A 113,516-nucleotide genomic window follows, 5' to 3' on the forward strand; every position below is an offset into this window, starting at 1 on the left:
TCGGGCGCGGGCTTGGTGGCAGGTGCAGTAACGGACATGGAAAAGCGGCCTCGGACGGGCGAAATCGGGAATGGCGGGTATTTTAGGGGGGATGGGAGTTGGGGACACGCTCTTATTTACCCAACGGTTGTTAGAAGCACCCTCACCCTAGCCCTCTCCCAGAGGTAGAGGGGACTGACCGAGGTGTTTTTACGAGTTACACCGACCTGAAAAACCGAGCCGAACTCAGGTTTGAAGGGCCCCCGATCTGCTCCCTTTCCCCCTCTCCCATTGGGAGAGGGCTGGGGTGAGGGGCTGGATCTCAGCGTCGACGAATAATCCAGGTGTTACCCCAGCACAATCAACCGATTCGGCAACTCATTCCTCACCTGCGTCACCGGCACATGCACTTTCAGCAACTCCCCACACGCCTCGATACACGTCACAAACCCTTCCAGCGTGCGCCCCTGCCGCACCTGCTCGGTAAACGCAGCAACAATTGCATCCCAGGATTTATTGTCGAGCCGTTTGGAAATCCCTTCATCCACCAGAATCTCCACATACCGCTCCGCCTCACAGACAAAAATCAGCATGCCGGTACTGCCCACCGTGTGGTGCAGGTTCTGTTCGAGAAACTGCCGGCGTGCCAGGTTCGACGCGCGCCAATGCCGCACGCGGCGCGGTATCAAATGCGTGGTGATTTTCGGCAAACGAAACAGCAGGCACAGCACGATAAACGCCCCCCACTGCACCAGCAGCAAGCTGTGCATGGTCAACCACCCGGTCAGGTAGTGCACGACGCCGGGCACCACCAGCGCCAAAAGGCTCGCCCACAACAGCGGGATGTACGCGTAGTCATCTGCGCGGGCGGCGAGTACCGTCACCAGTTCGGCGTCGGTGTCGCGCTCGACCCGGGCAATCGCCTCGGCGACTTTGCGTTGTTCGTGTTCGGTCAGTAGTGCCATGTTGAAAAGTGCCTGCTCATTATTCTTCTGATCTCACCAGCCGCCGGACGAACCGCCGCCGCCGAAACTGCCCCCGCCGCCGCTGAAGCCCCCGCCTCCACCGCCGCCGCCAAATCCACCACCACCGCCAAAGCCGCCCCCTCCTCCGGAGCCACCCCGGCCGGCAGGCAGGATACCGAGCATCTGGCAGACAAACACCGTCAGGATGAACAACATCACCAAAAACACGAACAATGCCGGGTGCCGCGAGATGAAATCATCGGACGGATCACCGCTGGATTCATAAACCGTCGACGGCTCATCCAGCGGATTGCCACCGAGCACCACCAACATTGCCGCGACGCCGTCGCTAATGCCTTTGCTGAAATTTCCGCTTTTGAACGCAGGCGTGATGACTTGATGGATGATCACCGAAGTCTGCGCGTCAGTCAGCCGGTCTTCCAGACCATAACCGACTTCAATGCGCAGTTTGCGCTCGTCACGGGCGACGATCAGCAGCGCACCGTTGTTCTTGTCCTTCTGGCCGATGGCCCAATGTCGACCGAGCTGAACGCCGAAGTCCTCAATGGTTGTGCCTTGCAAATCCGGCACGGTGACCACAACCAATTGCTCGCCGGTCGCCTGCTCGTGGGCCTGCAACTGCTGGCTCAGTTGTGCGCGCACGGACGGCTCGATCATCTGCGCTTCATCCACCACCCGCCCGCTCAGCGCCGGGAACGTCAACTCGGCCCGGGCGCTGATGGCGAACAGCAACAGCATCAGCACCAGGCCCATTTTCAACACGCGCATGGACAACCTCGAATCAGAATTTCACTTCCGGGGCCTTTTCCGCGCCGGGCGTGGTGGCTTCGAAGGTTTCGCGGATCGGCAGGTCGCTGTACATCACGCTGTGCCAGAGGCGACCGGGGAAGGTGCGAATTTCGGTGTTGTATTTCTGCACCGCCAGAATGAAATCGCGACGCGCCACAGCAATGCGGTTTTCCGTGCCCTCAAGTTGCGATTGCAGGGCGAGGAAGTTCTGGTTGGCCTTCAGATCCGGATAGCGCTCGGACACCACCATCAGGCGGCTCAATGCGCCGGTCAGTTGGTCCTGCGCCTGCTGGAATTGCTTGAGTTTCTCGGGATTGTCGAGGGTGCTGGCATCCACCTGAATCGACGTGGCTTTCGCCCGCGCCTCGATCACTGCGGTCAGGGTTTGCTCTTCATGCTTGGCGTAACCCTTCACCGTTTCCACCAGGTTAGGGATCAGGTCGGCGCGGCGCTGGTACTGGTTCTGCACCTGGCCCCACGCGGCTTTGGCCTGTTCGTCGAGGGTCGGGATATTGTTGATGCCGCACGCGGTCAACAGCGTGGCCAGCACCAGCAGTGTGGCGACCTGCAAACGCGAGCGATTGGTTGGGCTTACATTCATCGCAGTGATGCTCCTTGGCACATTTCATTATAAAAACCGAGCGCGAAACATTCTCCGCCGGCTCTTGGGGCATAATCGGCCGCGCCGCTGGATTACGACGCGCCAATGGGCTAAAAAGTGCCCTGCGCGATCACGCTGCCGCAGTGTCGGCTGTCGTTTTTGGCTCTGCTTTTTTGAGCCTGCACCCGAACAACAATAGTCGCTCCCTAAATTTTGGCTGGCCGGCGTTACCTCGCCGTTTGGGCCCTTGAGAAAAATATTCATGAAGAAGCTGTGTTTGCTGGGTCTGTTCGTCAGCCTGGCCAGTCATCAAGTATTGGCCGCCACGACCCCGGTACCCCTGGAAAACAAGGATGCGTTCATCAGCAATCTGATGAACCAGATGACCCTCGATGAAAAGATCGGCCAGTTGCGCCTGATCAGCATCGGCCCGGAAATGCCTCGCGAGCTGATCCGCAAAGAGATCGCCGCCGGCAACATCGGCGGCACGTTCAACTCGATCACCCGTCCGGAAAACCGTCCGATGCAGGACGCTGCCATGCGCAGTCGCCTGAAGATTCCGATGTTTTTCGCCTACGACGTGATCCACGGTCACCGTACGATTTTCCCGATTCCACTGGCCCTCGCGTCGAGCTGGGACATGGACGCCATCGGCCAGTCCGGACGCGTGGCCGCGAAAGAAGCCGCCGCCGACAGCCTCGACATCACCTTCGCGCCGATGGTCGACATCTCCCGCGACCCACGCTGGGGCCGCAGCTCCGAAGGTTTCGGTGAAGACACCTACCTGACCTCGCGCATCGCCGGCGTCATGGTGCGCGCCTATCAGGGCGCCACCCCGAGCGCCGCCGACAGCATCATGGCCAGCGTCAAGCACTTCGCCCTGTACGGCGCGGTCGAGGGCGGTCGCGACTACAACACCGTCGACATGAGTCCGGTGAAGATGTACCAGGACTACCTGCCGCCGTACCGCGCCGCGATTGATGCCGGCGCCGGCGGTGTGATGGTTGCGCTGAACTCGATCAACGGCATTCCGGCCACGGCCAACACCTGGCTGATGAATGATCTGCTGCGCCGCGACTGGGGCTTCAAAGGCCTGGCGGTCAGTGACCACGGCGCGATTTTCGAACTGATCAAGCATGGCGTCGCCCGCGACGGTCGTGAAGCGGCGAAGCTGGCAATCAAGGCCGGCATCGACATGAGCATGAACGACACCCTGTACGGCAAAGAGCTGCCGGGGCTGCTCAAGTCTGGCGAGATCGAACAGAAAGACATCGACAACGCCGTGCGCGAAGTCCTCGCAGCCAAGTACGACATGGGCCTGTTCAAGGACCCGTACTTGCGCATCGGCAAGGCTGAAGATGATCCGGCCGACACCTACGCCGAGAGCCGTCTGCACCGCGCCGAGGCCCGCGAAGTCGCGCGGCGCAGCATGGTGTTGCTGAAGAACCAGAACGAAACGCTGCCGCTGAAGAAAGACGCAAAAGTCATGCTGGTCGGCCCGTTGGCCAAAGCGCCGATCGACATGATGGGCAGTTGGGCAGCAGCGGGTAAACCGGCGCAATCGGTGACCCTGTTCGACGGCATGAACTCGGTGATCGGCGACAAGGCGAACCTGATCTACGCCCGTGGCGCCAACATCACCAGCGACAAGAAGGTGTTGGACTACCTGAACTTCCTCAACTTCGATGCCCCGGAAGTGGTCGATGACCCGCGCCCGGCCAACGTGCTGATCGACGAAGCAGTGAAAGCTGCCAAGGACGCTGACGTGATCGTTGCAGCGGTAGGTGAATCCCGTGGCATGTCCCACGAATCCTCCAGCCGCACCGACCTGAACATCCCGGAAAACCAGCGCGAGTTGATCCGCGCGCTGAAAGCCACCGGCAAACCGCTGGTACTGGTGTTGATGAACGGCCGTCCGCTGACCATTCTCGAAGAGAACCAGTCGGCTGACGCGATTCTGGAAACCTGGTTCAGCGGCACCGAGGGCGGCAACGCCATCGCTGACGTGCTGTTCGGCGACTACAACCCGTCGGGCAAACTGCCGGTGACCTTCCCGCGCTCCGTGGGCCAGATTCCGACCTACTACAACCACCTGAGCATTGGCCGGCCGTTCACGCCGGGCAAACCGGGCAACTACACCTCGCAGTACTTCGATGACACCACAGGTCCCCTGTTCCCGTTCGGTTATGGCCTGAGCTACACCAACTTTGCCCTGAGCGACATGGCCCTGTCGTCGACCACCCTGAACGCCACCGGCAAGCTCGACGCCAGCGTCATGGTGAAGAACACCGGCAAGCGTGACGGCGAAACCGTGGTGCAGTTGTACATTCAGGACGTCACCGGCTCGATGATCCGCCCGGTGAAAGAACTGAAGAACTTCCAGAAAATCATGCTCAAGGCCGGTGAACAGAAAGTTGTGCACTTCACCATCAGCGAGGATGACCTGAAGTTCTACAACGCCCAGCTCAAGTACGCGGCCGAGCCCGGCAAGTTCAACGTGCAGATCGGCCTGGATTCGCAGGACGTGACGCAACAGAGCTTCGAGTTGCTGTAACCGCAAGCAACCGCAAAACCCTGTGGGAGCGAGCTTGCTCGCGAAGAGGCCATCACATTCAACATTGATGTTGACTGTCAGGCCGCATTCGCGAGCAAGCTCGCTCCCACAGTGGTTTAAGGGGACTGACTACCCGCGTCTATCGAGGATGTTGACGACCACCCGATCCACCCAGCCCCACACCCGCTGCTTCACCCGCCGCCACAACGGCCGGCGCTGCCACTCTTCCAGACTCACCTGCTGACTCAGCCCGAAGTCCTTCACAAAACTCGCCTGCACCGCTGCCGTCAACGACGGATCCAGCGCCTCCAGATTCGCCTCCAGATTGAAGCGCAGGTTCCAGTGATCAAAGTTGCATGAACCGATGCTCACCCAATCGTCCACCAGCACCATTTTCAGATGCAGAAAACACGGCTGGTATTCGAAGATCTGCACTCCGGCCTTGAGCAGTCGCGGATAGTAGCGATGCCCGGCGTAACGCACAGACGGGTGATCGGTGCGCGGCCCGGTCAGCAGTAGCCGCACATCGACACCGCGCGCCGCCGCCTTGCGCAGGGAGCGACGGATTTTCCACGTCGGCAGGAAATACGGTGTGGCCATCCAGATGCGTTTTTGCCCGCTGTTCAAAGCGCGGAACAGCGATTGCAGAATGTCGCGATGCTGGCGGGCATCGGCATACGCCACACGGCCCATGCCCTCGCCCTTGTCCGGCACGCGGGGTAACCGGGGCAAACCAAAATGCGCGGCCGGACGCCAGGCGCGACGATAGCGGTTGGCGATCCACTGACGATCAAACAGCAATTGCCAGTCGATCACCAGTGGGCCGCTGATCTCGACCATCACTTCGTGCCACTCGCTGGAATCGTGGCCCGGCGTCCAGAACTCATCAGTGACGCCAGTACCGCCGACCACCGCCATGCGCTGATCGACCAGCAACAATTTGCGGTGATCCCGATAGAAATTGCCGACCCAGCGCCGCCAGTTCAGGCGATTGTAAAAGCGCAGCTCAACCCCGGCATGAGTCAGGCGCTGACGCAGATTGAGGGTAAACGCCAGGCTGCCGTAATCATCAAACAGGCACCGCACGCGCACACCGCGTTCGGCCGCCAGCACCAGCGCCTGCACGATGGTTTCGGCACAGGCGCCGGCTTCGACCAGATACAGTTCGAGTTCAATCTGCTCCTGCGCGCCAGCAATCTGCTCAAGCATGCGCGGAAAGAATTGCGGGCCGTCGATCAACAACTCGAAGCGGTTGCCGTCCCGCCACGGGAACACCGCGCCGCGCATGTCAGCGCGCCGTGAAGATCAGCACCGCACCCACCGGCACCGACAGACTGATGGCCGATAGATCGGCGAGTTTGCGCAGGCTTTCCAGCCCCGGCGCCAGATCAAAATCCTCGGCGTTGATCACCAGCGGTTCCAGGGTGACCACTTGAAAACGGCGGTCATCCAGACGCGTCGCCAGCAGTTCGGCGGGGTATTCGTGTTGCTTGCCGTGCAGATTGACGGTCAACGGCAGACGTAATTCCAGCTGCGCACCGGGGGCCAGATCGTTGATCGGGCGCAGGTCAATCTGGGTGGTGATGGTCGCTTCGGGGAATTGCTCGATCTGAAACAGCTCCTTGCGCATGCGCTCATCGCGCAGCGGGATGCCGCTGTTGATCGAGTCCAGCTCGACTTCGACTTCGGCGCGACCATTGGGATCGACCTTACCGTGCAGCACCAGAAAGCGCTGCACTTCGGAGACATTGGCGTTTTTCGTGCTGACGAACGACAGCCGCGACGACTCGCCGTCCAGGTACCAATTGGCCTGCGCCGGCAGCGCGACGGCGGCGAGCAGCAGGCTGGACAGGGTTGCACAGAGGGAGCGGTTGAACATTGAACACTCATGGGGCCGATAAACCTGCACGAACCTTAACCGCCCAAGCGGTTATTGCAAACTGAAGATCACACCCGGTGGGAGCGAGCCTGCTCGCGAAGGCGTCATCGGCTACAACAGAGTAGGTGCGCCTGCTATTGCATTCGCGAGCAGGCTCGCTCCCACAAAAAACAATCGGGTGTTTTCAGGGATTTAGGCGACAGCCCTGGCGTTCGCTTTGCCACTGGGCACGGTTGCTGCGGCCCATGCCGCTGACGGTGATGGTTTTGCTGGCGCTGTCATCGGTGAACTGGCTGGTCGGCAGCCATTGTTTTACGTAGCCACGGCAATACTCGGCATCGTTGTTCATCACATAACGGCAGGAGCAGTATTCCTTGGCGGTGTAGGCGCTGATGATGTCGGGGAAGGCCCACAGGTTTTCGCGCTCGTAGCCGATCCAGCCGAGCAGCAAAACAAGCAGCAACAACAAAAAGCGCTTCATGGCCGCACCGCCTTCAGCACGCGTTTGAGCAGTTCGTTATGGCGGTAGCTGCCATCGCGGTCATCGGCGTAACGCACGATCAGCAGTTTCTCGCTGGGAATCACGTACAGCGCCTGGCCCCAGTGGCCCAAGGCAGCGAAGGTGTCCGGCGGTGCATCGGGCCACGGTGATGCGGCGCCATCGACGGAGCGATTGAGCCACCAGTGGCCGCCGGGCACGGCTTCGTCCTGATGGGCCTTGTAACCTGCGAAGGGTTCAAGGTTGAACGCGAGCCAATCTTTGGGCAGCAGTTGCCGATCATTCCAGCGCCCGTCGCGGGCCATCAACAAACCGACCCGCGCCAGATCCCGCGCGGTGAGATAGGCATAAGAAGACGCGACAAACGTGCCGCTGGCATCGGTTTCCCACACGGCGTGATGGATGCCTAACGGCTCGAACAATGCCGTCCACGGGTAATCCGGATAACGCTGTGGGCCGACGATGTTTTTCAACGCTGCCGCCAGAAGATTGCTGTCGCCACTGGAATAACGGAAGGCCTGCCCCGATTCGGCGTAGGTGTCTTGCTCAGCGGTAAATGCAGCCATGTCGCGATGGCCACGGGTGTAGAGCATCGCCACCACCGAGGATTTCAGCGGGGCATATTCATAGTCTTCCTGCCAGTCGATGCCGGAGGCCCAGTGCAGCAGGTCGGCGATTTTTATCGTCGGGTGTTTGGTCAGTGGCGGGTAAAACTTTGCGGCGGGATCGTCGAGCTTGAACAGGCCTTCGCCATACGCCACACCGAGGACGGTGGCCATCAGGCTTTTGCTGATCGACCAGGTCAGGTGCGGGGTTTGCTCGGTGGTCGGGCCGGCGTAGCGTTCGTAGAGGATCTGGCCGTCGCGAATGATCAGCAGCGCGTCGGTGCGGATGCCTTGGCGGGTGGCGTCGTCGCGGGGTGGGAAGGCGTAATTTTCCAGCGCCTCTGTATCGGTGACCTTCGGGCCGGTTGGCCATTCTTCACCCGGCCATTGTTCGGCGTGAACGGTGAAGCTGATCAGCAGCAGAAACAGCGACAGGCCTTTGTACATGATGAGGGCTCTTGGGAGAACCTGCTGAGACTAGTCGGGGTTTATGACAGATGTGTGGTGATGATTAGATCGCTTTCGCGAGCAAGCTCGCTCCCACAGTTGACCGAGTTCCTTCAGTTAGAATGCCATCAAACTGTGGGAGCGAGCTTGCTCGCGAAGAGGCCAGTCAAGCCTGCGCCAAAGCCCTGGCCAAGCGTTTGGCCCGAGCCCCCGCCGCCAACTGCATCACCCCCTGATCGCGCTGCCACATCTGCGCCCATTCTGCCGGCCCGTCAGCCAACGCCTGACTCACCTCCCCCTCCAACGCCTCAAACTGCGCAAACAACCCACCCAACAACACATGCCCGGCGGGATTGTTCGGCGGTTGTCGGCTGGCCTCCGCGCACCCGGCCAACAACGCCAGCAATCGCAACTGCAACGCCTGCGGCCAGTCACTGTCCTGGCCGACGCCATACAACCACGCGGTCATCGCGCTCAGCACATAGACATCTTCCAGCGTGCGAAACGGTTTGACGTAAGCATCCCAACCATCCCCCGCCAGCAACTCACACAACGCGCCATCAAGCTCCAACCGGCCATGACTGATGTCCGGCATCAACGGCAGCGCCGGCAATTTCTCGACGGTCACACCGGGCTCGCCGGGATAGACCACGGCCAGACTCAGACGCGGACTTTCGCCGGGCTCTTCACTGCGAGCAGCGATCAACAGCCAGTCCGCCGCATCGCCAGCGGTGACGAAATCCTTGCGCCCGCTCAGGCGCAATTCACTCAGCCGCGTCTGCATGTCCGCCGGACGCAAACTGCGCTGTTCGGTCGCACACAAAGCGCCAAGGCTCAGCGGCGCACTCGGCCACAACATACGCAACGCCGCTTGGTAACCGACCAGAAACGCCAGCCCCGGCGTCGCCATCCGCCGCCCGCCCGCGACCGCCAATTCGAACGGCGTGACGTTGCCCAGTTGCTGCAACAACGTCGCAAAACCCTCAGCCAGATCAGCAACGGCGGGCAATCGTTCACGGCTGTGCAGCAGATCTGGCCAGGGCATAAGAGGCTCCTTGTGGGCTGTCATATAAGCATCACCGAACGTTCATGGCGATGACACCGGGGCTACATAGCCTGACTTTGCACAACACGGCTGCATAAAGAAAGTCGATCGGCTGCAACCCACGACGGGTTAAAGGCCCGTACGGAGATTCACATGACTCAGATCGCCCGCATCAGCGACACCGGCAATGAACGCCGCCTGCAAGCCGAACGCCTGATCGGCGCCGAGGCCTTGCAGCAAGCCCAGGCCTTGCGCTTCAACGTCTTCAGCGGCGAGTTCAACGCCAAGCTGAAAGGCGCGGAACTGGGTCTGGACATGGATGATTATGATGTTCACTGCAGCCACATTGGCGTGCGTGATCTGAACACCGGCCGTTTGGTGGCGACTACGCGTTTGCTTGATCACACCGCCGCCAGCAGCCTGGGCAAGTTCTACAGCGAAGAAGAGTTCAGCCTGCACGGTCTGGCGCATCTGCAAGGCCCGATCCTCGAAATCGGCCGCACCTGCGTCGACCCGGCGTACCGCAACGGTGGGACCATCGCGGTGTTGTGGGGCGAGTTGGCGGAAGTATTGAATCAGGGCGGCTACAGCTATCTGATGGGTTGCGCGAGCATCCCGATGCAGGACGGCGGCATTCAGGCCCACGCGATCATGCAGCGCCTGCGCGAACGTTATCTGTGCACCGAACACCTGCGCGCCGAGCCGAAAAATCCGCTGCCGACGCTGGATATTCCATCGAACGTAATCGCCGAAATGCCGCCGCTGCTCAAGGCCTACATGCGTCTGGGTGCGAAGATCTGCGGCGAGCCGTGCTGGGACGAAGATTTTCAGGTCGCCGACGTGTTCATCCTGCTCAAGCGCGACGAACTCTGCCCGCGCTACGCCAAGCACTTCAAGGCGGCTGTGTAATGAGCCGGTTGCGGGTGTACGCGCGGATCGCGCGAGTGCTGTTGGTGGTGTCGCTGGGTTTGACCATGGCCAGCGTCTTCGGCGTATTCGAGCGAATTGGTTTGGCACATTCGATGGAACGGCGTCAGCGCTGGTCGCGCTTTTTCATGGCGCGCCTGAGTAATGCCCTGCCCTTTCGCGTGACGGTGCACGGTGAGTTGCCGAAACAGCCGATGCTGTGGGTCAGCAATCATGTGTCGTGGACTGATATTCCGCTGCTGGGGATGCTCACGCCGCTGTCGTTTCTGTCCAAGGCTGAAGTGCGCACCTGGCCTGTGGCCGGTTGGCTCGCGGCGAAGGCCGGCAGCCTGTTCATTCGTCGCGGTTCGGGCGACAGCCAGTTGATCCGCAAGCAGATGACCCGTCACCTGCAAACCGATCACGCCTTGCTGATGTTCCCGGAAGGCACCACCACCGACGGCCGTTCTTTGCGCACCTTTCATGGTCGCTTGCTGGCGGCAGCGATTGATTCCGAGGTGATGCTGCAACCTGTGGCGATCCGTTATCTGCGTGATGGAGAGATCGATGGGCTGGCACCGTTTATTGGTGACGATGATCTGCTCTCGCACCTGATGCGCCTGTTCAGCAATGATTGCGGCGACGTTGAAGTGCACCTGCTCAAGCCGATTGCCTGTCAGGGTCGTGAGCGTGCGGCGCTGGCGTTTGAAGCGCAGCAGGCGGTGCAGAAGGCGTTGTTTGGCGAGGTGGCGAAACCGGCCGAACCGCGTCGCGCAGGTGAACTGATCGCTGCCTGAAAACACACTTCTCCCCTGTGGGAGCGAGCTTGCTCGCGAAAGCGGTATGTCATTCAAAGTTGATGTTGGCTGACACGACGCCTTCGCGAGCAAGCTCGCTCCCACATTGGTTTTATGTCATTGACGGGGATTGGGCGAAGTCCTGGAGTTGCGGGTAGAACAAAGCGAAATCTTCACTCAGCGGTTCATACAACCGCCGCAATTCCTGCATCGCTCCCGCCAGTTCCTCCGGCCGGGTCAGTCGCCGCGAGATCCCGCGCAACACCTGCTCCAGCACTTCAAACTCCTGATACGAACCCAACCAGTCATTGGCAACCATGTGCGGGGCGATCTTCGCCAGGCGCTCGGGCAGTTCCCGCTCGCGGGTCAGCACCCGATACACATCAGCGGTGAAAACCTCCAACGGCTGATCGGCATACAGCCGCCAGTCCCGCGCCAGGCAATGATCGAAAAACACATCGAGCACGATCCCGGCATAACGCCGGCGGGTATCGGAAAATCGCCCCAAGGCAATGTCCACCAGCGGATGGCGATCGGTGAACACGTCAATCCGTCGATGCAGTTGAATGGCCGCTTCCACCTCCGGCGCGAACTGCCCTTGCAGCCGACCTTTGACGAAATCGCCATACAGACTGCCGAGCAGTTGCCCGGGGCGCTGGCCACCGAGGTGTAAATGTGCGAGATAGTTCATGGGCGCAGCTTAGCACTGCGGCCCATAAGCCATACACCCATGTATCGTTATAACGCGATATACCAATTTATGCTGACGTCAGATCAAAATCATATTGGTGTATCGCGATCTAACGATTTATATTTCGCCAAATCGCGATATAGCGTTGTACACATTGTGAGCACCTGCCATGAACCTCGACCTCGACGAAATAATAAAAGCCCTGGCGCACCCAGTACGACGAGACATCCTCAACTGGCTGAAAGACCCGAAGAACGAATTTCCGGAACAGTTGCACAACCACGAGTACGGCATCTGCGCCGGGCAGATCGATCAACGCTGCGGCCTGTCGCAGTCGACCGTTTCGGCACACCTCGCAACGTTGCAGCGCGCCGGTCTGATCAGCAGCCAGAAGGCCGGGCAATGGCACTTTTTCAAACGTAACGAGGACGTGATCCAGGCGTTTCTCAGCACCCTCAGTAAAGAGCTCTGACCCTTAACGTCAGCCAGCCGACAAGGAAACCTGCATGCCCCTCTCGCTACTCATCCTCGCCTTGAGCGCCTTCGCCATCGGCACCACCGAATTCGTCATCATGGGCCTGCTGCCCAATGTGGCGGCCGACCTCGGTGTGTCGATCCCCGGCGCCGGCTGGCTGGTGACCGGTTACGCCTTGGGCGTGGCGATCGGTGCGCCGTTCATGGCCATGGCCACCGCCAGACTGCCGCGTAAAGCGGCGCTGGTGGCGTTGATGGGCATCTTCATTGTCGGCAACCTGCTCTGTGCGATGGCCAGTGATTACAACGTGCTGATGTTTGCCCGGGTGATCACCGCGCTGTGCCACGGAGCGTTCTTCGGCATCGGCTCGGTGGTGGCGGCCAATCTGGTGCCAGCGAATAAACGCGCTTCGGCAGTGGCCTTGATGTTCACCGGCCTGACCCTGGCCAACGTCCTCGGCGTGCCGCTGGGCACGGCGCTGGGTCAGCAATACGGCTGGCGCTCGACCTTCTGGGCGGTCACCGTTATCGGTGTGATTGCGCTGATCGGTCTGATCCGTTTCCTGCCGGCCAAGCGTGACGAAGAGAAACTCGACATGCGCGCCGAACTCGCCGCCCTCAAAGGTGCCGGGATCTGGCTGTCGCTGAGCATGACCGCGCTGTTCGCTGCATCCGTCTTCACTCTGTTCACCTACGTCGCCCCGCTGCTCGGCGAAGTCACCGGTGTGTCGCCGCGTGGCGTGACCTGGACGCTGATGCTGATCGGCCTGGGCCTGACCGTCGGCAACATCATCGGCGGCAAACTCGCCGACAAGGGCATGGCCGCCACGCTGATCGGCGTGTTCATCACCATGGCCGTGGTCTCCACCGTACTGACCTGGACCAGCGTCGCGCTGATCCCGACTGAAATCACCCTGTTCCTCTGGGCCACCGCGTGTTTCGCCGCCGTACCGGCGCTGCAAGTCAACGTGGTGACCTTCGGCAAAGCCGCACCGAACCTGGTTTCGACCCTGAACATTGGCGCCTTCAACGTCGGCAATGCCCTCGGCGCCTGGGTCGGCGGCAGCGTCATCGCCCACGGTTATGGCCTGACCAGCGTACCGCTCGCAGCCGCCGCACTGGCAGTGCTCGCCCTGCTGGTGACCCTGATTACTTTCCGTCAGAACGGCAATGCCGATCTGGCCCCGGCAACTAACTGATTAACTTTCACTTACGAGGGTTGTAGACATGGCAACTATTTTTGATCCGATCAAACTCGGCGACATCGAACTGGCCAACCGCATCATCATGGCTCCGCTGACCCGCTGCCGCGCCGACGAAGGCCGCGTGCCGAACGCGCTGATGGCTGAATATTATGTACAGCGCGCTTCCGCTGGCCTGATCCTCAGCGAAGCCACTTCGGTAACGCCGATGGGCGTTGGCTACCCGGACACCCCGGGTATCTGGTCCAACGATCAAGTGCGCGGCTGGGCCAACGTGACCAAAGCCATTCACGGCGCTGGCGGCAAGATCTTCCTGCAACTGTGGCACGTCGGTCGCGTCTCGCACCCCTCGTACCTCAACGGTGAAGCGCCGGTGGCACCGAGCGCGATCCAGCCAAAAGGCCACGTCAGCCTGGTTCGTCCACTGGCCGACTACCCGACCCCACGCGCCCTGGAAACCGCTGAAATCGCCGACATCGTCGACGCCTACCGCACTGGTGCCGAGAACGCCAAGGCTGCCGGTTTCGACGGCGTGGAAATCCACGGCGCCAACGGTTACCTGCTCGACCAGTTCCTGCAAAGCAGCACCAACCAGCGCACCGACAACTATGGTGGCTCGCTGGAAAACCGTGCCCGTCTGCTGCTGGAAGTGACTGATGCGGCGATCGAAGTCTGGGGCGCTGGTCGCGTTGGTGTGCACTTGGCACCGCGCGCTGACTCCCATGACATGGGCGACGACAACCTGGCGGAAACCTTCACCTACGTCGCGCGTGAACTGGGCAAACGCGGCATCGCGTTCATCTGTTCCCGTGAGAAAGAAGGCGCCGACAGTCTCGGCCCGCAATTGAAAGAAGCTTTCGGTGGCCCGTACATTGCCAACGAGAAGTTCACCAAAGACAGCGCCAATGAATGGCTGGCCAGCGGCAAGGCTGACGCGGTGGCGTTTGGTGTGCCGTTCATTGCCAACCCGGATCTGCCGGCTCGTTTGAAGACGGATGCGCCGCTTAATGATGCGCACCCGGAAACCTTCTACGGCAAAGGCCCGGTCGGTTATATCGACTATCCAGCGCTGTAAGTAGCAGAAACACAAAGCCCCCGACTTGTGAGAGTCGGGGGCTTTTTTGTATTCGCCGGGAGATTGATTGCGCTTTTTAGTACGCAGCCCCTCACCCCAGCCCTCTCCCGAGGGAGAGGGAGCCGATCTGTGTGCTTTTCAAATCTGGAGTTCGACCTGATATCTCAGGTCGGCGTATCTCGAACGTTCACCTCGGTCAGTCCCCCCTACCTCTGGGAGAGGGGGCAGATCGGGGAATGTTCGAAACCTGAGTTCGACTGGATTTTTCACGTCGGCGTATCTCGCAAGAACACCTCGGTCAGTCCCCTCTACCTCTGGGAGAGGGCTAGGGTGAGGGCAAGCGGCTCACACTCATTCACACAGAAGACACAAATTCCCTACAAAATGCGTAGCCCGCTACGTTTAAACTCCCCCCGCTGCGAAGCTATATAAAGGCAGGCCAATTGACATAACCTGTGCCAATTACGCATTTGTTTCATTTGCGCAGGCTGGGGCTCAGGCGCAGCATATCCAACCCTGTATCGACCCAACGCTCGGCCTCGGCATGCAGCTCAAAGCTGTCCGGCGCCAGAAGCCATCCATACAGAAGGCCATCGATATAGCTGTGAATACTGATGGCCGCGCGGGCAGTGTCGAGATCTTCCGGCAACTGGCCGCGATTGACCGCATTACGCAACGTCAGAGCGATGCGCTCATTGCAATCGAGACTGACGTCCCGGCGCTGCTGGCGCAAATCGCACATTTCATCGGTGAACTCGCACTTATGAAACAGAATTTCGTTGATACGCCGGGTTTTCGGGTCCAGCGCAACTTGATGAAACAAATGAATCAGCAGTTGGCGCATGCAGCCCAACGGATCGAGTTCATCTTCACTTTCACTGGCCCTGGCCAATTCATCCAGCGGCTCACGCAGCGAATCCAGCATGGCCTGGACCAGATCGGCCTTATTGCTGAAATGCCAGTAAATAGCGCCGCGAGTGACGCCGGCCATTGTCGCGATGTCGGCCAGCGTCGTACGAGCGACGCCCCTTTCATAAAAGGCTTTCTCCGCCGCTTCCAGAATCTGGCTACGGGTTTCTTGAGCTTCCTCTTTGGTACGACGGACCATGACAGTAAAACCTCAAACAGGATGTTTCAGGGATGGCTGAATATCCGCTGAATAAAGAGGGGGCGATCTCTCACGGATCAGCTCCCCGGCCTACAATTTCAAACCTTGCGACGAGTTTTGTAACAGGGTGGGTACGACGCCAAGGTATTTACAAACAACCATGAACGTAAGTATATTCCTTAGCAAGCTACTTATCCACCCGGTATCCTTTTTTTACCCTTACACACTTCTTGTGCGCTATTTGCGCGCCTGACCCGAGGATCTTCATGCAATTCAAGCCAGCTGTTACCGCTCTGGTCACTGCCGTCGCCCTGGCATCGCTGCTCAGCGGATGTAAAAAGGAAGAAGCGGCACCGGCCGCTCCACCGCCTCAGGTCGGCGTCGTCACCCTGCAACCACAAGCGTTTACCCTCACCTCCGAGCTGCCAGGTCGCACCAGTGCGTACCGCATCGCGGAAGTTCGACCGCAGGTCAACGGCATCATTCTCAAGCGTCTGTTCAAGGAAGGCGGCGATGTCAAAGCCGGCCAGCAGCTGTATCAGATCGATCCATCGGTCTATGAAGCGACCCTGAAAAGCGCCGAAGCCAACCTGCGTTCGACCAAGTCGATCTCCGACCGCTACAAGCAACTGGTCGACGAGCAGGCCGTAAGCCGTCAGGAATACGACACCGCCGTGTCCAACCGCATGGAATCGGAAGCGTCGCTGCAGAGCGCGCAGATCAACGTGCGTTACACCAAGGTTTACGCGCCAATCTCCGGCCGTATCGGTCGTTCTTCGGTCACCGAAGGCGCGCTGGTCAGCAATGGCCAGACCGACGCGATGGCGACAATTCAGCAACTGGACCCGATCTACGTTGATGTCACGCAGTCTTCGGTTGAGCTGCTGGAATTGCGCCGCGAGCTGGAGAGCGGTCGCCTGCAGAAATCCGGCGAAAACTCGGCAGCGGTCAAACTGACCCTGGAAGACGGCAGCCAGTACAAGCTCGACGGTAAGCTGGAATTCTCCGAGGTCACGGTCGATCCGACTACCGGTTCCGTGACCCTGCGCGCGGTGTTCCCGAACCCGGATCACACCCTGCTGCCAGGCATGTTCGTTCGCGCCCAGCTGCAGGCCGGCGTCAACGCTGCGGCCATTCTGGCGCCGCAACAAGGCGTGACCCGCGACCTCAAAGGCACCCCGACCGCACTGGTCGTCGGCGCCGACAACAAGGTCGAACTGCGTCAGCTCAAGGCCAGCCGCACCGTCGGCAGTCAGTGGTTGATCGAAGACGGCTTGAAAGCGGGCGATCGTCTGATCACCGAAGGGCTGCAATACGTGCGCCCGGGTGTTCAGGTCAACCCGTCCGAAGCCACCAATGTCGGCAACAAGAACCCGGCCCCCGCTCAGGCAGCTGACAAAGCCGCCGGCGGCAAAGGGGAGTAATCCATGTCAAAATTCTTCATCGACCGTCCGATTTTCGCTTGGGTAATTGCCCTGGTGATCATGCTGGTCGGGGCACTTTCGATCCTGAAATTGCCGATCAACCAATACCCGAGCATTGCGCCGCCGGCCATTGCGATCTCCGTGACCTACCCGGGCGCTTCGGCGCAAACCGTGCAGGACACCGTGGTCCAGGTGATCGAGCAGCAGCTCAACGGTATCGACAACCTGCGTTATGTGTCCTCGGAAAGTAACTCCGACGGCAGCATGACCATCACGGCGACCTTCGAGCAAGGCACCAACTCCGACACCGCGCAGGTGCAGGTTCAGAACAAGCTGAACCTCGCTACCCCGCTGTTGCCGCAGGAAGTGCAGCAACAAGGTATCCGCGTGACCAAGGCAGTGAAAAACTTCCTCTTGGTCATCGGCGTGGTATCGCGTGACGGCAGCATGACCAAGGACGACTTGTCCAACTACATCGTGTCGAACATGCAGGATCCGATCTCGCGGACCGCCGGTGTCGGTGACTTCCAGGTCTTCGGTGCCCAGTACGCGATGCGCATCTGGCTCGACCCGGCCAAGTTGAACAAGTACAACCTGACCCCGGGCGATGTCAGCACCGCAATCTCGGCGCAGAACGTCCAGGTGTCGTCCGGTCAGCTCGGCGGTTTGCCGGCGCTGCCAGGCCAGCAACTGAACGCCACGATCATCGGCAAGACCCGTCTGCAGACTGCCGAGCAGTTCAAGGCGATTCTGCTGAAAGTTAACCAGGACGGCTCGCAAGTGCGTGTCGGCGACGTCGCTGACGTCGGTCTGGGCGGTGAAAACTCGAGTATTTCCGCGCAGTTCAACGGCAGCCCGGCTTCTGGTCTGGCGGTAAAACTGGCCAACGGTGCCAACGCCCTCGACACCGCCAAGGCGCTGCGCAAGACGATTGACGACCTCAAGCCGTTCTTCCCGCAAGGCATGGAAGTGGTGTTCCCGTACGACACCACTCCGGTGGTGACCGAATCGATCAAAGGTGTGGTTGAAACCCTGGTCGAAGCGATCGTGCTGGTGTTCCTGGTGATGTTCCTGTTCCTGCAGAACTTCCGCGCCACGGTCATCACCACGATGACTGTGCCGGTGGTATTGCTGGGTACATTCGGCATCCTCGCGGCGTTCGGTTTCAGCATCAACACCCTGACCATGTTCGGCATGGTGCTGGCCATCGGTTTGCTGGTGGACGACGCCATCGTGGTGGTGGAAAACGTCGAGCGGGTGATGAGCGAAGAAGGCTTGTCACCGAAGGAAGCGACCAAGAAGTCCATGGGCCAGATCCAGGGCGCACTGGTCGGTATTGCTCTGGTGCTGTCGGCGGTACTGTTGCCGATGGCGTTCTTCAGCGGTTCCACCGGTGTGATCTACAAGCAGTTCTCGATCACCATCGTCTCGGCCATGGCCCTGTCGGTACTGGTCGCGCTGATCTTCACCCCGGCGCTCTGCGCCACCATGCTCAAGGCGATTCCGAAAGGCGAGCATGGCACGCCGAAGAAGGGTTTCTTTGGCTGGTTCAACCGCAATTTCGATCGTGGTGTGCAGAGCTACGAGCGCGGTGTCGGCAACATGTTGTCGCGCAAAGCGCCGTACCTGCTGGCCTATCTGCTGATCGTGGTCGGCATGATCTGGCTGTTCACCCGCATTCCAACCGCGTTCCTGCCGGAAGAAGACCAGGGCGTACTGTTCGCCCAAGTGCAGACCCCGGCCGGTTCGAGTGCCGAGCGTACTCAGGTGGTGATCGACGAAATGCGCAGCTACCTGCTGGATAAAGAAGCAGGCGCGGTGTCCTCGGTGTTCACCGTGAACGGCTTCAACTTCGCCGGTCGCGGTCAGAGCTCTGGCCTGGCGTTCATCATGCTCAAGCCGTGGGACGAGCGTAACTCGGACAACAGCGTGTTTGCCCTGGCCCAGCGTGCCCAGCAACACTTCTTCAGTTTCCGCGATGCCATGGTGTTCGCTTTCGCCCCGCCTGCGGTACTGGAGCTGGGTAACGCCACCGGTTTCGACGTGTTCCTGCAAGACCGCGCCGGTATCGGTCACGAAAAGCTGATGGAAGCGCGTAACCAGTTCCTCGGCCTCGCCGCTCAGAGCAAGGTGCTCTATCAGGTGCGTCCGAACGGTCTGAACGATGAACCGCAATACCACCTGGAAATCGACGACGAGAAAGCCCAGGCCCTTGGCTTGAGCCTCACCGACATCAACAGCACGCTGTCGATCTCCTTCGGTAGTAGCTACGTCAACGACTTCATCGACCGTGGTCGCGTGAAGAAGGTTTACGTACAAGGTCAGGCCGGTGCTCGCATGAGCCCTGAAGACCTGAAGAAATGGTACGTACGCAACAACGCCGGGACCATGGTGCCGTTCTCCGCGTTCGCCAAAGGCGAGTGGATCTACGGTTCGCCGAAGCTGGCCCGTTACAACGGCGTGGAAGCGATGGAAGTGCTCGGTTCTCCGGCGCCGGGTTACTCCACCGGTGAAGCGATGGCCGAAGTCGAAGCGATTGCCAAGAAGCTGCCGGCCGGTGTCGGCATCTCCTGGACCGGTCTGTCGTATGAAGAACGTCTGTCGGGTTCGCAAGCGCCGGCGCTGTACGCCCTGTCGCTGCTGATGGTGTTCCTGTGTCTGGCGGCGCTGTACGAGAGCTGGTCGATTCCGATCGCCGTTATGCTCGTGGTACCGCTGGGGATCATCGGTGCGCTGCTGGCCACCAGCCTGCGCGGGCTGTCCAACGACGTGTACTTCCAGGTGGGGCTGTTGACGACCATCGGTCTGGCAGCTAAAAACGCCATTCTGATCGTTGAGTTCGCCAAGGAACTGCATGAACAGGGACGCAGCCTGCGTGACGCGGCGATTGAAGCCTGCCGCATGCGTCTGCGACCGATCATCATGACCTCGCTGGCCTTCGTCCTCGGTGTTGTACCGTTGGCGATCTCCACTGGCGCCGGTTCAGGCAGTCAACATGCGATCGGTACGGGCGTGATTGGCGGTATGCTCACGGCCACGATCCTGGCGATCTTCTGGGTCCCACTGTTCTTCGTTACGGTTTCGTCCATCGGCCAGCGTAAGATCGCTGACGAGGATGAAGCTACTGAAACTCCTAAAGAGGCTGGCCAATGAGCAAGTCGCTACTCTCCATCGCAGTCGCCGCCTTCGTGCTGAGCGGTTGCTCGCTGATACCTGATTATCAGCAGCCTGAGGCTCCGGTCGCAGGTCAGTACCCGCAGGGGCCGGCGTATTCGCCGGCCCAGGCACCGGCGCAGGCCGCGGCCGAGCAAGGCTGGAAGCAGTTTTTCCATGACCCGGCGCTGCAACAGCTGATCCAGGTGTCCCTGGAAAACAACCGCGACTTGCGTGTCGCGGCGCTGAACATCGACGCTTACGCGGCTCAATACCGCATCCAGCGTGCTGACCTGTTCCCGGCGGTCTCGGCCAATGCCAGCGGCAGCCGTCAGCGGGTTCCGGCCCGTGCCTCGCAGACCGGTGAAGCGGGCATCACCAGCTCCTACTCGGCCACCGTCGGCATCAGCGCTTACGAGCTCGACCTGTTCGGTCGGGTTCGCAGCCTGAGCGAGCAAGCGTTGCAACAATACTTCGCCACTGAAGAAGCACGCCGCAGCACCCAGATCAGTCTGGTCGCCAGCGTCGCCAATGCTTACCTGACCTGGCAAGCGGACAAGGAGCTGCTCAAGCTGACGCAAGACACCCTCGGTGCCTTCGAAGAAAGCTACAAGCTGACCAGCCGCAGCAACGAAGTCGGTGTCGCTTCGGCACTGGACCTGGCGCAGTCGCGCACCTCGGTGGAAAACGCTCGTGCACAACTGGCGCGTTACACCCGCCAAGTGGCGCAGGACGAAAACAGCCTGACCCTGCTGCTCGGCACCGGTATTCCGGCCAATCTGCAAGCGGCCAAACCGCTGGCGGATGACCTGCTCAGCGACGTACCGCCGGGTCTGCCTTCGGATCTGCTGCAACGTCGTCCGGACATTCTCCAGGCCGAGTACAACCTGAAAGCGGCCAACGCCAACATCGGTGCCGCCCGTGCAGCGTTCTTCCCGAGCATCAGCCTGACCGCCAACGCGGGCAGCCTGAGCCCGGATCTGTCCGGCCTGTTCAAGGGTGGTTCGGGGACGTGGCTGTTCCAGCCGCAGATCAATCTACCGATCTTCAACGCCGGCAGCCTGCGCGCCAGCCTCGACGCCGCCAAGATCCAGAAGGACATTGGCGTGGCGAACTACGAGAAGTCCATTCAAACGGCCTTCCAGGAAGTCGCCGACGGCCTGGCCGCACGCCAGACCTACACCGAGCAGTTGCAAGCGCAGCGTGACTTCGTACAGGCCAACCAGGATTACTACCGTCTGGCCGAACGTCGTTACCGCATCGGCGTCGACAGCAACCTGACCTTCCTCGATGCCCAGCGTCAGCTGTTCAGCGCGCAACAAGCGCTGATCACCGACCGCCTCGCGCAGCTGACCAGTGCGGTCAACCTGTACAAGGCCCTGGGCGGTGGCTGGAATGCGCAAACCGCGCAGAACGAACCGCTGAAAGAAGAAGCACCGAAGATGAAGTTGTTCTGATCATCATCAGGTGAACACAAGGAGCCCACCGATTGGTGGGCTTTTTGTTGCCTGTCAGAAAGTTGTGGTGTCTGGGCTGGCCCCTTCGCGAGCAAGCTCGCTCCCACAGGGGAGCGCATTCCAAATGTGGGAGCGAGCCTGCTCGCGAAGAGGCCCGCACATCCACCCAAAAAACCCGGCTCAATGTTGCGTTCGATAATCGCCCAAAACCCGCTTTTACCAATTGAATCAAAACATCCGCGCCCCGCACCATTCGCTCCACAAAACCAATAACAACAGGTTAGATACCATGCTCCCGCGCCCTGCTCCGACCGGCTGACCGCCGTCGCCTTACCCCCTGAATTCATCGCATTTCTGCACCGTAAAAAACGGCCGCAGCGCACCCGTTCGCCTTAAAAAAACAAGAGAGACCCCAGCTATGACAACCTCCCCTGCGCCTTACGCATTTCCCGGTCTGATCGCCCTGGCCCTGGCCAGCGCGGCGATGCCCGCTGCGGCTGAAGAGGCCGGTTTCATCGAAGGGGCCAAGGTCAACCTGAACCTGCGCAACTTCTACATCAACCGCAACTTCACCAACCCGACCAAGGCTCAGGGCAAGGCTGAAGAGTGGACGCAGAGCTTAATTCTCGACGCCAAATCCGGCTTCACCCAAGGCACCGTCGGTTTCGGCATGGATGTACTGGGCCTGTATTCGGTGAAACTCGATGGCGGCAAAGGCACGGGTGGCACACAGCTGTTGCCGCTGGATCATGACGGCCGTCCGGCGGACAACTTCGGCCGCACCAACGTCGCCTTCAAAGCCAAACTTTCCCAGACCGAAGTGAAGGTCGGCGAGTGGATGCCAGTATTGCCAATCCTGCGCTCAGACGATGGCCGCTCATTGCCACAAACTTTTCGCGGCGGGCAGATCACGTCCAAGGAAATCGACGGCCTGACCCTCTACGGCGGCCAGTTCCGCGCCAACAGCCCGCGCGACGACAGCAGCATGAGCGACATGTCGATGACCGGCAAAGCGGCGTTCACCTCTGATCGCTTCAACTTCCAGGGCGGCGAATACGTTTTCAACGAAAAACGCACGCAGATCGGCCTGTGGAATGCCGAACTCAAAGACATCTACAGCCAGCAATACGTCAACCTGATCCACAGCCAGCCGCTGGGCGACTGGACCCTCGGCGCCAACCTCGGCTTCTTCTACGGCAAGGACGATGGCAGCGCCCGCGCTGGAGACCTCGACAACAAAACCTGGTCGGGGATGTTCTCGGCGAAGTACGGCGGCAACACCTTCTACGTCGGTCTACAGAAACTCACTGGCGACAGCGCGTGGATGCGCGTCAACGGCACCAGCGGCGGGACGCTGGCCAACGATAGCTACAACGCCAGCTATGACAACGCGCAGGAACGCTCCTGGCAGTTGCGTCACGACTACAACTTCGCTGCCATGGGCGTTCCCGGCCTGACATTGATGAACCACTACATCAGCGGCGACAACGTGCACACCGGGACCATCACCGATGGCAAGGAATGGGGCCGCGAATCGGAACTGGGCTACACCGTGCAGAGCGGCGCGCTGAAGGACCTGAACGTCCGGTGGCGCAACTCGACCATGCGCCGGGATTTCAGCAACAACGAATTCGATGAGAACCGCTTGATCGTCAGCTATCCGATCAGCCTCCTGTAAACACCGATCCACCCCTGTAGGAGCTGCCGCAGGCTGCGATCTTTTGATCTTAAAAACAAGATCAAAAGATCGCAGCCTTAGGCAGCTCCTACATTGGAATTCTCGCCATTGGTCAGGAGAAGTGGCACTTTGCCGGTCGGCAGGTAAAGTGACAAAACCTGAAGGACTCAGGTGCTTCACCTTTCCGCTTCCGTCGTCGTAGTCGGTCCTCAAGCTGGGAGCCAGGTTGTCATCGGAAGACACCAACGATCACCGGAGGACCACCTCAATGATCTCTCGTCTCGCAACACCCGACTGGGACGCCAAGGCGTACCAGCAGTTTTCCCGTCTCAGGCAACGCCCGGTCCATGAATTGCTCGACCGTGTCGACCTGCCCAACCCGCAACGTATTTACGACCTTGGCTGCGGCACCGGCATTGCCACGCAGTTGTTGGCCAAACGCTGGCCGCGTGCGCAGTTGCAGGGAATCGACAGCTCCGCGCAGATGCTCGACGAAGCGCGCTGTCTGCCGGTCAAAGCGTTGTGGAAACATTGCGGTCTGCTCGACTGGCAACCGGAGCAGCCGGCGGATCTGCTGTTCGCTGCCGCCGTGCTGCACTTTATCGACGGCCACGAAACGTTGCTGCCGCGCCTGCTCGGCCATATCAACACCGGCGGTTGTCTGGCAGCGCACATGCCGGACTGGCGTGATGCGCTGTGGTATCGGCTGATGCTCGACACCCTCGAAAACGGCGGTCCCGATGGCACGCCGATAGGCACACCTGAACTGCGCCAGCGCATGTCGGCGCGGCCGTTGTTGGCGCTGGAGGATTATTACCGGTTGCTCGCGCCGCTGACCTCCTCGCTGGATATCTGGGAGACCGAGCAGCTGCAGGTAGTCGACGGCAAATCACCGGTATATGACTGGGTGAAAGTCTCGGCGCTGCGGCCGGTGATGCAGGCGCTGAGTCCAGAGGAACAGACGCGGTTTATTTATCATTACCTGATGCGGGTGCATGAGCATTATCCGCAGGAGGGGGATGGGCATACGTTGTTTGCGTTCAAGCGGATATTTATTGTTGCCAGGGTTTGAGCGCATGCGCTGATTAACACATAACGGCGTCTGGCGCTTTCGCGAGCAAGCTCGCTCCCACATTTTTTTTGTGATCGACACAACTCCAATGTGGGAGCGAGCTTGCTCGCGAAGGCGTTGTTTCGGGCGCCATCAATCCCGGGATTCAACACCCAGTTCATCCCACACCGATTCAGCCAAATGAAACGTCGCATTCGCTGCCGGAATCCCGCAGTAAATCGCACTCTGCATGATCACTTCCTTGATCTCGCCCCGGCTCACGCCGTTATTGGCCGCCGCGCGCAGGTGCAGTTTCAGCTCACCCTCACGGTTCATGCCAATCAGCATGGCGATAGTGATCAGGCTGCGCGTGTGCCGAGGCAAGCCCGGACGCGTCCAGATATCGCCCCAGGCATGCCGGGTAATCATCTCCTGAAACTCCGAGTTGAACTCGGTCAGCGTGGTCAGGCTGCGATCGACATGCGCATCGCCCAACACCGCGCGGCGTACCTGCATTCCGTCGTCGTAACGTTGTTTCTCGTCCACAAAAACTCCCTCACTTAGCCTGCAAAAACGCCAACACGCGATCACTGAAATCTGCGCCAGCCTGCACGTTGGACAGGTGCGCCGCATAGAACTCGGCGTACTCCGCACCACGTACATGTTCCTGAATGAAATGCCCACCGGACGGCGGCGTCACCGCATCTTCCGTACCGGCAATCACCAGCAGCGGCACGTTGATCGAAGCCAGTTGCTCGCGGAAATCGGCATCACGCACTGCCGCGCAATTGGCCGCATAACCTTCAGGTGAAGTGGCCGCGAGCATGTCGGTAATCTGCTTGGCCGCCGCCGGGTGCGCTGCCGAGAAGTCCGGGGTAAACCAACGGGCAATCGACGCGTCACGCAGGGCAACCATCGCTGCAGCGCCATCACGCAGCACGGTTTCGATGCGTGGATTCCACACCGATGGATCGCCGATTTTTGCCGCAGTGTTGCAGACGATCAGCTTGTGCAGACGATGACCAGCGTTGATCCCCAGCCACTGCCCAATCAGACCGCCCATCGACAGCCCGCAGAAATGCGCGCGCTCGATGTGCAGCGCATCCAGCAGACCGAGCACGTCGTGACCCAATTGCTCAATGCTGTAAGGCCCCGGCGTCACCAGCGATTTGCCGTGGCCACGGGTGTCGAAACGCAACACACGAAAATGCTCGGTAAACGCCGGCATCTGCGCGTCCCACATATGCAGATCGGTGCCCAGCGAGTTGGACAGCACCAGCACCGGCGCATCGACCGGACCTTCAATTTGATAGTGCAGTTCGCCATCGGCGAGTTGAACGAAAGCCACAGCCCTCTCCTTTCAGACAGACAATGCGTTGTGTTCGGCCACCGCACGCTCGACCCAGGTTTTCGCCTGACCGAGGTAATGGGCGGGGTTCAAAAGATGATCGAGTTCAGCGCTGCTCAGCTCAGCAGTGACTTGCGGTTCGTCACCCAGTACGGCGCGTAAATGGCGCTGCTCGGCCACTGCGCGTTTGCAGCACTGTTCGAGCAGGTGATGCGCGGTGTCGCGACCGACCCGCTGGGCGAGGACGATGCTCACCGCTTCGGCCAGTACCAGCCCTTGGGTCAGTTCGAGATTGCGCGACATACGTTCAGCGTCGACTTCCAGCCCATCCGCCAGCAATCGCGCTTGTTGCAGTGAACCGGATACGAGGCAGCAGATTTCCGGCAGGGTTTCCCATTCGGCATGCCACAAACCGAGACTGCGTTCATGTTCCTGCGGCATCGCGCTGAACAGCGTCGAGACCAGCCCCGGCACCCGCGTCGCTGCGCCGATCAACACCGCTGCGCCGACCGGATTGCGTTTGTGCGGCATGGTCGACGAACCGCCCTTGCCCGGCGCCGATGGCTCGAAAACCTCGGCGGCTTCGGTCTGCATCAACAGGCTGATGTCGCGGCCGAATTTGCCGAGGCTGCCGGCGATCAAACCGAGCACCGCGCCAAACTCGACCACGCGATCGCGCTGGGTGTGCCACGGTTGTTCCGGCAAGGTCAGTTGCAGTTCTTCGGCCAACGCTTGGGCAATCGGCAAGGCCTGTTCGCCCAACGCGGCGAGGGTCCCGGAGGCACCGCCGAACTGCAGCACCAGCAGACGCGGCTTGAGTTCGCGCAGACGTTGGCGGCTACGAGTGACAGCGCCCAGCCATCCGGCGATTTTCATGCCCAGGGTCACTGGTGTCGCGTGTTGCAGCCAAGTGCGTCCGGCCAGCGGCGTTGCAGCATGACGTTGTGCTTGAACAGCAAGAGAGTCAGCCAGTTGCGTCAGATTGTTCTCGATCAACGCCAGTGCCTGCCGCAATTGCAGCACCAGCCCGGTATCCATCACGTCCTGACTGGTCGCGCCCAAATGTACATAGCGCTCGGCTTCTGCATCGGTAGCGGCAATCTGCTTGCCCAACGCCTTGACCAGCGGAATCGCCGAATTGCCGGCCGTGGCAATCGCCTCGCCCAGCGCCGCAAAGTCATACAGATCAGCGCTGCACGCCGCCGCAATAGGTTTCACCGCAGCAGAAGGAATCAATCCAACCCGCGCCTCGGCCCTGGCCAGCGCCGCCTCAAAGTCGAGCATGGCCTGCACGCGGCCCTGATCGCAGAACACTTCGCGCATATCACGGGCAGTGAAATAGGCATCGAACAATTGATTGCCCGGTCGCTGAGTCATAAACAGTCCTTGCCGGCGCGGGCCATCACGGCCCGCGCGCATCGGGTTAGAGATCGTGGTGCAAGTACGCCGCCTGTTTCGGCAAACGCAGACTGAACAGGAAGGCGATCGCCATCATGGCCGTCACGTACCAGTAGAAGGAATTTTCCATACCGATGTTCTTCAAGCTCAGCGCGACGAATTCTGCCGAGCCGCCGAAGATCGCGTTCGCCACCGCGTAAGCCAGACCGACGCCGAGGGCGCGGACTTCCGGCGGGAACATTTCGGCTTTCACCAGGCCACTGATCGAGGTGTAGAAACTGACAATCGCCAGCGCGACGGTGATCAGCACAAACGCGAGGAACGGGCTGCTGACACTTTTCAGGCTCAGCAGAATCGGCACGGTGAACAGCGTGCCAAGCGCGCCAAACCACAACATCGAATTACGTCGGCCGATCTTGTCGGCGAGCATGCCGAACAGCGGCTGCATGCACATATACAGGAACAGCGCACCGGTCATGATGTAGCTGGCGGTCTTGGCATGCATACCCGCAGTGTTGACCAAATATTTCTGCATGTACGTGGTGAAGGTGTAAAAAATCAGCGAACCACCGGCGGTGTAACCGAGCACGGTGATGAACGCGGCTTTGTGATCGCGGAACAGCGCGCTGATGCTGCCGGCGTCTTTGTGCGCGCGGGTTTCCTTGTTGGTGGTCTCTTTCAGCGAACGACGCAGGAACAACGAAATCAGCGCCGCCACTGCACCGACCACAAACGGAATCCGCCAGCCGTAGGCACGCAGGTCTTCTTCGGTGAGGAATTGCTGCAGGATCACCACCAGCGACACCGCCAGCAATTGCCCGCCGATCAGCGTCACGTACTGGAACGAGGCGAAAAATCCGCGCTGGCCCTTGAGCGCGACTTCGCTCATGTAGGTCGCGGTGGTGCCGTACTCACCGCCGACCGACAGGCCTTGCAGCAAGCGTGCAAACAAAAGCAGGACCGGCGCCCAGACGCCGATATCTTTATAGGTCGGCAGGCAGGCGATCAGCAACGAGCCGAAGCACATCATCAGAATCGAGATGAGCATCGAGTTCTTGCGACCGTGCTTGTCGGCAACGCGACCGAAAATCCAGCCACCGATCGGGCGCATCAGGAAGCCGGCAGCGAACACGCCAGCGGTGTTGACCAACTGCACCGTCGGGTTGTCGGAGGGGAAAAACGCCGGGGCGAAATAGATCGCGCAGAAGGCGTAGACGTAGAAGTCGAACCATTCGACGAGGTTGCCGGACGAGGCGCCGACAATGGCAAAGATGCGCTTGCTGCGCTCTTCACCGGTGTAATGGGAGGTGGTGGTTGTCATTGTTTTTCACTCGATAGGGACAGTGAGAGTCTAGACATACTTTGCAACAGTCCCGTTCCACAGTTCCATCTGCAACACAGTTCCCTTGTAGGAGTGAGCCTGCTCGCGATGGCGGTGTGTCATTCAGACCATTTAAATCTGACACACCGCCATCGCCAGCAGGCTCACTCCTACAGGGATTGGGGTGTTCTTCAGTAATCGAAGAACACGGTCTCGGCGTCAGTGCCCTGCAGGATCACATTCCACTGGTAAACACCCGAGGCGTCCTGCTTGGCCAGCAACGTCGTGCGGCGCTCGGCCGGCACACACTCGAGCAACGGATCATCAACGTTCGCCGGCTCACCTTCAAAGTAGATTCGCGTCAGCAAGTGCTTCACCAAGCCACGGGCAAACACCAGCACCACCAGATGCGGCGCCTGGGTCGAGCCCTTCAGCCCTTCAACCGTGCCCGGTTTGATCGTGGTGAAACGGAAGCGCCCTTCCGCATCCACCGGTACCCGGCCGAAACCTTCAAAGTGCGGATCGAGCGGTTTGTCCTGCTCGTCTTCCGGGTGGTCGTACTTGCCGGCGGCGTTGGCTTGCCAGACTTCGAGCATGGCGTCGTTGACGACATCACCATTGCCATCCACCACTTGCCCGGTGATCGCCACACGCTCGCCGAGGGTCTGCTCGACGGTGAGATTTTCGCGGTTCAGCCAGGTCAGGCCGATGTGGTAATACGGCCCGACGGTGTGGGACGTGGTCGCAGTCAGCGTCATCTTATTTCTCCATCGGCGTGGCTTCACGCCCGCGCAACACGATGTCCCAGCGATAACCGAGGGCGTAGGACGGAATGGTTTTTTCCAGATCGAAACGGGCGATCAGGCGTTCCTTGGCCGAAGTGTCCGGCACGCAGTTGTAGATCGGGTCGTAGGCCAGCAGCGGATCGCCCGGGAAATACATTTGCGTGACCAGACGAGTGAGGATGCTCGGCCCGAACAGCGAAAAGTGGATGTGCGCCGGACGCCAGGCGTTGTGGTGGTTGCCCCACGGGTAGGCGCCGGGCTTGATGGTCTGAAACTGATACCAGCCGTCGGCGTCGGTGACGGTGCGGCCGGTGCCGGTGAAGTTCGGGTCCAGCGGCGCATCGTGCAGGTCGCGCTTATGGTTGTAGCGGCCGGCAGCATTGGCCTGCCAGATTTCCACCAGAATTCCCGGCACCGGCAGGCCGTTTTCATCGAGCACGCGGCCGTGAATGATGATGCGTTCGCCCTGCGGCTCGCCTTCATGCTGGGCGGTCAGGTCGTTATCGGTGTCGCCCACACGCTCGGCGCCGATGGTCGGGCCGGTGATTTCCGACAGCGAGTGCGGCAGAAACACCAACGGCTTCGACGGCGAGCGCAGGTTGGTGGATTGATACGTCGGGTGCAGGTACTCAGGCTGAGTGCCTTCCTGCGGACGACGGTAACCAGGCTTGTCAGACATGTCGCTTTCCTCTGTTCTTTTTCGTCACGGCTTGCGTCAGACGCGTTCGATGGCCAGGGCCAGACCTTGGCCGACACCGACGCACATGGTCGCCAGACCTTTCTTGCCACCGGTCTTTTCCAGCTGATGCAGGGCGGTCAGCACCAGTCGTGCGCCGCTCATGCCCAGCGGGTGACCCAAGGCAATAGCGCCACCGTTCGGGTTGACCTGCGCGGCATCGTCCGCCAGACCCAGTTCACGCAGCACCGCCAGGCCTTGGCTGGCAAACGCTTCGTTGAGCTCGATCACGTCGAAATCGCTGACGGCTACGCCGAGACGCTCAATCAATTTGCGCACCGCTGGCACCGGGCCGATGCCCATTACCCGCGGCGCGACACCGGCGCTGGCCATGCCAAGCACCTTGGCGCGGGCGGTCAGGCCGTGTTTTTTCACCGCTTCAGCGGAAGCCAGAATCAGCGCGGCAGCACCGTCGTTGACGCCAGAAGCATTGCCGGCGGTGACGGTTTTGTCTGGGCCGTTGACCGGTTTCAGCTTGGTCAACGCTTCAATCGTGGTATCGGCGCGCGGATGTTCGTCCTGGCTGACCACGGTTTCGCCCTTCTTGTGGGCAATCCGTACTTCGACGATTTCTTCAGCGAAGTAGCCGGCGGCCTGCGCCGCGGCGGTACGTTGCTGGCTGCGCAGGGCGAAAGCGTCCTGATCTTCGCGCGAGACTTTATAGTCGTCGGCGACGTTGTCAGCGGTCTGCGGCATCGCGTCGACGCCGTATTGCGCCTTCATCAAAGGATTGATGAAGCGCCAGCCGATGGTGGTGTCTTCCAGTTTCATGTTGCGCGAAAACGCTGCGTCAGCCTTGCCCATCACGAACGGTGCACGGGACATCGACTCGACACCACCGGCAATCGCCAGCTCCATCTCGCCACTGGCAATCGCACGGAATGCGGTGCCGATGGCGTCCATGCCCGAGGCGCAAAGACGATTGAGGGTCACGCCCGGCACGCTTTCCGGCAGACCGGCCAGCAGCAGCGCCATGCGCGCAACGTTGCGGTTGTCTTCGCCGGCCTGGTTGGCGCAGCCGAGGAACACTTCGTCGATGGCGTTCCAGTCCACCGAGGGATTGCGCTCCATCAGGGCTTTGATCGGCACAGCGGCCAAGTCATCGGCGCGAACCGCGGACAGTCCGCCGCCGAAACGGCCGATCGGCGTGCGAATCGCGTCGCAGATATAAACGTCACGCATCATGCTTCTCCCGGTGCCTGGCCGTGGGCGGCGGCGGTGCGCGCTTCAAGATCACGCAGCGCGGTCAGTTCGACGTCGGTCGGTTCAGCGGTGGTTTCGACGTTGTCAGCAAAACGAATCGCCCAACCGGTGGCCGCCACCACTTGCTCGCGGGTCACGCCCGGGTGCAGTGCGGTGACCACGAATTCGTGGGTACCCTCTTCCGGCTCCATGATGCACAGATCGGTGATGATGCCGACCGGCCCGGCGCCCGGCAGGCCCAGACGTTTGCGCGAATCGCCGCCCTCGCCGTGACCGACCGAGGTGATGAAATCGAGCTTGTCGACAAACGAGCGCGCCGACTGTTTAAGGATGATCAATACGCTTTTCGCCGAACCGGCGATCTCCGGCGCACCACCGGCACCCGGCAAACGCACTTTCGGCGAGAAGTAATCGCCGACCACGGTAGTGTTGATGTTGCCGAAACGGTCGACCTGCGCGGCGCCGAGAAAACCGACGTCGATGCGCCCGCCCTGCAGCCAATAGCGAAAAATCTCACCGGTCGGTACGACAGTATCAGCGGTTTCCGCCAACTCGCCGTCACCGATCGACAGTGGCAACACGCTTGGCTTGGCGCCAATCGGACCCGATTCGTAGATCAACACTACGTCCGGCGAAGAAGTCAGGCGCGCGAGGTTGGCGGCTTTCGACGGCAGGCCGATGCCGACGAAGCATACCGAGCCGTTCTTCAGGCGACGGGCTGCGGCGACGGTCATCATTTCATTGGTGGTGTAAGTCATTACTTGGCCTCCGAAGCAGCGGCCAACTTGGCCTGAAACGCGCTGAAGTCAGCGCAGCCATGGATGTATTCGTTGATCCACGCGGTAAATGTCTCACGGTCGCGGGCGATCGGATCCCACGCCTGATAGAAACGATTGTCGCGCTCGTTGTAACCGTGGGCGTAGGACGGATGTGCACCACCGGGTACGTGGCAAACCGCGCTCAAGGCCCAGGTCGGCAATACGCAAGAGTTCATCGGCGCGTTGAGGTTGTCGACGACTTCTTCAACGGTGACGATGCAGCGCTTGGCGGCCAGTGCGGCTTCTTTCTGTACACCAAGAATGCCCCACAGCAGCACATTGCCCTGGCGGTCGGCTTTCTGTGCGTGGATCACGGTCACGTCCGGACGCACCGACGGCACCGCCGCCAGTACTTCACCGGTGAACGGGCAAGTCACAGTCTTGATCAGCGGGTTGACCTTCGGCAGGTCGGAACCGGCGTAGGCTCGCAGCACCGCGAACGGTAGGCCGGAAGCGCCAGCAACGTAGGCATTCGCCAGGTCGGCGTGGCTGTGCTCTTCGATTTCGAGAGCGTGCGGCCATTGTTTCTCGACCGCATCGCGCAGACGGTGCAACGAACCCACACCGGGGTTGCCGCCCCAAGAGAAAATCAACTTACGGGCGCAACCGGCGCCGATCAGTTGGTCGTAGATCAGGTCAGGCGTCATCCGCACCAGCGTCAGATCTTTCTTGCCCTGACGAATGATTTCATGACCCGCTGCCGTAGGGATCAGGTGAGTGAAGCCTTCGAGTGCGACGGTGTCACCGTCGTTGACGAATTGCTTCACCGCGTCGTGCAGCGAAAGGATCTCAGCCATGGAGCGGGCTCCTGTTTTTGTAATGAATCGCCAGTGATAAAAAGGCGCGAGGTTCAGCGCCGGAGTCACTGCAGATTAAGCCTGGGAAATTCGCCAAACAATCCGATAATCGACTGAGTGTTCGTTTATCGAACAGATTGTTACTCCCCTAACAATCAAGATCCAAGGCTTCGCGAGCAAGGCCGCTCCCACATTTTGAAATGCATTCCAATGTGGGAGCGAGCTTGCTCGCGAAGGGGCCAGAACATTCAAAGAAGATTCTGACAGTAGTACTCAAGTCGCATCTGCATGACTGACCATGCCTTTGATCACCACTGCAGTAGTCGCCAACGCCGCCGGAATCACCAACGCCGTCAGCACCTGCTCGAAATTCCAGCCAAGGCCCAACAACGTCGCGCCCATCCACGCCCCGAGAATCGCGCCAAAGCGGCCAATTCCCAGCATCCACGACACGCCAGTCGCCCGCCCCTGCGTTGGATAGAAACGCGCCGCCAGCGACGGCATCGCCGATTGCGCACCGTTCACGCACATCCCCGCCACCAGTACCAACGTCGCCAGCAACGTAATGTTGCCCAGGCTCTGCCCTACCGCGTAGGCAAACACCCCGGCCAGCAGGTAGAAAGTGCCGATGACCTTGTGCGGATTGAAGCGATCCATCGCCCATCCCACAGCGACCGCGCTCAACACCCCGCCGAACTGGAACAAGGCACCGATAAATGCGGCTTGCTCCATGCTAGCGCCGCTGTCACGCATCAGCGTCGGCAGCCAACTGGTCAGCAGATAGACAATCACCAGGCCCATGAAATAAGTCAGCCACAGCAACAAGGTGCCGCTGCTGTAAGTGCCGGAGAAGATCACCGCGAAGACGTTGCGCGCCTTGACGGTCTTCTGTTCAGGCACGCTGAAACTCGAGGCTTGGGCGACAGTGACTGGATCAATCGGCGCCAGAGTCTTGCGGATTTTGTCGGTGCCACGATTGCGCACGACCAGATAGCGCGCCGATTCCGGCAACCAGAACAGCAACACCACGGCGAGAATCAGCGGCAAAATCCCACCGATCAACAACAGGCTGTGCCAGCCGAACGCTGGTATCAGCTTGGCGGAAATAAACCCGCCACCGGCCATGCCGAGGTTGAAACCGCAGAACATGCTGGTCACCAGCAGCGACTTTTTGCGCTCGGGGGTGTACTCCGACAGTAAAGTGGTGGCGTTCGGCATCCCGGCGCCCAAGCCAAGGCCAGTGAGGAAGCGCAGCACCAGCAATTGCTCAACGTTGCTGCTGTAGGCCGACGCCAGGCTGAAGGCACCGAACAGAATCACGGCGCCGACGAGCACGACTTTTCGCCCGAAACGGTCAGCCAAAGGGCCGGAACCGAGTGCGCCGAAAACCATGCCGATCAACGCCGCACTCATCACCGGGCCGAGGCTGGCGCGGTCGATGCCCCAGTCCTGCGACAGCGCCGGGGCAATGAAGCCCATCGCGGCGGTGTCGAGGCCGTCGAGGAAGACAATCAGGAAACACAGGATCACCACCCGCCACTGATAGCGCGAGATCGGTTGGGCATTGATGAAGGTCTGCACGTCGAGGCAGTTACCCACAGCGGACTGAGGCTGGTTCATTATTTTTATTCCACGCAAAAAACGCAGTCGAACGGCGGCCGGCCAATAAGCGGCACGGACACAAGAATAGAAGGTCTGGATCAGGCGTTGCGGGAAACCCGGCAACAGCGGGTGGAGCGGAGACAGTCGGGGAGCGTGCGCATGGTGAGTTGCCTCTTGTCATTATTATGGGAGTCGGCAGTCCGGCGGGCTCATTCACATCAGCGCCGGATGACGCTGCCGCGACATTAATGATCCGAGGGTTTTAGCGTCAATTCGATAAACGCAACACTGTGCGTTTATCGAACAGCTTCATCAGGCGAACAACTGCGCGCTTAGGTCGCGACTGGCACTGAGCAAGCCCGGCAGGAAGCGCTGCTCCAGCTCGGTACGACTGACGCGACCGGCGTGGGTGCTGACGTTGAGCGCCGCAACGACCTGACCGGAAGCATCGTAGACCGGCACGGCAATCGAACGCAGGCCTTGTTCCAGTTCCTGATCGACGATGCACCAGCCTTGCTGCCGCACTTCCTGCAGGCATTCGAGCAAAGCATCAGGTGTATGGATCGTGCGGCTGGTCTTGGCCACCAGTTCGGCGTGATCAAGGTATTCACGCAGCGATGTGTCGTCGAGTGCTGCCAGCAGAATCCGGCCCATCGATGTGCAATACGCCGGCAAGCGCCCACCCACTGACAGATCCACCGAAATCAGCCGCTGCGTGGTTGCCGAGCGGGCGATGTAGAGAATGTCGTCGCCCTCCAGCGTGGCCATGTTGCAGGCTTCGTGGAGTTGTTCGCTCATGCGGTCGAGGTATGGCTGGGCGGACACCGCCAAAGGCGTCGACGACAGATAGGCGTGGCCGAGGGTCAGCACTTTGGGCAGCAACGAATAGGTGCGTCCGTCAGTGGTGGCGTAGCCAAGTTTGATCAGCGTATGCAAGCAACGGCGTACGGCCGCGCGGGGAATCTCGGTGCGGTGGCTGATCTGGGCGATGGTCAGGTGCCGTTTGCGTTCCTGAAACGCCTGCACCACCGCCAGACCACGGGCCAGCGAGGTCATGAAATCCGGATCACCGGTCAGCGCCTGGATGCGTTTGGCCGGCGAGGCGACGATCGGCGGTGCCACGGAAGTGAAGGAGTTGCGCATTTGATCGTTCATTTATTGTCCTTTTATCCGGCACGGATCAATGGGCTATACAAGCGGCTCGCCGGCAAATGCACAAGCGCCAAGCCTGCAAGATTGGGCGATTATCGAACCGTCAGCCGATAATCGCAATCTGCCGTGCGGCTTGCCGCAAGCCCTTTCCGGGGTTCGCGCAACTTCGGCCGTTATCTGAATCACTGCTTTAGTTGTTCGACTAAATGACGCCAAAAACTGATCGCGTGGCAAATAAGGGCCAACGCGCACTTCAACTAGTGATAAAAGTTGCGGGTCACAAAACAATCACACATCCAGAACCGTTTTTAACTTGGCAAAGATAGTCATTCCCGAATCGACCGCTATAATGCACATCAGTGACGCCTTGTCTTAATGGCCGAGGTCGCCACTCGCTGCGGCGATGTCCATCGCCAACAGCCCGGCCAGCGCCTGACGCGCATCACTCATGCAACGCCTGCGCTCGCTGAAACAGGAAACTGATGCTGCGTCAGTTTTTATCTGGTGCCGTAGCCGCCTGTAACACGGAAGTCTTGATCGCCCCACCGATTACACCAATGCCTGTCCGGGTGTTGGATGCTCGGTGGCCTCGTTCAATCGGTTCGTTGCAGTGCGTTTCACCAGACACTTAACTCAACTCATACAGGTAGCACTGTGACGAAAGACGAACTGCGCGCGGAACTTGAGCGCCAGGAACAACGTTACAAGGAAGTTTACGGCGGGGAAGTCACCACCTACGCCGCTCAGCCCGAACCGGAACGCAAAGCGTGGCGTAAACGCCCGACCGTTCAGGATCAGGTCTTCAAGCAAGAAATCGAAAAGATCGAAAAGGAACTCAAAGCCGAAGAGCCTTGAGCCACGGTTTTCGTTTCTTTTGAAGGTTTGCGTCCATACCGGCTACGAGCGCGGTGGAACGACGATGCCTTGCGCGCCCGCTACCCGCGGGCAGCGGCCATCAACCGGCCTGGCGGGTTGAGGATGGGCGTCCTACACGTTTCACAGATATTTCAGACAAGCGTTTGAGACCACCCTGCATGGGTGAAAGCGCCCGAAAAATAAGGCTTTTTTCAATATAATCAACAGGTTGAAAAACCCTGCGCAACGCTTGGTTTTCATGCGCTGCAACAAATTAAATCGAAGAAGTGCGTAACCGATGAGCAGGTAGGGCATCGATTTCCAGTCTTTTCTGGCATAATCGCGCCCCCTTACGACCGGGTCAGAAAACCTTCATGATCGATTTATTCAGCGGACTGGATGCTTGGGTGCTTGTGAGCCTCTTGCTCGCCCTGACGTTTGTCCTCGCCTTCGAGTTCATCAATGGATTTCATGACACCGCTAACGCGGTAGCCACTGTTATCTACACCAAAGCCATGCCGCCTCATCTGGCAGTGTTCTTTTCCGGTGTGTTCAATTTCCTCGGCGTGCTGCTGGGCGGCGTTGGCGTGGCGTATGCCATTGTCCACTTGCTGCCGGTGGAACTGCTGATCAATGTGAACACCGGCCATGGCCTGGCGATGGTGTTCTCGTTGCTCGCCGCGGCAATTACCTGGAACCTTGGCACCTGGTACTTCGGTATTCCGGCGTCCAGCTCGCACACCCTGATCGGCTCGATCCTCGGTGTCGGCCTGGCCAATGCCCTGATCAACGATATCCCGTTGGCTGACGGCGTGAACTGGCAGAAAGCGATCGACATCGGCGCCTCGCTGGTGTTCTCGCCGATGGCCGGCTTCCTGATCGCCGCGCTGGTGTTGATCGGCCTGAAATGGTGGCGCCCGCTGTCGAAGATGCACAAGACGCCGGAACAGCGCCGCAAGATCGACGACAAGAAGCACCCACCATTCTGGAACCGTCTGGTCCTGGTGATCTCGGCCATGGCCGTGAGCTTCGTGCACGGTTCCAACGATGGCCAGAAAGGCATCGGCCTGATCATGCTGGTGCTGATCGGTATCGTCCCTGCGCAGTTCGTCCTCGACCTGAACAGCACCACCTATCAGATCGAACGCACTCGCGATGCGACTTTGCACCTGAGCCAGTTCTACCAGCGCAACGCCGATTCGCTGGGTGAATTCCTGGCCCTGGGTAAAAGCGTGGAAGGCGACCTGCCGGAGAAATTCCGCTGCAACCCGCAGCAGACCGAACCGACTATCACCGCTCTGCTGCACACCCTTAAAGGCGTAGCGGACTACCATTCGCTGTCTTCGGAAAGCCGTGTGGAGGTTCGTCGCTACCTGCTGTGCCTGGACGACACCGCGAAAAAGGTTGGCAAGCTGCCTGGCCTGGAAGCCCGTGAAAAGGCTGACCTCGACAAGCTGCGCAAAGACCTGACCACCACCACCGAATACGCGCCGTTCTGGGTGATTCTGGCGGTTGCACTGGCTCTGGGCCTGGGCACCATGGTTGGCTGGAAACGCGTTGTATTGACCATTGGCGAGAAGATCGGCAAGCAGGGTATGACTTATTCCCAGGGCATGTCGGCGCAGATCACCACCGCCAGTCTGATCGGCATGGCCAACATCTTCAGCCTGCCGGTGTCGACCACTCACGTTCTGTCCTCGGGCGTGGCGGGCACCATGGTTGCCAACAAGAGCGGCCTGCAGGGTGGCACGGTGCGCACGATTCTGTTGGCGTGGGTGTTGACCCTGCCGGCGACTGTGGCGCTGTCGGCCGGGTTGTTCTGGCTGGCGTCGAAGGCGCTGGGTAGTTGATAGATAGTGGCACTTGAGAAAGGCGCGATTCGAGAGGATCGCGCCTTTTTTTGTGTTTGGGGTTTTGGGATTGGGATTGGGGGCATATCCGTTGCTGCGAGTGCTGCCGCTGGCGGTTTCGCTCTTACAGCGAGTCACCTTTTCCAAACGCCAAAAAGGTAACCCAAAAGGCTTTGCCCCTGGCGTACGGCACTTCGCTGAGGCTCAGTGTTCCCTCGCTACGGTGTCCATCCGGGGGCATCGCCTACGGTTTGCTTCGCTGCACCTCCTCTCGATGTATGCGGCTACGCCGCACGGCGCTGCGCGCCTACCCCCGGATGAACACCTTCGCTCGGCCTGCCGAAGGGGCAAAAGATCAAAAGCCAAAACAAGATCAAAAGCCAGATCAAGAGCCCCTCACCCTAGCCCTCTCCCAGAGGGAGAGGGGACTGACCGAGGTGTTTGGGAGAGGTACGCCGACGTGCGATACCGCGTTGAACTCAGACTTTGAAAAACACACAAACCGGCCCCCTCTCCCTCGGGAGAGGGCTGGGCGGGCGGCGTTCCGATGAGGGGGAAATCCACCACAAATCCAAAGCCGACCACGCCCCGCTCTTCACCACTCAATAGGCCGAGTGTCAGCTCGCCTGCTCTTGATCTTGATCTGTAAGGCGACGTCGGAAGGCTGAGTGGAGGGATTGATCCGGGCGTGGGAGCGCAGCGACCGTTTGGCGAAGCCAAACACAGCGGAAGGAGGTGCAGCGAAGCAAACCGGAGCCGCTGCGCCCGGATCGATCCCGCAGCGAAGGAACCCGAGCCTGCGAGGGCCGAACGCAGGAGCAAGCCTTTTGGGTTACCTTTTTGGCGTTTGAAAAAGGTGACCCGCCGTAAGGGCGGAACCGTAATCAGCAACACCCGCAAAAACGGATATTCACCCAGAACCCCAGGAGCATGGTCGGCCCAAAGGCCGCCAAGACACAAAAAAAAGGGGCAACCGAAGTCGCCCCAAAATGCCTTGCGTGCTCATCAATCCAGAAGAATCACTTCTTGCGCTTATTCGCATCCTTCCAGATAAAAAATCCAAACCCTGCAAAAAACAGAACCATCAGCCCTACAGTCAGGACCCCGGCAAACACCACGTTATCGAAAAACATGACTGGCCTCCTGGCCCCTGCTCTGCTGCGATGGACCTAAGTTACCAAACACACAGGCGCACAAATTGACCGGGATCAATACCAGCAACGAAGGGAGATAAAGGAGGGGAATTAAATGACCTGCATCAAAGGATGCAGGGGCAGATCAACGCTTTTTCGGCTTGTTTTTCGACTTTTTCTTGGCTTTTCCCAGCGGCATCGCCTGCTCGAAGGCCTGGCGCACTTCGTTCAGGCGCTTCTCTTTTATGTCATGCACCCGCTTGGCGCGCTCAGTGCTGAGGTCGATCAGTTTGTCGTCTTGGCTCATGGCATTCAGTACATCGCAGTAAAGGATCACAACTGCCACATCACCGGCAGGACCGCGTCAATAATGCAACGTCACACCAGCGCTGACCAGCCGAAGATCAGATCTCGATATCGACCCACAAGCCCTGACGCGGCTGATCTTCCATCAGCGGCACCACCGGCACGGTGTTGTCGGCGTTCAACTCGGTACCGGGCACTGCCAGGTGTTCTTCCGGGTCTTCGTCGGCTTCGCGACGGCGACGGTCACGCTCTTGCTGACGACGCTGTTCTTCGCGCGCCAGCAGGCGGTCCTCTTCCGGATCGCGCTTTTGCAGATCGATCGTGCTTTCGTTGGAGCTTTCCTGAACCGGCACCACCGGAGGAATGTCCGGCCGCTGGCGGATCGGATCCTGCTGGGAAGTGATCGGCACAGCGCTCAGGGGGAGCATCGGTGGCAACATATAAAGGGTCTCCTGTCAGCAGGCTATCGGCTGCGGCAAAGGCGCCTTGAGCCATCCGTCGCAAATCTGTGACCTGATTGGCACTCACAGGTGCCCTGCACAGGAAGAAAACAGACGCATGACGCTTTTCTTTTCAGCTTGCAGCTCGCGGCTAAAAGCTCGCCGCTGTTCCTAATCCTTTGGCCCTGAAGCCTGCATTCCGTTAAGATAGCCCGCTTTTTCAAGGTGGGAGTCAGGCAGCATGGCGCAGCAGTATCAACCGGGGCAACGCTGGATCAGTGACAGCGAAGCAGAGCTTGGTTTAGGCACCGTTCTGGCACAGGACGGCCGCTTGTTGACCGTGCTTTACCCGGCCACTGGCGAAACCCGCCAGTACGCGCTACGGAATGCGCCCCTGACCCGCGTGCGATTCTCGCCGGGCGACAGCATCACCCACTTCGAAGGCTGGAAGATGACCGTGCAGCAAGTCGACGACGTCGACGGGCTGATGGTCTATCACGGTCTCAACGGGCAGAACGAAGCCGTCACCCTGCCGGAAACCCAGCTGTCGAACTTCATTCAGTTCCGTCTGGCCAGCGACCGTCTGTTCGCCGGGCAGATCGACCCGCTGGCGTGGTTCTCGCTGCGTTACAACACCCTCGAACACACCAGCCGCCAGCTGCAATCTTCGCTCTGGGGCCTGGGTGGCGTTCGCGCTCAGCCAATCGCACACCAATTGCACATCGCCCGCGAAGTCGCCGACCGTATCGCGCCACGCGTACTGCTGGCGGACGAAGTGGGTCTGGGTAAAACCATCGAAGCCGGTCTGGTGATCCATCGCCAACTGCTCTCGGGCCGCGCCAACCGCGTGCTGATCCTCGTCCCGGAAAACCTCCAGCACCAGTGGCTGGTGGAGATGCGCCGCCGCTTCAACCTGCAGGTCGCGCTGTTCGACGAAGAACGTTTCATCGAAAGCGATGCCACCAACCCGTTCGAAGACACCCAACTGGCGCTGGTTGCGCTGGAATGGCTGGTCGACGACGAGAAAGCGCAGGACGCACTGTTCGCTGCCGGCTGGGATCTGCTGGTGGTCGACGAAGCGCACCACCTGGTCTGGCACGAAGAGAAAGCCAGCGCGGAATACTCGCTGGTCGAGCAACTCGCCGAAGTCATCCCGGGCGTGCTGCTGCTCACCGCCACCCCGGAACAACTCGGTCAGGACAGCCACTTCGCCCGTCTGCGCCTGCTTGACCCAAACCGTTTCCACGACCTGGCTGCATTCCGCGCCGAGAGCGACAACTATCGCCCGGTGGCCGAAGCCGTTCAGGAACTGCTCGACAAGGGCCGCCTCTCGGCCAAGGCGCACAAGACCATTCAGGGTTTCCTCGGCAACGAAGGCGAAGCCCTGCTGACCGCGGTCAACGATGGCGACACTGAAGCCAGCGCCCGCCTCGTGCGTGAACTGCTCGATCGCCACGGCACCGGCCGCGTGCTGTTCCGAAACACCCGTGCCGCCGTACAGGGTTTCCCGGAGCGCAAACTGCACCCGTACCCGCTGCCGTGCCCGGACGAATACCTCGAACTGCCGCTGGGCGAACACGCCGAGCTGTACCCGGAAGTCAGCTTCCAGGCCCAGCCGGACGCCAGCGAAGAAGAGCGCTGGTGGAAATTCGACCCGCGTGTCGAGTGGCTGATCGATCAGCTGAAAATGCTCAAGCGCACCAAGGTGCTGGTGATCTGCGCCCACGCCGAAACCGCGATGGACCTGGAAGACGCCCTGCGCGTGCGTTCCGGCATCCCGGCCACGGTGTTCCATGAAGGCATGAACATCCTTGAGCGTGACCGCGCCGCCGCGTACTTCGCCGACGAAGAGTTCGGCGCACAAGTGCTGATCTGCTCGGAAATCGGCAGTGAAGGTCGCAACTTCCAGTTTGCTCACCACCTGGTGCTGTTCGATCTGCCGTCGCACCCGGATCTGCTCGAGCAGCGTATCGGTCGTCTCGACCGGATCGGCCAGAAGCACATCATCGAACTGCACGTGCCGTATCTGGAAACCAGCCCGCAAGAGCGCCTGTTCCAGTGGTATCACGAAGCGCTGAACGCGTTCCTCAATACCTGCCCGACCGGCAACGCCTTGCAGCATCAGTTCGGCCCGCGCCTGCTGCCGCTGCTCGAAGAAGCCGATGACAGTGAGTGGCAAGCGCTGATCGACGAAGCACGCACCGAGCGTGAGCGTCTCGAAGCCGAACTGCACACCGGCCGTGACCGTCTGCTGGAGCTCAACTCCGGCGGCGCCGGCGAAGGTGAAGCGCTGGTCGAAGACATCCTTGAGCAAGACGATCAGTTCGCCCTGCCGATCTATATGGAAACCCTGTTCGACGCGTTCGGCATCGACAGCGAAGACCATTCGGAAAACGCCCTGATCCTCAAGCCAAGCGAGAAAATGCTCGACGCCAGTTTCCCGCTGGGCGACGACGAAGGCGTGACCATCACTTACGACCGCAATCAGGCGCTGTCGCGCGAAGACATGCAGTTCATCACCTGGGAACACCCGATGGTGCAGGGCGGCATGGACCTGGTGCTGTCCGGTTCGATGGGCAACACCGCTGTCGCACTGATCAAGAACAAGGCGCTGAAGCCGGGCACCGTTTTGCTGGAACTGCTGTATGTCAGCGAAGTGGTTGCACCGCGCTCGCTGCAACTGGGCCGTTACCTGCCGCCGGCCGCCCTGCGCTGCCTGCTCGATGCCAACGGCAATGACCTGTCGGCTCGCGTCTCGTTTGAGACCTTGAACGACCAGTTGGAAAGCGTGCCGCGTGCCAGCGCCAACAAGTTCATCCAGGCCCAGCGCGATCAGCTGACGCCACGGATCAACGCCGGTGAAGACAAGATCGCCCCGCGTCACGCCGAGCGCGTGGCCGAGGCCCGTCGCCGTCTGGCGGCCGACACCGACGAAGAACTGGCGCGCCTGACCGCGTTGCAAGCGGTCAACCCGACCGTGCGTGACAGCGAACTGGTGGCGTTGCGTGAGCAGCGTGAGCAGGGTCTGGCGATGCTGGATAAAGCGGCGTTGCGTCTGGAAGCGATTCGGGTGTTGGTGGCGGGCTAAACCGCCCCGCTCCACCGCTGAAAACAGAAAGGCCCGCAGTGATGCGGGCCTTTTTGTCTGTCTGTTATTTGTTAGTTGATGCTGATGGCCCCTTCGCGAGCAAGCTCGCTCCCACAATTTGGAATGCGTTCCCATGTGGGAGCGAGCTTGCTCGCGAAGGCGGCTATGCAGTCGCTACTGCAACCTCTGGCTCAACCACCGCAACCAACCCCTCCTTCATCCGCTGCGCATCGCGCACAAAACACCGCGCCGCCAGAAACAGAAACACCATGGTCAAAAACAGCGCCACCGGTATCAGGTACATCGCATCATGCAGCCCGACAGCCTTGAACGCCTCGGTCATCTGCTCAGCCCCCGCCGCCAGCATCGCCGTGTGCGCAAAATGATCCGACAGACCACCGACCACCACCGGCCCCAGACCACCACCCAGCAGATACAGCCCGGCAAAGAACAACGCCATCGCCGTCGCTCGCAGGCGCGGTTCGACCACGTCCTGAATCGCCGTATAAACGCAGGTGTAGAAGTTGTAGGCAAACAGCCAGCCGACACTGAACACCGCGACAAACACGCCAATCTCGATCCGCCCCGAATGCAACGCCCACGCCGTGCACAGCGTCGAGATAATCAGGCTGAACGCGGCGAACAACAACCGCCCGTTGGCCACACGCTGGTGAATCTTGTCGGCGATCCAGCCGCCCAAAGTCAAGCCGACCAGCCCGGTCACGCCAACAATGATGCCGGTGGCCACCGCCGCTTCCTGCAACGGCATTAGGAAATAGCGCTGCAGCATCGGCACCAGAAACGAGTTGCAGGCATAAGTAGCGAAGTTGAAGCACAACCCGGCCATCACCAGCCAGAGAAAGGTCGGCACCGCGAGAATCCGGCGGATCGGCTTGTCGACTTTCTCTTGCGAAACCTGCACGGTCTCCGCTGCGCCGCGCTTCGGCTCTTTGATGAAGAACATGAAAATCGCCAAAAGCAGACCCGGCACCGCTGCAATAAAGAACGGCGCACGCCAGCTATCAAACGCCTTCACCATCCAGCCGATGGTGAAGAACGCCAGCAACAGCCCCAGCGGCAGACCGAGCATGAAAATACCCATGGCCCGCGCCCGACGGTGTGCTGGAAACAGATCACCGATCAGCGAGTTGGCCGCCGGTGCATAACTGGCCTCGCCGATGCCGATGCCCATGCGCACGATCAAAAAGCTCCAGAAACTGCCGACCAGACCGTTGACCGCCGTCAGCGCACTCCACGTCGCCAGGCCCCAGCCCATCAGCTTGCTGCGCGAACCGGTATCGGCCATCCGCCCCAACGGCAGGCCGGCGATCGCGTAAACAATGGTGAATGCGGTGCCGACGATCCCCAGTTGAAAGTCGCTGAGGTGCCATTCCATGCGGATCGGCTCGATGATGATCGCCGGAATGGTGCGGTCGAAGAAGTTGAACAGGTTGGCAAGGAACAGCAGGAACAGAATGCGCCAGGCATTCGCCGCTTGGGTCGAGTTCTGCATGGGTCCGTCTCTTTATTGTTATAGGGCTTCACTGCCAACGCATCCGAGCCCGGAACCTGCAATCTAGTCAGCCGCGCAAAGGCTGTCTGTGATCATTCGTCTGCCTGATATCGGCCCATGGCACTGTAACGAAACGTAAGCCCTTGATAACGCTTGAATCCCCCGAAAACCGGGGCTTTTGCGGCAAAACCTTGCCACAAAAAAATAGTTTCACGCACCCCTTCCCAACGCCGTGGCGAAGCCTAGAATAGCCGCCGGATCCGTCCGGATCTCCCGATCAATCCCTTTGATACCCCCGTCCATGTCCGAAGTCAGTCCGTGTCTGAATTGCGGTGCCTGTTGTTCCCATTTCCGTGTGTCTTTTTTCTGGGGTGAGTGCGCTTCCTCCGGCGGCACCGTGCCCGATGAACTGGTCACGCAGATCAGCCCCAGTCGGGTGGCGATGAACGGCACCGACTGCAAATCGCCACGCTGCACGGCGTTGGAAGGCGAAGTCGGCAGCGAGGTGAAGTGCTCGATTTATGAATTGCGCTCCAGCCCCTGCCGCGAATTCGAATCGTCATGGGAAAACGGCGAACAGAATGTCGATTGCGACAAGGCTCGCGCGCGTTTCGGCTTGCCGCCGCTGCAACCGGACTGGGCGCACATCCCTTTCGAACAGATCGCTTAAGCCTTTAGCGCCAATCGCTATGACGCTAATGCCGAAATCATTAGCGCCAATGTGCCACTACCCCTTGCCCCCCGAAATCGGCCTCTATACTCCTGACATTCAACTGCGTTCAACGCGCACTCGGGACGACTTCAGAGACGGGGCATGCTATGGAGTGGCTTGGTTTGCAGTTTGTTACCGAGTTGCCGGAGAGCGGGCAGGTCATTTTAGATTGCACACATAATCCCTTGCTGGTGCTGGTGGCCTATCTGGTTGCCTGCGCGGCGAGTTTTGCCACTCTGGATATGGCTGAGCGCGTTGTAAATGCCGAAGATCCGGGGTCGCGGCGGATCTGGCGCTGGATCGGCGCGACCTGCCTGGCCGGCGGCATCTGGGCCATGCATTTCATCGGTATGCTGGCTTTCCAGACACCGATCGACATTCAGTACGACCTGGGCATCACCCTTTTCTCGTTGCTGATCGCCCTGCTCGCCTCTTGGCTGGCCATGCAAACCCTGAGCGAAGTGCAGCCGAGTGCATTGCATTGCTTGAAAACCGCGTTTGTCATCGGCCTGGGCATCGCCGGCATGCACTACGTTGGCATGGCGGCGATGAAGTCGAGCGCCACCGCCTACTATCATCCAGGACTGTTCGCGCTGTCTGTGGTGATCGCCATCGGCGCCAGTTTCGCCGCGCTGTGGGTGGCCCGCTATCTGAGCGAAGGCAGCGGCGTGGCGCATCAGTTGCTCAAGTACAGCGCTGCGCTGATACTCGGCGCCGGCATCATCAGCATGCATTTCACCGGCATGGCTGCGCTGGATCTGGTTCTTCCCGAGGGAGGCCTGACAGCGAGCGGCGGCGATAACGGGCATCTGCAACTGGGCCTGACCGTGGCGCTGATCATCCTGCTGATCCTTGGCAGTGCGATCAGTGCGGCGCTGGCCGATAAAAAACTGCAGAACAAGGAAGAAGACCTGCGCCGCGTCAACGCCCTGCTCAGCCAGCTCGATCAGGCGCGCATGTCGCTGCAACAAGTGGCCAACTACGACGCCCTGACCAACCTGATCAACCGTCGCGGTTTCAATCAGATTTTCGCCGAGAAACTCAGCCAGAAAACCAGCGAAGGCGGCATGCTCGCGGTGATGTTTCTCGACATCGACCACTTCAAACGGATCAACGACAGCCTCGGCCATGACGCCGGGGACGAACTGCTCAAGGTCATCGCCCAGCACATCAAAGGCTCGGTGCGCAGCCATGAAGACGTGGTCGCGCGTTTCGGCGGCGACGAATTCTGCATCCTCATCAGCCTGCGTGACCGTGAAGAAGCCCGCAACATGGCCCAACGCATCATGCACAAGATGAAGGAGCCGATCGAACTGGCCGGGCGCCGCATGGTGATGACCACCAGCATCGGCATCAGTCTGTTTCCGGAGGATGGCAGCACCTGCGAAGAACTGCTCAAGCACGCCGATCTGGCGTTGTATCAATCCAAAGGCGCGGGGCGTAATGGCCTGCACTTTTTCAGTTCCAACCTCAAGACCCGCGCCAGCTTCGAGCTGCAACTGGAAGAAGAACTGCGCCATGCCCTGCGCGAGGAAAACGGTTTGACGCTGTATTACCAACCGATCTTCGAACTGAAGACCGGCCGTGTCACCAAACTCGAAGCGCTGATCCGCTGGCAGCATCCGCTGCACGGGTTGCTGACCCCGGATCGCTTTATCACCATCGCCGAAAACAATGGCCTGATCGCCGAACTGGACAACTGGGTGCTGCGCCGCGCTTGCAAGGATCTGGGTGAACTGTCGCGCCATGGCTGCGAAGAACTGAAAATCGCCTGGAACTGCTCGCCACTCAACCTCACCCGGGAAGAACTGGCCAACGAAATCGAAAGTGCCTTGCGCACCGCCGGGGTGGCGCCGGAACGGCTGGAACTGGAAGTCACCGAAAATGCGCTGATGGGCAACATTGCCAACACCCTGGTGCTGCTGCGGCAGATTCGTGCCTTGGGCGTCTCACTGTCGATCGACGACTTCGGCACTGGCTACTCGTCGCTGGCCTACCTCAAGCGCCTGCCACTCAACACCCTGAAGATCGACCGCTCGTTCATCCTCGATATTCCCACCGCGACCGCCGACATGGAGATCGTCCAGGCGATCATCGTCATGGCGCACACCCTGCATTTGCAGGTAGTGACCGAAGGCGTGGAAAGCCTGGAACAGTACGAATTCCTTGAGCGCTCAGGCTGCGACTTCATTCAGGGTTACCTGCTCAGCCGCCCGGTGCCGCTGGACGAACTGCGCCCGGTACTGGAAGAAATCAATCAGCGCAAACACTCACACGCGGTCAATCCGTTGATTCTGGCGCGCGGTACATTTGCACCAGTGTCGCAGGATCCTGCGCCAAATAGCCTTGCGCCCCATGCAGGCGCATCAGTTGTGCGGCCAATCCGCTGATCGGCGTCGCCGAACCCTGTTCGCGGGAGAATTTGACGGCGGTGTCGAGATCCTTGAGCAGTGTGCGCACGTGCCATTTGATCGGTTCGAAACGGCTTTCGGCCATTTGCGGGGCGAGAATCTGCAACGGTTTCGAGTCGGCAAAACCACCCGCCAACGCCTCGGCGATCAGGCTCGCGTCGACTCCAGCCTGTTCGGCGAGTGCCACCACTTCAGCGATGACCAAAGCATTGCACGCAACGATCATCTGGTTACAGGCCTTGGTCACCTGCCCCGCGCCGATGCCGCCCATGTGCGTAACGCGCTGGCCGAGACTGAGCAATACCGGGCGCACACGCTCCAGATTTGCCGCATCGCCGCCGACCATGATTGCCAGACTGCCCGCCTCGGCACCAACCACGCCGCCGGACACCGGTGAGTCCAGCCAGGCCATTCCGGTTTTCTCCAGCAGTTGCGCCGCCATTTCGCGAGTGGCCGTCGGTTCAAGGCTGGAAAAATCCACCAGCAACTGGCCGCTTTTCGCGCCTTCTGCGATACCGCCAGCGCCAAAAACCACCTCGCGAACCACTGCCGTATCGGCCAGACACAACATCACCACGTCGGCGTGTTCGCACAGTTCAGCGGCGGTCGCCACCTGCCGGGCACCGGCCTCGACCAGTGGCGCGCACTTGGCCGGGTTGCGATTCCACACGGTCAGCGGATAACCCGCCGCCAACAGACGCCGGCACATGGGCAGGCCCATCAGACCGATTCCGGCGAACCCCAACGAAGGTAGCGTTGACATCATTTTGCCTCTTTTCGATTAAAGATCGCCGAATAATGGCCGATTCATCAACGATCAGGAAAGGATTCCCCCCAGCGACAGTCAGGCCAAAACCCTGATGCTCGGGCTCAATTCGCGCAATTAAAAGACGCGAGATCTTATTCCGTGAGGTTCGCCGGCATTGGCCAGCGAGCCAACCAGTCCAGGTATATGGCGCACAATGACTTCTAAAAACAATCCCGCCACTGCGGTAGCCGATCTGACTTTGAGCCCCGCCGCCAACAGCCCGTCATCGTCAAAGCCATTGGTCCCGTCGCGCCCGCTGTCGACTCAGCAATACCTGTACTTCACCGAAACCAACACCGACCGCATCCTCGACAACCTCGACGGCCTGCGTGATCTGGTGTTCCCGCGCCCGCCGCACCTGGAAGGCGACAACGAACAGCACAACGATCAGGAATTCCCCTCGGTGTGTCTGATCGGCCTCGGTCGCTGCGGCTCGAACATCGCCCTCGACGTCGCGGAGCTGGTATACAACGCGCGCAAGTTCTACCTCAACGAATTCAACAACGAAGACCGTGCGGCAGATCGCCGACTGGCCGACAAGGGTTACAGCCCGGCGCAGTGGATCAAGAACAACCTGCGTATCGGCCCGAACAAATCGACCAAACCGGTGTTCCTGGTCGAACCGCTGGTGATGCTCGGCGACCTCGACAAGGACATCGCCGGGCGCATCCGTTTCTCGCGCAAGGGCGAGAAAAGCGGCTTCCTGCGCGACTACAGCAAAATGAAGATCATGGACTTGTCCGAAGTCCACGCCGGTGGCGCCGGTAACGCGCCGATCCTCGGCCAGTACCTGGCGAAAATCATCCTCAACAAGGACACCCAGCGTTTCTCCAGCCCTGACTGGAAAATGATCCACTCGTACCTGATCGACAGCTGCGGCATCAAAGCCAACCAGTCGCGTCTGTATTTCTCGATCTTCAGTGCTGGCGGCGGTACCGGTTCCGGCATGGCTTCGGAGTTCGGTCTGGCCCAGCAGCACTCGTACATGAACAAGACGTTCGACACCAAGCCGATGGATGAGCATGACGGCAAGAGCGGGCATTCGTTCGTGTTCGAACCGATCTTCACCAGCGGCATCTGCGTGCTGCCGAACATCTCCGATCACCGCAGCGAAATGTCCGAGGCGCTGCACATCAACGCCGGTCGCCTGCTGTGCAAATACCTTTCGGAAGAATGGGATTTCTCCTACAACTTCGCCAATGAAGACAGCAGCGAAGCCAGCGTCATGGGCCGTATCCGCCCTTGGAACGCGATGATGCTGATCTCCAACGACATCATGCGTTACGCCGAAGAAAGCGATGACGGCAACATCCAGAACATTGATGTCAATGCCATGGAGAAGCACGCCAATCAATACATCTCGCAGCAGATCTTCAACATTCTGACGGCGCAGGCAGTCACCACTGACTACGACCAGAACTACTTCCGCCGCGCCGGCATCGACATCGGCGAAACCATTCGCCTCGACGCCAATGACCTGTTCATGAGCCTCGCCGGCCCGGTGGCGATTGCCTACGCCGAATCGGTGGTGCCGGAAACCCCGCCGCCGAGCAGCGACAAATTCAAGGTGTTCGACAAAGAACCGCAGCGCCTGAACATCGACGACCTGTTCTTCCGCTCGATCGACCTGCCGCACTTCAACAAAGTGACGCAGGCGATTGAAGGCATCAGCCTGCTGCCGATCGAGTCCAAGCGCTATCGCGCTTCGCTGGAGCAGTACAAGAATTCCGGCTACGACGCCGCCGCACTGCACGACCTGCACTTCTTCAAGAACTGCTCGTCGGTGGTCTCGATTGTCTCGTTGCCGAAAGACTACAAGCTGTCGTACATGGACCTGAACCGGTTGAAGACCCACCTCAACAGCCTGTTCCCGAATACCACGCTCAAACGTTATGCGCTGGTGATCGGTGCATCGGCCAACCTGTCGCTGACCACCCTGATCGCCAAGAGCCCGTGCCTGTCGGACGACTTCCTGACTTTGATCGTGGCGTTCATCAAGCGCTGCTTCGCGAAGAACCCGTACCGTTTCGACGAGACCCTGGACAACTCGATCCTCGATTTCATCATCAACGAAGAGTTCGACGAAGACCGTATCGACGACCTGCTCAACGAGTTCGAGAACCCGGCGAAAATCCTTGATACCAACTGGTACGCGATCAAACCGATGTACGAGAAGAAGTACCGCGAGCTGATCAATGACAAAGAGAAGTTTGTCTCGATCAACGACATTCGCCTGTCGCGCGATTGCGTGAAGAAGTCGATCAAGTACTTGCGCGAGATTTATCGTCACCGGATTGGCAAGACCAAGGTTATTTCCCTCAATAACCATACCGGGAAGTCGTTCTCGGTCTGATCCACGACCGAGTCGCCCCCTTCGCGAGCAAGCTCGCTCCCACATTTGGAATGCGTTCCCCTGTGGGAGCGAGCTTGCTCGCGAAGGGGTCAGCCGATTCCCTGAAGAATCCAGCCTTTCCAATATCCAGAAACAATTAAGCAGCCGTTAGGCTGCTTACTAAACTGTTCCCGTTACGTTTACGTCACCGTGAGGCCACCGTCGCTTGTGGTGTTTCTCTACGGCAACTTGCCATCACGCTACTGCGCTACACACTTTTCACTGATGACCAGCCGCACCATCAAGGTGCAGCGTCTGAAGTGACTGCCCTTTCCTGGATCAGAATCCACGGCGAAACCACCACCGCCCACAGCTGCGGATCACGTTCAAAAAGATCCAGCGCCCGCGTTTCAGACAGCTTGGCGAGTTTGTCTTCGGCCAGCCAGGCAGCCACTTTCTCGCCTTCATCAGACGCCACGGCCTCGGCAGCTGCGATCAAATCCAGCGCAGGGTCGACCCACAATAGGGCACCCTTGGCGAAGAACGGCTCCAACTCTTTCCAGGTAATAGATGCGGTTTCACCAAGCAGCTTGGCATAGAGGGTGCTAGGTTCTTGATTCATGGGATCTGTCCGGAAAAGAAATCGACGCGAATGATAACGTCGGTGGTCCGCCAGAAAAACCCGGTTGCAAATGGCTGCACCGAACGAAAAGAGCAGGAACGCCAAGGAATGCTGCTGATTGGGATATATGCCCACGAACGCCCCGCCGCAATTCTGTCTTTTTCATTCAAAAATGCGACACCCCCAAGTTTTGCCCCTCGGCGCCCGCTTCCCAGGCTGACAACCGGCGCTCTACACTGTACCGGTACAGTTGCCGGGGGCATTTCCGGAGGGTATCGCAAAGATATCTGACCCGGTTCTGCTGCTACGGCGCCAGAACTCAAAAAAATTACAACAGTAAGAGTGGAGCACTATGACTAAGGCTACTAAGCAGATTTCCAAACTGTTTGCCGCTATGGTTCTGGCCGGGGTTGCCAGCCATTCGTTCGCAGCTGACACCATCAAAATCGGTATCGCCGGTCCTAAAACCGGTCCAGTAGCCCAATACGGCGACATGCAGTTCAGTGGCGCGAAAATGGCCATCGAGCAGATCAACGCCAAGGGCGGCGTCGACGGCAAGAAGCTCGAAGCCGTTGAATACGACGATGCCTGCGATCCGAAACAAGCGGTAGCCGTTGCGAACAAGGTCGTCAACGACGGCGTCAAGTTCGTCGTCGGTCACCTGTGCTCCAGCTCCACTCAGCCAGCTTCGGACATCTACGAAGACGAAGGCGTGATCATGATCACCCCGGCTGCCACCAGCCCGGACATCACCGCCCGTGGTTACAAAATGATCTTCCGTACTATCGGTCTCGACAGCGCCCAGGGTCCTGCCGCCGGTAACTACATTGCCGATCACGTCAAACCGAAAATCGTTGGCGTGCTGCACGACAAACAGCAGTACGGTGAAGGCATCGCCACCGCCGTGAAATCGACTCTTGAGAAGAAAGGCACCAAGGTTGCCGTATTCGAAGGCGTGAATGCCGGCGACAAAGACTTCTCGGCGATCATCGCCAAACTCAAACAAGCCAACGTCGACTTCGTTTACTACGGCGGCTACCACCCGGAGCTGGGTCTGATCCTGCGTCAAGCCCAGGAAAAAGGCCTGAAAGCCAAGTTCATGGGTCCGGAAGGCGTGGGTAACGACTCGATCACCCAGATCGCCAAAGACGCGGCCGAAGGCCTGCTGGTGACCCTGCCGAAATCCTTCGACCAGGATCCAGCCAACATTGCCCTGGCTGATGCTTTCAAGGCGAAGAAAGAAGATCCGAGCGGCCCGTTCGTGTTCCCTTCCTACTCGGCGGTTGAAGTGATTGCCGAAGGCATCAAGGCAGCCAAGTCCGAAGACGCGACCAAAGTGGCTGAAGCCATTCATGCCGGTACCTTCAAGACCCCGACTGGCGACCTGAGCTTCGACGCCAAGGGCGACTTGAAAGACTTCAAATTCGTGGTCTACGAGTGGCACAACGGCAAGCCGAAAACCGAAGTGTCACCTCAGTAAGGCGCTGCCTGACTGACTGCCAATAAAGCCCACGGCGTGCCGTGGGCTTTGTTTTACGAATGTATTGGGCCGCGCTGGCGTGATCCGCCAGTCTCCCCACCTGAAAATCTCAAAACCGTCATCAGCGGTTCGCTGGCAAAACCCGGATTCGAAGTGGATAAAGATCCACGGGGCCGGGCGGGAAAATGACTCCACCAGTGAAATGCGTATCAGGTTTTTAGGAGCGCTGTAATGCCTGACATCTATCACTTCTTCCAACAGCTGGTTAACGGCCTGAACGTTGGCAGCATGTATGCCTTGATCGCCATCGGCTACACGATGGTCTACGGCATCATTGGAATGATCAACTTCGCCCACGGCGAGGTGTACATGATTGGCTCCTACGTGGCGTTCATCGCCATCGCCGGGTTGACCATGATGGGACTCGACAGTGTCCCGCTGTTAATGACTGCGGCGTTTATCGCCAGCATCGTCGTCACCAGTTCCTACGGTTACAGCATCGAACGGATCGCCTACCGCCCCCTGCGCGGCAGCAACCGTCTGATCCCGCTGATTTCCGCGATCGGTATGTCGATCTTCCTGCAGAACACGGTTCTGCTGGCGCAAGACTCCAAGGACAAAGCTATCCCCAACCTGATTCCGGGCAACATTGCCTTCGGCCCAGGTGGCGCACAAGAAGTGCTGATTTCCTACATGCAGATCGTGGTGTTCGTGGTGACCCTGATCGCCATGCTCGGCCTGACGCTGTTCATCTCCCGCTCTCGCCTGGGTCGCGCCTGCCGCGCCTGCGCCGAAGACATCAAGATGGCCAACCTGCTCGGCATCAACACCAACAACATCATCGCCCTGACCTTCGTCATTGGTGCCGCGCTGGCAGCCGTTGCGGCTGTGCTGTTGAGCATGCAATACGGGGTGATCAACCCGAACGCCGGTTTCCTCGTCGGCCTCAAAGCCTTCACCGCAGCAGTACTCGGCGGCATCGGCAGCATCCCCGGCGCCATGCTCGGCGGGTTGGTGCTTGGGGTGGCGGAAGCCTTTGGTGCCGATATCTTCGGCGACCAGTACAAGGACGTCGTGGCATTCGGCTTGTTGGTTCTGGTGCTGTTGTTCCGTCCGACCGGCATTCTGGGCCGTCCGGAGGTTGAGAAAGTATGACTAGGAATCTTAAACAGGCACTGTTCAGTGCCTTGCTGGTGTGGGCCGTGGCCTACCCGGTACTCGGTTTGAAACTGACCATCGTCGGCATCAACCTGGAAGTGCACAACACCAGCCCGACCGTGCTGGCGACCATCGCCATCTGCTCGGTGCTGATGTTCCTGCGCGTGCTGTTCAACCAGCAGATCAGCAAGGCCTGGCGTGCGTCGCCGGGGCTGCCGCTGATTCCGGCCAAGGCGAGCAACTTCCTCACTCTGCCAACCACCCAGCGCTATTTCATCATTGCGCTGATTCTGGTGGCGCTGGTGTGGCCGTTCTTCGGCTCCCGTGGTGCGGTGGACATCGCCACGCTGATCCTGATCTACGTGATGCTCGGCCTCGGTCTGAACATCGTCGTTGGTCTGGCCGGTCTGCTCGATCTCGGTTACGTCGGCTTCTACGCCGTCGGCGCCTACAGCTACGCGCTGCTGTCGCACTACTACGGTCTGAGCTTCTGGATCTGCCTGCCGATTGCCGGCCTGATGGCGGCGACGTTCGGTTTCCTGCTGGGCTTCCCGGTGTTGCGTTTGCGCGGTGACTATCTGGCGATCGTGACCCTCGGCTTCGGCGAGATCATCCGTCTGTTCCTGCGTAACCTGACCGACATCACTGGCGGTCCGAACGGCATCAGCAACATCGAGAAGCCGACGTTCTTCGGTCTGACCTTCGAACGCAAAGCTGCGGAAGGCATGCAAACCTTCCACGAGTATTTCGGCCTGCAATACAACTCGATCAACAAGGTGATTTTCCTCTACCTGGTTGCGCTGTTGCTGGCGCTGGCGGCACTGTTCGTCATCAACCGCCTGCTGCGCATGCCGATCGGCCGTGCCTGGGAAGCGCTGCGTGAAGACGAAATCGCCTGCCGTGCGCTGGGTCTGAATCCGACGATCATCAAGCTTTCCGCCTTCACCCTCGGCGCTGCATTCGCCGGTTTCGCCGGTAGCTTCTTCGCTGCGCGTCAGGGTCTGGTGACGCCGGAATCGTTCACCTTCATCGAGTCGGCAATCATCCTCGCCATTGTGGTGCTGGGTGGTATGGGCTCGCAGTTGGGTGTGATCCTGGCCGCCGTGGTGATGATCCTGTTGCCGGAAATGATGCGTGAGTTCAGTGAGTACCGCATGTTGATGTTCGGTGCCCTGATGGTGTTGATGATGATCTGGCGTCCACAAGGTCTGCTGCCGATGCAACGCCCACACATGGAGTTGCGAAAATGAGCCGCGAGATCCTTAAAGTCGAAAATCTGAGCATGCGCTTCGGCGGTTTGCTTGCGGTCAACGGCGTGGCCCTGACCGTCAAAGAGAAACAGGTGGTTGCACTGATCGGGCCGAACGGCGCGGGCAAGACCACCGTGTTCAATTGCCTGACCGGCTTCTATCAGCCCAGCGGTGGCAGCATCCTGCTCGATGGCGAACCGATCCAGGGCCTGCCGGGCCACAAGATCGCCCTCAAAGGCGTGGTGCGTACCTTCCAGAACGTGCGCCTGTTCAAGGACATGACGGCGGTCGAGAACCTGCTGATCGCCCAGCACCGTCACCTCAACACCAACTTCCTGTCCGGCCTGTTCAAGACCCCGGCGTTCCGCAAAAGCGAACGCGAGGCCATGGAGTTTGCCGAATACTGGCTGGAAAAGGTCAACCTCAAAGAGTTCGCCAATCGTACTGCGGGCACCCTGGCCTACGGTCAGCAACGACGTCTGGAAATCGCCCGCTGCATGATGACCCGTCCGCGGATCCTCATGCTCGACGAACCGGCGGCCGGTCTGAACCCGAAGGAAACCGAAGACCTCAAGGCGCTGATCAGCGTGCTGCGTGAAGAGCACAACGTCACCGTGCTGTTGATCGAACACGACATGAAACTGGTCATGAGCATTTCCGACCACATCGTCGTGATCAACCAGGGCACGCCTCTGGCTGACGGCACGCCGGAACAGATCCGCGACAATCCTGAAGTGATCAAAGCCTACCTGGGGGAAGCGTAAATGCTGCAGTTCGAAAACGTTTCCACTTTCTACGGCAAGATCCAGGCCTTGCACAGCGTCAACGTCGAAGTCCGTCAGGGCGAGATCGTCACGCTGATCGGCGCCAACGGTGCCGGCAAGTCCACGCTGCTGATGACGCTCTGCGGTTCGCCGCAAGCGCATAGCGGCAGCATCCGCTACATGGGTGAGGAACTGGTCGGCCAGGACTCGTCGCAGATCATGCGCAAGAGCATCGCGGTGGTGCCGGAAGGTCGTCGGGTATTCGCCCGTCTGACCGTTGAAGAAAACCTCTCCATGGGCGGCTTCTTCACCGACAAGGGCGACTATCAGGAGCAAATGGACAAGGTCCTCGGCCTCTTCCCACGCCTGAAAGAACGCTTCAACCAGCGCGGCGGCACCATGTCCGGCGGCGAACAGCAAATGCTCGCCATCGGTCGTGCGCTGATGAGCAAGCCGAAACTGCTGCTGCTCGACGAGCCGTCGCTGGGCCTGGCACCGATCATCATCCAGCAGATCTTCGACATCATCGAAATGCTGCGCAAGGACGGTGTGACGGTGTTCCTGGTCGAGCAGAACGCCAACCAGGCGCTGAAAATCGCCGACCGCGCCTACGTACTGGAAAACGGCCGCGTGGTCATGCAAGGCACCGGTGAAGCGCTGCTGACCGACCCGAAAGTACGCGAGGCGTACCTCGGCGGTTGATGCATTTCACCCAACAAAAAACGGCCTTCGGGCCGTTTTTTTTCATCCACCAATCCTGCATTCACCACAATTCCCCTGTGGGAGCGAGCTTGCTCGCGAAGAGGGAGTATCAGTCAGCACATTTGCTGAATGACACACCGCTTTCGCGAGCAGGCTCGCTCCCACAGGGGAGAGTTGTAGCAACCGCTTAGTACGGATTGCAGTGCTGCGCTACCGCAGTCGCCTGATCGACATACGGACGCGCCGGCTCAAGGTTCCACTCCGGCTTGTTGCGCACAGGCTTACCGTCATAGGTAGCCGCGAGGTGACAGACCATCTGCCGCCGCAACGACCCACCATTGACGCTGTACTGCCGCCACTGCTGATCGTCTTTGTGCTTGTTGTACAACTCGGCAAACATCCGGTCGGTCTGGTCATCCTTGATCGCACGCCCGCACGCGGTCGGCACCACCGAGAGCGACCAGGTGTTCGGCCCCAGTTTCGGATCGGGGCGTTGTACCCAGGTGCTCGACTCGATGTACTTCTCACAGAACTGCGGCGCCGCTGGCGTCGCGGTCTGGATGCACGAGAAGCTGGCCTTGGCGACCGGCGTTTTCGGGAAGTCGATCTTGATGATGTTGCGGTCCTTGCCGGTCTTGGCCTTGTAGTCGCGCTGGTTGGCCATGGCATCGTTCAAGCCACGCTGGTCACTGTAGAAAAACGCCAGAATCGGCAGTTCGTCGGTTTTCGGATTGCCCAGACGCAGCTCGGTCTGGGTTTGAAACTCGCGACTGTTGATGACCTTGCGCGCGCCCATGAAGTTGCGAAAAGCATCGACCCGTTCCTTGCTGCTCATCGGATTGCGCATATTGAAGCCGCACTGCAACTGATCCTGCTGCCGGTTGTTGTTGAATTGGGTGAAGTGCGCAACCCAGGCATTCGGCGTGGCGATCGGTGGTTTCATCGCCTGGCAAACGGCTTCGGCCGGCGCAGTGTTTTTGTTGTCGCCACAACCCCGGTCATTGCGATAGTCGGTCCAGGCGTCATTGGGAAAGGCGCAGTACACGTGCACCGGCGTCTCGGGATCGCGAATCAGATCCCTTGGTGTAATCAGATAACCGTTCTGCGTGCTCATGCCGGGGTCTTCATAGCTGATGCCATCGGCGCGCATATACGAGGCGGCAAATGTTCCGAGCTCCACGGCTTTCGGGCTGGGATTCCACACATCCCATTTCTGCCCCTTCGCCGGGTCCGCCCGGTGCGTGCCCCGCACCAGCAGCCCGGAACAGTCTGACGCGGGGTCCTGCCCGCAACTGTCGACGGTCTTGTTGTACAACGTTTCGACCTTTTTCAGCGTCTCCTCGCATGATTCGGCACTGGCCCAGCTTGCCTGCACCAATAATGGCAACATCAGCAATGGAGCGATCCTGTTCAACCGTTTTTTCATGGCTTGCATCTCCTTGATTAGCCAAACACACCTTCAACGCGGGACCGGATTACAACCTGCTGCCCGAGTCTCGCTGTCCGACAGAGCCGGGCGAAACGGCTCGAGATTCCATGGCGTCTTGGCGCGGTAATTGACCAGAACGCAGCTCAATTGCTGACGCATGCTGCCGACGGATCTTTCGTTGTCGCGCCAGTTGCTGTCGGCCCCTTTGAGGGCGAACAACTGGTCGTAAAAAACTCCGAGTTGCGCGTTGGGCAAGGCACGCCCTGCCGCTGTGGGCACCACGCTCAAGCTCCACTCATCCTTGCGCGTGCCGGGGTCGTAACGCTTGATCCAATTGGCCGAGGCGATGTAGTTGGGCGCGAGCACAACGGGCGTCGGCTGTACGCCGCCGACCATCATTGGCTCGATCGCCTGATCAGCCGCCACGTAGCTGAAACGCTGCTCGGGCGGCTTGGTGAAGTCCAGTCGCAGGATCGGCACGCTGTAGCCTTGGGCGTGGAGTTTCTTCTGAAAGTTGCGTGCGCTGTTGAGGCCATTTTCCGGTTTCGGGGGCGCCTGATCTCCGCGCGTGGCGAAGTTCTGCGTGCTGTTGACGTTGTAGATAAAGGCATCGATGTACTTCATGTTTTCGCTGCCATCGTTGCTCGCCGTAGCGTTTTTCAACATGAACTCGTTGACCTGCGCGCTGAAGGCAAAGGGATCCTTGTTGGTGGTGTTCGGCCGTGATTCGTGGACCCGGATCATCGCCTTCCAGTCGCTGGGTTTTTCCGCGTTCCACGAGCATTGGCCGTACTGGATCGGCCCTTTCATCAGCCCGGTGTATTTCTGTGTCCACTGCTCGGCGGTGCTGACCCCGGCTTCGGCGCAGGTGCCATAAGCCAGCGCGGCATTGCGGTTGTTCATGGTGCCCTGAGCCGCACGCGGCGGTTCGCGGCGGTCGAAAAAGCCGCAGCCATACCATTTACGTTCAGGCCCGGTGCCGCCATCGAAGGCGTAGATGCAGGTGAAGCCCTGCTCCTTGACTGGCAGCTTCATAGCCGCCGCATCGGTGGGCGTGCGCAGAATGAAACCGGCCGGGTGAATGAGGATGCGCGTGCTCAGATCCTTGCGGATCCACGAGTAGGAAGTCGCGCCAATCTTGATCGCGTACGGGCTGTAATCCCAAGGATTGAAGGGCCCGTCGTTGACCATGCGCAAGGTCACACCGCTGCAATAGTAGAGGCCGCGTGCAGCACCGGTGTCGGGTTCCTGGCAGGCATCCTTGAGGGTGTTGTAGTTGAGGTTGATGCGTTTGAGGGTGTCCTGCGGGTCGGAGATTGTCTGAGCGGACACCGAACCGAACCACAAAGGGAATGTGCAGGCCAGGACAAAAAATGAGATCCGGCGCGATAGCACAGGTGAAGTCGAGCGATCCTTTTTCATGAGATACCGTCCTGGTAAATCGGCCCGGGCAAAGGGGCCTTCGAGTTGACTATAGAACACGCCCGCCAGCACGCATGAAACTGTGCAGGTGCTGATGTGCGTTTTTTCTGAAAAAGATTTGGCGGGGCTGTAACGCATCGCCATGAGCTTTCTCTAGTGGGGTAAGCAAGCACAAACCGCTTGTAAAAACCCTGACCAAGACTGGAGAAACACCATGACTGCTACCACCCGCACCCTGTCCGCCACCGCCCTGGTTCTGGCCCTCGGCTCTGCCCTGAGCATGGCCGCTGTATCGACCGCCCATGCCGCAGACGCCGACATGGAAAAATGCTTCGGCGTGGCCATGAAAGGTCACAACGATTGCGCAGCAGGCGCAGGCACCACCTGTGCCGGCACAGCGAAAATGGACTACCAGGCCAACGCCTGGAAACTCGTTCCGAAAGGCACCTGCGCCACCACTGAAAGCAAAACCTCGCCGACCGGTTTCGGTCAGATGGAAGCCTTCAAAGCCAAGTCCTGATCGTTGGTCTGCCTGAGTGACGATCATGCTCACAATCAATGACCATGCCCCCTCCTGCACTCAGGCAGCCCTCACTGGGCTTGCGCCCCGTGCCGGGCTGGGGCTCAAGACCGGGCACTTTCGTGAAGTGCTCGATTCCCGACCGGACATCGGTTTCTTCGAAGTCCACGCCGAAAACTACATGGTCGACGGCGGTCCGTTTCATCATTTTCTCGGTTTGATCCGCGAACAGTATCCGCTGTCGCTACACGGTGTTGGTTTGTCCATCGGTGCTGAAGGGCCGCTGGATCAACAGCATCTCAAGCGCCTTGCCGAGCTGATCGAGCGCTATCAACCACACTCCTTTTCCGAACACCTGGCCTGGTCGAGCCATGGCCCGGTGTTTCTCAATGATCTGCTGCCGCTGGCTTATGACACGCCGACGCTGAACCGCGTCTGTGAGCATATCGACCAGGTGCAAAACAGCCTCCAGCGCCCCATGCTGCTGGAGAATCCGGCAACCTATCTGGCGTTTCAGCACTCGACCATCGACGAAGCAGACTTCATCGCCGAGGTCGTCCGCCGCAGCGGCTGTGGTCTGTTGCTGGACGTCAATAATGTCTACGTTTCCTGTGTGAACCATCAGCGTGATCCGCTGGCGTATCTCGATGCCCTGCCGCTGCACGCGGTTGGAGAAATTCATCTGGCCGGGTTTGCCGAAGACTGCGACAGCCTCGGTGACCGCTTGTTGATCGACGATCACGGCGCGCCCATCGATCAAGCCGTCTGGAGTTTGTACCGGCAAGTACTGCAGCGCATCGGCCCGATAGCGACGCTGATCGAACGCGACAATCAGGTGCCGGCGTTTGCGGTGCTGCTGGCCGAAGCCCAGCACGCCGATGAGTTGCTGATGTGCGCCGGGAGTCAGTCATGAGTACTCAAGCAGCGTTCAGCGCTGCGCTGCTCGATGTGCGACTGCCCTGCCCCGATGGCCTCTGCAGCCCCAACGGTGCAGATCCCGCGAGCCGTTTTTCGGTGTATCGCAACAACGTACAGAGCTCATTGATCAACGCGTTGGCCGACAGCTATCCGGTGGTCGTCCAGTTGGTCGGCGAGGAGTTTTTCCGCGCGATGGCGGCTATTTTCGTCCAGCAGCAGCCGCCACAAAGTCAGTTGATGAGCGGCTATGGCGAAACGTTCGCGGATTTCATCGGCGTCTTCGAACCGGCCTCCAGCGTGCCTTATCTGGCCGATGTCGCGCGCCTTGAGCACCTGCGCACACAGGCCTATCACGCCGCCGATGCCGAACCGGTGCGACCGGAGCAAATCACCGCAGCGCTGGCCTGCCCTCATACTTTGAGCGAACTCTGCCTGGCACTTCATCCATCGCTGCACTTGCTCGATTCGGCCTATGCCGTGGTCGCGATCTGGGCAGTGCATCAACAGAACGCAACGCTGGAAGGCATCGAGATCAATCGGCGGCAACACGCTCTGGTTTTACGCAATGGTCTGGACGTCGAAGTGTTCGCCCTTGAGCCCGGCGCCAGCATGTTTATCCGCCACCTGATCGACGGCCAACCGCTATTGGCAGCGGCCGAAAACAGTCCTGAATTCGATCTTGGGCGCACCCTCGGCCTGCTGATCGCGCACAACGCCATCACCCACTTGCATAACAAGGAACTGCCATGAAAACGCTCATCACCCGCGCCATCGCGCTGCTGGAGAAAATACCCCACAGCCTGATCGCCTTCATTGCACGTTTCTCGATTGCAGCGGTGTTCTGGAAGTCCGGGCAGACCAAGGTCGAAGGGCTGGCCATCGACCTGATCGATGGCACCTTTCAACCTGGCTGGCCGCGCTTGGCCGACTCGACCATTCCACTGTTCAAAAGCGAATACCACGTGCCGCTGCTGTCGCCAGAGATTGCCGCGCACATGGCCGCTTTTGCCGAGCATTTTTTCCCGCTGATGATTCTGATCGGCTTCGCCACGCGGTTTTCGGCACTGGCGCTGTTGGGCATGACGCTGACTATTCAACTGTTTGTGTATCCGGATGCGTATCCGACTCACGGCACGTGGGCAGCGGTGTTGCTGTACCTGATGACGACCGGGCCGGGCAAGTTATCGATTGATCATCTGATCGCCCGCCGTTTCGCAAAATAAACAAAATCCTTGTGGGAGCGAGCCTGCTCCCACAGGAGAATGACGTCAGCGCTGAAGGCGATCCAGCGCTTCGCCGCTGCGCTTGAACCAGCCGATCAGATAGTCCGCCAGCACCTGCGTGCGTTTCGGTAATCCGCCCTGATACGGATGCACCAGATACATCGGCATGCGTCGGGTCTGGTAATCGCGCAGGAGCCAGCGCAAGCGCCCGTCAGCCAATTCCGCCTGCAGCAAGTAGGAAGGTAACCTCGCAATCCCGGCGCCACTGAGTGCGGCTTTCTTCAGCAAGTTGTAATGGTTGCTGGCAAACGGTCCTGATACTCGCACCCGTAACAATTCATGCTGCTGGTGATACAGCCATTCCTCACGTCCGCTGTAGTGGCTGTTGAGCAAGCAGCGATGCTCGGCCAGTGCCTGTGGCGTCAGCGGTTCACCGAAACGCTCGAGATACGCCGGGCTGGCGCAGGTCATTTCCTGCCAGGCAAGTAACGGCTTGGCGACCAGTCGTTCGTCATTGGCCACTTCGCTGCGGATCGCCAGATCAAAGCAGTCCCGTGACAGATCGCGGTAACTGTTGTTCAGCTCCAGCTCGATCTGCACCTCGGGATATTGATGCGAGAACTCCAACAGCAGACCGTCAAAGAAGGTTTCCCCCAGTGAAACCGGCACCGTCATGCGTACCGGACCGGCCATGTCGTCCTTCAATCGCGCCAATGCCTGACGCGCTTTTTCAACCTGGACTACAAGCGCCTGCGCTTGCGGCAACAATGCCGCGCCCGCCGCGGTCAGGCTCAGACGACGGGTCGTGCGTTGCAGCAAAACCACGCAAAAGCGCGTTTCGAGCTGACTGATGCGCTTGGACAACTGCCCCTTGCTGCAGCCTAATTGCTGCGCCGCCAACGTGAAACTGCCCGCTTCGATCAGCACTGCAAATGCGGCCAGATCATCCATTTCGCTCATGGATTGTTTCCATTTGAAAACCAAAGGTTGCCTATTAGTGCGCTTATCCGCAGAAAAAACCACTCTAGACTGAAACCTCGTTCAATCACTTGAGGTACAGCTCGATGAAGATTCTGTTGATAGGCGCTGGCGGCACCATTGGTTCGGCGGTGGACAAGGAACTCTCGCAACGCCACGACGTCATTCGTATCGGTCGCAACAGCGGCGATTTCAATGTCGATATCAGTGACAGCGCATCGATCCGCAAGTTGTTCGAACAGACCGGCAAGTTCGATGCACTGGTGTGCGCGGCGGGCAACGTGACTTTCGCCCCGCTGGGTGAGATGAATGAAGGCAGCTTCGCCCTCGGCCTCAAAGACAAACTGATGGGCCAGGTCAATCTGCTGCTGATCGGTCGCGAATTCGCCAATGACGGCGCGTCATTCACTTTTACCACCGGCGTACTCAGCCACGATCCGATCCGCAGCGGCGCCTCGGCAGCGCTGGTCAACGGCGCCCTCGACAGCTTCGTCCGCGCGGCCGCCATCGAATTGCCGCGCGGCCTGCGAGTGAACTCGATCAGCCCGACCGTACTGCTCGAAGCCATGGGTAGCTACGCCCCGTATTTCCGTGGCTACAAGCCGGTTCCTGCGGCGGATGTGGCATTGGCCTACGCGAAAAGTGTTGAAGGCCTGCAAACCGGTCAGACGTTTCATGTTGGCTGAGCTGCATTTACTCGATCAAGGTCGGTAGGAGGCTTTTGGCAACATGGCGCGGCATCACGATCCTGAGCAACTCACCGAGCTCCGAATGCACTGTCGTTGTTGAAACGTGCTGGCCATTGATTGACAGGTTCAATGGCTGGCCCAGCGCTTCACGACTTGTGGTCTTGGCCCGCGCGGCCGCTTCGGGAGCAAGGGTAACGGAGAGCTGAACAAGGTCCGGATGGGCACCCTGATCATCCTTGAGCAGAATTTCCATCCTGGTGAAATCAGCCGCTGAGGAAAAATCCAGATCAGCGGCGTGGCTGGTGCCAGCGCAGACCGTTACCAATAGCAATATCGCGACCTTCCATTGCATGAAGTGCTCCTTGATCTATCCAACAAGACAAGCGCGAGACTATGCGGTGCCCCTAAACCCGACTCAATAGTGGCCAGACAAAACTTGTGATCGACAGCCAGCCTCAGTAACGTGGCGGCACTTGTCTGGAGAGCCGAAGATGCGTGTTGCCCGTTCGTTAGTCCTTGTTGCCCTGCTGCCGTTGTTTGCCGCTTGCCAGTTGTTCGATGGCCAGCGAGAAAGTGCCTCGCACGTCGGGCAGACACGGATGCAGGGGCAACTGACCGCCGCTGACGGCAAACTGGTGTTCCAGCCGTGTCAGGAGCAGCGCCAGCTCGTCGTCAATGACATCGGTGGCACCAGCATTCTGCAAGAAGCCGCGACGCTCGCTGATGAGCAAGGCAAGCTGTTCGCCGATGTGCGCGGCAAGGTCGCTGGCGACCGTCTCGATCTGACTCAGCTGTACCGCGTCGAGCGTTCCGGCACAGCCTGCGACGACCCCAATTTCAAACTGCTGATCCTGCGCGCTGCGGGCCATGGCCCGGAATGGAACGTCAAAGTCAGCGGCAAAGGCATGGTCATCGACCGTGAAGGCCAGCCGCCACTCGCCGTACCCTATGTTGAAGAACAACTGGGCGACGGTCGCTTCAATCTGAGCAGCGAAGCCAACAACCAGCGCATCGAATTGTGGGTCGCGCCTCAGCGCTGCGTCGACAGCAGCACCGGCAGCGTGCAGCACATGAGCGCCGAGTTGCGCATCGACGGCCAGGTGCAGCGCGGTTGCGGGTATTTCGGCGGATCGCGCAACGACTGAGCGTTTTAGCCTCACCGGATCCGGCCTTTGCGGCTTATAATCGCGGCCTTCAAACGCCCTGGCGCAGTTGTGCGCCCCGCGAACCCGGATCCTCGCCATGTTACGAATCACTGAACTCAAGCTGCCAATCGACCATCCCGAAGAAGACCTGCGCCCTGCCATCGTGCAGCGCCTGGGCATCGCCAGCGATGACTTGCTCGATTTCACCTTGTTCAAGCGCAGCTACGATGCGCGCAAAAAGTCCTCCGAACTGTGCTTCATCTACACCATCGACCTCGAAGTGCGCGACGAGGCGAAAGTGTTGGGCAAGTTCGCCGACGACCGTAACGTCAACGTGGCGCCGGATGTCAGCTACAAATTCGTCGGTCAGGCGCCGAGCGACCTGAGCCAGCGCCCGATCGTCGTCGGTTTCGGCCCGTGCGGGATCTTCGCCGGCCTGCTGCTGGCACAAATGGGCTTCAAGCCGATCGTCCTCGAGCGTGGCACCGAAGTCCGTCAGCGCACCAAGGACACTTGGGGCCTGTGGCGTAAAAGCGTACTCAACCCGGAATCCAACGTGCAGTTCGGCGAAGGCGGCGCGGGCACGTTCTCCGACGGCAAGCTGTACAGCCAGATCAAGGACCCGAAGTTCCTCGGCCGCAAAGTCCTGCACGAGTTCGTCAAGGCCGGCGCGCCGGAAGAAATCCTCTACGTCAGCAAGCCGCACATCGGTACGTTCCGTCTGACCGGCATGGTTGAAAACATGCGCGAGCAGATCCGCGAACTGGGCGGCGAAGTGCGCTTCCAGGAACGCGTCACCGACGTGCTGATCGAAGACGGCCAACTGGTTGGCGTGCAATTGGCCAGCGGCGAAACCCTGCATTCCAAACACGTGGTTCTGGCCCTCGGCCACAGCGCCCGCGACACTTTCCGCATGCTCCACAGCCGTGGCGTGTTCATGGAAGCCAAACCGTTCTCGGTGGGTTTCCGCATCGAACACCCGCAATCGCTGATCGACCGCGCGCGTCTGGGCAAGTACGCAGGCCACCCGAAACTCGGTGCCGCCGACTACAAACTGGTGCACCACGCCAAGAACGGGCGCTCGGTCTACAGCTTCTGCATGTGCCCGGGCGGCACCGTGGTCGCGGCGACTTCCGAGCCGAACCGCGTGGTCACTAACGGCATGAGCCAGTACTCGCGTAACGAGCGCAACGCCAACTCCGGCATCGTCGTCGGCATCACCCCGGAAGTCGATTATCCGGGCGGCCCGCTGGCAGGCATCGAGTTGCAGGAACGTCTGGAATCCCACGCGTTCATCCTCGGCGGCAGCGATTACAAGGCGCCGGCGCAACTGGTGGGCGACTTCATCAACGACATTCCTTCGACCGAACTGGGCGAAGTCGAGCCGTCGTACAAACCGGGCGTGGCACTGGGCGATCTGGCCTTGGCTCTACCGGACTTCGCCATCGAAGCGATTCGTGAAGCGTTGCCGGCGTTCGAAAAGCAGATTCGCGGCTACTCGCTGCACGATGCGGTGTTGACCGGGATCGAGACGCGTACTTCATCGCCGCTGCGCATCACGCGTAACGAATCTTTGCAGAGCATGAACGTGAAGGGCTTGTTCCCGGCCGGTGAAGGCGCGGGTTATGCGGGCGGGATTCTGTCGGCGGGTGTGGACGGGATTCGCATCGCAGAAGCCGTGGCGCGCGATATTCTCGGCCTCGAAGCTTGATCAGCACTCGCTGACCCAACACAAAACCCTGTGGGAGCGAGCTTGCTCGCGAAAGCGCTATTTCAGTCAATGATGATGTTGAATGAGATGATGCCTTCGCGAGCAAGCTCGCTCCCACATTGGTTTTTGCGTTTCTTCAGATATTGGCGCGCAGGACTGAGGTCGGCAGCAGCTCCCCCCGCTCGGCACTCGCAGCCACCGCGTCGATCAACCCACTCAACTCATAACCCTGCGCCTTCAGCCAATCCTGATCGTAATAGGTGTCGGCATAACGCTCGCCGCCATCGCACAGAATCGCCACGATCGACCCCGACTCCCCCGCTGCTTTCATCTGTTGCGCCGCCATCAAGGCGCCGATCAGATTGGTCCCGCTCGAGCCGCCAACATGCCGTCCCAGACGTTGCGCCAGATAGTGCATGGCCGCCAGCGACAAGGCGTCAGGCACTTTGACCATCGCATCGATCACCTTAGGCAGAAACGACGCTTCAACGCGCGGCCGGCCAATGCCTTCAATGCGCGAACCGCAATCCAGACGCAAACTCGCATCGCCGGTCTGGTAGTAGTCGAAGAACACCGAACGCTCGGCATCGGCACACAACACGCGGGTGCAATGCTGGCGATAGCGCACGTAACGGCCAAGCGTTGCGGTGGTGCCGCCGGTGCCGGGGCTGGAAATCAGCCAGCTCGGTTCCGGATGTTTCTCGTAGCGCATCTGCTGGAAGATCGATTCAGCAATGTTGTTGTTCGCCCGCCAGTCAGTGGCACGTTCGGCGTAGGTGAACTGGTCGATGAAGTGACCGCCATGTTCGCGGGCCAGACGCTCGGACTCGGCGTAGATCTGCGTCGGATCTTTCACCAGGTGGCTCTGGCCACCGTAAAAAGCGATCTGCGCAATCTTCTCTTTGGAGGTGGTCGCCGGCATCACCGCAATGAACGGCAAACCGAGCATCCGCGCGAAATACGCCTCGGAAATCGCCGTTGAACCGCTGGACGCCTCGATCACCGGCGCGCCGGGCTTCAACCAGCCGTTACACAGCGCATAAAGAAACAGCGAGCGGGCCAAGCGATGTTTGAGACTGCCAGTCGGATGGCTGGACTCATCCTTGAAGTACAACTCGATGCCCGCAAAACCTGGCAGCGGCAAAGGGATCAGGTGGGTGTCGGCGCTGCGCTGAAAATCCGCTTCGATGATGCGGATCGCTTCGCGGGCCCACTGTCGGTTGTCGCTCATGGTGATGGTTCTCGTTGAATCGGCAGGAGATGAAGCTGTTCGAAAGGCTCACTCATCAGCTTAGGAAAAATCCTATAGCGCGCACAGATACAGCTGAGTCTCAATATGTCCGGCAACTGCTAGGCTCAGCGTGGCTTGAGCCAGACACCTTGTAACGCCATATAACAAAAAAGAATATAACTTTTGTTTTAACAACTAACAGTACGGGTTAGGGTGTCCCACCTTTGACTTTATCGATGGAGAGCGACCTTGCCTCTGCGTAGCACTTTCACGCGTTTCTTTCAGTTGGAAGCTGCCAGCGGTCTGTTATTGATCGCCGCAGCCATCCTGGCTTTGATTATCAACAACTCGCCACTGTCGTGGCTGTATACCGGCCTGCTCGACACTCCGGTGGTGGCGCAGATCGGTGCGTTGAAAATCGCTAAACCTCTGCTGCTGTGGATCAACGACGGTCTGATGGCGATGTTCTTCCTGCTCATCGGCCTGGAGGTGAAGCGCGAAGTCCTCGACGGCCAGCTGTCCAAGCCGTCGCAGATCGTCCTGCCCGGTGCGGCCGCGATCGGCGGCATGCTGGTGCCGGCGCTGATCTACTGGTTCCTCAACCGTGACAATCCGGCAGCCCTCGACGGGTGGGCGATCCCGACCGCCACCGACATTGCCTTCGCCCTCGGCGTGCTGGCATTGCTCGGCAAGCGCGTGCCGGTATCGCTGAAACTGTTCCTGATGACCTTGGCGATCATCGATGACCTCGGCGCCATCGTGATCATCGCAATCTTCTATTCCGGCGAACTCTCGACCCTGTCGCTGGGTCTGGCGGCAGCGTGCATCGCGGCGCTGGTGGCGATGAACCGGCTCGGGGTGGTCAAGCTTGGGCCGTACATGATCATCGGCCTGATCCTCTGGGTCTGCGTCCTCAAGAGCGGTGTCCACGCCACGCTGGCGGGCGTAACCTTGGCCTTCTGCATTCCATTGCGCACGAAAAACGCCGAGCCGTCGCCACTACTGACCCTCGAACACGCGCTGCACCCGTGGGTGGCCTACGGCATCCTGCCGCTGTTCGCCTTCGCCAACGCTGGCCTGTCGCTGAGCGGTGTCACTGTCGAAAGCTTCACTCACCACGTGCCGATGGGCATTGCGGTAGGCCTGCTGCTGGGCAAGACCGTCGGTGTATTCGGCCTGACCTGGCTGGCCGTCAAGATCGGCATCGCCACCCTGCCCCAAGGCGCCAACTGGGGCCAGGTCATGGGTGTAGCGATCCTGTGCGGCATTGGCTTCACCATGAGCCTGTTTGTCGGTTCACTGGCGTTTGAGCCTGGTGTAAGTGATTACGCTGGCATGGACCGGATGGGGATTTTGACCGGGTCGATTCTGGCGGCGTTGATTGGTTATGCGGTGACGGCGGCGGCGAGTCGCAAGAACTCCCAACCGATATAACCTCTGTGGCGAGGGTCAAGCGCCCTCGCCACAAACTTCCTGCGTTCCCGTTACACAGCGAACAATCCCCACGTCTTTAGCGACGCGTCCTACAGCCATCATTTTCCTGCTTCGTTAACGTTGCGCAGCCCTTTGCGAAGGGCTGTCGATGGATGAGCGAAAGGACGATCAGTGGCTGGCAACAAGGACATTCCCCGGGTTCAAAACCCACCGCAAGGCGACGGGCATCACGTCACCTACCGCTACATGACGGCCACTGAACTGGCCGAGCGCGACGCCAGACAAAACGCTTACGACGCCATGCTGGCCCGACAGGATGCTTTCGAGCGCAGCCGTGAGGTGGCGGTCAAAAAAGCCGATCCCGTTCGCGCTGGCTGCGTATTCGCCAAGTCCTGCAAATTGCCGGATGCGATTATCGATTACTCCAATCCTTCGGGGATGGTGCCGACTGACAGCCTGAAGGATTACGGCGACCTGATTCTGCTGGGCGCGCGTGAGGCGGATGAAAGCGGCGCAGTTCCGCTCAAGAAAATCGGTGCAACCGCTATTCCGGCTGGATTTGGCAGTCTGGCTCTGGCGGGGTCGATGTTTGAAGCACTGCCCGCTGCTGTATCAAGCGCGGCTGTTGCACCTTTGGTTGGTTTGGTTGCGCTGTTCATGCCATCGAGCCTTGGTGACAGCGCGCTCTATACCGACGAGCAACTGCGTGGACTTGAACAGGCGCGAACGCGTGTTCGGTTGAGAGTCGAACAGCAGGCCGACGGCAGCCTGAAGGGCTACGGCTTCTACACCGGCAAGAATCGCGATTGGGAAATGGTTGATGTCGTGCAGTTCAAGTTGCGTGGCAGCCAGTTCATTGCTGACTTGGGTGAAGGCGTAGAACTGATCTGGACGCCTGCTGTGGATGGCTCGGACATCCTTGGTATTCCCGCGCTAGAGGTTGCACCGCAGGCACCGCACATCTGGGTTTATCCGCCGACGAAAGCGGCGGATGGGATTCTGGTGAATCCGGTTTATCCGCCGGAGTACCGGGATTTTATTTTGGTTTTTCCGTCGCATTCTGGGATTCGGCCGGTTTACATCGTTTTAAGTCGGGCTCGCGACCATGTTTACTACGGCCACCCAAAGACACTACCGGCCTTCCCTGACGCAGTTAGAGTAAAGTCGAAATCATCGGTCAAAGGTGGCGGAAAGCAGCGAGCACGGTGGGTAGATCGCAAAGGTCGAATCTATGAATGGGATTACAAAAGTAACGCTGTGGAAAAATACGACAAATTGGGAACAACTCATTTGGGCGAATTCAATCACCTGACGGGTGAACAAACCGGGCCTGCAGTACCGGACAGAAAAACCTCCAGAAATTAAGGATTGATACATGCGCTACCTTTCGATAACCGGTTTTTATCCTGATGACGCTCAAGATAACTCTTTGCAGTTCGAGTTGGATATCACCGGAAGCGAGTTAAATGAAAAAGTCGCTCATCTCATCGAGTCCAAGCCCCTCAGCGAACTGGAACCTGGGGAGTTGTTATTGAGCGCAGATCAAGTAGCTGCGCTGGAAACCCTTCTAAACGTTAACTTCCCGAAGGGTTTAGAATTTTTTATGGGCACATGTGCTGATTACTGACTCGAAGTAAAAAAGAAAACCCCGACCAGTAACTTGATTGGGGTTATCTTTTATCGCTCGTTCCCGCTTAGTGCGAAATTCGGCTGGTTCCGCCATGGGCGGGAAAGCGCACGTGCTCGCCGACGCGGAACACTTTATTTTCCTGAACCTGCTGCACATAGGCAAGCATGCTGCCGTCGTCTTCACGGGACATACCTAACCCCCATCCCCTGAAACGGTAGATATCCCAGCCTTTCCTGATTTGAGAAGAGCAAAAAAGAAACCGCCATACAACGGAGGGCATCGGGATCGCTGGAAGGATGCAAAAGGCAGAAGAACTTACGAGTAGGACTCGATGCACGGAGAGTTGGAGGTTTACCGAGCAAGTGACGGAACTCACCTAGGCGCGTTTGACCCTTTTACAGGAGAGCGACGCGAGGACCCGAAAGATGAAAGAAGCATCAGAAAAAAATATTTGTGAGGTTGATGATGGGATTAAAACTGAGGCTGGAGTGGTACGACAAGCAAAACCATCTATGCGAGGGCGAAGAGTATTCCAAGGATTTAGGCGATGATGAAACCGTTTTGAATGCTTTGGGTATACCTGTGGAAAACAACATAAACAATGGCGGTTTCAATATTCTCGAAGAGTGGATTCGAGTCATTCAGCCGTACTTTCAACATAGCATCGTCTTCAAAACTTACGATTATCAGATCTCTTTTGACTACAGCGATGTCTGGTGACGGTCTCTTATGACTTATAGGATTGAAGCATTCGATAGGAAAACAGAGTTTCTCGTTTTTGAAGAGGAATTACCTCCAGGATGTGACGAGAATCTGGCAGCCATCATGATCTGGTCTTCCAAGCAGCAGGGCTGGGAGGGTTACGACCTCTCAAATGATCAGCTTGCCTCATTGGAGAAGCTGATCGGGAAGAATGTCTTCGATCCGAAGTACACCTTCCAACTGACGTGTAATGGACGTTGAAACACGATAAAGAAAAACCCCGACCAGTCACCTGATCGGGGTTTTCTTTACCCTACATCCCGCTTAGTGCGAAACGCGGCTGGTTCCGCCAACGGTGGAGATACGCACGCGTTCGCCAACGCGGAACACTTCGTTCTCCTGCACCTGCTGCACATAGGCACGCATGCTGCCGTCATCTTCACGTACGGTGATTTCCACACCTTGAGTACGGGTCAGACCTTCTTCGGTCGCCGAACCAATCAGACCGCCCGCCACCGCACCGATAACGGCGGCAACGATGCTGCCCTTGCCGCCGCCGATGGCGCTGCCGCCAACGCCGCCGACTGCTGCACCGGCGATGCCGCCGATCGGGGTTTTGGTGCCTTCGATTTTCACCGGGCGCAGGGATTCGATGGTGCCCATGCGAATCGTCTGCACGCGACGCGCTTCGTCACGGGAGTAGGAGTCACCGGTCAGGCTCGATTGGCAGCCGGTAAGCAACATCGCCATCGTGGAAAAGGAAGCAACCAGCAGAACAGACTTACGCATAGCATCAACTCCAAAGAAACATATATTCATTAAACTCCGTGGCTTGACGCCTGTCACGACACCGCCCGGATAAATTGGCTTTCATTCAGGCGCGGTACAGACACCTGCACGCTCTCCCTGACGTAGCCCCTACAGTAGCGCCAAATTACCGATTCTGCGCCACGGACACCAAGGATTTTCATGGATTACTTCATCATCGTCGTCACCACGGCCGTCGGTCTGTACTTCCATTGGTGGTTGTACGTGCGGATCAAACGCTGGATGGATCGCGACCTGGCGTTGTCGCTGGCGGGCAAGGATGAAGGCAAACGCGCCTTCATGCTCGAACAGTTAGCGAATGCTCAGATGCAGAAGATCAAGCGCCGGGATCTGCCGAAGTGGCTGGAGGCCGCTGCGGCAGGCTATCCCGCTCGGTAGACTGCTCAGGGTGCCAGACGTTCAAGAATCCAGTCGGCGCCCTGCACACGGTAGTTGAGGCGATCGTGCAGACGGCTCGGACGGCCCTGCCAGAATTCGATGCGCTCCGGCAGCAAGCGGTAACCGCCCCAGTGTTCCGGGCAGTCGGGCTGAGTATCGGAGAAACGCTGCTCGGTGGCCTTGAGCAAATCTTCCAGCTCACCGCGCCCGTTGATCACCCGGCTCTGCGGTGATGCCCAGGCACCGAGGCGGCTGCCCAGTGGGCGCACCTGATAATACGCATCGGACTCCGCAGGCGTGACCTTGACCACCCGCCCTTCGATGCGCACCTGGCGTTCGAGGGTTGGCCAGAAGAAGGTCATGGCGGCGAACGGGTTGGCCGCCAGATGCTGGCCCTTGGCGCTGTCGTAGTTGGTGAAGAAGGTGAAGCCCTGCTCGTCCAGGCCCTTGAGCAGCAGAATACGGCAGTGCGGTCGCCCATCCTGGTCGACCGTGGCCAGGGTCATGGCGTTGGCTTCCACCGGCGCCTGTTCGGTTTTCACCGCGTCGGCGAACCACTGGTGGAACAACGCAAACGGCTCGGCCGGAGCTTGCGCCTCGGTCAGACCATCCCGGGTGTAATCACGACGCATATCTGCCAGAGCCTGGGTCATGGCGCATTCCTTTTCGTTAGCGGATCACTTCTTGGTGGTATCGGTCGCGGCGACTTTCTTGTCGGTCGCGGCGGCTTTGGCTGGTGTGGTTTTCTTCGCTGGAGCCTTGGCCGGGGTCTTTTTAGCTGGCGCTTTGGCAGCGGCTTTCTTGGCCGGAGCCTTTTTGGTTGCCGGCACAGCGGCCTTTTTCGCCGCAGGAGCCGGGGTTACCGGTTTAGCGGCTGGCTTGACGTCCTGCGCCGCGACCATGGTCACTGGCTTCGGCGCTGGCATGTTGTACTTGCTCAGCAGCGCGACCATGGTGTTTTGCGGGGTTACCAACAGTTCGACACGACGGTTCAGGGCGCGACCTTCAACGCTGTCGTTGGCCGCACGCGGGGCTTCGGAACCCATGCCGCGCAGCATCAGGCGATCACGCTGCAAACCGCTGAGGCGGAAAATCGCGGCAATGGCCTGGGCACGTTCCTGGCTCAACTTGATGTTGGCCGGAGCGGCACCGCTGGAGTCACTGTGGCCCAATACCAGAACGGCGGTTTTCGGGTCAGCTTCGAGGATTTTCGCCACACGGGTGAACGGGCCGAGGGTGACCGGCAGCAGCATGGCAGGACGATCCGGGTTGAACGAGCCTTCAACCGGCGCGGTCACGACCAGCACGTTTTCACGGCGTTCGAGTTGCAGGTTGCTGTCCTTGACCGCTTCACGCAGACGCGGCTCGTAGTCGTCGAGCCAAGCCTGGGTCACTTTCGGATCCGGCATCGGCACAGCTTTGGTGGTCGGCTGATCCTTGCCGCCGAACGGCCACCACCATTTGCTGCCGGTGTCGGCGTCAGCCTTGGCCACGACGACCGGCTTCTTGGCTTCAGGCGCGACTTCAGCCTTCATGTCAGCCTTGGCGGCTTCATCATCGGAACCGAACGGCCAATACCAAGGGTTGCTGCTTTCAGTTTTGGCAACCGGTGCAGTCGCCGCCGGTTTCAAAGGCGCCGGTGCCGGCTCCTTGGCCGCCACTTTGTCGGAAGAGCCGAACGGCCACCAACTGCCGCCGTCCGCATCGTTTTTTGGGGTCTGTGCGCAACCGGTGATCGCTACACACAGGGCCAGGGCGAGGGTCTTTTTAGATGACATTGAAAATCCACAAAATGAAGTAATGAAAAATCAGAGCACTGTCGCCCGGATAAACAGCCGTTTTGAAACGAAAAACCGCTTGAGGTTCCGACCCTAGGACCTCGGATGAAACTTTACAGACAAGTGGCAAGCACCCGCGCGAGCTTTTGCGCGCGCGGATCCATCAAGACGTACGGCCCAAGGGTATTTGTCACAAAACCGAAGGCGACATCATGCTCAGGATCAGCGAAGCCAATGGAACCGCCCGCGCCCGGATGACCAAACGCCTTGGGGCCGAGGCCATAAGTGGCATTAGGCACGTCCGGTTGATCGAGCATGCAGCCCAGACCGAAACGGGTCCGGGTCAACAGTGTCTTGTCTTCGCCGAGGCTGTGTTCGCGGGTCAGCTCTTCGAGCATGTCGCTTTCGAGCAGGCTGCCGTCGAGCAGACCCGCGTAGAAACCGGCCAGACTGCGCGCATTGCCGTGGCCGTTGGCCGCCGGTTGCTGCATTCGTCGCCATTCCGGTTTGTTGGTGCTGGTGAGCACTGAAGGTGGGTTGGTAAAAGCGCGGGTGCTCATGGCAGTCGGTTCGCGCAGGGTCACTTGCAGCAGACGTTGGGCGGCGGCATCGCCAGCATTGCCCTTGCCGCGCGCAATGTGCGCCACGCGATGGAATTCCTCGTCAGCCAGACCGACGTGAAAATCCAGACCCAGAGGTCTAGCGACACGAGCGACGATGGATTCGCCCGGCCCACGACCGTCAGCACGGCGCAGCAATTCGCCGATCAGCCAGCCGTAAGTGATTGCGGCATAACCGTGGCCTGTGCCCGGCGTCCACCATGGCGCCTCGGCCGCGAGGGCATCGACCATGGTTTGCCAGTCATACAACGCTTCCGGCGCCAGCAGTTCACGCAGCGCCGGCAGACCGGCCTGATGGCAGAGCAATTGGCGCAGGGTCACGGATTCTTTGCCGGCAGCGGCGAATTCCGGCCAATAGCGCGCAACCGGAACATCCAGTTGCAGCTTGCCTTCACCCACCAGTTGCAGCGCGGTGACAGCGGTAAAGGTTTTGGTGCAGGAGAACAGATTGGCGATGGTGTCGCTGTGCCAGGCTTCGGCGCCGTCCTTGTCGGCGGTACCGGACCAGAGGTCGAGGACGGTTTCTCCACCGACCTGAATGCACAGGGCTGCGCCGCGTTCCTGGGGATCGTCGAACAGTGCAGCGAAAGCTTCGCGCACCGCTTCGAATTGAAGCTCGTAATGTCCCTGAATCTGCACCCGCAACTCCCCCGCGAAAACGCTCTACAAAGTGGCCCGCATTGTTCCAGCCCTAGAGGGATTTGGGAACAGCTGCGGGCCAGACGGTTAAAAGCCAAGTCAAAAGATCGCAGCCTGCGGCAGCTCCTACAGAGAAACGCGTTCCCATGTAGGAGCTGCCGCAGGCTGCGATCTTTTTAGAGCATCACAGGTTAGTGACCATTCCCCGAATGTCCACCGGCATGCCCTGCCCCCGGCCCTTTACCGGCCTCGCCTTTGCGCCCGCCCTCAGCCTCATGCCCCGCCGCTGCGGCCGCTTTCTCAGCCTCTTTGCCAAGCTGATCAATCGCCTGCAAATTGCTCTTGCGCACCGTTTCGACAAAGCCCTGATACGGCAGATCCGTCACCCCGACCAACCCGAAGTGACCATTCTCGCCATCGAGCAGACGCCCGGTCACCGGTTGATCCAGATACTGGAACCAATGCACACCGACAATCGACGGTTCGCTCAAGGCCTGTTTGAGGAAGTTGGCGTAAGCCGGGCCGCGATCTTCTTCCTTGGCCACTGGCGTGACGCCGCCCCAGAACGGGCCACGATCCGCTGAGCCAAAGTTGAATTCAGTGATCAATACCGGTTTGTCCAAAGCCCCCAACGCAGCAAAGTCATAACCATCCTGCGGTTTCAGCGTGTACATATTGAAGCTCAGCACATCGCAATACTGCGCGCAGGACGCCACGGCTTCCGGGGTACTGATGGCAAAACGGCCGCCAAGCAGCAACTGGTTCGGCGCGTGCCATTTCAGCGAATCGGAAATGGTTTTGAAGTAGGTGTCGGCGAAAACCTTCTGGAAATATTTGAAGTCCGCCTCGATTTCCGGATGCTCCGGGTTCGGCAGCGGCGGCACGAAACCCGGGTCTTCCATCAATTCCCACGCCGGCAGCTCGATGCCCCATGCCTTCGACAGCCCGGCCTGATTGCGGTATTTGTCGCGCAGTTGCTTGAGGAACGCGCGTTTGGCCGGCACGTCGGTGGTCATTTTCAGCGTGCCATAGGCCAGCGCGTAGCGGGATTTCGGATCGTCACCGGGACCGGCCCACGCCAGTTCATTGTCGGCGTAGTAACCGATCAGCCACGGATCGTCGCGGTGATCGCGCGCAGCAATGGCCACGGCGCGCTCGGTGGCCATGGCGAAACGCGGATCGAACGGATCGGGCATGCCGCCCCACCAGTCGCTGCCGGTGCTGATGCTGGTGTAGTCGCCGACGATCGACAGCGGCAAGGTGTACGGCACGCGCTCGGCTTCAGTAAGCGAATCGGCACTCCAGTTGCCGACCGTGTTGAAACCCCACGCTTGCAGACGATCGAGGGTGTGGCTGACCCACTGTTGCTCATCGATGGTGGCCTTGCACGGTTCGGCAGCTTTTTCTGTTGTCGCTTGTACGGTTTCGGTTTTGGCCGCTTCAGCGACGCCGGACTTCGGCTCGGCAGGTACTGGGGCAGGCTCGGCGGCTTGGACGGCGGCCGTTTCAGCGGCTGCAGACTTCGCCGCTTCCGCTACCCCGGACTTGCTTTCACTGTCGGCTTTGCACGGCTCACCGTACACGCGCTGCAGGTTGGCGCCGTAGAAGTCGTACCAGCGCCCGTTGCCATAACCGCGGCCCTGATCAACACCGTTGCCGCTACGGTTGTCACCCTCGCCAAAGTGCTTGGCCAACGGGTCTTCAGGTTTAGGCAAGGATTCGAACATGTACTCACGACCGGCCACGTAGGTCTGGTTGACCTGCGGGCTGACGGTGTTCACGCCCAGCGAGTAAAACGGATGCCCTTCAGGCGTGACCAGATACCAGCGGCCATCACGTTTTTCGGTGCGGAAGAAACCGCTGGCCTTGAACGCCGGGCCTTTGTTCCAGCCACCGAATTTGTCCAGCGAGGACTTCTCACGCTCGGCCAACCAGGTTTTCAGCTGTTGCTGTTCCTTGGTGGCGGCGGATTTCAGTTGTTCATCGTTGCTGACCTTTTCCGGCCACTTGCTGCGGGTCGATTGCCCGTAGGCGTCGACCAGATTGCCGTACACCGCTTGGGTGACCGAATCGCCGTCCTGCACGCCGAAGCGTTCGAGCAGCAAGCTTTGGGCAACGTTCGGCTGATCCATCGACAGGCTCACCGAAACCACTTGGCTGCGATCAATCTCGCCGCTGCTGCTGGCCAGCAGGATCCGTTGACCATCAACGGTCATTGGCATTGGCGGTCCGGCTTTCATGCCCTGACTCAACGGCGTCGACGCCACCAGCGGCACCAGCAAGGTCTGCGCAGGACCGGCCGGCAGGTCGACGCGGCTGAGCAGTGTGCGGCCGTCATTGCTCTGGATCTGCACGTAGACCGTCACAGCCCAGTCCATTGCGCTCTGCAAGCGCAGGGTCATCATGCCGGACTGCGACCAGTCCCACGCACCGGTCTGCGGCGTCAGACGCAAGGTCGGGCGCGCCACCGCGTTGAACGTCACCCGGCGCAGCACTTCGCCCTCAGGCGTTTGCTCGGCGTTGGCTTGCGGCAGATCAGCGTTTTCGGTGGTGACTTTGACCACATCGGCGGGCCGAACGAAGTTGAACAGGGTCTGCTGACCCGCAGGCGCCGCAAACAGCGGCGTGGCGAAGATCAAAGCGAATACGGCGGGCAACGAACGGCAGATCATAAGAACGGAGTTCTCCCTAACGACCAACAAGGGCCAATGGAAAAGCGATGGCAGAGAGATAGACAACACGGCGGGCAAAACTGCCCACCGTTGTCTCAGGATATTTCACGACGGAAAGGAGGCAACGCATTGAGGATCGCCTTGCCATAGCGCTGGGTGACCAGGCGCCGATCGAGCAAAGTGATGGTGCCGCGGTCCTCTTCGGTGCGCAGCAGACGACCGCAGGCCTGAACCAGCTTCAGCGAAGCATCGGGCACGGAGATTTCCATGAACGGGTTGCCGCCCCGGGCTTCGATCCACTCCGACAGCGCCGCTTCGACCGGATCATCCGGCACCGAGAACGGGATCTTGGCAATCACCACGTGTTCGCAATAGGCACCCGGCAAGTCGACGCCTTCGGCAAAACTGGCGAGCCCGAACAGCACACTGGAATCACCGCCATCGACCCGCGCCTTGTGTTTGTTCAGGGTTTCCTGTTTCGACAGGTTGCCTTGAATGAACACTTGCTTGCGCCAGTCGCGGTCAAGGCCGTCGAACACGTCCTGCATCTGTTTGCGCGAGGAGAACAACACCAAGGTGCCGCGCGAGCCTTCGACCAGATCCGGCAACTCGCGGATGATCGCTGCCGTGTGTGCGGCGGCATCGCGTGGATCGGCCTTCAGATCCGGCACTCGCAGTACGCCGGCGTCGGCGTGATGGAACGGGCTCGGCACCACGGCGGTGACGGCTTTTTTCGGCAGACCGGCGCGCATGCGGAAGCGGTCGAAAGTGCCCAGCGCCGTCAGGGTCGCCGAGGTCACCAGGCAGCCGTACGCGACATTCCACAGGCTGCGGCGCAGGGTTTCGGCAGCGAGGATCGGGCTGGCATTGACCTCGATATCGAACAGCGAGCCGCTTTCGGCCAAGGTCAGCCAACGTGCCATCGGCGGGCTCTCTTCCGGGTCTTCGGCGGTGAACGCGGTCCACAGCTCCCAGTTGCCGGAGGCGCGGGACAACAGGCTGCCGAACAGCGGATACCATTCTTCGGCCTGATTGCTGGCGATGCCGATGTTGACCTCGCCGTCCATGCCTTCCTTGAGCAGGTCGGTCAGGCGCGTGAACAGATCGTTGAGGCGCGAAAAGCCTTTCTTCAGCTCGATGCCCATTTCGCGCATGTGCTCGGGAATCACTCCGGCGACGAAACGATGGCGCGGCCGCTCACGGCCCTCGACGTCTTCGCCGGGTTTGAAGTCGGCGACCTGCTCGCAGGCGCTGAACATGAACTGCTGCTGCGCCTTGATCTCCCGCGCCAGCTCCGGCACTTGTTCGATCAATTTGCCAAGGTCGCCCGGCAGCGGGTGCTGGGCCAGCAGTTTAGTGAGGTTCTTCGCGGTGGTTTCCAGCCAGTCGGCGGTGGAACGCAGGCGCGTGTAGTGGGCGAAGTGGCCGATGGCTTTGTCCGGCAGGTGGTGGCCTTCGTCGAACACGTAAATGGTGTCGCGCGGATCGGGAAGCACCGCACCGCCGCCCAAGGCCAAGTCAGCCAGGACCATGTCGTGGTTGGTGACGATCACGTCGACCTTGCCCATGCCTTCGCGGGCCTTGTAGAAGGCGCACTGGCCGAAGTTCGGGCAATGACGGTTGGTGCACTGGCTGTGATCCGTGGTCAGGCGCGCCCAATCGGCGTCTTCCAGCGCATTCGGCCAGCTGTCGCGGTCGCCGTCCCACTTATTGCCGGCGAGTTTCTCGATCATGCTGGTGAACAGCTTCTGACTGGCCTCATCGACCTCGATCTTGAAGCCTTCTTCTTCGAACAGCTGGGCGGTGGCGGTTTGCGCGTGGCCTTCCTGCAAGAGCATGTCGAGCTTGGACAGGCACATGTAGCGGCCACGGCCCTTGGCCAGGGCGAAGGTGAAATTCAGCCCGCTGTTGCGCATCAGGTCAGGCAAATCCTTGTAGACGATCTGCTCTTGCAGCGCCACGGTCGCGGTGGCGATCACCAGACGTTTGCCGGCGAGTTTGGCGGTCGGGATCGCGGCCAGGCTGTAGGCCACTGTCTTGCCAGTACCGGTGCCGGCTTCCACCGCAACAATTGCGGGGTCGCCACTGCGCCGGCCTTCGTCGTCGGTGTCGATATCCCCGAGGACCTTGGCGATTTCAGCGATCATCAGGCGCTGGCCGTAACGCGGTTTGAGGCTCTTGGCCTCTAGAAAACGCGAGTAGGCGCCCTGGATCGTGGTTTTGAGTTCAGTGCTGATCATGAATTTTCGGGCGCAAAAAACGCTGGATAAATTTTCAGTGGTTTCGGATGGCGGCTATCATACCCCGCTAATTAATCCCGCGCAGAACGGAGTGCCCCAATGACACCTTTTAGCCTTGTTTACCCCCTGCATGTGCTGTCCGCCCTGGTCTGGGTGGGAGGCATGTTTTTCGCCTGGATGGTCCTGCGCCCCGCGGCTGTAAAGGCCCTCGACGGCCCTGGCCGACTGACCTTGTGGGTGGAAGTGTTTCAAGGTTTTTTCCGTTGGGTCTGGGTCGCGGTGATCCTGTTGCCGATCAGTGGCGTGGGCATGTTGCATTTGCAGCAGGTCGGGTTTGAGACTGCGCCGAAATATGTCCAGGTGATGATGGGTTTGTATGTGGTGATGACGGCGCTGTTTATCCGCATTCAGGGTTTGATGCTGCCGGAATTGCGTAAAGCGGTGGAAGCGAAGGACTGGCCGACGGGTGCGGCGGTGCTGGGGCGGATTCGCCGGGTGGTGGGGCTTAATCTGATTGTCGGGTTGGTGCTGGTGGCGATTGCGGCGGCAAGGCCGATGTTCTGAATATGGGGTAAAGATCAAAAGCCCCTCACCCTAGCCCTCCCGAAACGTCGGACCGCCCGTAGGGAGAGGGGACTGAATGGGGGATATTGAAGAGTTACGCCGACCTGAAGGATTAGCTTTGAATCCATAATCGACACGGTTTTTCAGGTCGATGGATAGCCTGAGTCACCTCGGTCGGCCCCCTCTCCCTCCGGGAGAGGGCTGGGCGGGCGGCGTTCCGATGAGGGTCTGCCTTTACAGGCGCTGCACAGTCACAGCCCCCGCCGCCCCCACTGGCCCAGGCTGACCATCCACCCCCGCCTTGCCGCTCTTGCCGCCATCGGCGCGATACACCAGGCAGCCCTTGGACTTGCCGCCCTTCCCGGCCTTGCCGCCAACACCGGCCGGTCCGCCCGCACCGCCCGCGACATTGACCTTGATCAGCTCGGCTGGAAACTCGCGCGGCACTTCAAGGCGCACCAGCGCTCCCGGTGCACCCGGTTGGCCATCGCTGCCGTTACTGCCATCAAAACCGTGCCCGGCCGAGCCATAAGTGCAGCCCGGGTCTTCGCCATTCCCGCCATCGAGGCCGACAAACCCCGGCGCACCGGTGCCGCCACGGGCATCAACCAACAATAGCGGCGCGTTCAACGCCTTGAATTGCAGATTCAGATTACGCCCTGCACGGGCGGCTTTTTCAAAAGTCCCCGGCGCCCCCCGTGCAGTAATCCGGCTGCCATCGCTCAGTTCTGCACGAACGACCTTCATCTCCAAAGCGTTCTCGCCAGGAACGATCGCGATACGGGCTTCATGGCCAAGACGCAACTCGCCCACGGTCAGTTCGGTCACGTTGGCAGGAATCAGCAACGTGCCGTAATCGGCCACTTCGAGTTTTTCCAGCTGCAAGGTGCTGGCCGTGTTGGGCAAACGCATCAGCGAATTGGTTTCAACGCTGACCACCTGGGCACAGGCCAAAGGACTGATGAATGCAGCGAGCAGGCAAAGTTTACGCATGGGAGGAAGCCTCCGGAGCGGCCGGGGCCGGGATGGATTGCAAGTGGAATACGCCGAACAGCAGGATGCGGCCACGGTCGCGCCAAGGGTGCGGACGGCCTTTGAGGCTGCGATTGCACAGCAGCACTTCAAGTAGATGAATCAGCAACAGCAGGCCGCCAGCCAGATTGACCAGCAGATGCAGCGGATGTACGAAAGGCACCAGTTGATTGGCCAGCACCACGCAGCAGAACAGCAGGGTCAACAACCGCCCCAGCCACCAGAACACTTTCATACGCTCCCCCGTGTTGCGAATTATTCTTTGGGCGCACAGTAACGGCTTCTGCGGGGGATAAGCCAGAGGGGTAAATGAAAAAACTTCCATCGTCTGCCAAATGGCTGCCGGGACGACGGTGATTATCGCCCGGCAGCTCTAGCCTGCGCCCTACAGACGCGTCCTAACGATTGATGTGCAACTCCACACGACGGTTCTGCGCGCGGCCTTCATCGGTGGCGTTATCGGCAACCGGCTCGCTCTCGCCACGTCCTTCACTGGTGAGTTTGTTCGGCGCCAGGCCCTGGCTCAGCAGATAAGCGGCGACACTGCTCGCACGCCGTTCCGACAATGCCTGGTTATAAGCATCCGAACCTTTGCTGTCGGTGTGACCGATAACCTTGATGCTCACAACGTCAGCATTGCGCAGTTTGTCCATCAGCGTATCGAGCTGGGCTTTCGCCGCCGGCGTGAGATCGGACTTGTCGAAGTCGAACAGCACGTTGCCGGCATCGCTCAAGGTGATGACTTCAGTTTGCGGGGCCGGTTCGACAGGTTTCTCAGCGACCGGATATTGCGGCAGCGGGCAACCACGGTGATCGACCGGGGTGTTTTGCGGGGTGTCCGGGCAACGGTCGCGGCGGTCGAACACGCCGTCGTCGTCTTCATCGCCGTCCTGGGCATAACAGATCAGTCCGCCGGTAAGAATCCCCAGCGCTGCGCCGCCACCGGCCCAGCCGCCACTTTCGAGGGCGCCGAGACCGCCTCCGACCAGCCCGCCGATAAGGCTGCAGATCGGCCACGTACGTTGATTGAGGGGTGCAGTGCCATCGCTGTGGGTGGCGCAACCGGTGAGCAAGCTGCCTAGCAGCAGCACCGGCAAGACGGACCTTGAGAAAACAGTCATTGTGAAAGCTCCTGTGTCACCGGCCCATACCGGTTACACAGGAGTAAAGACCCGCATCCGCGACTGCACAAGCCGCGGATGCGAGAGGTCTAGCGGACGATTTTGATTTCGGTGCGACGGTTTTGTGCGCGACCGTCAGCAGTTTTGTTGTCGGCAACCGGCTGGCTTTCACCCAGACCGGACACCGAAACGAAGCTGGCGCGTGGCACACCCTGCTGGATCAGGTATTCCACCACCGAGTGCGCACGACGATCCGACAGTTTTTTGTTGTAGGCATCGCTGCCCACGCTGTCGGTATGACCGGTCACGGTCAGTTGTGCAGTCGAGGATTCCTGTTTCAGGCGCGTGGCAACCTTGTCGAGAACCTGTTTATCAGGGCCGGTCAGTGTGGCTTTGTCGAACTGGAAGTGAACATCGCGAATGACGATGGTTTCTTCCTTGACCACGACAGCCTCTTCCACCACTGGTGCAGGAGCGGGTGGAGGGCAACCGTCAGCGTCGACCTGTACGCCTTTAGGCGTGCCCGGGCACTTGTCGCGACTGTCCGGCACACCATCGCCATCTTCGTCGCCATCACCGTGGACCCAGCAATACGCCGCTGCCGTACCACCGACGATCAGCGCGCCGTAGCCCGCCCACGCCGAACTCTCGGTAGCGCCGAGACCGGCACCAACGACACCACCGACCGCCGCACAGGTCGGCCAGTCGGTTTTCTGCAAACCTGCGCAACCAGTCAACACACTGGTTAGCAGAACCAAGGGTAATGCTGTCCGAACTATGCTCATCTAGTTTTCTCCTGAGGGATCGGCTTAAAACCGATTCAGGGAGTAAAGACCGGAGTTTTAATCTCCGCCAGCAATAGGCCACTGCTGTTTGCGGGCGTGTTCACAGGACTTTGGCGCAATTGCTGCAGACTGGCGCCACAGGGCTCTTTGCCGCGGCAGTCAGGCAGGCTAGTCTTGGCCGTCTGATTGAGGAGCTTCGATGAACGACGCCATTTCTTCCCGCACGCCGCAACAGGCGTTGGCCGCTTTACTGGATCGCTATGCCCCGGCGCGTCTGTTGCTGATCGGCGCCAGTGAATTCCCGGCGTTGACGGCTTTTAAAGAAGCGCACCCGGATACGTGCGTAGCCCATGCCGCGCCTGGTGCCCTGCCAACGGAACTGGCCGCGCGGCGTTTCGATCTGGCGCTGGTGGTCGATTGCCTGGAACATTTGCCCAAGCGCGACGGCCTGAACCTGTTGGGTGGGATTCGCAATCTCAACGCCAGCCGCATTGCCGTGCTGGCGGATCTGCCGGCCAGCGGCTGGCAGGAAACCGATTTCTATTCGTTGGCACTGCAAGCCAGTGAACGCTTCCAGCGCGACGATCAAGTGCTGACCCTGTTCACCTACGATCTGCTTGACTACAAACAAGTCCCCGACTGGCTCAACTCACGGTTCTGGGCCAATCCGGAAAACTTCGGGAAATACTGGTGGTAATGCAATGAGTACAGCCATTTGCCCCTGCGGCAGCGGCAACCTGCTGGATGCCTGCTGCGGTCATTATCACGAAGGCCATCCTGCGCCGTGCGCCGAAGCCTTGATGCGTTCGCGCTACAGCGCCTATGTGCTGGGTTTGATCGATTACCTTGTGGTGACCACCTTGCCTGCTCAGCAAGCGGGACTGAATCGTCAGTCGATCAGCGACTGGAGCGCGCAGAGCACCTGGCTCGGCCTCGATGTCGAAAGCTCGGAAGTCTTCGGCGGTCAGCCGGAACACGCCTTCGTCACCTTCACCGCGCGCTGGCACGATGATCAGGGTGAACACAGCCATCGCGAGCGCTCCTCATTTGTGCAGAACACTGGCCGCTGGTACTTCATTGATCCGACGGTGCAATTGAAGCTGGGGCGCAACGACAGTTGCCCGTGCGCCAGCGGGCAGAAGTTCAAGAAGTGCTGTGCGGGGTATTTCGGCGCTTAGATTCGTCGGCGACTAGACTGGGACCAAAGGGAGTTTTACTCGATGCTCAGTCAATGGCGCACATTCCAGGTTTTCACCCTGATGCTGATCCTGAACCTCGGCGGTTGTGCGTCGTGGTTCAGCGATGACAGCGTCGACCCCGCCGTGCATCTGGTGAAAGTCGAAGTGGTGCGCGCCAAACTGCTCGAACAGAAATTCATTCTGCACTTTCGCATCGACAATCCCAACGACAGTGACCTGACCGTACGCGGCCTCGAATACCGCATTCATCTGGCCGACATGCTGCTGGCCGAAGGCGAGCATGAACACTGGTTCACCGTTGGGCCGAAGCGCAGCGCGTATTTCAAGGTGCCCATCCGTACCAACCTGTGGCCTCGGGTAAAAGACGTAGTGAAAATGCTGAAAAGTCCGAATCAGCAGATTCCCTACCGATTGCAGGGCGAAATGGAAACCGGTTTATTCATCGCCCACTACGTGCACCTTGAGCGCAATGGCGTGATAATCCCCGCCGATTTAATTCCGGAGCAACACCGATGACCCAGCAACCTCATGTCCATGGTCCTGACTGCAACCACGATCACGACCATCATCACGACCATGACCACGGCCATGTTCACGGCCCGAACTGCGGCCACGCCCACCAGGAACCGGTGCGCAACGCCCTGAAAGACGTCGGTCGCAACGATCCTTGCCCATGCGGCAACGGCAAGAAATTCAAGAAGTGCCACGGCGCTTGATGCCCGGGGCGAAGACCCTCTTCGCCTGACCTGCCGCCTTCGCGAGCAAGCTCGCTCCCACAGTCAATCGAGTTCCTTCAGTTGGAATGCAATACCTGTAGGAGTGAGCCTGCTCGCGATGAGGCCGGCACATGCAACATCGTTGTCGCCTGATAAACCGCTATCGCGAGCAGGCTCACTCCTACAGGTGAGCGGGTTTCTTCAGTTGCAATGCAATCCCCTGTGGGAGCGAGCTTGCTCGCGAAGGGGCCGGCACATACGGTGAAGTTTTTCAGCCGGCCTTCAAAATCTGTGCAGAACTGACCACCGTCGCATACTCCCCATCCAGATTCCCCAGCGACATCCCGTGCACCTCTTCAGCCGTACGCAACGTGCCGAAATAATCGGCCTTGTCGAAGGTGAAGCACGCATCCTCAACCACCCATGCATCAAACCCAAGATTGCCCGCCGTGCGCGCCGTCGATTCCACCGAGTTGTTGGTCGCCACACCGACAATGATCAATTGCGAAATGCCCGCCTCGCGCAACCGCGCCTCTAATCCAGTGGCACAAAACGCATCCGGCACCTGTTTCTGAATCAGCCATTCGCCATCCTGCGGCAAAAACCGCTGCTGAAACTCCACCCCTTCCTGCTCCGGCCAAAACACCGAATTTGGTTCACGCGACAGATGTTGCACATGAATCACCGGCCTTGCGCTACGCCGCCACAGCCCCAGCAGATCAAGGATTCGCGCTTCCGCCTGAGGATTATTCCTTCGTCCCAAACGCGGCTGCAGGATGCCTTTTTGCTGGTCGATGATGATCAGTGCAGCGTTGGCCTGAAGCTCCATGGCGATTTTTCTCATGCGGGGTCATTGAATTCTGCGCAGTTCAGCATCACCTCTTCCTAACAGGCAAGCTATCGAACGCACACGGGACGACCTGACGCCGGCGTTTGCTGTCCGCACGCAAGTCCATTTCTGCTTTGGAGTTCTCCATGATCGACCTGTATTACTGGACCACCCCCAACGGCCACAAGATCTCCCTGTTCCTCGAAGAAGCCGGCCTGCCGTACAACGTGCACCCGATCAACATCGGTCAGGGTGAGCAGTTTCAGCCACACTTTCTGAAAATCGCCCCGAACAACCGCATCCCGGCCATCGTCGATCATGATCCGGCCGATGGCGGCGAACCGTTGTCGCTGTTCGAATCCGGGGCGATTCTTTTGTATCTGGCGGAGAAGACCGGGAAGTTTCTGCCCCAAGACCTGCGCGGTCGGCAAACGGCGCTGCAATGGCTGTTCTGGCAAATGGGCGGACTGGGGCCGATGGCCGGGCAGAATCATCACTTCAGCCAGTTCGCCCCGGAGAAAATCCCCTACGCGATCAAGCGCTACATCGACGAGACCGCGCGGTTGTATGGCGTATTGAACAAGCAATTGGCTGATAACGAATTCGTCGCCGGCAGCGAATACAGCATTGCCGACATGGCGATCTATCCGTGGATCGTCTCGCACAAATGGCAAAGCCAGAACCTTGAAGACTTCCCGCATGTGCAGCGCTGGTTCAACCACATCAAGGATCGCCCGGCCACCGTTAAGGCCTACGCGCTGGTGCAGAAAATCAATCCACCGAAGGCTTGACCCGAGCGGATCGCTCCCATGCGAAGCGTGGGAGCGATCAATGGCAAGAAATAACCACTCGCCCCGCTTGCGCGGCCACCTCCTGCTCACTAACGTAGCGCCTTTACTGACGCTACCCCCCGCAGGAGCTTTGCCATGGCCTCGCCAGCCCTCACACATTTTCTTCCCCGGTTCGGCGTTGCCGCAGCAGTGGCCGGTGTTTTGGGCCTGTCCGGTTGCCAGACCTGGAACGCTCAGGACACCCTCCCACCGACCTCCGGCGTGCAGCCGCTCAAGGGCCTGGCGCAGAACGTGTCGGTGCGACGCAATGCCATGGGCATGCCGTTGATCGAGAGCAACACCTTCCACGACGCGCTGTTCAGCCTCGGCTATGTGCACGCCAGCGACCGCATCAACCAGATGGTCACCCTGCGCCTGTTGGCGCAGGGCCGTCTGGCGGAAATGTCCGGCGCCTCGATGCTCGACGCCGACCGCTACATGCGCGCGGTCAATCTGAAGAAAAGCGCCGCCGAGCTCTATAAAGCCTCGTCGCCACGCCTCAAGCGCTTCTTCGAAGTCTACGCGCGGGGCGTCAACGCCTACCTGTTCCGCTACGCCGACAAGTTGCCGGGCGACCTCGCCTCCAGCGGCTACAAGCCTGAGTACTGGAAACCGGAAGACTCGGCGCTGATTTTCGCCCTGCTGAATTTCAGCCAGTCGGCCAACCTGCCGGAAGAGATTTCCTCGCTGGTGCTCGCGCAAACCGTGACCAGCGACAAACTCGCCTGGCTGACCCCGTCCGCGCCTGACGAGAACCTGCCACTGGCCGAGGCTGACAAGCTGCAAGGCCTCAAGCTCAACGGGCAGATCCCGGGGCTGACCGAACTGAGCAGCGCCAGCCAGCAACTGTCGACGCTGAACCTGCTGGGCACCGCGTCTTCGAACAACTGGGCGATCGCCCCGCAACGCAGCCGCAGCGGCAAGAGCCTGCTGGCCAGCGACGCCCATGGGCCGCTGGCCGCGCCGTCGCTGTGGAGCTTTGTGCAGATTCGCGCGCCGAAATATCAGGCGGCGGGCGTGACCGTTGCCGGTTTGCCGCTGGTCCTCGGCGGTTTCAACGGCAAAGTCGCGTGGAGCATGACCAGCGTGCTCGGCGACAACCAGGACCTGTTCCTGGAAAAAATCCGTCGCCAGGGCAGCAGTTTGACCTACGAGGTCAACGGCAAATGGCAGCCGCTGGGCGTGCGCAACGAAACCTACTTCGTCAAAGGCCAGCGGCCGATTCGCGAAGCGGTGTACGAAACACGTCACGGTGCGCTGCTCAACAGCGCTCAGGCAGCGGCGCTGGGCAGCGGTTTCGGTCTGGCCTTGCAAACGCCGAGCTTCACCGACGACAAGTCGCTGGATGCGTTTTTTGATCTGACCCGCGCGCAAACCGTAGAACGAGCGTCGGACGCCAGCCGGGAAATCCGCGCCATCGCCCTGAATCTGGTGTTCGCCGATGCGAGCAATATTGGCTGGCAAGTCACCGGGCGCTTCCCGAATCGCCGCGAAGGCGAAGGTTTGCTGCCATCGCCGGGCTGGGAAGGTCGTTACGACTGGGACGGTTACGCCGACCCGATGCTGCATCCGTACGATCAGGATCCGGCACAAGGCTGGCTCGGCACCGCCAACCAGCGCGTGATTCCACACGGTTACGGCATGCAGTTGTCGAACTCGTGGGCCGCACCGGAACGTGGCGAACGTCTGGCGGAACTGGCCGGCAGCGGCAAGCACGACAGCCGCAGCGTGATCGCCATGCAATACGACCAGACCACCACCTTCGCCGCCAAGCTGAAAAAAGTCTTCGAAGCACCGGGCATGAAGCAACCGCTGAAACAGGCGATCGATGCCCTGCCGGAAGCGGATCGCAGTAAGGCGCGTGAAGCGTTTACACGGTTGATGGCATTCGACGGCAAGCTCAGCCCGACCTCGGCGGATGCGGCGATTTACGAACTGTTCCTGCAAGAAAGCATGAAGCAGATCTTCCTCGACGAACTCGGCCCGGAATCAAGCCCGGCGTGGAAAGCGTTTATTGCCAATGGTGATTTGTCCTACGCGGCGCAGGCCGATCATCTGTTGGGGCGTGAAGACAGTCCGTTCTGGGACGACATCCGCACGCCGCAGAAAGAGGACAAAGCGGTGATTCTTGCGCGCAGCTTCGCTGCAGCGATCAGCGCTGGCGACAGTCAGTTGGGTGGCGATCACAGATCCTGGCAGTGGGGCAAGCTGCACAGTTATGCCTGGAAGAACAGCAATGGCCAGACCGTGCGCGGCCCACTGGCAGCGGGTGGCGATCACACGACGCTGAACACTTCGGCGTTTGCCTGGGGTCAGGATTTCACCACCACCCGGGCGCCGTCGATGCGCTTCATCGTCGACTTCGGTCAGACCGAGCCGCTGATGGGGCAGAACGGAACGGGGCAGTCGGGGAACCCGGTGAGTCCGAATTACCTCAATGGCATCGATGCGTGGTTGAAGGGGCAGTACATCGGCTTGCCGATGCAGCCGCAGAACTTTGATCGGGTGTATGGCAAGACCCGTCTGACTCTTACTCCCGGCAAATAAGGCAAAGGTCAAAAGCCCCTCACCCTAACCCTCTCCCGGAGGGAGAGGGGACTGATTGGGGATGGCTGAAGTTTTTCGCCGACCTGAACGGGCACTGCCGAATCCGGGATTTGTTCGGTTAACTCGTCGGGCAGCTTGGTCAGCCTTGTAAATCGAAAGCCCCTCACCCTAGCCCTCTCCCAAAGGGAGAGGGGACTGATTGGGGGTGGCTGAAGTTTTTCGCCGACCTGAACGGGCACTGCCGAATCCGGGATTTGTTCGGTTAACTCGTCGGGCAGCTTGGTCAGCCTTGTAAATCGAAAGCCCCTCACCCTAGCTTTCTCCCAAAGGGAGAGGGGACTGATTGGGGGTGGCTGAAGTTTTTCGCCGACCTGAACGGGCACTGCCGAATCCGGAGTTAACTCGGTTCGTGCTGTGCCGAATCCATAATCGACTCGGTTTTTCAGGTCGATGTCACTCGCCAGACACCTCGGTCGGCTCCCTCTCCCTCCGGGAGAGGGCTGGGGTGAGGGTCGCTATTCAAAGTCGATAGAACTTCCGGACTCGCGCCAGCCTCATAGCTAACAGGCCCCCCATTCCTGGTAACGACATGGACCTTGTTATCGCGCGCCCCGAAGGTTTGTATTGCCCTGCGGGTGACTTTTATATCGACCCTTGGCGCCCCGTCGAGCGCTCGGTCATTACTCACGCCCACGGCGATCACGCCCGTACCGGCAATCTGCATTACCTGGCCAGCAGCGCCAGCGAAGGGATTCTGCGTGCGCGCCTCGGTCAGGACATCAACCTGCAAACCCTCGCCTACGGCCAGCGCCTGACGCACCACGGTGTCACCTTGAGTTTTCATCCGGCCGGGCATGTCCTCGGCTCGGCACAGGTACGCCTCGAATACGGCGGTGAAGTCTGGGTCGCATCGGGCGATTACAAGATCGAACCGGACGGCACTTGTGCCCCGTTCGAACCGGTGCGCTGCCACACCTTTATCACCGAATCGACCTTCGGCCTGCCGATCTATCGCTGGCAACCACAGACGCAGGTGTTCAGCGAGATCAACCAGTGGTGGGCAGCCAATATCGCGGCCGGCAAGGCCAGCGTGTTGTTCTGCTACTCGTTCGGCAAGGCCCAGAGGATTCTCCATGGCATCGACGCAAGCCTCGGCCCGATCCTCAGCCACGGCGCAGTCGAGCCGCTGAACCGGGTCTATCGCGAGGCTGGCGTGTATCTGCCGCCCACGATCTACGCTGGAGACGTGAAGAAAAGCGATCCGATCATGCGCCAGGCCTTGGTCATCGCCCCACCCTCGGCCGGAGGCAGCACCTGGATGCGTCGTTTTGGCGAGTTCAGCGACGCATTTGCCAGCGGCTGGATGCGTTTGCGTGGCACCCGACGGCGGCGCGGTGTCGACCGCGGTTTCGTGCTCTCCGATCACGCCGACTGGCCCGGCCTGCTCTGGGCGATCGAGCAAACCGGCGCGGAACGGGTGATGGTCACCCACGGTTCGATCGGTGTGCTCGTACGGCATCTGCGCGAACAGGGTCTGGATGCCCAGGGTTTCAATACCGAATACGGCGATGACGAAGAAGAAAACATCGCTGCCGAACCGACCATCGCCGAGCTGCCAGCATGAAAGCATTCGCCGAGTTGTACGCCGAACTCGACGCGACCACGTCAAGCAACGCCAAACTGGCGGCGATGCAGACTTACTTCGCTCAGGCCGAACCGCATGACGCCGCGTGGGCGGTGTACTTCCTCTCCGGTGGCCGCCCCAGGCAACTGGTGCCGGTTCGAATCCTGCGCGAACTCGCCGTTGAGATCTCCGGCCTGGAACCGTGGCTGTTCGAGGAAAGCTATCAAGCGGTCGGCGACCTGGCCGAAACCATTTCGCTGGTGCTCGCGGAAAACCCGTACAGCTCCAACGCTGGCCTCGCCGAATGGATAGAAGAAAAACTGCTGCCGCTGCGCGGTGAAACCCCGGAGGTCTTAAGCCGACAACTGCCGGCCCTGTGGGCGCAACTGGATCGATCAAGCCTGATGCTGTGCATCAAATTGATCACCGGCAGTTTCCGCGTCGGCGTCTCGAAATTGCTGGTCACCCGGGCCTTGGCCTCGATGGCCGGGCTGGACAGCAAACGCGTGGCGCAGCGCTTGGTCGGTTACACCGACCTGTCGAACCGGCCTAGCGCCGCCAGCTACCTGAAACTGATCGCCCCTGAATCCAGCGATGAACATGCCCAGCGCGGTGGCCAGCCCTACCCGTTTTTCCTCGCCCACGCGTTGTCGCAACCGGTTGATGAGTTTGAAACGCTGCTGGGGCCTGCGAGCAACTGGCAGATTGAATGGAAATGGGATGGCATCCGCGCGCAAGTGGTCAAACGTGAAGGCCGCCTGTGGATCTGGTCGCGGGGCGAGGAACTGGTGACCGAGCGTTTTCCCGAACTGGATGTGCTGGTACACGGCTTGCCCGACGGCACCGTGATCGACGGCGAAATCGTCGTCTGGAAAAGCACGCATCCGCGCACTGAAGACGCCTTCGACCCGCAATCGACCGAACCTCCCGCGGTGCAACCCTTCGCCTTGCTGCAGCAACGCATCGGCCGCAAGACTCTCGACAAGAAAATCCTCGAAGACGTGCCAGTGGTGGTGCTCGCCTACGACTTGCTCGAATGGCAAGGCGATGACTGGCGTAACCAGCCGCAAGCCAAGCGCCGCGCGCAACTGGAAGAGGTCATCGCCCGCTGTAACAGCCCGGCGCTGCTGCCCTCACCGGTGCTGACCGGCAGCGACTGGTTCGACCTCGCCCGCCAGCGCGAAGCCTCACGACGCTTGGGCGTTGAAGGCATGATGCTCAAGGCGCGCGATTCGCTGTACGGCGTCGGCCGCACCAAGGACATGGGCGTGTGGTGGAAGTGGAAAGTCGATCCGTTCAGTGTCGATGCCGTGTTGATTTATGCGCAGCGCGGTCATGGTCGCCGGGCCAGTCTGTATAGCGATTACACCTTTGCCGTGTGGGACGGCCCGCCCGATTCGAGTCAGCGCGCGCTGGTGCCGTTCGCCAAGGCGTATTCGGGGCTGACAGATGAAGAGATGCGCCAGGTCGACAGCATTGTGCGCAAGACCACCGTGGAAAAGTTTGGCCCGGTGAGCAGTGTGAAGCCGAGTCTGGTGTTTGAGCTGGGTTTCGAAGGCATCGCCCTGTCGCGGCGGCACAAGAGCGGGATTGCCGTGCGTTTTCCACGGATGTTGCGTTGGCGTCAGGACAAGACCGTGGATGAAGCCGATAGCCTCGCCACACTGCAAGATCTGCTGGCCTGACCCCGTTTCCCGGGACATTGATCGTTCCCACGCTGCGCGTGGGAATGCCTCAACGGACGCTCCGCGTTCGGCCTTGGAGGGGACGCGGAGCGTCCCGGGCTGCATTACCACGCAGAGCGTGGGAACGATCAGCGATCTGCTTGCCTGTCCCCGATAAGCCACAAATCAGTGCACGCTTTCTGCCGCGCCCCTTTTCGTGCACTCATCCATTGATCTTGTAGCTCTCCTCACCTTTTAAAACACTTGTTCGGGACTCTGGTTCGGAAATTGCTACTTTCTATAGGTCGTACGCGTTCCAGTAACAATAATTCTGCGCCACAAGCGCTCATATTGGTTCTTAGGGATTGAATAATGAAAAAAGCATTGCTGACCCTTTCTGCACTGGCGTTGTGCATGGCCGCTGGCTCCGCGCTGGCCAAGGAATACAAAGAGCTGCGCTTTGGCGTTGACCCTTCGTACGCACCGTTTGAGTCGAAAGCGGCCGACGGCAGCCTGGTGGGCTTCGACATCGATCTGGGCAACGCGATCTGCGCCGAACTGAAGGTCAAGTGCAAGTGGGTCGAAAGTGACTTCGACGGCATGATTCCGGGCCTCAAGGCCAACAAATTCGACGGTGTGATCTCGTCGATGACCGTGACCCCGGCCCGCGAGAAAGTCATCGATTTCTCCAGTGAGCTGTTCTCCGGCCCGACCGCTTACGTGTCGAAAAAAGGCTCCGGCATCACCGCCGACGTCGCGTCGCTGAAGGGTAAAACCGTTGGTTACGAGCAGGGCACCATTCAGGAAGCCTACGCCAAAGCCGTGCTGGACAAGGCTGGCGTGAAAACCCAGGCCTATCAGAACCAGGATCAGGTTTACTCCGACCTGACCTCCGGCCGTCTCGACGCCGGCATCCAGGACATGCTGCAAGCCGAACTGGGCTTTTTGAAGTCGCCACAGGGCGCCGACTATGACGTCAGCAAGCCAGTCGACAACGAATTGCTGCCAGCCAAAACCGCTGTCGGTATTAAGAAAGGTAACACTGAGCTGAAAGCGCTTTTAGATAAAGGTATCAAAGCGTTACACGATGACGGCAAATACGCCGAGATTCAAAAGAAACACTTTGGCGATCTGAATCTGTACAGCGGCAAATAATGCCCCGGCGCCCATCCTCGATGGGCGCCTTTTCCATCCGCTCAGGTTGCTGATTTATGTTCGAAACCCTCCTGCAAAATCTGGGGCTCTCCGCCTTCAGCCTCAAAGGCTTCGGTCCTTTGCTGCTGGAAGGCACCTGGATGACCATCAAATTATCGGCGATGTCGCTGCTGGTGGCCGTGTTGCTCGGCCTGCTCGGCGCCAGCGCCAAACTGTCAAAAGTCAAACTGGTGCGCCTGCCTGCCCAGCTCTACACCACGCTGATTCGCGGCGTGCCGGATCTGGTGCTGATGCTGCTGATTTTCTATAGCCTGCAAACCTGGCTGACGACCCTCACCGATTACATGGAATGGGAATACATCGAAATCGACCCGTTCAGCGCCGGGGTGCTGACCCTGGGCTTCATTTATGGTGCGTATTTCACCGAAACCTTCCGTGGTGCGATCCTCGCGGTGCCGCGCGGTCAGGTCGAAGCGGCCACCGCGTATGGTCTCAAACGTGGCCAGCGTTTTCGTTTCGTGGTGTTCCCGCAAATGATGCGCTTCGCCCTGCCGGGCATCGGCAACAACTGGATGGTGATGCTCAAGGCCACCGCGCTGGTGTCGATCATCGGTTTGGCGGATCTGGTCAAAGCCGCGCAGGACGCCGGTAAAAGCACCTATCAACTGTTCTACTTTCTGGTCCTGGCCGCGTTGATCTATCTGCTGATCACCAGTGCCTCGAACTTCATTCTGCGCTGGCTCGAACGCCGCTACGCCGCCGGTTCCCGGGAGGCCGTACGATGATCGAACTTCTGCAGGAATACTGGCGCGCCTTCCTTTATACCGACGGCCAGAACATCACCGGGCTGGCGATGACGATGTGGCTGCTCAGCGCCTCGATCTTCATCGGTTTCCTGGTCTCGATTCCGCTGTCGATCGCCCGCGTTTCGCCGCACTTCTACATTCGCTGGCCCGTGCAGTTCTACACCTACCTGTTCCGTGGCACGCCGCTGTATATCCAGTTGCTGATCTGCTACACCGGGATCTACAGCCTCGCCGCCGTGCGTGCGCAGCCATTGCTCGACAGTTTCTTCCGCGATGCGATGAACTGCACGATCCTCGCCTTCGCCCTCAACACCTGCGCCTACACCACGGAGATTTTCGCCGGGGCGATTCGCAGCATGAACCACGGCGAAGTCGAAGCGGCCAAGGCTTACGGGCTGACCGGCTGGAAGCTGTATGCCTACGTGATCATGCCGTCGGCGCTGCGCCGTTCGTTGCCGTATTACAGCAACGAAGTGATCCTGATGCTGCACTCGACCACCGTGGCCTTCACCGCGACCATTCCCGACATCCTGAAAGTCGCGCGGGACGCCAACTCGGCGACCTTCCTGACCTTTCAGTCGTTCGGCATCGCCGCGCTGATCTACCTGACCATTACCTTTGCGCTGGTCGGCCTGTTCCGCCTTGCCGAACGCCGATGGCTGGCCTTCCTCGGGCCGACTCACTAGGCCCAGCTCAGGAATAAAGAGATAAAAAATGCGCCACCTGATCCATGACTTGCTGGCCCCTCTGCCGGGGACTGCGCGACAGATCCACAGCTTCCACTTCGGCCCGGAGCAGGCCAAGGGCAAGGTTTACATTCAGTCTTCGCTGCATGCCGACGAACTGCCGGGCATGCTCGTTGCCTGGCACCTCAAGCAACGTCTGGCCGAGCTCGAAGCCGCTGGCCGGCTGCGCAGCCAAATCGTGCTGGTGCCAGTGGCCAACCCGGTCGGCCTCGAACAAGTGCTGATGGACGTGCCGCTGGGCCGCTACGAACTGGAGAGTGGGCAGAACTTCAACCGCTGGTTCGTCGATCTCAGCGAAGAAATCGGCAACGCCATCGAAGGCAAGCTGAATGACGATCCGCAGCACAACCTCGAACTTATCCGCACGCATCTGCGCGATGCCCTCGCCCGCCAGACCGCCAGCACGCAACTGCAATCCCAGCGTCTGACCCTGCAACGGCTGGCCTGCGATGCGGACATGGTGCTCGACCTGCACTGCGACTTCGAATCGGTTGTTCACCTCTACACCACGCCCGAAGCGTGGCCGCAGGTTGAACCGCTGGCGCGCTACATCGAAGCGCAGGCAAGCCTGCTGGCCACCGATTCCGGCGGCCAGTCGTTCGATGAATGCTTCACGCTGCTATGGTGGCAATTGAAGGAACGCTTCGGCGAACACTTTGAAATTCCGCTCGGCAGTTTCTCGGTGACCGTCGAATTACGTGGCCAGGGTGACGTCACCCATCCGCTGGCCAGCCGCGACTGCCAGGCGCTGATCGACTACCTGATCCAGTCCGATGCGATCGTCGGCGAAACCAAACCGCAGCCGCCATTGCCGTTCCCGGCCACGCCTCTCGCGGGAGTCGAACCGGTAACCACGCCGGTCGGCGGCTTGCTGGTGTACACCGCCACGGCGGGGCAATACCTCGAAGCCGGGCAGCAGATCGCCGAAATCATCGACCCGATCCACGACCGGATTACCCCCATTCATTGCACCAGCGCCGGCGTGATGTACGCCCGCTCGCTGCGCCGCATGGCCACTGCCGGCATGGTCATCGCCCACGTCGCAGGCGCTGAAGCCTATCGCAGCGGCTACCTACTTTCGCCTTGAGGATGTTCGTCCCATGTACAAACTGACCGTTGAAGGCCTGCACAAAAGCTATGGCGACCATCAGGTGCTCAAAGGCGTGTCGCTCAAGGCCAAGACCGGCGACGTGATCAGCCTGATCGGCGCCAGTGGCTCGGGCAAAAGTACTTTTTTGCGCTGCATCAACTTTCTCGAACAACCCAACGACGGCGCCATGAGCCTCGATGGCCAGGCGATCCGCATGATCACCGACCGCCACGGCATGCACGTCGCTGACGCTGATGAACTGCAACGCCTGCGCACACGTCTGGCGATGGTGTTCCAGCATTTCAACCTGTGGAGCCACATGACCGTGCTGGAAAACATCACCATGGCCCCGCGCCGGGTGTTGGGTTGCAGCAAACAGGAAGCCGATGATCGTGCGCGGCGTTATCTGGACAAGGTTGGTTTGCCGGCGCGGGTGGCGGATCAATATCCGGCGTTTCTCTCCGGCGGGCAGCAACAGCGCGTGGCGATTGCCCGGGCGTTGGCGATGGAGCCGGAGGTGATGTTGTTCGATGAACCGACTTCGGCGCTGGACCCGGAATTGGTCGGCGAAGTGTTGAAGGTGATTCAAGGTTTGGCCGAGGAAGGCCGGACGATGATCATGGTGACTCACGAAATGAGTTTCGCCCGCAAAGTCTCCAGCCAGGTGTTGTTCCTGCATCAAGGCTTGGTGGAAGAAGAAGGTGCGCCCGAAGATGTGCTCGGCAACCCAAAAAGCGAACGCCTGAAGCAATTCCTCAGCGGCAACCTGAAATAACCATTAATGCAAAACCCTGTGGGAGCGAGCTTGCTCGCGAAAGCATTCTGTCAGTCACATTGATTTTGAATGTTCCGCCGCCTTCGCGAGCAAGCTCGCTCCCACAATGGATCTTCATCGTCTACAAAAATCAAACTTGTCCGCTTACCCCGTGGTCACTGGAAGAACACCTCCAGAGCGCGCGCAGCCCGCATGGCGAAATCTTCCGACCTCGCAAAAACCTGGTTCAGCGCCCGCGGCTGGAAGCCGTTCGCCTTTCAGAAGCAGGTGTGGGCGGCGGTCAAGAGCGGCGAATCCGGGCTGCTCCACGCCAGCACCGGCGCCGGTAAAACCTATGCAGTATGGTTCGCAGCACTCAATCGCTTCGCTCGCTCGCAAACTCCCGTCGAAACAGCACGCAAACGCAAACAACCCGCCGAGCCGCTGACGGTCCTGTGGATCACCCCCATGCGCGCCCTCGCCGCCGACACCGCGCGCGCCTTGCAAGCGCCGGTCGATGACCTGCAACTGCCGTGGAGCATCGGTCTACGTACAGGTGACACCAGCAGCAGCGAGCGTGCCCGGCAGAGCCGACGTCTGCCGACCACGCTGATCACCACGCCGGAAAGCCTGACGTTGCTGCTCGCCCGTGCCGATGCCCAAGTGGCGCTGTCGACACTGCGCATGATCGTCGTCGATGAATGGCACGAACTGCTGGGCAACAAACGCGGCGTGCAACTGCAACTGGCCCTCGCCCGCCTGCGGCATTGGCAACCTGAGCTGATCGTCTGGGGCGTGTCCGCCACCCTCGGTAATCAATCCCACGCCGAACAAGTGCTGATCCCACAGGGCGGCGGCATCAGCATTCAGGGACAAAGCGAAAAATCGCTGAAGGTCGACACCCTCCTCCCACCGGCCATCGAGCGTTTCCCCTGGGCCGGGCACATCGGTCTGAAAATGTTGCCGCAGGTCGTTGCTGAACTGGAGGCCTGCGCCAGCACCTTGGTCTTCACCAATACTCGGGCGCAGTCGGAAATCTGGTATCAGGCGCTGCTTGAAGCACGGCCGGACTGGGCCGGATTGATTGCCCTGCATCACAGCTCACTGTCCAGAGATACCCGCGACTGGGTGGAGCAGGCATTGAAGAACGGGCAGTTGAAAGCCGTGGTCTGCACCTCAAGCCTGGACCTGGGGGTGGATTTCCTGCCGGTCGAGCGCGTGCTGCAAATCGGCTCGGCCAAAGGCGTCGCACGTTTGATGCAACGCGCCGGGCGCTCAGGCCACGCGCCGGGACGCACGTCGCGAGTGACATTGGTGCCGACTCACAGCCTTGAATTGATCGAAGCCGCCGCCGCCCGCGATGCCATCGAGCAACGACGCATCGAACCGCGCCTGTCACCGCACAAACCGCTGGATGTGCTGGTGCAACATTTGGTCAGCATGGCGTTGGGTGGAGGATTTTTACCCGATGAGTTGTACGAAGAAGTCCGGGGCGCCTGGGCTTATCGTGACCTGACAGCCGCCGATTGGTCCTGGGCGCTGGCTTTCGTACGCCATGGCGGGATGTCTCTGACAGCCTATCCGGATTATCGCCGGGTCGAACCGGACGAGCACGGCGTCTGGCGCGTACCGGACGCGCGATTGGCTCGGCGCCACCGCATGAGTATCGGCACCATCGTCAGCGATGCGAGCATTCATCTGAAATTCTGGAGCAAGGGCGGCGGAGGCAAACAGTTAGGCAGTGTCGAGGAAGGCTTTATCGCGCGACTTAAACCGGGTGATGGCTTTCTGTTTGCCGGACGTTTGCTGGAGCTGGTGCGGGTGGAAAACATGACCGCTTACGTCAAACGCAGCACCGCTAAAAAAGCCGCCGTACCACGCTGGAATGGTGGGCGGATGCCACTTTCCAACGAATTGGCCGAAGCCGTGGTCAGGCGCTTCAGTGCGGCGGCACAGGGTGAGTTCGTCGGCCCGGAAATGCAGGCGTTGCGACCGTTACTGGAAACCCAGATGCGCTGGTCGGGTTTGCCCACGACAGACAACCTGTTGGCCGAAGTATTGAAGTCCCGCGAGGGCTGGCATCTTTTCCTCTATCCGTTTACCGGGCGCCAGGTGCATTTGGGACTGGCGAGCCTGTTGGCATGGCGCGTCAGTCAACGGCAGCCCGTGACATTTTCCATCGCGGTGAACGATTACGGTCTGGAATTGCTCAGCGCTACGCCGATCGACTGGGCGGAGTACTTGAATGCCGACCTCTTTAATGCCGATGACTTATTGGTGGACGTTCTGGCCAGCCTGAACGCCGGCGAACTGGCCCTGCGGCGCTTTCGCGAGATCGCGCGGATTGCCGGGCTGGTCTTCGCCGGCTATCCAGGTGCGCCGAAAAGCACCCGACAGGTGCAGGCGTCCAGCGGACTGTTTTTTGAAGTGTTCAAACAATACGACGCTGACAACCTGTTGCTGGCCCAGGCCGGGGAAGAAGTCCTGCGGGAAGAACTGGATATTCAACGCTTGGAACAGTCTTTGGAACGGATCAACGGGATGAAACTGGACGTGCATCAGGTTAAACGTCCTACACCGCTAGGGTTTCCGTTGCTGGTGGAGCGCATGCGCGAAAGCATGAGTTCGGAAAAACTCGCTGATCGCATCAGGCGAATGGTCGGTGATCTGGAGAACAGTGCCGACAAGGATAAATCCCTATGAACTCGGGCTACCCGGTGCGTCTGGCCGGCGAAGAACTTTGGCTCTTGCCCGAGAAAGCCATGTATTGGCCCGCGCAACAGGTCCTGTTGATTGCCGATGTGCATTTCGGCAAAGCCGCCGCTTACCGCAGTCTTGGGCAACCCGTCCCACACGGCACCACGGCGAGCAATATCGCGGTGCTTGATCGACTGCTGGCAAGGCTGCCCTGCCGATTATTGATCTTTCTCGGCGATTTCCTCCACGGGCCCGGCTCTCATGCCCCGGGCACGCTGAGCGCGCTGGCGCAATGGCGTGCGCGCCACGCGGAGCTGCCGATGACGCTGATTCGCGGCAACCACGACAAACGCGCTGGTGATCCGCCTGAATCGCTGAATATCCGCGTGGTGCCGGAGCCGCTGCTGCTCGGGCCATTCGCCTTGCAACATGAACCGGACCCACATCCCGAAAGGCATGTGCTGGCCGGTCACGTACACCCGGTCTATCGACTAAACGGCATGGGTCGGCAGAGCTTGCGCCTGGCGTGTTTCCGCCTCGGCGAACGCATCAGTCTGCTGCCGGCATTCGGCGCCTTTACCGGCGGGTACGCGGTGAAACGGGAGGAAAGTTGCAGGATTTTCGTCATCGGCGATAACGAAATATGGCCAGTCAGCTGACGTCTTCCACAGACCTCATCTGACTGGCCATTCATTTTCAATGCAGATCAGGCAACCGGTGCCGGTGGTGGCTCGTCCGGAAGGGTCGGCTCGCCCGGTTCGGTCGGTTGTTCATTGGGAGTATCCGGATCAGGCTGACCGGGAATTCCGCCGGCCATGCTCAGCGGCGGGTGCGCCAACAATGACCAGGCCAATACGCCAATCTGATTGGGCTCGAGCCTTGCCAGTTCGGCAGTGATTTGCGGATCGATCTTCATAGGGCACTCCTCGGCGAAGGCCCGTTTTGCCAAAAGCAAAAACGGGCAGTACACCCCATAGAGTGTCTGCCCGCCAAAGAATTCCCGCGATCTGTCGGATGGACCGATCAGGTGCGCGGCAGGGTCACGCCACGCTGGCCCTGGTACTTGCCGCCGCGATCCTTGTAAGACACTTCACATTCCTCGTCGGATTCGAGGAAGAGCATCTGCGCCACGCCTTCGTTGGCGTAGATTTTCGCCGGCAGGTTGGTGGTGTTGGAGAATTCCAGGGTCACGTGACCTTCCCACTCAGGCTCGAGCGGCGTGACATTGACGATGATGCCGCAACGCGCGTAGGTGCTTTTACCCAGGCAAATGGTCAGCACATTGCGCGGAATGCGGAAATATTCGACGGTACTGGCCAAGGCGAAGGAGTTCGGCGGGATGATGCAGACGTCGCTGTGGACGTCGACGAAGCTGCCCGGGTCGAAATTTTTCGGATCGACGATGGACGAGTTGATGTTGGTGAACACCTTGAAGTGGTTGGTGCAGCGTACATCGTAGCCGTAGCTCGATACCCCGTAGGAGATCACACGGCTGTCGTCGCTGCCGCGCATCTGGCGCTCGACGAACGGTTCGATCATGCCGTGTTCCTGCGCCATGCGGCGAATCCACTTGTCCGATTTGATGCTCATGGCGGGGTGTCCTGAAATAGCGAGGTGGAAAAATTCTGTCCCGCATCTTACCGGGCGCGCCGCCGGGTTCAAAGTGCGGGCTGCAATTCTCGCCGAACACCCATGAAATACGGGCTTTGGCGACGAACCGTCACACCGCCGATCCCGAAAACAGAGAAACCTTCGCAAGAAGCATTGGCACTTCTCGGAAACTGGGTTAAGGTGGCGTCACTGTGTTGCTTGTGTCACTGAGAATCTCTACACGATATGTTGAATTTCGATCCAACCATCTACAAGAATTTTTCCTGCTCTTTGCACTCAGTCTCGGCCAGGGTTCTTCCTGCGTCGCAGTTATCTTTGTTCAAGGAGTTACACCATGTCTAATCGCCAAACCGGTACCGTTAAGTGGTTCAACGATGAAAAAGGCTTCGGCTTCATCACTCCACAATCCGGTGACGATCTGTTCGTTCACTTCAAAGCTATCCAATCCGACGGCTTCAAAAGCCTGAAAGAAGGCCAACAGGTTTCTTTCATCGCTACCCGCGGTCAGAAAGGCATGCAAGCTGAAGAAGTACAAGTTATCTAACTTGTAGCTTCTTTAGAAAAGAGCCCCGCCCTTAAAAGCGGGGCTTTTTTGTGTCCGTTTGTTTTGTCAGGCCTCAACGCTGCCACAGCTCTATATGATTCGCGCCCTGGAAAACACATGGAAGAAGCAGGATGCAATTCATCTCCTGGAACACACTCAACGCGCTGCTTTTCGTATTCGCACCACCGCTAAACGCAGATCCAAAACCCGATCACCCAACGGTGATCCTCGACATGAACACTCGAGCGACTTATCTGGCTAAAGGGCCAGAAGCGAATGGCCACTCATCAATCCAGCTAAAAGCTGCAGCCCTCCTAACACTTTCTACGCCACACGCCTGCGGGAGCAACGAGGTTTACCTTACCCCGGAATCGTCAGGCATCCCGGTCGAGTCATTTCGCCGCGCACTCGACGAAGTCCAGGACTTGATCGACCAAAAAATTCCACTTCTACTCACGCTCTCAGCTTGCGAGCGAAAACGCGCCTTCTTCGAAAAGGTACGGCCATGCACTCCGGAAGAATGCGGCGACCTGACAAACCCATTGGTGGACGGGAAACTTTATCTAGACGAGCACGTCAAGCCGACCGGCAAAGGCCAAGCGTCGTACTACCTACAAATGCCAATGGCCTACGACAAGAAAAACCAGGCATGGCACGCACAAATTTTTTACGTGAACACCCAAACCTTACGCAGCGAGCACTACGTTGATAAGGAAGATTTCGTTTCGGGAAAACCCGTTTACACATACAAAGCTTACTATCGAAACGGCAAACCCCGGAGAAGCTACCAGAATGATGCTAACGGCCTGCGTCAAGGCGAAGCGCTGACATACTCCGATCGAGGCGTCGTCATCACGCGCGAGAACTTTCTGAACAATGATCTAGAGGGTTGGCAATTTACTTACCATGAAAATGGCAAGGTCGCTGAATCCTACAACTGGCACTTGGGCAAGCACGTAGATGGTGAGTACCTCGAATATGACGAAGACGGCGCGATAATCGGACGCAGAAGTTATCGAGATGATGTCCTCGACGGCCCCGTCCTTAGTTACCATCCGAACGGACGGCTGAAGTCCGAAACCGTTTACGTTAACGGCAAAGCTCAAGGGCCGGATAACCAATATTTTGATAATGGAGCCATAGAATTCTCCCGCATCAACGTTGACGGAAGGCCTGATGGCTGGCTAACCACTTACTTCATCGACGGGACAGTCAAAGAAAAAAAGCTTTTCAAGGATGGTGTTGAACGAAGCTATGAGCAATGGAATGAACAAGGCAAGCAAACCTTGCAGTGGCAGTGGGACGAACAACATCGCAAACAGGGCGACTTCAAACAGTGGTACGCAGACGGCCAGTTGAAGGAGCACCGAAAATACAAGGACGACAAGCTTCAAGGGGCATCTACGACATGGCACGAAAATGGTGAGATTGCCTCATCCTCCAGTTATGTCGGCGGCGCTGAGGACGGCCCGGCACGCGTCTTCAGGGAAGACGGCAGCCTGAGCTTCGAATGCCAATACCAAATGGGCGTCCGGCAGGGAAAATGCGTTTCGATTCGCGCCCGCAAAGCCAAATCAGAAAGCTGATAATAAAAAGCCCCGCAATCACGGGGCTTTTTCTACCTTTGCCTCAGCAAATCTTACCAGGCCACGCCAAACCCAGCGGTATAACGGGTCTTGTTCAGATCCGCATCATTGGTGCCACTGATGATGTCGCGCTCAGCCTTGAGGTTGAGCGAGGCCCAATCGGTAACCTTGTAGCGCAAGCCCAATTCAGCATCCAGCGCGTAATCGGCAACACCGGATAGCGGCTTGCCCACCTCACCGTTGGTGAAGAACTCGACTTTCTTGCCGATCAGGTAGCGGTTGTAGTCCCACTTCATCGCGACGGAATAGAAATTGTCCTTGCTGCCATCGCGATACTCGTAATCGGTGCGGTTGAGCAGCGAGCCCAGCGAGAATGCGCCCAACTCATCATCCCAGAACTGGTAGCCGGGACCGGTACCGACCACACGCTGGCGTGCCAGCTCTTCGATGTGATCGCGCTTGTAATTCAGTCGACCCTGCCAGAACCATTGATCGGTGAGAAAGCGGTCGAGTGCATATTCGGCGCGCCAGTTGTTGGTGGTGGTTTCGTCGTCCTGCACTTCGCGGTTGTACTCACCTTCGGCGGTATGCCGCCAGCGACCATGACGCGCCGTGGTCTTGAAGCCAACATCGTAGTCATCGGTGTCCTTCTCGGCGCGCTGGTAGTCCAGCGCCAGGTCGACATTGCCCTTCCACACCAGATCTTCGACCACCGGTTTTGGCTTGAGAATCTGCTGAATGCTCGCCAGCTCGACGGTTTTCGGCGCTTCGCCGTTGGCCAGGGTGACCTTGCCATCTTCGGCAGCCGTCAGCGACTTGGAGACTTCACCGTTATAGGCGTCCTGCTTGACCAGCAAGTGCTGATCGCTATCCAGGGTTTTGACCTCTTTCCAGTCAATGGTGACCGCACCGGCATATTTGGTCTGGATCAACAGCTTGCCGCCATCGAACACGGTGATGGTGCCGCTCAACTTGTCACCGTTCTTCAACCAGACGGTGTCGGCAAGCAGGGGCGTGGACGCGCTGAAAACAGCAAGGCACAGCAAGGATCTGGAAAACATAAGCGAATCTAAGGCTCAAGTTTGCGAAAAAGGTCGGCATTATCCGTAGGAATAAGACCCTGACAAGGACTGACCGGACTATTTCTGATGAGTTCATTTCTCAATTGCGCGATCACCGATTACTCTGAAAGCCATCAAACTGTTCATGCTCAGGAACCGCGTACGTGAAAGACCCGCTCGACAGCGTTGAAAACGATGCGCAAATCCGACGCACGGCGCTCTACTCCACCCTCGCTCAAGTGCCCGAAGGCAAAGTGGTCAGCTATGGTCAGTTAGCCGAGCTGGCCGGGTTGGGGCGCGCCGCCCGCTGGGTCGGCCGCACCTTGAGCCAGTTGCCCGGCGATACAAAGCTGCCCTGGCACCGCGTGCTGGGCGCCGGCGGTCGGATCAGCCTGCCGGTGGGCAGCCCGTCCGGCGATGAACAACGGGCCCGATTGCGTATGGAAGGCATCACCGTCCTGAACAATCGTGTGGATATTCAGCGCCATGGCTGGCGTCCGGTAGAGCACAGCGGTTAGAGTGCGCGCTTTGTTTCCGCAATCTTGAGGCAGACTTCAGCCCATGCCCCGTAAAACCTGGCGCGCCGCGCTAGCCGCTTATGCCAGTCCTTCGACGCTCGTGCTGTTGTTGCTCGGTTTCGCCGCCGGCCTGCCGTACATGCTGGTGTTTTCAACGCTTTCCGTCTGGCTTCGTGAGGCCGGTGTGGCCCGTGAAACCATCGGCTATGCCAGCCTGATCGGTCTGGCCTATGCGTTCAAATGGGTCTGGTCACCTTTGCTCGACCAATGGCGTCTGCCGTTGCTGGGCAAGCTTGGCCGTCGCCGTTCGTGGCTGGTGCTCTCACAAGCCCTGGTGATTCTCGGCCTGATCGGCATGGGTTTCTGCGATCCGCAGAAGCATCTGTCCTGGCTGATCGCCATTGCAGTCGTCGTCGCTTTCGCCTCCGCCACTCAAGATATCGCGGTGGATGCCTATCGCCTGGAAATCGCCGAAGACAACCGCCAGGCCGCCCTCGCCGCCAGTTATATGTCCGGGTATCGCGTGGCGGCACTGCTGGCGACTGCCGGCGCGTTGTTCTTCGCTGAAGGCTTTGGCTCCACGGGCTTCAACTATCAACATTCGGCCTGGGCGGGTACTTACGCACTGTTCGGTGCACTGATGATTCCCGCGCTGCTGACCACGCTGTTCATGCGTGAGCCGCCTGTGCCGCTACGCACGCAGTTGCAGGCCGGGCGCTACACCTTCATGCACCAGTTAATGTCGGTTTTTGTGCTGATCGTTCTGTTGGTCTCCGTGCCGGCGATGTTCACCCAGCTCTACAACACCGATTTCGCCAGTGTGCTGTTCGGCGGCATGAGCCCACTCGATCTGCTGCTTGAAGACCGCGCCTTCCTGCGCGCCATTCTCTACACGCTGCTCACCGGCCTGTGCCTGTCGACCATGGGTCGTCGCGGCCTCGCGCCGGTGCTGACGCCGGTCAACGATTTCATCCTGCGTTATCGCTGGCAGGCGTTTCTGTTACTCGGCCTGATTGCCACCTATCGGATGTCGGACACGGTGATGGGCGTCATGGCCAACGTGTTCTATATCGATCAAGGTTTTACCAAGGATCAGATTGCCAGTGTCAGCAAAATCTTCGGCCTGATCATGACGCTGGTCGGCGCTGGCATGGGCGGCCTGCTGATCGTGCGCTTCGGTATCCTGCCGATTCTGTTCATCGGCGGCGCGGCCTCGGCCGCCACCAACCTGCTGTTCGTCATGCTCGCGGACATGGGCCCGAACCTGCAGATGCTGGTGGTGACCATTTCCCTCGACAACTTCAGCTCGGGCCTGGCGACGTCGGCGTTTGTCGCCTACCTGTCGAGCCTGACCAACCTGAAGTTCTCCGCCACCCAATACGCCTTGCTCAGCTCGATCATGCTGCTGCTGCCGCGCCTGATGGGCGGCTATTCCGGGGTCTTGGTGGAGAAGTTCGGCTATCACAGCTTCTTCCTGATCACCGCCCTGCTCGGCGTGCCGACGCTGATTCTGATTGCGTTGCACTGGTTCCAGGAAAGCCGCCGCGAAGGCCCGACGCCAACGCCCGAGCCTGTGCCGACACCGGTCGCAGAGGAATCGTAAGACGTTTCGCCGACGGCGTGAGGAATCCCGCCGTCGTGCCTCCCCACTGACCTCACGCCTGTACGTCGGCAAAACTCGCCGGTACACTGCGGAGTCATTTCCAGTCATAGCAACCGACAACGGCCAACCATGCGCACCAGTCAATTTTTGCTCGCCACACAGAAAGAAACGCCTTCCGACGCGGTCGTGATCAGCCATCAGCTGATGCTGCGCGCCGGCATGATCCGCAAACTCGCCTCCGGCCTGTACACCTGGCTGCCGATGGGCCTGCGAGTCATGCGCAAGGTTGAAGCCATCGTTCGCGAAGAGATGAACGCTGCCGGCTCTCTCGAAGTGTTGATGCCGAGCACCCAACCGGCCGAGCTGTGGCAGGAATCGGGGCGCTGGGAAGAATACGGCCCTGAGCTGCTGCGCATCAAAGACCGCCACGGTCGCGACTTCTGCGCGGGCCCGACCCACGAAGAAGTGATCACCGATCTGATGCGCAACGAGTTGAGCAGCTACAAGCAGCTGCCGATCAACCTGTACCAGATCCAGACCAAATTCCGTGACGAAATCCGCCCACGCTTCGGTTTGATGCGCGGCCGTGAATTCATCATGAAGGATGCGTACTCGTTCCACGCTGATCAAGCCTCGCTGCAGGTCACCTACGACCGCATGCACCAGGCCTACTGCAACGTGTTCACCCGTCTTGGCCTGAAATTCCGTCCGGTGGAAGCCGACAACGGTTCGATCGGTGGTGCCGGTTCCCACGAATTCCACGTACTGGCCGAGTCCGGCGAAGACGACATCGTTTTCAGCAACGGCTCCGACTACGCCGCGAACATCGAAAAAGCCGAAGCCGTGCCACGCGAAACCTCGCGCCCAGCACCGACCGAAGAGCTGCGCCTGGTCGACACCCCAGATACCAAAACCATCGCGGCCCTGGTGGAAAAATTCAATCTGCCGATTGAAAAGACCATCAAGACCCTGATCGTGCGTGCCGAAGAAGAAGGCAAGCTGATCGCGCTGGTCATCCGTGGCGACCACGAACTCAACGAAATCAAGGCTGCCCAGCAACCTGGCGTGGCCAGCCCGCTGGTCATGGCCACCGACGCCGAACTGCGTGACGCCATTGGCGCCGGCGCCGGTTCGCTCGGCCCGCTGAACCTGCCGCTGCCAATCATCATCGACCGTTCGGTCGAGCTGATGAGCGACTTCGGTATCGGCGCGAACATCGACGACAAGCACTACTTCGGCGTGAACTGGGAGCGTGATCTGCCAGTTCCGACCGTGGCTGACCTGCGTAACGTAGTTGCCGGCGACCCAAGCCCGGACGGCAAAGGCACGCTGGAAATCAAGCGCGGCATCGAAGTCGGGCACATCTTCCAGCTGGGCAACAAGTACAGCAAGGCGATGAAGTGCGAAGTGCTGGGCGAGAACGGCAAGCCAGTGACCCTGGAAATGGGTTGCTACGGCATCGGCGTTTCCCGCGTGGTGGCTGCGGCCATCGAGCAGAACAACGACGAAAACGGCATCATCTGGAGCGACACCCTGGCGCCGTTCCAGATCGCTCTGGTACCGCTGCGTTATGAAACCGAGCAGGTGCGCGAAGCCACCGACAAGCTGTACGCCGAACTGACGGCGGCCGGCTTCGAAGTGCTGCTGGACGATCGCGACAAGAAAACCAGCCCGGGCATCAAGTTCGCGGACATGGAGCTGATCGGCATTCCTCACCGGATCGTGGTCAGCGACCGCGGCCTCGCCGAAGGCAACCTGGAATACAAGAGTCGTACCGAAGGCGAGGCGCAAGCATTGCCGGTGGCTGACGTATTGTCCTTCCTGCAGGCCCGTATCCGCCGCTGAAACCAGATAGAGACGTCATGTTCAAGCGAAACACCTTAGGCCTCGGTGGCACCGCCCTGTGCGGTGCCCTGCTGGTCAGCGGCTGTGCCAATCACATGTCACAACGCAGCGAGCACGAAGAGCGGGTCGAGCGAAAGTTGCTCGACCATAGCCTGCAGATCGATGTCGGCGAGCCCAAGGAACTTGAGCTGCCGCAGCGACGCGTGAAGATCAACGAACAGAAGACTTTCGAAGTCACCGAGTTCGAAGTGACGCGTCGCTACGATCGCTACACGCCCTACCAGCCTTGGCGGGAGGTCTACGAAATTCCGCTGGGCGCGGTGGCCGTAGTCGGTGGCGTCGGCGCTAACGTGGTTAACGTGTTCGCCCTCGGCAATCTGCCGGACAGCGTCACCAAGGACTGGCTAAGCTACGGTTTTGCCGGGCTCAACCCGTTCATGAACGTGCAGTCCAACGGTCGTGCGCAACAGAACCTCGCCGGCATCGATGAAGTCCAGCGCGACAAGCGCACGGAGTATTCGAGCCTGCCGTGGAGCGAGCGTCCGGTGCAGGTCAAGGCTGGCAAGCAGACCTTCGACATGACCACCGATCGCAACGGTGTGCTGCGTCTGAACCTGCTCGACAGCCCGTTTGCCGAAAATGACCTCAACCATGTCGGCAAATTGCAGATCAGTGTCGAAGACGCCAAGGATGACGTGCACTCTGATTCGTCGCTGATGATCAGCAGTCATCTGCGCGGCAAGTTACTGGAAGCGCACGGGCTGATTTACGACGATCTGGAAGACGACGAAGTGAGCCAGTGGGTGCACCGGGTCAAACGTCTGTCGGAGCTGGGCCTGGAAGAAGAAGCCAGCGAACTGGAACAAAGCCTGATCGAACTGACGCGCAACGATCCTGAGCTGCAGACCGAGTTTCTCAAGTCGCTGACCAAGGATGCCGGGCGCCTGGTGGCTGATCCGGGACCGAATTAAGGCCTATTAAAAGATCGCAGCCTGCGGCAGCTCCTACATTGGAACGCATTTCAATGTAGGAGTGAGCCTGCTCGCGATGAGGCCCTTACATTCCGCAAAAATCTACCGCTCAAACAACTCCATCTGCTCAAACCCGCCGCGCAAATCCTCCAGCCTCACCCCAACCCCCAACAACCGCACCGGTTTCCCGCCGCGATTGAACGCCTGCGTCAGCATCAACTGATAACTGCCCAGATCCCGCCCTGCCCCGGCCTGCTCCAGCGTGGTCTGGGTAAAGTCGTGAAACTTCACTTTGACGAACGGCTTGCCCGGCCGATAACTGCTGTCGATCCGCGCCATACGGGTTTTCAAGGTTTCCAGCAGCTCCGGCAATTTATCCAGGCAACTGCGCAGATCCGGCAGATCGACATCGTAGGTATTTTCCACACTGATCGACTGACGCCGACTGTCGTTGTGCACCAGCCGGTCATCGATCCCACGGGCCAGACTCCACAGTCGCTCGCCAAAACTGCCGAATTCGCGCACCAGCGCCAATTTGTCCCACTCACGCAACTGCGAGCAATCGACAATGCCGAACTTGCCGAGCTTGTCAGCGGTGACCTTGCCGACGCCGTGCAACTTGCTCACCGGCAAACCGCTGACGAAGTCCTCGACCTGATCCGGGGTAATAACGAACAGCCCGTTGGGCTTCTTCCAGTCGCTGGCGATCTTCGCCAGAAACTTGTTCGGCGCTACGCCAGCGGAAACGGTGATGTGCAATTGATTGGAAACGCGGCGGCGGATGTCCTGGGCGATCCGTGTAGCGCTGCCGCCAAAATGCGCACTGTCCGATACATCCAGATAAGCCTCATCCAGCGACAACGGCTCGATCAGGTCGGTGTAATCGGCAAAAATCGTATGAATCTCTTTCGAAGCCTCGCGATACGCATCCATACGCGGCTTGACGATGGTCAGATCCGGGCACAGTTTCAAGGCGTGCCCCGACGCCATCGCCGAACGCACGCCATATGCCCGCGCTTCATAATTGCAGGTGGCAATCACCCCGCGCCTGTCCGCCGAGCCACCCACCGCTAACGGCTTGCCGGCCAGACGCGGGTCATCGCGCATCTCGATGGCGGCGTAAAAACAATCGCAGTCGATGTGGATGATTTTTCGCTGAGTCATGTCAGAAAAGGAAACGTGGCGAGCCGGATGGGCAGTATCTCACTGACACCTGTATATAGCACCAGTGGTATGAATGTTCTTTTCTGTATGTAGGAAATGGCCTTTGAATTTATTTTCTCAATCGACAAACGACCTCCAATAGAGCTGAAAGCCTTGCCCCGCCTGCCCTCTAGCGTGAAAAACACCCGAGAAAAAGCGCTAACCGATTGAACCTCAACAGATTTTATCCGGATTGAAGGTTGACACCCCAGCGTTCCTCTGTAGAATGCCGACACACAGACGCGGGATGGAGCAGTCTGGTAGCTCGTCGGGCTCATAACCCGAAGGTCGTCGGTTCAAATCCGGCTCCCGCAACCAAACATCAAAAAAGGCTACTCGAAAGAGTGGCCTTTTTTGTGCGCGTCTGTTTTGTGGAATCCCTCCTCTTATAGAGAAGTGATCGCCAAACAGGAATTCGTTGCATTTCCGAAACTTAACGCTCGACCTGCGACCGTTTGACGCGATTGCACACTTATTTGACCCTTTACGGGATTAGCGGTTGACACTCCGTCGTTCGTCTGTAGAATGCCGCCACACAGACGCGGGATGGAGCAGTCTGGTAGCTCGTCGGGCTCATAACCCGAAGGTCGTCGGTTCAAATCCGGCTCCCGCAACCAAACATCAAAAAAGGCTACTCGAAAGAGTGGCCTTTTTTGTATCTGTTGAAAAAGTCCTTTCGCAACAATGATCTGTCACTGTGCAGTGAACCGCTTGGGATCTTCAGAAGTCCTCACTTGCGACTATGCTTGAGTCGCAGGCAAGGCGTCTGCAATCCAGGAACTGCCCTCGCCGATACCCGGTGAGAGGCGTAGTATTTTGTGATTATTTTTTTCTACAGGGATTGGTTACTTGGCTGGATACCTCCATCCTGTCGCGCACAATCCAAGAGGTGATTGATGCGCGCCAACTCGTCTGATCCACAAGACACCGTCACAGCGGAACATCCGATCAAACCCGAGCGTCTGCGCTTGCTGGATCGGTTGAGCAAATACCGACAACCGATTGGTCTGGCGGTGACTTTGCTGCTGTTCGCCATTGCGCTGATTGCCTGTCGTCATCTGCTCGCCGAACTCGATCTCGATGCGCTGCACGACTCGATTCTCGACGTACCGAAACCCGCGCTGATCGGCGCCTTCGGTGCGACCGTGGTCGGTTTCATTATTCTGCTCGGCTACGAATGGTCGGCCAGCCGCTATGCCGGCGTGACCTTGCCGCCGCGCACATTGGCGCTGGGCGGCTTCACC

General features: G+C 59.5%; 106 protein-coding genes, 2 tRNA genes and 2 pseudogenes (2 of these 110 running past the window's edge). 61 read left to right on the forward strand and 49 right to left on the reverse strand.

The window, feature by feature from the left end; translation table 11 throughout:
- From HUW52_RS24610 to HUW52_RS24625, 4 genes are all read right to left on the reverse strand, one after another.
- A protein-coding gene (locus HUW52_RS24610) for an SAM-dependent methyltransferase (protein ID WP_016982792.1) crosses the window boundary here: on the reverse strand, positions 1-38 show its 5' end (the start). The gene continues 1,180 nt to the left of window position 1, outside the view; the window shows 38 of its 1,218 coding nt (coding positions 1-38); the start codon lies at positions 36-38; its stop codon lies off the left edge, out of view.
- Positions 39-326: 288 nt separating this feature from the next.
- Positions 327-944 carry a TPM domain-containing protein gene (locus tag HUW52_RS24615; RefSeq protein WP_150647023.1) on the reverse strand — a complete coding sequence of 206 codons (618 nt, stop codon included), beginning with the start codon at positions 942-944 and terminating at the stop codon, positions 327-329.
- Between the two features lie 33 nt (positions 945-977).
- On the reverse strand, positions 978-1,733 hold the full coding sequence (locus tag HUW52_RS24620; RefSeq protein ID WP_016982793.1) for a YgcG family protein: 756 nt from the start codon (positions 1,731-1,733) through the stop codon (positions 978-980).
- Positions 1,734-1,746: 13 nt separating this feature from the next.
- A complete protein-coding gene (locus HUW52_RS24625) occupies positions 1,747-2,355 on the reverse strand; it encodes a LemA family protein (RefSeq protein ID WP_016982794.1) in 609 nt (202 codons plus the stop codon).
- Positions 2,356-2,617: 262 nt separating this feature from the next.
- Here HUW52_RS24625 and bglX point away from each other — a divergent pair, with 262 nt between their 5' ends.
- On the forward strand, positions 2,618-4,909 hold the full coding sequence (bglX, locus tag HUW52_RS24630) for a beta-glucosidase BglX (protein WP_016982795.1): 2,292 nt from the start codon (positions 2,618-2,620) through the stop codon (positions 4,907-4,909).
- Positions 4,910-5,038: 129 nt separating this feature from the next.
- On the opposite strand, the gene HUW52_RS24635 is transcribed toward bglX, so the two are convergent.
- The 5 genes from HUW52_RS24635 to HUW52_RS24655 form a co-directional block, all read right to left on the reverse strand.
- On the reverse strand, positions 5,039-6,196 hold the full coding sequence (locus HUW52_RS24635; protein WP_175555133.1) for a phosphatidylserine/phosphatidylglycerophosphate/cardiolipin synthase family protein: 1,158 nt from the start codon (positions 6,194-6,196) through the stop codon (positions 5,039-5,041).
- Position 6,197: 1 nt separating this feature from the next.
- Complete coding sequence (locus tag HUW52_RS24640; RefSeq protein ID WP_016982797.1) at positions 6,198-6,788, reverse strand: YceI family protein; 591 nt, start codon at positions 6,786-6,788, stop codon at positions 6,198-6,200.
- 184 nt (positions 6,789-6,972) lie between these two features.
- Positions 6,973-7,269 carry an amidase gene (locus tag HUW52_RS24645; protein WP_175555134.1) on the reverse strand — a complete coding sequence of 99 codons (297 nt, stop codon included), beginning with the start codon at positions 7,267-7,269 and terminating at the stop codon, positions 6,973-6,975.
- Positions 7,266-8,339 carry a serine hydrolase gene (locus HUW52_RS24650; RefSeq protein ID WP_175555135.1) on the reverse strand — a complete coding sequence of 358 codons (1,074 nt, stop codon included), beginning with the start codon at positions 8,337-8,339 and terminating at the stop codon, positions 7,266-7,268. The genes HUW52_RS24645 and HUW52_RS24650 overlap by 4 nt, the downstream gene beginning before the upstream one ends.
- A 166-nt stretch (positions 8,340-8,505) precedes the next feature.
- Positions 8,506-9,384 carry an acyl-CoA dehydrogenase family protein gene (locus HUW52_RS24655; RefSeq protein WP_175555136.1) on the reverse strand — a complete coding sequence of 293 codons (879 nt, stop codon included), beginning with the start codon at positions 9,382-9,384 and terminating at the stop codon, positions 8,506-8,508.
- Between the two features lie 153 nt (positions 9,385-9,537).
- Here HUW52_RS24655 and olsB point away from each other — a divergent pair, with 153 nt between their 5' ends.
- Together olsB and HUW52_RS24665 are read left to right on the forward strand one after the other, a co-directional pair.
- The gene (gene olsB, locus HUW52_RS24660; RefSeq protein ID WP_007916280.1) at positions 9,538-10,293 is read left to right on the forward strand and encodes an L-ornithine N(alpha)-acyltransferase; all 756 of its coding nucleotides are present in this window, start codon (positions 9,538-9,540) and stop codon (positions 10,291-10,293) included.
- Positions 10,293-11,087, forward strand: a complete 795-nt coding sequence (locus HUW52_RS24665) for a 1-acyl-sn-glycerol-3-phosphate acyltransferase (protein WP_175555137.1) — start codon at positions 10,293-10,295, stop codon at positions 11,085-11,087. Before olsB ends, HUW52_RS24665 begins: the two co-directional genes overlap by 1 nt.
- Positions 11,088-11,199: 112 nt before the next feature.
- On the opposite strand, the gene HUW52_RS24670 is transcribed toward HUW52_RS24665, so the two are convergent.
- Positions 11,200-11,778, reverse strand: a complete 579-nt coding sequence (locus HUW52_RS24670; protein ID WP_175555138.1) for an ACP phosphodiesterase — start codon at positions 11,776-11,778, stop codon at positions 11,200-11,202.
- Between the two features lie 169 nt (positions 11,779-11,947).
- Here HUW52_RS24670 and HUW52_RS24675 point away from each other — a divergent pair, with 169 nt between their 5' ends.
- From HUW52_RS24675 to HUW52_RS24685, 3 genes are read left to right on the forward strand one after another with little or no spacing between them, the layout of a single operon-like run.
- On the forward strand, positions 11,948-12,250 hold the full coding sequence (locus HUW52_RS24675; RefSeq protein ID WP_007917068.1) for a helix-turn-helix transcriptional regulator: 303 nt from the start codon (positions 11,948-11,950) through the stop codon (positions 12,248-12,250).
- Between the two features lie 34 nt (positions 12,251-12,284).
- On the forward strand, positions 12,285-13,451 hold the full coding sequence (locus tag HUW52_RS24680; RefSeq protein WP_175555139.1) for an MFS transporter: 1,167 nt from the start codon (positions 12,285-12,287) through the stop codon (positions 13,449-13,451).
- Between the two features lie 28 nt (positions 13,452-13,479).
- Positions 13,480-14,529, forward strand: a complete 1,050-nt coding sequence (locus tag HUW52_RS24685; RefSeq protein ID WP_016982805.1) for an alkene reductase — start codon at positions 13,480-13,482, stop codon at positions 14,527-14,529.
- 475 nt (positions 14,530-15,004) lie between these two features.
- Here HUW52_RS24685 and emhR read toward each other — a convergent pair whose 3' ends face one another.
- Positions 15,005-15,637 (reverse strand): efflux system transcriptional repressor EmhR, encoded by a 633-nt coding sequence (emhR, locus tag HUW52_RS24690; RefSeq protein ID WP_016982806.1) that lies wholly within the window; start codon positions 15,635-15,637, stop codon positions 15,005-15,007.
- 266 nt (positions 15,638-15,903) lie between these two features.
- On the opposite strand from emhR, the gene HUW52_RS24695 reads away from it, so the two are divergent.
- The 5 genes from HUW52_RS24695 (at position 15,904) to HUW52_RS24715 (ending at position 24,421) form a co-directional block, all read left to right on the forward strand.
- Entirely contained in the window at positions 15,904-17,061 is a 1,158-nt protein-coding gene (locus HUW52_RS24695; RefSeq protein ID WP_016982807.1) for an efflux RND transporter periplasmic adaptor subunit, read from the forward strand.
- A gap of 3 nt (positions 17,062-17,064) precedes the next feature.
- Positions 17,065-20,214, forward strand: a complete 3,150-nt coding sequence (emhB, locus tag HUW52_RS24700) for an efflux RND transporter permease subunit EmhB (RefSeq protein ID WP_016982808.1) — start codon at positions 17,065-17,067, stop codon at positions 20,212-20,214.
- Positions 20,211-21,671, forward strand: coding sequence for an efflux RND transporter outer membrane subunit EmhC (gene emhC / locus HUW52_RS24705; RefSeq protein ID WP_016982809.1), 1,461 nt, complete (start codon positions 20,211-20,213; stop codon positions 21,669-21,671). The genes emhB and emhC overlap by 4 nt, the downstream gene beginning before the upstream one ends.
- Positions 21,672-22,089: 418 nt before the next feature.
- Entirely contained in the window at positions 22,090-23,349 is a 1,260-nt protein-coding gene (locus HUW52_RS24710; protein ID WP_175555140.1) for an OprD family porin, read from the forward strand.
- A 268-nt stretch (positions 23,350-23,617) separates the two neighbouring features.
- Entirely contained in the window at positions 23,618-24,421 is an 804-nt protein-coding gene (locus tag HUW52_RS24715; protein WP_175555141.1) for a methyltransferase domain-containing protein, read from the forward strand.
- A 132-nt stretch (positions 24,422-24,553) separates the two neighbouring features.
- Here the strand turns inward: HUW52_RS24715 and pcaC are convergent, their stop codons facing one another.
- From pcaC to pcaR, 11 genes are all read right to left on the reverse strand, one after another.
- On the reverse strand, positions 24,554-24,946 hold the full coding sequence (pcaC, locus tag HUW52_RS24720; RefSeq protein WP_007957838.1) for a 4-carboxymuconolactone decarboxylase: 393 nt from the start codon (positions 24,944-24,946) through the stop codon (positions 24,554-24,556).
- A 10-nt stretch (positions 24,947-24,956) separates the two neighbouring features.
- Positions 24,957-25,748 (reverse strand): 3-oxoadipate enol-lactonase, encoded by a 792-nt coding sequence (gene pcaD, locus HUW52_RS24725; protein WP_016982811.1) that lies wholly within the window; start codon positions 25,746-25,748, stop codon positions 24,957-24,959.
- A 12-nt stretch (positions 25,749-25,760) separates the two neighbouring features.
- Positions 25,761-27,125: a 3-carboxy-cis,cis-muconate cycloisomerase gene (locus HUW52_RS24730; protein ID WP_175555142.1), complete on the reverse strand. Its 1,365-nt coding sequence runs from the start codon at positions 27,123-27,125 to the stop codon at positions 25,761-25,763.
- A gap of 46 nt (positions 27,126-27,171) precedes the next feature.
- Positions 27,172-28,467 carry an MFS family transporter gene (locus tag HUW52_RS24735; protein ID WP_016982813.1) on the reverse strand — a complete coding sequence of 432 codons (1,296 nt, stop codon included), beginning with the start codon at positions 28,465-28,467 and terminating at the stop codon, positions 27,172-27,174.
- Positions 28,468-28,658: 191 nt separating this feature from the next.
- Positions 28,659-29,225 (reverse strand): protocatechuate 3,4-dioxygenase subunit alpha, encoded by a 567-nt coding sequence (gene pcaG, locus HUW52_RS24740; RefSeq protein WP_175555143.1) that lies wholly within the window; start codon positions 29,223-29,225, stop codon positions 28,659-28,661.
- 1 nt (position 29,226) lies between these two features.
- Positions 29,227-29,931, reverse strand: a complete 705-nt coding sequence (pcaH, locus tag HUW52_RS24745; protein WP_016982815.1) for a protocatechuate 3,4-dioxygenase subunit beta — start codon at positions 29,929-29,931, stop codon at positions 29,227-29,229.
- 36 nt (positions 29,932-29,967) lie between these two features.
- The gene (gene pcaF / locus HUW52_RS24750; protein WP_175555144.1) at positions 29,968-31,173 is read right to left on the reverse strand and encodes a 3-oxoadipyl-CoA thiolase; all 1,206 of its coding nucleotides are present in this window, start codon (positions 31,171-31,173) and stop codon (positions 29,968-29,970) included.
- Entirely contained in the window at positions 31,170-31,949 is a 780-nt protein-coding gene (locus HUW52_RS24755; protein ID WP_175555145.1) for a CoA-transferase subunit beta, read from the reverse strand. The genes pcaF and HUW52_RS24755 overlap by 4 nt, the downstream gene beginning before the upstream one ends.
- Positions 31,949-32,806 carry a CoA transferase subunit A gene (locus tag HUW52_RS24760; RefSeq protein WP_175555146.1) on the reverse strand — a complete coding sequence of 286 codons (858 nt, stop codon included), beginning with the start codon at positions 32,804-32,806 and terminating at the stop codon, positions 31,949-31,951. Before HUW52_RS24760 ends, HUW52_RS24755 begins: the two co-directional genes overlap by 1 nt.
- Before the next feature lie 273 nt (positions 32,807-33,079).
- Positions 33,080-34,426: an MFS transporter gene (locus HUW52_RS24765; protein ID WP_016982819.1), complete on the reverse strand. Its 1,347-nt coding sequence runs from the start codon at positions 34,424-34,426 to the stop codon at positions 33,080-33,082.
- Positions 34,427-34,720: 294 nt separating this feature from the next.
- Positions 34,721-35,563 carry a pca regulon transcriptional regulator PcaR gene (gene pcaR, locus HUW52_RS24770; RefSeq protein ID WP_007917109.1) on the reverse strand — a complete coding sequence of 281 codons (843 nt, stop codon included), beginning with the start codon at positions 35,561-35,563 and terminating at the stop codon, positions 34,721-34,723.
- Between the two features lie 651 nt (positions 35,564-36,214).
- Between pcaR and HUW52_RS24775 the strand changes: the two genes are divergently transcribed.
- Together HUW52_RS24775 and HUW52_RS24780 are read left to right on the forward strand one after the other, a co-directional pair.
- The gene (locus HUW52_RS24775; RefSeq protein WP_008080067.1) at positions 36,215-36,415 is read left to right on the forward strand and encodes a hypothetical protein; all 201 of its coding nucleotides are present in this window, start codon (positions 36,215-36,217) and stop codon (positions 36,413-36,415) included.
- Positions 36,416-36,789: 374 nt separating this feature from the next.
- Entirely contained in the window at positions 36,790-38,265 is a 1,476-nt protein-coding gene (locus HUW52_RS24780) for an inorganic phosphate transporter (RefSeq protein WP_016982821.1), read from the forward strand.
- Positions 38,266-39,284: 1,019 nt separating this feature from the next.
- Here the strand turns inward: HUW52_RS24780 and ccoM are convergent.
- The 3 genes from ccoM to HUW52_RS24790 all read right to left on the reverse strand — a co-directional run bounded on the left by ccoM (position 39,285) and on the right by HUW52_RS24790 (position 40,144).
- Positions 39,285-39,398, reverse strand: a complete 114-nt coding sequence (gene ccoM / locus HUW52_RS30635) for a cytochrome c oxidase subunit CcoM (protein ID WP_003222396.1) — start codon at positions 39,396-39,398, stop codon at positions 39,285-39,287.
- Between the two features lie 145 nt (positions 39,399-39,543).
- The gene (locus tag HUW52_RS24785) at positions 39,544-39,705 is read right to left on the reverse strand and encodes a hypothetical protein (RefSeq protein ID WP_007918490.1); all 162 of its coding nucleotides are present in this window, start codon (positions 39,703-39,705) and stop codon (positions 39,544-39,546) included.
- 97 nt (positions 39,706-39,802) lie between these two features.
- Entirely contained in the window at positions 39,803-40,144 is a 342-nt protein-coding gene (locus HUW52_RS24790) for a hypothetical protein (protein WP_003222394.1), read from the reverse strand.
- 241 nt (positions 40,145-40,385) lie between these two features.
- Between HUW52_RS24790 and rapA the strand changes: the two genes are divergently transcribed.
- Positions 40,386-43,232 carry an RNA polymerase-associated protein RapA gene (gene rapA / locus HUW52_RS24795; protein WP_016986606.1) on the forward strand — a complete coding sequence of 949 codons (2,847 nt, stop codon included), beginning with the start codon at positions 40,386-40,388 and terminating at the stop codon, positions 43,230-43,232.
- A gap of 163 nt (positions 43,233-43,395) precedes the next feature.
- Here rapA and HUW52_RS24800 read toward each other — a convergent pair whose 3' ends face one another.
- Positions 43,396-44,745 carry an MFS transporter gene (locus HUW52_RS24800; RefSeq protein WP_175555147.1) on the reverse strand — a complete coding sequence of 450 codons (1,350 nt, stop codon included), beginning with the start codon at positions 44,743-44,745 and terminating at the stop codon, positions 43,396-43,398.
- Between the two features lie 301 nt (positions 44,746-45,046).
- Between HUW52_RS24800 and HUW52_RS24805 the strand changes: the two genes are divergently transcribed.
- Positions 45,047-45,415, forward strand: a complete 369-nt coding sequence (locus HUW52_RS24805) for a YkgJ family cysteine cluster protein (protein WP_016986603.1) — start codon at positions 45,047-45,049, stop codon at positions 45,413-45,415.
- Positions 45,416-45,564: 149 nt separating this feature from the next.
- Positions 45,565-47,847 (forward strand): bifunctional diguanylate cyclase/phosphodiesterase, encoded by a 2,283-nt coding sequence (locus tag HUW52_RS24810; RefSeq protein WP_175555148.1) that lies wholly within the window; start codon positions 45,565-45,567, stop codon positions 47,845-47,847.
- On the opposite strand, the gene HUW52_RS24815 is transcribed toward HUW52_RS24810, so the two are convergent.
- Positions 47,738-48,634: an NAD(P)-dependent oxidoreductase gene (locus HUW52_RS24815; RefSeq protein WP_175555149.1), complete on the reverse strand. Its 897-nt coding sequence runs from the start codon at positions 48,632-48,634 to the stop codon at positions 47,738-47,740. The genes HUW52_RS24810 and HUW52_RS24815 overlap by 110 nt on opposite strands.
- Positions 48,635-48,830: 196 nt before the next feature.
- Here HUW52_RS24815 and HUW52_RS24820 point away from each other — a divergent pair, with 196 nt between their 5' ends.
- Positions 48,831-51,029: a hypothetical protein gene (locus tag HUW52_RS24820; protein ID WP_150792563.1), complete on the forward strand. Its 2,199-nt coding sequence runs from the start codon at positions 48,831-48,833 to the stop codon at positions 51,027-51,029.
- A 280-nt stretch (positions 51,030-51,309) separates the two neighbouring features.
- Here the strand turns inward: HUW52_RS24820 and HUW52_RS24825 are convergent, their stop codons facing one another.
- Positions 51,310-51,630 (reverse strand): DUF2288 domain-containing protein, encoded by a 321-nt coding sequence (locus HUW52_RS24825; protein WP_175555150.1) that lies wholly within the window; start codon positions 51,628-51,630, stop codon positions 51,310-51,312.
- A 352-nt stretch (positions 51,631-51,982) separates the two neighbouring features.
- Here HUW52_RS24825 and HUW52_RS24830 point away from each other — a divergent pair, with 352 nt between their 5' ends.
- The 5 genes from HUW52_RS24830 (at position 51,983) to HUW52_RS24850 (ending at position 56,984) form a co-directional block, all read left to right on the forward strand.
- Complete coding sequence (locus HUW52_RS24830) at positions 51,983-53,110, forward strand: branched-chain amino acid ABC transporter substrate-binding protein (protein ID WP_016986598.1); 1,128 nt, start codon at positions 51,983-51,985, stop codon at positions 53,108-53,110.
- Between the two features lie 231 nt (positions 53,111-53,341).
- On the forward strand, positions 53,342-54,265 hold the full coding sequence (livH, locus tag HUW52_RS24835; protein WP_007918526.1) for a high-affinity branched-chain amino acid ABC transporter permease LivH: 924 nt from the start codon (positions 53,342-53,344) through the stop codon (positions 54,263-54,265).
- Positions 54,262-55,518: a high-affinity branched-chain amino acid ABC transporter permease LivM gene (locus tag HUW52_RS24840; protein ID WP_038358181.1), complete on the forward strand. Its 1,257-nt coding sequence runs from the start codon at positions 54,262-54,264 to the stop codon at positions 55,516-55,518. The genes livH and HUW52_RS24840 overlap by 4 nt, the downstream gene beginning before the upstream one ends.
- On the forward strand, positions 55,515-56,282 hold the full coding sequence (gene livG / locus HUW52_RS24845) for a high-affinity branched-chain amino acid ABC transporter ATP-binding protein LivG (protein ID WP_016986595.1): 768 nt from the start codon (positions 55,515-55,517) through the stop codon (positions 56,280-56,282). The genes HUW52_RS24840 and livG overlap by 4 nt, the downstream gene beginning before the upstream one ends.
- Positions 56,283-56,984, forward strand: coding sequence for an ABC transporter ATP-binding protein (locus tag HUW52_RS24850; RefSeq protein ID WP_008082262.1), 702 nt, complete (start codon positions 56,283-56,285; stop codon positions 56,982-56,984).
- Between the two features lie 187 nt (positions 56,985-57,171).
- Here the strand turns inward: HUW52_RS24850 and HUW52_RS24855 are convergent, their stop codons facing one another.
- Together HUW52_RS24855 and HUW52_RS24860 are read right to left on the reverse strand one after the other, a co-directional pair.
- On the reverse strand, positions 57,172-58,410 hold the full coding sequence (locus HUW52_RS24855) for a DUF2599 domain-containing protein (protein WP_016986593.1): 1,239 nt from the start codon (positions 58,408-58,410) through the stop codon (positions 57,172-57,174).
- A 33-nt stretch (positions 58,411-58,443) separates the two neighbouring features.
- Positions 58,444-59,745 (reverse strand): DUF2599 domain-containing protein, encoded by a 1,302-nt coding sequence (locus HUW52_RS24860; protein ID WP_256667865.1) that lies wholly within the window; start codon positions 59,743-59,745, stop codon positions 58,444-58,446.
- 304 nt (positions 59,746-60,049) lie between these two features.
- Here HUW52_RS24860 and HUW52_RS24865 point away from each other — a divergent pair, with 304 nt between their 5' ends.
- From HUW52_RS24865 to HUW52_RS24880, 4 genes are read left to right on the forward strand one after another with little or no spacing between them, the layout of a single operon-like run.
- Positions 60,050-60,355: a DUF2282 domain-containing protein gene (locus HUW52_RS24865; protein WP_016986591.1), complete on the forward strand. Its 306-nt coding sequence runs from the start codon at positions 60,050-60,052 to the stop codon at positions 60,353-60,355.
- Between the two features lie 25 nt (positions 60,356-60,380).
- Positions 60,381-61,268, forward strand: coding sequence for a DUF692 domain-containing protein (locus HUW52_RS24870; protein WP_175555152.1), 888 nt, complete (start codon positions 60,381-60,383; stop codon positions 61,266-61,268).
- A complete protein-coding gene (locus tag HUW52_RS24875; protein WP_175555153.1) occupies positions 61,265-62,023 on the forward strand; it encodes a DUF2063 domain-containing protein in 759 nt (252 codons plus the stop codon). The genes HUW52_RS24870 and HUW52_RS24875 overlap by 4 nt, the downstream gene beginning before the upstream one ends.
- On the forward strand, positions 62,020-62,496 hold the full coding sequence (locus HUW52_RS24880; RefSeq protein ID WP_016986588.1) for a DoxX family protein: 477 nt from the start codon (positions 62,020-62,022) through the stop codon (positions 62,494-62,496). Before HUW52_RS24875 ends, HUW52_RS24880 begins: the two co-directional genes overlap by 4 nt.
- Before the next feature lie 45 nt (positions 62,497-62,541).
- Here HUW52_RS24880 and HUW52_RS24885 read toward each other — a convergent pair whose 3' ends face one another.
- A complete protein-coding gene (locus HUW52_RS24885) occupies positions 62,542-63,456 on the reverse strand; it encodes a LysR family transcriptional regulator (protein WP_175555154.1) in 915 nt (304 codons plus the stop codon).
- Between the two features lie 104 nt (positions 63,457-63,560).
- Between HUW52_RS24885 and HUW52_RS24890 the strand changes: the two genes are divergently transcribed.
- Positions 63,561-64,160, forward strand: coding sequence for a short chain dehydrogenase (locus HUW52_RS24890; RefSeq protein WP_016986586.1), 600 nt, complete (start codon positions 63,561-63,563; stop codon positions 64,158-64,160).
- A gap of 7 nt (positions 64,161-64,167) precedes the next feature.
- Here the strand turns inward: HUW52_RS24890 and HUW52_RS24895 are convergent, their stop codons facing one another.
- Positions 64,168-64,515 (reverse strand): hypothetical protein, encoded by a 348-nt coding sequence (locus HUW52_RS24895; RefSeq protein WP_038358162.1) that lies wholly within the window; start codon positions 64,513-64,515, stop codon positions 64,168-64,170.
- Between the two features lie 139 nt (positions 64,516-64,654).
- Between HUW52_RS24895 and HUW52_RS24900 the strand changes: the two genes are divergently transcribed.
- Positions 64,655-65,308, forward strand: coding sequence for a COG3650 family protein (locus HUW52_RS24900; RefSeq protein ID WP_175555155.1), 654 nt, complete (start codon positions 64,655-64,657; stop codon positions 65,306-65,308).
- A 97-nt stretch (positions 65,309-65,405) separates the two neighbouring features.
- Positions 65,406-67,019, forward strand: coding sequence for an NAD(P)/FAD-dependent oxidoreductase (locus HUW52_RS24905; protein WP_016986583.1), 1,614 nt, complete (start codon positions 65,406-65,408; stop codon positions 67,017-67,019).
- 136 nt (positions 67,020-67,155) lie between these two features.
- Here the strand turns inward: HUW52_RS24905 and HUW52_RS24910 are convergent, their stop codons facing one another.
- A complete protein-coding gene (locus HUW52_RS24910; protein WP_175555156.1) occupies positions 67,156-68,250 on the reverse strand; it encodes a PLP-dependent cysteine synthase family protein in 1,095 nt (364 codons plus the stop codon).
- A 249-nt stretch (positions 68,251-68,499) separates the two neighbouring features.
- Between HUW52_RS24910 and nhaA the strand changes: the two genes are divergently transcribed.
- From nhaA to HUW52_RS24925, 3 genes are all read left to right on the forward strand, one after another.
- Entirely contained in the window at positions 68,500-69,684 is a 1,185-nt protein-coding gene (gene nhaA, locus HUW52_RS24915; protein WP_016986581.1) for a Na+/H+ antiporter NhaA, read from the forward strand.
- A 171-nt stretch (positions 69,685-69,855) separates the two neighbouring features.
- On the forward strand, positions 69,856-71,049 hold the full coding sequence (locus HUW52_RS24920; protein ID WP_175555157.1) for an S-type pyocin domain-containing protein: 1,194 nt from the start codon (positions 69,856-69,858) through the stop codon (positions 71,047-71,049).
- Between the two features lie 10 nt (positions 71,050-71,059).
- The gene (locus HUW52_RS24925; protein ID WP_016986579.1) at positions 71,060-71,311 is read left to right on the forward strand and encodes a pyocin S6 family toxin immunity protein; all 252 of its coding nucleotides are present in this window, start codon (positions 71,060-71,062) and stop codon (positions 71,309-71,311) included.
- A gap of 67 nt (positions 71,312-71,378) precedes the next feature.
- Here the strand turns inward: HUW52_RS24925 and HUW52_RS30525 are convergent.
- Positions 71,379-71,498 (reverse strand): annotated as a pseudogene (locus HUW52_RS30525) (hypothetical protein); the annotation flags it as partial.
- 27 nt (positions 71,499-71,525) lie between these two features.
- On the opposite strand from HUW52_RS30525, the pseudogene HUW52_RS24935 reads away from it, so the two are divergent.
- The 3 genes and pseudogenes from HUW52_RS24935 to HUW52_RS24945 form a co-directional block, all read left to right on the forward strand.
- Positions 71,526-71,771: pseudogene (locus HUW52_RS24935) on the forward strand (colicin E3/pyocin S6 family cytotoxin); the annotation flags it as partial.
- A gap of 8 nt (positions 71,772-71,779) precedes the next feature.
- Complete coding sequence (locus tag HUW52_RS24940; protein WP_175555158.1) at positions 71,780-72,034, forward strand: colicin E3-like toxin immunity protein; 255 nt, start codon at positions 71,780-71,782, stop codon at positions 72,032-72,034.
- A 9-nt stretch (positions 72,035-72,043) separates the two neighbouring features.
- Positions 72,044-72,277 (forward strand): hypothetical protein, encoded by a 234-nt coding sequence (locus tag HUW52_RS24945; protein WP_175555159.1) that lies wholly within the window; start codon positions 72,044-72,046, stop codon positions 72,275-72,277.
- 63 nt (positions 72,278-72,340) lie between these two features.
- On the opposite strand, the gene HUW52_RS24950 is transcribed toward HUW52_RS24945, so the two are convergent.
- The gene (locus HUW52_RS24950) at positions 72,341-72,805 is read right to left on the reverse strand and encodes a glycine zipper 2TM domain-containing protein (protein WP_008086349.1); all 465 of its coding nucleotides are present in this window, start codon (positions 72,803-72,805) and stop codon (positions 72,341-72,343) included.
- A 180-nt stretch (positions 72,806-72,985) separates the two neighbouring features.
- On the opposite strand from HUW52_RS24950, the gene HUW52_RS24955 reads away from it, so the two are divergent.
- Positions 72,986-73,222 (forward strand): hypothetical protein, encoded by a 237-nt coding sequence (locus HUW52_RS24955; RefSeq protein WP_175555160.1) that lies wholly within the window; start codon positions 72,986-72,988, stop codon positions 73,220-73,222.
- A gap of 5 nt (positions 73,223-73,227) precedes the next feature.
- Here the strand turns inward: HUW52_RS24955 and pdxH are convergent, their stop codons facing one another.
- From pdxH to dinG, 5 genes are all read right to left on the reverse strand, one after another.
- The gene (gene pdxH / locus HUW52_RS24960; RefSeq protein WP_016986574.1) at positions 73,228-73,875 is read right to left on the reverse strand and encodes a pyridoxamine 5'-phosphate oxidase; all 648 of its coding nucleotides are present in this window, start codon (positions 73,873-73,875) and stop codon (positions 73,228-73,230) included.
- Positions 73,876-73,899: 24 nt separating this feature from the next.
- Positions 73,900-75,000 carry an OmpA family protein gene (locus HUW52_RS24965; protein WP_016986573.1) on the reverse strand — a complete coding sequence of 367 codons (1,101 nt, stop codon included), beginning with the start codon at positions 74,998-75,000 and terminating at the stop codon, positions 73,900-73,902.
- 113 nt (positions 75,001-75,113) lie between these two features.
- Positions 75,114-76,259, reverse strand: a complete 1,146-nt coding sequence (locus tag HUW52_RS24970; protein WP_175555161.1) for a serine hydrolase domain-containing protein — start codon at positions 76,257-76,259, stop codon at positions 75,114-75,116.
- 191 nt (positions 76,260-76,450) lie between these two features.
- On the reverse strand, positions 76,451-78,931 hold the full coding sequence (locus HUW52_RS24975) for a beta-galactosidase (protein WP_175555162.1): 2,481 nt from the start codon (positions 78,929-78,931) through the stop codon (positions 76,451-76,453).
- Positions 78,932-79,026: 95 nt separating this feature from the next.
- Positions 79,027-81,171 carry an ATP-dependent DNA helicase DinG gene (gene dinG / locus HUW52_RS24980; protein WP_175555163.1) on the reverse strand — a complete coding sequence of 715 codons (2,145 nt, stop codon included), beginning with the start codon at positions 81,169-81,171 and terminating at the stop codon, positions 79,027-79,029.
- A 99-nt stretch (positions 81,172-81,270) separates the two neighbouring features.
- On the opposite strand from dinG, the gene HUW52_RS24985 reads away from it, so the two are divergent.
- Entirely contained in the window at positions 81,271-81,735 is a 465-nt protein-coding gene (locus tag HUW52_RS24985; protein WP_175555164.1) for a CopD family protein, read from the forward strand.
- A 234-nt stretch (positions 81,736-81,969) separates the two neighbouring features.
- Here HUW52_RS24985 and HUW52_RS24990 read toward each other — a convergent pair whose 3' ends face one another.
- From HUW52_RS24990 to HUW52_RS25005, 4 genes are all read right to left on the reverse strand, one after another.
- Positions 81,970-82,728: a collagen-like protein gene (locus HUW52_RS24990; protein ID WP_175555165.1), complete on the reverse strand. Its 759-nt coding sequence runs from the start codon at positions 82,726-82,728 to the stop codon at positions 81,970-81,972.
- Entirely contained in the window at positions 82,721-83,002 is a 282-nt protein-coding gene (locus tag HUW52_RS24995; protein WP_016985580.1) for a DUF1145 domain-containing protein, read from the reverse strand. The genes HUW52_RS24990 and HUW52_RS24995 overlap by 8 nt, the downstream gene beginning before the upstream one ends.
- 163 nt (positions 83,003-83,165) lie before the next feature.
- Positions 83,166-83,888 carry an OmpA family protein gene (locus HUW52_RS25000; protein ID WP_016985579.1) on the reverse strand — a complete coding sequence of 241 codons (723 nt, stop codon included), beginning with the start codon at positions 83,886-83,888 and terminating at the stop codon, positions 83,166-83,168.
- Positions 83,889-83,977: 89 nt separating this feature from the next.
- A complete protein-coding gene (locus HUW52_RS25005; RefSeq protein ID WP_175555166.1) occupies positions 83,978-84,673 on the reverse strand; it encodes an OmpA family protein in 696 nt (231 codons plus the stop codon).
- Positions 84,674-84,872: 199 nt separating this feature from the next.
- Here HUW52_RS25005 and HUW52_RS25010 point away from each other — a divergent pair, with 199 nt between their 5' ends.
- From HUW52_RS25010 to HUW52_RS25025, 4 genes are read left to right on the forward strand one after another with little or no spacing between them, the layout of a single operon-like run.
- Complete coding sequence (locus tag HUW52_RS25010; protein ID WP_175555167.1) at positions 84,873-85,370, forward strand: DUF6231 family protein; 498 nt, start codon at positions 84,873-84,875, stop codon at positions 85,368-85,370.
- A 4-nt stretch (positions 85,371-85,374) separates the two neighbouring features.
- A complete protein-coding gene (locus HUW52_RS25015) occupies positions 85,375-85,851 on the forward strand; it encodes a YchJ family protein (RefSeq protein WP_016985577.1) in 477 nt (158 codons plus the stop codon).
- A gap of 42 nt (positions 85,852-85,893) precedes the next feature.
- Positions 85,894-86,388, forward strand: coding sequence for an LEA type 2 family protein (locus HUW52_RS25020; protein WP_016985576.1), 495 nt, complete (start codon positions 85,894-85,896; stop codon positions 86,386-86,388).
- Positions 86,385-86,588 (forward strand): SEC-C metal-binding domain-containing protein, encoded by a 204-nt coding sequence (locus HUW52_RS25025; RefSeq protein ID WP_003198420.1) that lies wholly within the window; start codon positions 86,385-86,387, stop codon positions 86,586-86,588. Before HUW52_RS25020 ends, HUW52_RS25025 begins: the two co-directional genes overlap by 4 nt.
- A 271-nt stretch (positions 86,589-86,859) precedes the next feature.
- Here the strand turns inward: HUW52_RS25025 and HUW52_RS25030 are convergent, their stop codons facing one another.
- Positions 86,860-87,417 (reverse strand): cysteine hydrolase family protein, encoded by a 558-nt coding sequence (locus HUW52_RS25030; protein WP_016985575.1) that lies wholly within the window; start codon positions 87,415-87,417, stop codon positions 86,860-86,862.
- A 146-nt stretch (positions 87,418-87,563) separates the two neighbouring features.
- Here HUW52_RS25030 and HUW52_RS25035 point away from each other — a divergent pair, with 146 nt between their 5' ends.
- The 11 genes from HUW52_RS25035 to pdeM all read left to right on the forward strand — a co-directional run bounded on the left by HUW52_RS25035 (position 87,564) and on the right by pdeM (position 101,989).
- Positions 87,564-88,208, forward strand: a complete 645-nt coding sequence (locus HUW52_RS25035; RefSeq protein WP_016985574.1) for a glutathione binding-like protein — start codon at positions 87,564-87,566, stop codon at positions 88,206-88,208.
- Between the two features lie 135 nt (positions 88,209-88,343).
- The gene (locus HUW52_RS25040) at positions 88,344-90,794 is read left to right on the forward strand and encodes a penicillin acylase family protein (protein WP_175555168.1); all 2,451 of its coding nucleotides are present in this window, start codon (positions 88,344-88,346) and stop codon (positions 90,792-90,794) included.
- A gap of 589 nt (positions 90,795-91,383) precedes the next feature.
- Complete coding sequence (locus HUW52_RS25045) at positions 91,384-92,418, forward strand: ligase-associated DNA damage response exonuclease (protein WP_016986409.1); 1,035 nt, start codon at positions 91,384-91,386, stop codon at positions 92,416-92,418.
- Positions 92,415-94,103 (forward strand): ATP-dependent DNA ligase, encoded by a 1,689-nt coding sequence (locus HUW52_RS25050; protein WP_175555169.1) that lies wholly within the window; start codon positions 92,415-92,417, stop codon positions 94,101-94,103. Before HUW52_RS25045 ends, HUW52_RS25050 begins: the two co-directional genes overlap by 4 nt.
- Positions 94,104-94,454: 351 nt before the next feature.
- The gene (locus HUW52_RS25055) at positions 94,455-95,237 is read left to right on the forward strand and encodes a transporter substrate-binding domain-containing protein (protein WP_008083900.1); all 783 of its coding nucleotides are present in this window, start codon (positions 94,455-94,457) and stop codon (positions 95,235-95,237) included.
- A gap of 56 nt (positions 95,238-95,293) precedes the next feature.
- Positions 95,294-96,022 carry an ABC transporter permease gene (locus HUW52_RS25060; protein WP_175555170.1) on the forward strand — a complete coding sequence of 243 codons (729 nt, stop codon included), beginning with the start codon at positions 95,294-95,296 and terminating at the stop codon, positions 96,020-96,022.
- Positions 96,019-96,729 (forward strand): ABC transporter permease, encoded by a 711-nt coding sequence (locus HUW52_RS25065; RefSeq protein WP_034154960.1) that lies wholly within the window; start codon positions 96,019-96,021, stop codon positions 96,727-96,729. Before HUW52_RS25060 ends, HUW52_RS25065 begins: the two co-directional genes overlap by 4 nt.
- 28 nt (positions 96,730-96,757) lie before the next feature.
- Complete coding sequence (locus HUW52_RS25070; RefSeq protein WP_175555171.1) at positions 96,758-97,876, forward strand: succinylglutamate desuccinylase/aspartoacylase family protein; 1,119 nt, start codon at positions 96,758-96,760, stop codon at positions 97,874-97,876.
- A gap of 13 nt (positions 97,877-97,889) precedes the next feature.
- Complete coding sequence (locus tag HUW52_RS25075; protein ID WP_123465226.1) at positions 97,890-98,654, forward strand: ABC transporter ATP-binding protein; 765 nt, start codon at positions 97,890-97,892, stop codon at positions 98,652-98,654.
- Positions 98,655-98,846: 192 nt separating this feature from the next.
- Positions 98,847-101,336: a ligase-associated DNA damage response DEXH box helicase gene (locus tag HUW52_RS25080; RefSeq protein ID WP_175555172.1), complete on the forward strand. Its 2,490-nt coding sequence runs from the start codon at positions 98,847-98,849 to the stop codon at positions 101,334-101,336.
- Positions 101,333-101,989: a ligase-associated DNA damage response endonuclease PdeM gene (pdeM, locus tag HUW52_RS25085; protein ID WP_175555173.1), complete on the forward strand. Its 657-nt coding sequence runs from the start codon at positions 101,333-101,335 to the stop codon at positions 101,987-101,989. Before HUW52_RS25080 ends, pdeM begins: the two co-directional genes overlap by 4 nt.
- 47 nt (positions 101,990-102,036) lie before the next feature.
- Here pdeM and HUW52_RS25090 read toward each other — a convergent pair whose 3' ends face one another.
- On the reverse strand, positions 102,037-102,246 hold the full coding sequence (locus HUW52_RS25090; RefSeq protein WP_007918615.1) for a hypothetical protein: 210 nt from the start codon (positions 102,244-102,246) through the stop codon (positions 102,037-102,039).
- A gap of 107 nt (positions 102,247-102,353) precedes the next feature.
- Positions 102,354-102,920 (reverse strand): dCTP deaminase, encoded by a 567-nt coding sequence (gene dcd / locus HUW52_RS25095; RefSeq protein ID WP_007918616.1) that lies wholly within the window; start codon positions 102,918-102,920, stop codon positions 102,354-102,356.
- Between the two features lie 355 nt (positions 102,921-103,275).
- On the opposite strand from dcd, the gene HUW52_RS25100 reads away from it, so the two are divergent.
- Positions 103,276-103,485 carry a cold-shock protein gene (locus tag HUW52_RS25100; RefSeq protein WP_002554837.1) on the forward strand — a complete coding sequence of 70 codons (210 nt, stop codon included), beginning with the start codon at positions 103,276-103,278 and terminating at the stop codon, positions 103,483-103,485.
- Positions 103,486-103,616: 131 nt separating this feature from the next.
- On the forward strand, positions 103,617-105,071 hold the full coding sequence (locus HUW52_RS25105) for a toxin-antitoxin system YwqK family antitoxin (protein WP_175555174.1): 1,455 nt from the start codon (positions 103,617-103,619) through the stop codon (positions 105,069-105,071).
- 53 nt (positions 105,072-105,124) lie between these two features.
- On the opposite strand, the gene HUW52_RS25110 is transcribed toward HUW52_RS25105, so the two are convergent.
- Entirely contained in the window at positions 105,125-106,132 is a 1,008-nt protein-coding gene (locus HUW52_RS25110) for a DUF481 domain-containing protein (RefSeq protein ID WP_016985282.1), read from the reverse strand.
- A 164-nt stretch (positions 106,133-106,296) separates the two neighbouring features.
- On the opposite strand from HUW52_RS25110, the gene HUW52_RS25115 reads away from it, so the two are divergent.
- From HUW52_RS25115 to HUW52_RS25130, 4 genes are all read left to right on the forward strand, one after another.
- The gene (locus HUW52_RS25115; RefSeq protein WP_016985281.1) at positions 106,297-106,650 is read left to right on the forward strand and encodes an MGMT family protein; all 354 of its coding nucleotides are present in this window, start codon (positions 106,297-106,299) and stop codon (positions 106,648-106,650) included.
- A gap of 43 nt (positions 106,651-106,693) precedes the next feature.
- Complete coding sequence (locus tag HUW52_RS25120) at positions 106,694-108,253, forward strand: AmpG family muropeptide MFS transporter (RefSeq protein ID WP_175555175.1); 1,560 nt, start codon at positions 106,694-106,696, stop codon at positions 108,251-108,253.
- Positions 108,254-108,382: 129 nt separating this feature from the next.
- Positions 108,383-110,098, forward strand: coding sequence for a proline--tRNA ligase (locus HUW52_RS25125; RefSeq protein WP_175555176.1), 1,716 nt, complete (start codon positions 108,383-108,385; stop codon positions 110,096-110,098).
- 17 nt (positions 110,099-110,115) lie between these two features.
- Complete coding sequence (locus tag HUW52_RS25130) at positions 110,116-111,069, forward strand: hypothetical protein (RefSeq protein ID WP_077571384.1); 954 nt, start codon at positions 110,116-110,118, stop codon at positions 111,067-111,069.
- Between the two features lie 102 nt (positions 111,070-111,171).
- Here the strand turns inward: HUW52_RS25130 and dinB are convergent, their stop codons facing one another.
- Entirely contained in the window at positions 111,172-112,233 is a 1,062-nt protein-coding gene (gene dinB / locus HUW52_RS25135; protein ID WP_175555177.1) for a DNA polymerase IV, read from the reverse strand.
- Positions 112,234-112,513: 280 nt separating this feature from the next.
- On the opposite strand from dinB, the gene HUW52_RS25140 reads away from it, so the two are divergent.
- From HUW52_RS25140 to mprF, 3 genes are all read left to right on the forward strand, one after another.
- Positions 112,514-112,590, forward strand: a tRNA-Met gene (locus HUW52_RS25140).
- 222 nt (positions 112,591-112,812) lie between these two features.
- Positions 112,813-112,889 (forward strand) — tRNA-Met (locus HUW52_RS25145).
- A 279-nt stretch (positions 112,890-113,168) separates the two neighbouring features.
- On the forward strand, positions 113,169-113,516 hold the beginning of the coding sequence (gene mprF, locus HUW52_RS25150) for a bifunctional lysylphosphatidylglycerol flippase/synthetase MprF (protein ID WP_175555178.1). It continues 2,292 nt past the right edge of the window; 348 of the gene's 2,640 nt are visible here — the first part of the coding sequence; its start codon is at positions 113,169-113,171; its stop codon lies off the right edge, out of view.

The sequence above is a fragment of the Pseudomonas sp. 43A genome (assembly GCF_013363935.1).
Taxonomy (GTDB): domain Bacteria; phylum Pseudomonadota; class Gammaproteobacteria; order Pseudomonadales; family Pseudomonadaceae; genus Aquipseudomonas; species Aquipseudomonas crudilactis.

Excerpts from the sequence above, each read along its gene's own strand:
- HUW52_RS25035 (WP_016985574.1), top strand. The coding sequence starts at position 87,564 with ATGATCGACCTGTATTACTGGACCACCCCCAACGGCCACAAGATCTCC.
- HUW52_RS25090 (WP_007918615.1), bottom strand. The coding sequence starts at position 102,246 with ATGAAGATCGATCCGCAAATCACTGCCGAACTGGCAAGGCTCGAGCCC.
- HUW52_RS25055 (WP_008083900.1), top strand. The coding sequence starts at position 94,455 with ATGAAAAAAGCATTGCTGACCCTTTCTGCACTGGCGTTGTGCATGGCC.
- emhB (WP_016982808.1), top strand. The coding sequence starts at position 17,065 with ATGTCAAAATTCTTCATCGACCGTCCGATTTTCGCTTGGGTAATTGCC.
- HUW52_RS24870 (WP_175555152.1), top strand. The coding sequence starts at position 60,381 with ATGCTCACAATCAATGACCATGCCCCCTCCTGCACTCAGGCAGCCCTC.
- HUW52_RS24680 (WP_175555139.1), top strand. The coding sequence starts at position 12,285 with ATGCCCCTCTCGCTACTCATCCTCGCCTTGAGCGCCTTCGCCATCGGC.
- HUW52_RS24830 (WP_016986598.1), top strand. The coding sequence starts at position 51,983 with ATGACTAAGGCTACTAAGCAGATTTCCAAACTGTTTGCCGCTATGGTT.
- HUW52_RS24675 (WP_007917068.1), top strand. The coding sequence starts at position 11,948 with ATGAACCTCGACCTCGACGAAATAATAAAAGCCCTGGCGCACCCAGTA.
- pcaR (WP_007917109.1), bottom strand. The coding sequence starts at position 35,563 with ATGAACGATCAAATGCGCAACTCCTTCACTTCCGTGGCACCGCCGATC.
- HUW52_RS25005 (WP_175555166.1), bottom strand. The coding sequence starts at position 84,673 with ATGAGCATAGTTCGGACAGCATTACCCTTGGTTCTGCTAACCAGTGTG.
- HUW52_RS24975 (WP_175555162.1), bottom strand. The coding sequence starts at position 78,931 with ATGATCTGCCGTTCGTTGCCCGCCGTATTCGCTTTGATCTTCGCCACG.
- HUW52_RS24645 (WP_175555134.1), bottom strand. The coding sequence starts at position 7,269 with ATGAAGCGCTTTTTGTTGTTGCTGCTTGTTTTGCTGCTCGGCTGGATC.
- HUW52_RS24910 (WP_175555156.1), bottom strand. The coding sequence starts at position 68,250 with ATGAGCGACAACCGACAGTGGGCCCGCGAAGCGATCCGCATCATCGAA.
- ccoM (WP_003222396.1), bottom strand. The coding sequence starts at position 39,398 with ATGTTTTTCGATAACGTGGTGTTTGCCGGGGTCCTGACTGTAGGGCTG.
- HUW52_RS24695 (WP_016982807.1), top strand. The coding sequence starts at position 15,904 with ATGCAATTCAAGCCAGCTGTTACCGCTCTGGTCACTGCCGTCGCCCTG.
- HUW52_RS25125 (WP_175555176.1), top strand. The coding sequence starts at position 108,383 with ATGCGCACCAGTCAATTTTTGCTCGCCACACAGAAAGAAACGCCTTCC.
- HUW52_RS24995 (WP_016985580.1), bottom strand. The coding sequence starts at position 83,002 with ATGAAAGTGTTCTGGTGGCTGGGGCGGTTGTTGACCCTGCTGTTCTGC.
- HUW52_RS24965 (WP_016986573.1), bottom strand. The coding sequence starts at position 75,000 with ATGTCATCTAAAAAGACCCTCGCCCTGGCCCTGTGTGTAGCGATCACC.
- HUW52_RS24940 (WP_175555158.1), top strand. The coding sequence starts at position 71,780 with ATGGGATTAAAACTGAGGCTGGAGTGGTACGACAAGCAAAACCATCTA.
- HUW52_RS24885 (WP_175555154.1), bottom strand. The coding sequence starts at position 63,456 with ATGAGCGAAATGGATGATCTGGCCGCATTTGCAGTGCTGATCGAAGCG.
- HUW52_RS24655 (WP_175555136.1), bottom strand. The coding sequence starts at position 9,384 with ATGCCCTGGCCAGATCTGCTGCACAGCCGTGAACGATTGCCCGCCGTT.
- pcaG (WP_175555143.1), bottom strand. The coding sequence starts at position 29,225 with ATGACGCTGACTGCGACCACGTCCCACACCGTCGGGCCGTATTACCAC.
- emhR (WP_016982806.1), bottom strand. The coding sequence starts at position 15,637 with ATGGTCCGTCGTACCAAAGAGGAAGCTCAAGAAACCCGTAGCCAGATT.
- HUW52_RS24820 (WP_150792563.1), top strand. The coding sequence starts at position 48,831 with ATGACTTCTAAAAACAATCCCGCCACTGCGGTAGCCGATCTGACTTTG.
- pdeM (WP_175555173.1), top strand. The coding sequence starts at position 101,333 with ATGAACTCGGGCTACCCGGTGCGTCTGGCCGGCGAAGAACTTTGGCTC.
- HUW52_RS24805 (WP_016986603.1), top strand. The coding sequence starts at position 45,047 with ATGTCCGAAGTCAGTCCGTGTCTGAATTGCGGTGCCTGTTGTTCCCAT.
- pcaF (WP_175555144.1), bottom strand. The coding sequence starts at position 31,173 with ATGATGCGTGACGTTTATATCTGCGACGCGATTCGCACGCCGATCGGC.
- dinG (WP_175555163.1), bottom strand. The coding sequence starts at position 81,171 with ATGATCAGCACTGAACTCAAAACCACGATCCAGGGCGCCTACTCGCGT.
- HUW52_RS24780 (WP_016982821.1), top strand. The coding sequence starts at position 36,790 with ATGATCGATTTATTCAGCGGACTGGATGCTTGGGTGCTTGTGAGCCTC.
- HUW52_RS25040 (WP_175555168.1), top strand. The coding sequence starts at position 88,344 with ATGGCCTCGCCAGCCCTCACACATTTTCTTCCCCGGTTCGGCGTTGCC.
- HUW52_RS24865 (WP_016986591.1), top strand. The coding sequence starts at position 60,050 with ATGACTGCTACCACCCGCACCCTGTCCGCCACCGCCCTGGTTCTGGCC.
- livG (WP_016986595.1), top strand. The coding sequence starts at position 55,515 with ATGAGCCGCGAGATCCTTAAAGTCGAAAATCTGAGCATGCGCTTCGGC.
- HUW52_RS24880 (WP_016986588.1), top strand. The coding sequence starts at position 62,020 with ATGAAAACGCTCATCACCCGCGCCATCGCGCTGCTGGAGAAAATACCC.
- pdxH (WP_016986574.1), bottom strand. The coding sequence starts at position 73,875 with ATGACCCAGGCTCTGGCAGATATGCGTCGTGATTACACCCGGGATGGT.
- HUW52_RS25000 (WP_016985579.1), bottom strand. The coding sequence starts at position 83,888 with ATGACTGTTTTCTCAAGGTCCGTCTTGCCGGTGCTGCTGCTAGGCAGC.
- HUW52_RS24905 (WP_016986583.1), top strand. The coding sequence starts at position 65,406 with ATGTTACGAATCACTGAACTCAAGCTGCCAATCGACCATCCCGAAGAA.
- HUW52_RS25100 (WP_002554837.1), top strand. The coding sequence starts at position 103,276 with ATGTCTAATCGCCAAACCGGTACCGTTAAGTGGTTCAACGATGAAAAA.
- HUW52_RS25020 (WP_016985576.1), top strand. The coding sequence starts at position 85,894 with ATGCTCAGTCAATGGCGCACATTCCAGGTTTTCACCCTGATGCTGATC.
- pcaH (WP_016982815.1), bottom strand. The coding sequence starts at position 29,931 with ATGTCTGACAAGCCTGGTTACCGTCGTCCGCAGGAAGGCACTCAGCCT.
- HUW52_RS24985 (WP_175555164.1), top strand. The coding sequence starts at position 81,271 with ATGACACCTTTTAGCCTTGTTTACCCCCTGCATGTGCTGTCCGCCCTG.
- HUW52_RS25065 (WP_034154960.1), top strand. The coding sequence starts at position 96,019 with ATGATCGAACTTCTGCAGGAATACTGGCGCGCCTTCCTTTATACCGAC.
- HUW52_RS24635 (WP_175555133.1), bottom strand. The coding sequence starts at position 6,196 with ATGCGCGGCGCGGTGTTCCCGTGGCGGGACGGCAACCGCTTCGAGTTG.
- HUW52_RS25010 (WP_175555167.1), top strand. The coding sequence starts at position 84,873 with ATGAACGACGCCATTTCTTCCCGCACGCCGCAACAGGCGTTGGCCGCT.
- HUW52_RS24730 (WP_175555142.1), bottom strand. The coding sequence starts at position 27,125 with ATGACTCAGCGACCGGGCAATCAATTGTTCGATGCCTATTTCACTGCC.
- HUW52_RS25130 (WP_077571384.1), top strand. The coding sequence starts at position 110,116 with ATGTTCAAGCGAAACACCTTAGGCCTCGGTGGCACCGCCCTGTGCGGT.
- HUW52_RS24895 (WP_038358162.1), bottom strand. The coding sequence starts at position 64,515 with ATGCAATGGAAGGTCGCGATATTGCTATTGGTAACGGTCTGCGCTGGC.
- HUW52_RS25050 (WP_175555169.1), top strand. The coding sequence starts at position 92,415 with ATGAAAGCATTCGCCGAGTTGTACGCCGAACTCGACGCGACCACGTCA.
- HUW52_RS25070 (WP_175555171.1), top strand. The coding sequence starts at position 96,758 with ATGCGCCACCTGATCCATGACTTGCTGGCCCCTCTGCCGGGGACTGCG.
- HUW52_RS24685 (WP_016982805.1), top strand. The coding sequence starts at position 13,480 with ATGGCAACTATTTTTGATCCGATCAAACTCGGCGACATCGAACTGGCC.
- HUW52_RS25045 (WP_016986409.1), top strand. The coding sequence starts at position 91,384 with ATGGACCTTGTTATCGCGCGCCCCGAAGGTTTGTATTGCCCTGCGGGT.
- rapA (WP_016986606.1), top strand. The coding sequence starts at position 40,386 with ATGGCGCAGCAGTATCAACCGGGGCAACGCTGGATCAGTGACAGCGAA.
- HUW52_RS24755 (WP_175555145.1), bottom strand. The coding sequence starts at position 31,949 with ATGACTTACACCACCAATGAAATGATGACCGTCGCCGCAGCCCGTCGC.
- HUW52_RS24990 (WP_175555165.1), bottom strand. The coding sequence starts at position 82,728 with ATGCGTAAACTTTGCCTGCTCGCTGCATTCATCAGTCCTTTGGCCTGT.
- emhC (WP_016982809.1), top strand. The coding sequence starts at position 20,211 with ATGAGCAAGTCGCTACTCTCCATCGCAGTCGCCGCCTTCGTGCTGAGC.
- HUW52_RS24760 (WP_175555146.1), bottom strand. The coding sequence starts at position 32,806 with ATGGCTGAGATCCTTTCGCTGCACGACGCGGTGAAGCAATTCGTCAAC.
- HUW52_RS24790 (WP_003222394.1), bottom strand. The coding sequence starts at position 40,144 with ATGTTGCCACCGATGCTCCCCCTGAGCGCTGTGCCGATCACTTCCCAG.
- bglX (WP_016982795.1), top strand. The coding sequence starts at position 2,618 with ATGAAGAAGCTGTGTTTGCTGGGTCTGTTCGTCAGCCTGGCCAGTCAT.
- HUW52_RS24625 (WP_016982794.1), bottom strand. The coding sequence starts at position 2,355 with ATGAATGTAAGCCCAACCAATCGCTCGCGTTTGCAGGTCGCCACACTG.
- HUW52_RS25025 (WP_003198420.1), top strand. The coding sequence starts at position 86,385 with ATGACCCAGCAACCTCATGTCCATGGTCCTGACTGCAACCACGATCAC.
- dcd (WP_007918616.1), bottom strand. The coding sequence starts at position 102,920 with ATGAGCATCAAATCGGACAAGTGGATTCGCCGCATGGCGCAGGAACAC.
- HUW52_RS24615 (WP_150647023.1), bottom strand. The coding sequence starts at position 944 with ATGGCACTACTGACCGAACACGAACAACGCAAAGTCGCCGAGGCGATT.
- HUW52_RS24825 (WP_175555150.1), bottom strand. The coding sequence starts at position 51,630 with ATGAATCAAGAACCTAGCACCCTCTATGCCAAGCTGCTTGGTGAAACC.
- HUW52_RS24735 (WP_016982813.1), bottom strand. The coding sequence starts at position 28,467 with ATGACAACCACCACCTCCCATTACACCGGTGAAGAGCGCAGCAAGCGC.
- HUW52_RS25105 (WP_175555174.1), top strand. The coding sequence starts at position 103,617 with ATGCAATTCATCTCCTGGAACACACTCAACGCGCTGCTTTTCGTATTC.
- livH (WP_007918526.1), top strand. The coding sequence starts at position 53,342 with ATGCCTGACATCTATCACTTCTTCCAACAGCTGGTTAACGGCCTGAAC.
- HUW52_RS24890 (WP_016986586.1), top strand. The coding sequence starts at position 63,561 with ATGAAGATTCTGTTGATAGGCGCTGGCGGCACCATTGGTTCGGCGGTG.
- HUW52_RS24815 (WP_175555149.1), bottom strand. The coding sequence starts at position 48,634 with ATGATGTCAACGCTACCTTCGTTGGGGTTCGCCGGAATCGGTCTGATG.
- HUW52_RS24840 (WP_038358181.1), top strand. The coding sequence starts at position 54,262 with ATGACTAGGAATCTTAAACAGGCACTGTTCAGTGCCTTGCTGGTGTGG.
- HUW52_RS25030 (WP_016985575.1), bottom strand. The coding sequence starts at position 87,417 with ATGGAGCTTCAGGCCAACGCTGCACTGATCATCATCGACCAGCAAAAA.
- HUW52_RS24785 (WP_007918490.1), bottom strand. The coding sequence starts at position 39,705 with ATGAGCCAAGACGACAAACTGATCGACCTCAGCACTGAGCGCGCCAAG.
- HUW52_RS24765 (WP_016982819.1), bottom strand. The coding sequence starts at position 34,426 with ATGAACCAGCCTCAGTCCGCTGTGGGTAACTGCCTCGACGTGCAGACC.
- HUW52_RS24800 (WP_175555147.1), bottom strand. The coding sequence starts at position 44,745 with ATGCAGAACTCGACCCAAGCGGCGAATGCCTGGCGCATTCTGTTCCTG.
- HUW52_RS24810 (WP_175555148.1), top strand. The coding sequence starts at position 45,565 with ATGGAGTGGCTTGGTTTGCAGTTTGTTACCGAGTTGCCGGAGAGCGGG.
- HUW52_RS24670 (WP_175555138.1), bottom strand. The coding sequence starts at position 11,778 with ATGAACTATCTCGCACATTTACACCTCGGTGGCCAGCGCCCCGGGCAA.
- HUW52_RS24665 (WP_175555137.1), top strand. The coding sequence starts at position 10,293 with ATGAGCCGGTTGCGGGTGTACGCGCGGATCGCGCGAGTGCTGTTGGTG.
- HUW52_RS24710 (WP_175555140.1), top strand. The coding sequence starts at position 22,090 with ATGACAACCTCCCCTGCGCCTTACGCATTTCCCGGTCTGATCGCCCTG.
- HUW52_RS25060 (WP_175555170.1), top strand. The coding sequence starts at position 95,294 with ATGTTCGAAACCCTCCTGCAAAATCTGGGGCTCTCCGCCTTCAGCCTC.
- HUW52_RS25080 (WP_175555172.1), top strand. The coding sequence starts at position 98,847 with ATGGCGAAATCTTCCGACCTCGCAAAAACCTGGTTCAGCGCCCGCGGC.
- HUW52_RS24855 (WP_016986593.1), bottom strand. The coding sequence starts at position 58,410 with ATGAAAAAACGGTTGAACAGGATCGCTCCATTGCTGATGTTGCCATTA.
- HUW52_RS24925 (WP_016986579.1), top strand. The coding sequence starts at position 71,060 with ATGCGCTACCTTTCGATAACCGGTTTTTATCCTGATGACGCTCAAGAT.
- HUW52_RS24945 (WP_175555159.1), top strand. The coding sequence starts at position 72,044 with ATGACTTATAGGATTGAAGCATTCGATAGGAAAACAGAGTTTCTCGTT.
- HUW52_RS24900 (WP_175555155.1), top strand. The coding sequence starts at position 64,655 with ATGCGTGTTGCCCGTTCGTTAGTCCTTGTTGCCCTGCTGCCGTTGTTT.
- dinB (WP_175555177.1), bottom strand. The coding sequence starts at position 112,233 with ATGACTCAGCGAAAAATCATCCACATCGACTGCGATTGTTTTTACGCC.
- olsB (WP_007916280.1), top strand. The coding sequence starts at position 9,538 with ATGACTCAGATCGCCCGCATCAGCGACACCGGCAATGAACGCCGCCTG.
- HUW52_RS25075 (WP_123465226.1), top strand. The coding sequence starts at position 97,890 with ATGTACAAACTGACCGTTGAAGGCCTGCACAAAAGCTATGGCGACCAT.
- HUW52_RS24875 (WP_175555153.1), top strand. The coding sequence starts at position 61,265 with ATGAGTACTCAAGCAGCGTTCAGCGCTGCGCTGCTCGATGTGCGACTG.
- HUW52_RS24640 (WP_016982797.1), bottom strand. The coding sequence starts at position 6,788 with ATGTTCAACCGCTCCCTCTGTGCAACCCTGTCCAGCCTGCTGCTCGCC.
- HUW52_RS24955 (WP_175555160.1), top strand. The coding sequence starts at position 72,986 with ATGGATTACTTCATCATCGTCGTCACCACGGCCGTCGGTCTGTACTTC.
- HUW52_RS24850 (WP_008082262.1), top strand. The coding sequence starts at position 56,283 with ATGCTGCAGTTCGAAAACGTTTCCACTTTCTACGGCAAGATCCAGGCC.
- HUW52_RS24715 (WP_175555141.1), top strand. The coding sequence starts at position 23,618 with ATGATCTCTCGTCTCGCAACACCCGACTGGGACGCCAAGGCGTACCAG.
- HUW52_RS25110 (WP_016985282.1), bottom strand. The coding sequence starts at position 106,132 with ATGTTTTCCAGATCCTTGCTGTGCCTTGCTGTTTTCAGCGCGTCCACG.
- HUW52_RS24650 (WP_175555135.1), bottom strand. The coding sequence starts at position 8,339 with ATGTACAAAGGCCTGTCGCTGTTTCTGCTGCTGATCAGCTTCACCGTT.
- HUW52_RS24950 (WP_008086349.1), bottom strand. The coding sequence starts at position 72,805 with ATGCGTAAGTCTGTTCTGCTGGTTGCTTCCTTTTCCACGATGGCGATG.
- HUW52_RS25015 (WP_016985577.1), top strand. The coding sequence starts at position 85,375 with ATGAGTACAGCCATTTGCCCCTGCGGCAGCGGCAACCTGCTGGATGCC.
- HUW52_RS25120 (WP_175555175.1), top strand. The coding sequence starts at position 106,694 with ATGCCCCGTAAAACCTGGCGCGCCGCGCTAGCCGCTTATGCCAGTCCT.
- HUW52_RS24620 (WP_016982793.1), bottom strand. The coding sequence starts at position 1,733 with ATGCGCGTGTTGAAAATGGGCCTGGTGCTGATGCTGTTGCTGTTCGCC.